The organism is Thermus islandicus DSM 21543, from assembly GCF_000421625.1.
Classification (GTDB): domain Bacteria; phylum Deinococcota; class Deinococci; order Deinococcales; family Thermaceae; genus Thermus; species Thermus islandicus.
The window spans coordinates 161,424-270,026 of sequence record NZ_ATXJ01000002.1 but is presented as its reverse complement, the minus strand read 5'-3'; the positions used below and the strand labels follow the sequence as shown (position 1 = coordinate 270,026).

Below are 108,603 nucleotides of genomic sequence, written 5' to 3'. Positions count from 1 at the left end.
AGGGCGCTTTCCCACCCCGTTCTACGCTTACGACTGGACCCGCATCGCCGCCCAGGTAAAGAGGCTCAGGCAAGCCTTCCCCGAGGCCAGGCTCTTTTACGCCCTCAAGGCCAACCCCCGTCTGGGCCTCCTACGCCGCCTGCGCGCCCTGGGCCTGGGAGCCGAGGCCGTCTCCCTGGGGGAGATCCTCCGGGCCTACCGGGCAGGGTTTGGCCCCGAGGAGGTGCTCTGGAACGGCCCAGTGAAGACGGAAGAAGCCCTGGGAACGCTTCGGGAGAAGGCCCCTTGGGTGGTGTTGGATTCCGAGGGCGACCTCCTGCGGGTAGCCCGGGTCCTCCTCCGGGTGAACCCGGACCTCCCCGTGGCCACCACCCTCAGCTGGCGACCATATGGCACCGCGGGGCGGGCTTTGGTTTGCTTGTAATTTATTTCACGATTATGCACATTTGTGCTATTTCTCTCCCCAACACCCCTTGACCCGCCCTACCCTGCCGCGCTAGGCTACTACCGACCGTTTGGTAAGGAGGACCCATGCCCGAAGCCTGGATCGTGGAAGCGGTGAGAACCCCCATCGGCAAGCACGGGGGGGCGCTGGCCTCGGTGCGCCCCGACGACCTCCTGGCCCACGCCCTCGCCGCCCTCATGGAGCGCTCAGGCGTCCCCAAGGAGGAGGTGGAGGACGTCTACGCCGGCTGCGCCAACCAAGCCGGAGAGGACAACCGCAACGTGGCCCGCATGGCCCTCCTCCTCGCGGGCTTCCCCGTGGAGGTGGCGGGGTGCACCGTGAACCGCCTCTGCGGCTCCGGCCTCGAGGCCGTGGCCCAGGCCGCAAGGAGCCTCTGGGCCGGCGAAGGCCAGGTCTACATCGCTAGCGGCGTGGAGTCCATGTCCCGCGCCCCCTACGCCCTCCCCAAGCCCGAAAAGGGCTTTCCCACCGGGAACCTCGTCATGTACGACACCACGTTGGGCTGGCGCTTCGTCAACCCCAGGATGCAGGCCCTCTACGGCACGGAGAGCATGGGGGAAACCGCCGAGAACCTGGCGGAGATGTACGGGATCGGCCGGGAAGAGCAGGACCGCTTCGCCCTCCTCTCCCATCAGAAGGCGGTGCGGGCCTGGGACGAGGGGCGCTTCCTTGACGAGGTGGTCCCGGTGCCGGTCAAGCGGGGGAAGGAGGAGGCCTGGGTGGAGGTGGACGAGGGCCCAAGGCGGGACACCTCCCTGGAGAAGCTCTTGAGCCTAAAGCCCGTCTTCCGCGAGGGAGGCACGGTGACCGCGGGGAACGCTAGCCCCCTAAACGACGGGGCGGCGGCGGTGCTCCTCGTTTCCGACGACTACGCCAAGGCCCACGGCCTGAAGCCCTTGGCCCGCATCCGCGCCATCGCCGTGGCCGGGGTGCCCCCTAGGATCATGGGCATCGGCCCGGTGCCCGCCACCAGGAAGGCGCTTCAGCGAGCGGGGCTAAGCCTACAGGACCTCGGCCTCATTGAGCTCAACGAGGCCTTCGCCGCACAGAGCCTGGCCGTGCTCCGGGAGTGGGGCCTTTCCATGGAGGACCCCAGGCTCAACCCCAACGGGGGGGCCATCGCCCTGGGCCACCCCTTGGGAGCCTCGGGGGCCCGGATCCTCACCACCCTGGTCCACGAGATGAGGCGGAGAAAGGTCCAGTTCGGCCTCGCCACCATGTGCATCGGGGTGGGCCAGGGCATCGCCATGGTGGTGGAGGGGCTTTAACCGCACCTCCCCTCCCGGGGGTACCCTAGGGGTCCTTTTGTGCATTTCTTCACGATTTTATGCGCTCGTGAACATGATCTCGGCCCCAGGCCAGGCCTGCCCCAAGAGCCAGCCATCCCGAGGGTCCACCAACGCGGGCTTGGCGTACCCTCCCAAACTCCCCTTATCGGGAAGAAGAACCAAAGGCCGCCCCGAGGGGGGCACCTGGACCCCCCCAAGGGGCGTGGGCTCGGAAAGCCCTTCCCCTCCCGGAACCTCGAGGCCCCATAACTCCAGGCCTATCCGGTCGGCCCGGGCCACGCGGAAGACCCCAGAGCGCAGGGCCCGAAAGGCCTCCTTCGTGAACTGGGGCCCGGGCAGGAGGCGGAGGCGGAACCGCTCGGGCAAAGGAGGCAGGGCAAAGGTCCACCCCGGGCGGGCCCTTCCCTCGGCGCCCAGGCCCAGGACGTCCCCGGCGTTAAGAGGCCGCCCAATCCGGCCCCGCAGGTCCGGAGAGGCGGAGCCAAAGAAGGGGCGGGCCTCGAGGCCCCCCGCCACCGCCAGGTACACCCGGGCTCCCCTCCCCTTAGGCAAGAAGCGAAGGGCCTTTCCCCGGGGCCAGAGGAAGCTCCGCCCCGGGGGTACCTCCTCGCCCTCCAAAAACCCCACCAGGCCGTACCCCGCCAGGGCCGCCACCAGGGGGCGTAGGGCGGTGAGGACGGGGCCCCGGAAGGAGACCTCCAGGAGGGGAGCCTCAAGGGGGTTGCCCACCAGCCCGTTGGCCACCCGGGCGGAGTAAGGGTCCAGGGGCCCCGAGCGGGCAAGGCCGAGATGCCCCGCGAGGAACCGCCCCCCGTCCACCACCAGGTCCAGAAGCCCCGCCTCTTCCACCCGCAAGGCGGGAAGCCGGGGCGCCTCCGGAAGGAGCTCCAAGGGGGCAGGCTCTGGCGGAGGGGTCCCCTCCGCCTCCCGAAAGCGCACCCGGTCCCCCGGGCGGAGGAGAAAGGGCTCGGGGCGGTGGGGGTCGTAGACCGCCACCAGGCTCGTCCCCAGGAGGTTCCATCCCCCGGGGGAGGGCAAGGGGTAGATCCCCGTTTGCGGTCCGGCCACGGCCACGCTGTGGGCAGGCACCCTAGGCCTGGGATGGGGCCTCCTGGGAAGGCGCAAGGGGGGCTCCACGGGGGCCATGAAGGGGAAGCCCGGGGTGAAGCCCAGGGCGTAGACCCGATAGAGGGGCTTCTGGTGGAGGGCCTTGACGGCCTCCACCGAGAGCCCCGCTCTCCCCGCCGCCTCGAGGAGGTCCTCGCCGTCGTAGCGCACGGGGATCTCCACCACCCTCCCCTCCCCCACGCCCTCAGGAGGCCGGGCCTTCAGGAGGTTCAGGAGGCGGAGGAGCCTGCCCTGGGAAAGCCGCCTGGGGTCGTACTCCAGGTAAAGGGTGCCGTAGGCCGGGACCGCGTCCAGGAGGCCGGGAGGAGGGTCCTGGAGGAGGGCCTCGGCCAGGGCCAGGGCCCTCCGGTTCGCCTCCTCGGAGAGGCCCTCCCCGACGCGCAGGTAGAGGCCAGCCCACACCTCCCTACTCTACCGTCCCCGGGGCGGGCCTCCCCTTGAGCTCCCGGTCGGGAAGGAGGAGCAGGAAGGCCAGGGCCAAGGCGACGAAGAGCGCGTTATAGAGGAAGATCCTCCGCAGGGCCTCGGTGATGCCCAGGCTGAGGGCCTCCTTGAGCCGGGCCTTGGTCCTCTCCAGCCCCTCCACCGCCCGCCTCGGCACCTCGTCCAGGGCCTTGGCCTTCGCTTGGTCCAGGGCCCGAAGCAGGGCCCGCTCGGCCTCGGGCTCGGCCCGGGCCAGGGCCGCCTCCACCTGGCGGAGCACCTGGCCCTGGAGGGCGGGTGGGGGCGGGCTCTCCAGGAGGGCCTTGAGCCTGGCGTCCAGGAAGGGGGAGGCGCGAAGGGCTGCCCTTGCCTCAGGATCCCCGGAAAGGGCCCGCTCCAGGAGGGCCAGGGTGCCCTGCCTCAGGCCCCCTGGGGGGATCCTAGCCTTGAGGGCCTGAGGCACCTTGGGGTCGGCCATCAGGGCCCGGTAGGCGGCCTCGTCCCCCCGAAGGGCCCGCACGGCGAGCGCCTCGAGGTGGGCAAACCGGGCGGGAAGGCCCCCCGGGGTCAGGTCCTTGAGGAAGGCCTTGGGGAGCGCGGGGTCCTGCACCAAGGCTCCATAGGCGGCCTCGTCCCCCTTTAGGGCGCGGACGAGGAGGTCCTCGAGGCGGGCGAACTCCCGGTCCAGGTCCAGGGCCATCCCCTCCCCGCTGCGGGCCATGGCGGGGGCGGAGGCGCCGCCGGGGAAGGCCTGGGCCAGGTGGCCCGTGAGGCTACCCGCGAGCACCGTCCCAAGGAGGGCGATGCCCATGGTGGAGCCGATCTGGCGCATGAACTGCACCGCGCTGGTGGCGCTCCCGATGCGGGCCATGGGCACGTCGTTCTGGGCGGCCACGTTGAGGAGGCTCTGGGCCGGCCCAAGCCCCAGGCCGCTCAGGAAGAAGAGGCCCACGGCGAGCCACAAGGGGGTGTCCACCCGCAGCACGAGGTGAAAGACCAGAAATAGGGCGAGGAGGAAGAGGGCGCTCCCCAGGAGAAGGGCCTTGTAGCGGCCGAGCCGGGCGGCGGCCTGCCCCGCCCCCACGCTCCCCAGCACCACCCCAAGGGTAAGGGGGAGGACCGTGACCCCGCTCTGGCTCGCCGAAACCCCCTTCACCACCTGCAGGTAGAGGGGAAGGAAGGCCACGGTCCCCAAGAAGGCGGGCCCGTAGAAGAAGGAGGCCAAAGCGGCGTAGGTGAAGGTGGGGATGCGGAAGACGGAGAGGTCAAAAAGCGGGTGCTTCACCCGAAGCTCGGCCCACACCCAGAGGAAAAGGCCCAGGGCCGCCAGGGCGAAGAGGCCCAGGATCTCGGGGCTTCCCCAGGGGTAGGTGCTGCCGCCCCAGGAGAAGGCGAGCATGAGGGGCACCGCCCAGCCCGCCAAAAGGAGGGCCCCCAAGAAGTCAAAGCGCTCCCGGTGCCCCGGGGAGAGCCTCGGCATATAGCGGAGGATGAACCAAAGGGCCACCGCCCCCACGGGCATGTTGATGTAAAAGACCCAGCGCCAGGAGAGGTGGTCGGTGAGGAGGCCGCCGAGCCAAGGCCCCACCGCCGAGGAGAGGCCGAACATGGCCCCAAAGACCCCGGCGAGCTTCCCCCGCTCCCTAGGGGGAAAGAGCACGGCGATGGTGGTGAGGGCCAGGGCGAAGAGGGCCCCACCCCCGAGGCCCTGGAGCCCCCGGAAGAGGATGAGCTGGGCCATGTTCTGGGAGAGGCCCGAGAGGGCCGAGCCCAGGAGAAAGAGGACCACGGCCGTGAGGAGGATGCTCTTCCGGGAGAAGAGCTCGGTGAGGCGGCCGAAGACGGGCGCGGAAACGGTGGAGGCCAGGAGGTAGCTGGTGGTAACCCAGGCGTAGTACTCCGCCCCCCGGAGCTCCCCCACGATGCGGGGCATGGCGGTGGAGACGATGGTCTGGTCCAGGGCGGCCAAGAACAGGCCGAGCAGAACGCCTACCATGGTAAAGCGGACCTCTTGCGGTGTAGGTTCCCTCATGCTTCTCCCTCCAACCGGGAAAGCAGCCGCGCCAAAAGCGCCTGCTCCTCCTCCGATAGCCTGGCCAGGCGCCGGGCCAAGGCCTCCTCCAGGAGGCGCTCCGCCTCCCGCAGGGCCTGCTCGCCCTTAGGGGTGAGCTCCAGGCGGTAGCGGCGGAGGTCCTTGGGGTCCAGGCTCCGCCGGAGAAAACCCTCGGCCTCGAGGCGCCGCAGCATGTGGCTCACCGTGGGCGGGGGGAGGCCCATGGCCCGGGCGGCCCCCATGGGATGGGGGTAGCTGCGGAGGACGCTCAGGAGCCAGGGGTCAAGCCCGGAGAGCCCAAGCCGGGCAAGCCCCGGCGCCACCTCCTCCCGTAGGGCGCGCTGGAGCCGCCAGATTCGGGCGAGCAGGGCCCAGACCACCGGGGCATTTTACCAAGGCCTAATATTTTCATCGTGAACTATCCCACACATCCCCCCTTGACAAAGGGCCTGGGGCCCCGTAGCCTCCGGGGAAAGGGGGTCAGGATGCAGGGGATCCTCTACAGCCACGGCCAGGACCACTACGCCTTGGACCCGGACCTGAGGGCCATCCTGGACGCCTTCGCCCCGGGCCTTCCCCAGGAGGAGCTTTCCGCCTTTGGGAGGCTGGTGGGGGAGGAGGTCCTGGAGGTGGCCCACCACGTGGACGCCCTCTCCCCTCCCCGCCTCCTGATGCACGACCTGGACGGGAACCGCATAGACCGGGCCCTGCTCTCCCCGGCGGAGAGGGCCCTTTTGGAAAAGCTCCGCCCCATGGTCCGCCCCGCCTACGAGGGGCGGGGCTGGCCCCTGCACTACGCCCTAGGCTACCTTTTGGCCGATGGGGGGCTGTACTGCATCCTCACCATCACCCACCAGGTGGCCTACGCCCTTCACAAGTACGCTCCGGAGCGGGAAGCGGTGAAGCGGGAGCTCCTTTACGGGAAGGCCTTTGGGGCTACCTGGATGACAGAGATTCAAGGAGGTAGCGACCTGGGGGCGAACCGCACCCTGGCCCGGCGGGAGGGGGAGGCCCACCGGCTTTACCAGGGAGACAAGTACTTCGCCTCGGGGGCGGGCCTCGCCGACTACGCTCTGGTCACGGCCAGGCCCGAGGGAGCACCCCCGGGGCCCAAAGGGCTCGCCCTTTTCCTCCTGCCCCGGGAGGCGGAGGGCAGGCTCAACTTCCGGGTGCGGCGCTTCAAGGAAAAGCTGGCCACCAGGGCCGTGCCCTCGGGGGAGGTGGAGCTTGAGGAAAGCCTTGCCTACCTCATCGGGAAGCCGGAGGAGGGGATCTACTATACCCTGGAAACCCTCACCGTGGCCCGCCTGGCCAACGCCGTGGCGGCCATGGGCCTCGCCAAGAAGGCCCACCTCGAGGCCCTCTTCCGGGTGCGCCGCCGCAGTGCCTTCGGCCGGAGGCTTTTGGACCACGACCTGGTGCAGCACGACCTCCTGGAGATGCGCCTGAGGCAGGTGGGGGGCACGGCCCTGGCCTTCCTGGCCGTGGCCGGGTTTGACCGGGTCTGGCAGGAAACGCCCCCCTACTCCGAGGCCTACCACCTGGCCCGCCTCCTCTCCCACCTGGCCAAGGGGCGCACCGCCGAGCACGCCGCCGCCCTCACCGTCCTCGCCATGGAGCTCTTTGGGGGCCTGGGCTTCTTGGAGGACTACGGCGTGGCCCGCTTCCACCGGGAAGCCCTCATCACCCCCATTTGGGAGGGCCCGGCCAACGTGCAGGCCCTGGACATGCTGGAAGCCCTCGCCAAGAAGGGGGCCCACGAGCCTTTCCTGGAGATGCTTCGGGACCATCCCCTGGCCCTGGGGGCGGCGGAGAAGGCCCTGGCCCGCCTCCGGGAGGAAGGCCCGTGGTACGCCAAGGAGGCCCTAAGGCGCCTGGCGGACGCCCTTAGCGTCTACGCCCTCGAGGCCCTGGGCAAGGAGCCCTACGGGGAGCTTGCCCGGCTTTACGCCCTCCGCTTCCTCCAGGGGGAAAGCCTGCCCAAAAGCGCCCAAAGGCCCGCCCTCTACGACCCTTGGTGAGGGGGTTCTACCTGCCGGACCGCAAGGGCCCGGAGCCGGTTCGCCGCCGCTCCAAGCTCCAGAGGACGCACAAAGGCAAGCTCGGGAACCTCTTCCAGGGCGAAGAGGTCCTCCACCTGCACCGCCCGCGCCGCCAGGACCCCTAGGGGGGTCTTGCCGTCGGCCAGGGCCTCGAGGCGGCGGAAGAGCGCGCCCAGGAGGCGGACCTGGGCGTTCTCAAAGAGGTCCAGAGCGGAGAGGTCCACCACCTCCTCCCCGTAGAGGAGCTCCCTCAGGCCCCTTCCCTTCACCCGGGCCCTCCTCCCCTTCCTTGGGTCAAAGCTTCCGGGAAGCGGGGCCCGGGGCCGTACCTGAAGGGGGTATCGGGGTTCGCCATAGGCGCGCCCCGTGGGGTGGGCCCGGGCGATGGCCCGGGCCTCCGCCGTGGCCTCCTGGGGGCGGTAGGCCTCCATGAGGACCACGGTGTCCGCCAGGTCCAGGTAGTCCCCCACGCCCCCCACCACCAGGACCAGGCTCACCCCCAGGGCCTTGAAGTCCTGAACCCTGTCCAGGATGGGGGTGAGGGTTTCCCGGCGCACCAGGGCCTGCATCCGGGCATCCCGTACCAGGAGGTTGGTGGCGGAGGTGTCCTCGTCCAGGAGGAGGACCCGTGCCCCAAGCTCCAGGGCCTCGAGGAGGGCCGCCGCCAAGCTGGTGGAGCCGGAGGCATCCTCCGTGGAGAAGAAGGCCGTGTCCTGGCCCAGGGGCAGGTCGTGGACGAAGGGCCTCAGGTCCACGCCGCGGACACTCCGCCCGTCCTCGGACTGGACCCTCTGGGAGAGGGCCTCCGTCACCACCCACTCCCGCCCGTCCCCCGGCACGTGGGGATGAACCCCGTGGACCAGGGCCTCGAGGAGGGTGGTCTTCCCGTGGAACCCGCCCCCCGTGATGAGGGTCAGCCCCCGGGGAAGCCCCATGCCCCAAACCTCCCCGGCGTGGGGCACCCGGAAGGCCACCCTGAGGGAGGGGGGGCTCTCAAAGGGAAGGGCGCCCTTCAGGGGCCTTTGGCTCACCCCGCTCTCCCGGGGGAGGATGGCCCCTTCCCCCACGAAGGCCACGAGACCCCGAGCGGGGAGGCGCTCTTGGATGAAGGCGAAGTCCTCCGCCTGGTGGACGTGGGCGAGGAGGGCCCTCCCGTCCAGGTCGGGGAGGAAACCCCGAAGGTGCTCCCCGAGGGCCCAAAATAGCCTCGCCGCCTCCTTTCCCAGGATGCGCCGCCCCGCCGCAGGCAGGCCGAGGCGGAAGCGGAGGGCCAGGCCTCGGCCCAGGTGGGCCCCCGCCCGCTTCAGGACCTTGGGGCTTTCCACCTCCACGAAGACCCGGCCCGAGTGGCCGCTCCCCCCCACCTGGGGGAGGGCGCGGAGCCGGGCCTTGAGGCTCCGCAGGAGGAAGTCCTCCACCGCCACCCGGCCCTCGGGGCGGGCGTAGACCCGGAGGGAGCCCAAAGCGGGCTCGGGGTAGAGGACCTCCAGGACGCTCGGGGCCGCAAAGGGGTCCCCCTGGACGTGGACAAAGCGCAGGGCGAACCCTTCCCCCTGCCAGACCCCCTCGAGGTCCCGGTAGAAGGGGTAGGGCCTGCCCTCCAGGGCCTTTAAGAGGTCCAAAAGGTCCCTATAGCCTTGCCTCCCCATCAGGCTACCCGCTCGTAGGCCCGGGCGAGGGCCCGGGAAAGGCGCTCCACCCCCTCCAGGAACTCCTCCTCGCGGACGGTGAGGGGCGGGGCCACCACCAGGAGGTTGTGCTTGCTGAGGACATGTAGACCCTCCTGGAGGAGGGCGCGCTGGAGGGCGGCCATGGCCGGGCTCGGCGGGGCGTGCCAGGGGGAGAGGGGCTCCCGGGTCCTGCGGTCCCGCACCAGCTCCACCCCGTAGAAGGCCCCAAGCCCCCGAACCTCCCCCACCCAGGGGTGGGCCTCCAGAACCCCCAAGGCCTCGCGAAAGAAGGGCTCAAGCCGCTGGGCCCGCTCTAGAAGCCCCTCCTCCCGGTAGGCCTCCAGGGCCGCAAGCCCCGCCGCCACCGCCAGGGGGTGGCCGGAGTAGGTGTGCCCCGTGGGCAGGGGGGTCTCGTCAAAGGCCCGGGCCAGGCCCTCCCGCACGAGAACCCCCCCGAGGGGGACGTAGGCCGAGGTCACCCCCTTGGCGAAGGTGATGAGGTCGGGGACCACCCCGAGGCGCCATGCGGCGAAGGCCGCCCCCACGCGGCCAAAGCCCGTCATCACCTCGTCAAAGACCAGCAGGATCCCGTAGCGGTCACAGACCGCCCGCACCCCCTCCAGGTACCCTTTGGGGTAGACGATGACCCCGTTGGAGCCCACCACGGGCTCCAGGAAGATGGCGGCCACCCGCCCGGGGTCCTCGTGGAGGAGGACCCGTTCCAGGTGGTCCAAGGCCCTGGCCGCCTCCTCCTGGGGGTCTTCCGTGTGGAAGGGGCTCCGGTAGGGGTAAGGGGCGAAGAAGTGCACCACGCCGGGGATGGTGGGCTCGGCGGGGAAGCGGCGGTTCTCCCCCGTGAGGGCCGCGGCGCCGTGGGTCGCCCCGTGGAAGGAGCGGTAGGCGGCGAGGACCTTGGGCCGGCCCGTCAGGTGGCGGACAAATTTTAGGGCGTCCTCGTTGGCCTCCGCGCCGGAAGGGGTGAAGAAGACCCGGGCCCCTTCCGGCCACGGCGCCAGGTCCGAGAGGGCCTTGGCCAGGAGGGCCCGCTTGTCGTGGAAGAGGCTTGGGGCGGCGTAGGCCAGGGTGGCCGCCTGCTCGGCGATGGCCTGGACCACCCGGGGGTGGCCGTGGCCCAGGTTGGCGGCCACGAGCCCCGAGGAGAGGTCCAGGTACGCCCGCCCCTCCTGGTCGTAGAGCCACACCCCTTCCCCCCGCACCACGAGGGGAGGGTCCAGGGCCTTCTGGGGAAGCCAGGGGGTGAGGACGTGCCGCCGGTGCAGGGCCTTGAGGTCCATGAGGGGGATTATACGCCACCCTCCTCACCGCCACGTTCCCGGAAGCCCGCTTAAGGACTCCTCGAGGCGCCGCCAGCCCCCGGCCTGGAGGAGCTCCTCCAGCTTCCCGCCCCGCTCCACGCCCCCCATCACCCCCCCGAAGACGGGCTCGCGCCAAAAGGCCCCCGTGTCAAAGGACTGCTTGTAGAGGCGGAAGGTCTCCCCAGTGGCCGGATCGCGGGCGTAGGTCTGGTCCGAGAGGAGGTTGGTCCAGGAGCGGCGCATCCAGGAGTGGAACTCCTCCGCCTCCTGGTTCATTCGCAAGACCATCCGGGTGAGCTCAGCGCTTACCCGGCGACTCCGCTCGGCCTCCAAAGCCGCAAAGCGGGGGTCCAGGGAGAGGCCGAGGAAGACCCCGGTAAGCGTCCCCTCCTCCTGGGAGAGGGCCTCGGGGGCCCCGTGCACCAAGGCCACCTCGAGGTAGAGGGTGCATCTGGCGGAAGAGGCGGCGAAGGAGGGGGCGTAGCTGAAGAACCCCAGCGCTTCCACCACGGCCTGCCGCCTCAGGTTCCCCTGGAAGGCGCGCAGGTCCAGGGAGGCCCGCCACTTCTGGAACTGGTCCCCTGGCCTTCCCGTGGCCATGAGCATCTGTTGGCCCATCCTCCTATCCCAGGCCTCCCGCACCTCCTCCAGGTACCGGGCCACCCGGCTCGTTCCCCGGAGGGGCCTGCCCCTCTCTACCTCCCAGGGCCCCCCTGTTTCCCAGGCCCAAAGCCCTTGGGCGAGGAGGGCGGGAAGCTCCTCGGGGCTCCGGGCGCAGAGGAAGCCCGGGGCCTTTCCGGCCCGGCCGTTCCAGAGCCAAAGGGTGCTCGGGCTTCCCCCGAAGGGCGTGGCGATGGCCAGGGCCTCCAGGTAGACCACCTCCCTCCGGAGGACCACCCCGCCCTTGGAGAGCTGGAAGACGGGGCGGCGCTGGGTCTCGGAGAAGTCCACCACGCTCCCCTGGAGGGTATACCCCTGGGGCACGGGGACGCGCAGGGCGGGCACGCCCAGGAGGGGGTCGGGGACCGCCTCCACCCGGTAGGGTACCCGCTCCTTGGGGCCCAAAAACTCCAGGGAGCGGAGAAGGCCCAGGACCTCCTTTCGCTCGGCGGAAGACAGGTCCTGGGGCAGGTAGGCGCTCACGGCGAAAAGGCTCTTGGGGCCGGGGAGGAGGAGGTGGGCGGCCTCATACCGGAGGCCCGAAAGGGCCGCCTGGACCTGGGGGTCCAGGGCGAAGAGGACAAGCTCCCCCATGGCCCCCTGGGTGAGGGGAAGGGGGTAGCGGAGGTTCCGGGCGAGGAGCATGAGCCCGCCGGAGGCCGGCTTGAAGTGGAGGGTGGCCTGCTCCCCGCTTAGGCGCCTCGCCTCCTCCAGAAGGGGCCTGGCCGCCTCCTTCGGGGGCTTGAGGGGCATGCCCCGCACCAGGACGGCGCTCTCCAGATCGGTAAGGAGAAGCCCTCCCTCTCCCAGGACCACCCTCCACCCCTCGGGCAGGTCCAGGGCGAAGCCGTGGAGGCGGTCCATCACCCGCTCGGCCCGGGCACCCCAAAGCCCCGCCACGGCCAAAAGAAGAAGGAGTAGCCTCATCCTCCCGCCTCCTTCCAAAGCCTAAGGAACTCCGGGTCCAGGGGGTTGTACCTTCCCCCACCCGGCAGACGCACCAGGTCGTGGGGAAAGTGCCAGGCCCAAAAGCGGGCTAAGGCCGCCCCCAGAAGGAGGACCGCCACGCCAAGCCCCTGGGTGGGCTTAAGGGCGAGGAGCAGGAACCCCAAGGCCACAAGGGCAAACGCCCCGTAGACCTTGCGAAAGTGCCGCCGGTAGAGGCCCAGGGCCCATTGGTGAACCCCCTCCGCCTCCCGGGGCGGGTGGAGGGCTCCCAGGAACCAGACCCGGCCCCGCTGGCCCAGAAGGTAGTCCTGAAGACCCTCCACCCCCCGCCAATCCACTCCCAGATGGGCCAAAGCCTCGTCCCAGCCGGGAAGCCCCAGGGGCAGGGAAAGCCTCTCCTCGCCAAAGTCCAGCCAGAGCCTGCCCCAGGGGGCGTCCAGGGTTACGCCCCTCAGGGCCTCCCTGCGGTAAAGCCTCCCCCCGTGGCGGAGGCCTTCGGCCTCGAGGCCCACCGTATACCCCGTACGGCGGAGGTTTAGGGCAAAGGTCCAAAGGAGAAGAACCCCTAAAAGGAGGCCCCAAAGCTCCCGCATCCCAAGCCCGAGGGCCAGGAGGAGAACCCCGAAGAGCAAAGCCCACCCAAGCCGCCAGCGCGCCCACGCGGGAAAGGCAAGCTCAGGCATACGCCCCCCTAGTCAAACCCTATCCAGGCCGCGAAGGCCCGGAGACTCTTCTCAAAGAGGTCCAAAAAGGCCCGGATGGCCCCTTCCGCCACCCCGCCCGAAAGGTCCAGGTCGGCCTCCAGCACCGGGTCCCCGTCCGCATCCAGGTAGGCCCGGGAGAAGCGGTGCTCCCGGTTCCAGGCGTTGATGCGCTCCAGGGTGGGGGGCTTTTTCATGGAAAAGCCCGCGTAGAGCTGTAGGCTCTCACACCGCCCCTCCTGGCAGTCCAAGAGATACAGGGCCGCCCCCAGGCCCGCCAGGCGGAGGCGGAAGTACACCTCCCCCTTTTCCTCCACCCGCTCGTACCGATAGGAACCGGCCTTCAGCAGGGCCTCCACCTCCCCCGGGGTGAGGGAGGTGCGCACCCCCTGGGCCAGGGACAGCCCCAGGAGGAGGAGCAAGGCCAGCATACGCCCGGCCGTCCGTCCACCTGCCCCTCGCCCCTTAGGGGGCTTCCCCGCCGGAAGGGGCTCGGGGCCCCCATGGGGTGGGAGGAAACGGCCCGCCCCACTTCCTGCCATCCATATACCCCTCATCCGCCACCTCCTGTAGCGCCCTGAGCCAGACCCAGGGCCGGGAAGGACCCCGCGCCCCGCCGCCCGGCTCCCCCGACCCTCCCGCCAGGGGATTCCCGCCCTCGAGGTCCTGGGCCACGGCCCGTCCTCCCAAGGACCAGCTTGCCAAACTGGGCCTTACACCGTTCTTAAACCGCCCCCCTTGACACTATATGAAAATGCGATATCATTTGCTACATGAGGCGCGTCGCCGGTCTAATGCTTCTTTGGCTTCCCGCCCTGGCCCAGGTGCGCGTGGCGGCCACCACCCCCATCCTGGCCGACCTGGTGAGGGCGGTGGGCGGGGAGCGGGTGCAGGTGGCCACGGTGGTCCCGCCGGGGGCCGACCCCCATACCTTTGAGCCTACCCCTTCCACCGCCCAGGCCCTAAGCCAGGCCCGGGCCCTCTTCGCCAACGGCCTGGGGCTTGAGCCCTACCTGCCCAAGCTCATCCCCCTCCTCCCCAAGGGGGCAAGGGTGGTGAAGCTCGGGGAAGGCCAGCCCGGCCTCCTCTGCGAGGAGGACCACGCCCACAGCCACGGGGAGGAGGACCACGCCCACGGCCCCTGCGATCCCCACCTGTGGCTGGACCCCAGCTACGCCCTGCGCTACGCCCAGCGCATCCTCCAGGAGCTTTCCTCCCTGGACCCCAAGGGCAAGGCCCTCTACGGAGCCAACCTGGATCGCTTCCGCAAAGAGGTGGAAAGGCGGGACCGGGCCTTGCTGGCCTGCCCCCTCCGGGGCACCAAGGTGGTGGCCCAGCACGACGCCTTCCGCTACTTCGCCCGCCGCTATGGCCTCGAGGTGGTAGGGGTGCTGGCCAAAAGCGGAGCCCAGGAGGTGAGCAGCAAGAGCTTTCTCGCCCTGCTGGAGAGGGCCAAGAGGGAGGGGGTAAGGCTGGTCCTCGCCGAACCCCAATTCCAGGGGAAGGCCCTCCGCACCCTGGCCGAGGCCATCGGGGCGAGGGTGGTGGTGCTCTACACCGACACCCTGGACGCCAAGGTCCCCACCTACCTGGACCTCCTGGACCACAACCGCAAGGCCCTTTGCCCATAATGGGGGCATGGGCTTCCGGGAGATCTTCGGCATCCTGCCCGAGGCCACGGCCCAGGCCCCGGGCCGGGTCAACCTTTTGGGCGAGCACACGGACTACCAGGAGGGCTACGTCCTTCCCTCCCCCCTCCCCTACCTTACCCAGGTGGAGGCGGCGCGGGCCGAGGGGCGGGTGGAGGCCTACAGCGAAACCCTGAGGGAGCTCAGGGCGAGGCCCCTGGGAAGCCCCCCTCAAGGGGACTTCCTGGACTACCTCCTTGGGGTGGTTTGGGCCTTGGGGGAGGCCGGGCACCCTGTGGAAGGGGCGCGCTTTTACGTGCGGAGCGATCTCCCCATGGGGGCGGGGCTTTCCAGCTCGGCGGCCTTGGAGGTGGCCGCCCTGAGGGCCCTCCGGGCCCTCTACCGCCTGCCCCTTTCCGACCTCGAGCTCGCCCTCCTGGCCCAGAGGGCCGAGGCCGAGTACGTGGGGGTGCGCTGTGGCCTCATGGACCAGATGGCCTCGAGCCTGGGAAGGGTGGGCCAGGCCCTCTTCCTGGACACCCGCACCCTGGCCTACGAGAACCTCCCCCTCCCCCCCGGCACCCGGGTGGCCGTGCTGGACCTTGGGCTCAAGCGGCGCCTGGCCGAAGGAGCCTACAACGAGCGGCGTCAAGAGGCCGAGGAGGCGGCGAGGCGCCTTGGGGTCCGGGCCCTGCGGGACGTGGCCGACCTATGCCTGGTGGAGAGCCTCCCCTCCCCCCTGGACCGGCGGGCGCGGCACATCGTGGGGGAGAACCTGCGGGTACTGAGGGGGGTGGAGGCCCTAAGGCGGGGGGATGCCCGGGCCTTCGGGGAACTCATGACCCAAAGCCACCGCTCCCTCTCCCGAGACTATGAGGTAAGCCTTCCCGAGCTGGACGCTTTGGTGGAGGAGGCCCTCCAGGCCGGCGCCTTGGGGGCGAAGCTCACGGGAGCGGGGTTCGGCGGGGCGGTGGTGGCCCTGGTGCCCGAAGGGGAGTGGAGGGCGTTCAAAGACCGCCTCGAGGCCCGCTTGGCCGGTCTAAAGATCCTCTGATACCCACACCTTGCAAGGACCTCCTACCGGGTGGAGGAAGCCGAAAGCCGCATGGGTTATGCTAGCGGTATGGGCCTTCTGGACATGATCGGCCCGGTGATGGTGGGGCCCTCCTCCAGCCACACGGCGGGGGCCTGCCGCCTGGGCCTCCTCGCCCGGTACCTCCTCGGGGAGAGGCCGAGGCGGGTGGAGTTTGGCCTGCACGGCTCCTTTGCCAAGACGGGCCTGGGGCACGGCACCCACCTGGCGCTCACCGCCGGGGTTTTGGGCCTCCGGCCCGACGACGAGCGCCTTAAGGAGAGCCTTGCCCTGGCGGAGAAGGAGGGGCTGGAGGTGGTCTTCAAGGAGGTGGAGCTCGGGGATGTGCACCCCAACACCGTGCGCATGCTCCTGGAGGGGGAGAAGGAGCGGATCACGGTAACGGGAAGCTCCCTGGGCGGGGGGTTGGTGCGGGTCTTTGACGTGGACGGGTTTGAGGTGCGCATCACGGGGGCCATGCCCACCCTCGTGGTCCGCAACGTGGACACCCCAGGGGTGGTGGCCCGGGTGGCCCGCATCCTCGCCGACGACGAGGTGAACATCGCCTACCTCACCGTGAGCCGCAAGAAGCGGGGCGGGGAGGCCATGATGAGCCTCGAGGTGGACCGCCCCCTCTCCGAGGTACCCCTCCGGTACCTGGAGTACCTCTCCTACATCCTCTGGGTGCGCCAGATCCCCCCGGTGATGGACTGAGGCCGGGCCGCTTAGCGCCTGGGCAGCTCCAGGCGCAGGCCTGCCCCCCCTAGGGGGGTAGCGCAGGCGCGGAGGTGGCCCCCCAGGGCCTCCGCCACCCGCTTGGCGGTGTAGAGGCCGAGCCCCGAGCTTCCCTTGGGGCCTTCCCCCTGGCGGAAGGGCCGGGCCAGGACCTCCAGGGGCAGGGACAGCCCAGGCCCATCGTCCTCCACCGTGATGGCCCCCTCCTCCACCCTTACCCGAACCCGGGTCCTGGCGTGGCGCAGGGCGTTTTCCAGGAGGTTGGCCAGGGCCCTTTCCAAAAGCAGGCGTTCCCCTCGGGCCAGACCCACCCCCTCCACCTCCAAGCGGAGGCCCCGCCGCCTCGCCTCCCCCTGGTAGCGGAGGAGGAGGTCCTCCGCCAGGGCCCTGAGGTTCAGGGGGGTCCCCTGGGGGGCGCGGGCCTCGAGGCGGGCCAAGGCCAGGAGGTTTTCCACCAGGCGGTGGGCGCGGGCGAGCTCCTCCTTGAGCTCCCCCAGGAGGGCAAGCCGCCCTTCCCGCCCCAGGTGGTCCGCCCGCTCCAGGTACTCCAGGGCCCTCAGGGCGGAGAGAAGGGGGGTTTTGAGGTCGTGGGCCAGGGCGGCGTAGAAGGCCTCCCGGGCCTCCAAAAGCTCCTTAAGGCGCCCCAAGAGTTCCTGGAAGCGGCCCCTCAGCTCGGCGATCTCCTGGGGTGGGGGCTCCTTGGGGGCGGGCAGTCTGAGCTCGTTCACCGGACCCTCCCGGAGGGAGAGGTAGGCCAACGCCCGGGTGAGCTCCTCCAGCGGCCTGAGGAGGCTTCGCGAGAGGAGGTAGCCCACGAGGCCCGAGAGGAGGGCCAAAAGGAGGAGCCACACCAGGAGGGGAAGCCAAGGGCCCTGGCCCAGAAGCCCTAGGGTGAGGGCCAGGACCAGGTTGGGCAAAAAGGCCAAAAGGGCGATGACCAGGGCGAGCCTAGCCCTGAGGCTCATCCCGACCCGCCGAGAGCACCGCCAGGAAGGCTTCCTGGGGCACCTCCACCTTGCCGATGGCCTTGAGCCGCTTCTTCCCCTCCTTCTGCTTTTCCAGAAGCTTCTTCTTCCGGGTCACGTCCCCGCCGTAGCACTTGGCGAGCACGTCCTTTCGTAAGGCCTTCACCGTGGCCCGGGCGATGATCTTCCCCCCGATGGCCGCCTGGATGGGCACCTCAAAGAGCTGCCTCGGGATCACCTCGGCCAGCCGGTCCACGATGGCCCGGGCCATGGCGTAGGCCTTCTCCCGGTGGGCGATGAAGGTGAGGGCGTCCACGGGCTCCCCGTGAACCAGGATGTTCACCTTGACCAGGTCCCCCGGCTGGTAGCCGATCTGCTCGTAGTCCATGGAGGCGTACCCCCGGGAGACGCTCTTCAGCCGGTCGTGGAAATCGTAGAGGATTTCGGCAAAGGGGACCTCGTAGACGAGCTCCACCCGCTTCTGCGCTCCCGGCAAATAGGCCATGTTCTGGAGGCGCCCCCGCCGCTCCTGGACGAGCTGCATGAGGGCGCCCACGTACTCCTCGGGGGTGAAGAGGGTGAGCCTCACGTAGGGCTCGAGGATCTCCTCCACCCGGGTGGGGTCGGGGAGGTCGGCGGGGTTTAGGATCTCCAGCTCAGAGCCGTCCTTGAGCCTCACGCGGTAGACCACACTGGGGGCGGTGGCGATGAGGGAAAGGCCAAACTCCCTTTCCAGCCTCTCCTGGACGATCTCGGCGTGGAGAAGTCCCAGAAACCCGCAACGAAAGCCGAAGCCCAAGGCGGTGGAGGACTCGGGTTCAAAGGTGAGGGCGGCGTCGTTCAGCTTGAGCTTCTCCAGGGCGTCCCGGAGCTTCCCGTAGTCCCCCGAGTCCACCGGGTAGAGCCCGGCGAAGACCACGGGCTTGGCCGGGCGGAAGCCGGGGTAGGGGGTGGGGGTGGGGCGGTCCGAGAGGGTGAGGGTGTCGCCCACCTGGACGTCGTGGATGTCCCGGATGGCCGCCACAAGCCAGCCCACCTCCCCGGCCACGAGCTCCTCCGTGGGCACCAAGCCCTCGGGGGTGAAGACGCCCACCTTGTCCACGGTGAACTCCTTGCCCGTGGAGTAGATGCGGATCCGGTCTCCGGGCCGAACCCTGCCCTCAAAGAGGCGGAGGTAGGGGATCACCCCCTGGTAGGCGTCGTAGACGGAGTCAAAGATGAGGGCCTTCAGGGGGGCCTCGGGGTCGCCCTTAGGGGGCGGGATGCGCTTCACGATGGCCTCGAGGATCTCCTCCACGCCCTCCCCCGTCTTCCCCGAGGCAAAGATGGCCTCGTCGGCGGGAAGGCCTAGGACCTCCTCCACCTCCAGGGCCACCTCCAGGGGGCGGGCGTTGGGGAGGTCAATCTTGTTGATGACGGGGATCATCACATGGCCGTGCTCCAGGGCCATGTAGTACTTGGCCAGGGTCTCCGCCTCCACGCCCTGGCTCGCGTCCACCACGAGGAGCACCCCTTCCACCGCCGCCAGGGCCCGGGAGACCTCGTAGGTGAAGTCCACGTGCCCCGGGGTGTCAATGAGGTGGAAGAAGTACTCCTCCCCGTCCTTGGCCCGGTAGGTCACCCGCACCGCGCTGGCCTTGATGGTGATGCCCCGCTCCCTCTCCAGCTCCAGGGAGTCCAGAAACTGCTCCCGCATCTCCCGCTCGCTCACGGCGTGGGTGAGCTCCAGGATGCGGTCGGCTAGGGTGGATTTCCCGTGGTCCACGTGGGCGATGATGGAGAAGTTGCGGATCCGCTGGCTCGCCATCCTTCTCATCCTCAGGGGTCAAGGGGAGGAAGTCAAGCGAGGTGTCCGCACGTGGGTTTCGCACCATGGGGTGGCCAAACTAGGGCTTAAAGAGGCCCTTTTGGGGTGGTATTAGACCACCCACCTCCCCCGGCGCATGAGGGGGACGCGGGTGCCGTCCGGGTAGAGGCCGTCCACGTCCACCTCCTCCGAGCCCACCATCCAGTCCACGTGGACCAGGCTCTCGTTCCCACCCCGCCTTAGGAACTCCTCCCCCGAGGGGCGGCCCTCAAGGGTCTCGGCGTAGGCCTGGCCGAAGGCGAGGTGGCTGGCCGCGTTCTCGTCAAAGAGGGTGTCGTAGAAGACAAGGCCGGTCCTGGCGATGGGGTTTTGGGCGGGCACCAGGGCCACCTCGCCGAGGCGCCGCGCCCCCTCGTCGGCGGAGAGGAGCCGCAAGAGCACCTCCTCCCCCCGCTCCGCCCGCACCTCCACGGCAACGCCCCGTTCAAAGCGGGCGAAGATCCCCTCCACCAGGGTGCCGCCCAGGGCCAGGGGGCGGCTTGCGCGCACCACCCCCTCCACCCGTTCCCGGTGGGGGGCGGTGAAGACCTCCTCCGTGGGCAGGTTGGGGTTGCAGAGGCGGCCCTTCTGGGTGGGCGCGGCCCCGCCCCCCCAGAGGTGCCCCTCGGCGAGGCCCACGGTGAGGTCCGTCCCTGGGCCAAGGAAGTGGAGGGCGTGGAAGCGCCTGGCGTTCAGGTAGGCCACCTTCTCGTGGAGGGCGCGGTTGTGGGCCTCCCAGGCGGCGATGGGGTCCTCCTGGTCGGCTCGGGTGACCTGGAAGATCACCTCCCAGAGCTTTTTGACCGCTTCCTCCTCGGGAAGGTGGGGGAAGACCGCCCTCGCCCACCCCGGGTGGGCGAAGGGGACGATGGTCCAGTTGGTGGCGAAGGTGGTGATGGCCTCGAGGGCCGGCTTATAGGCCCGGGCGTTCCCCCTTTGCGCCCGGCCCACCCTTTCCGGAGGAAGGCCCTCCAGGGCCTTGGGGTCGTTCCCGGAGACGGCAAGCCTCGCCGCCCCTTCGCGGAAGGCCCGGGCCATGCCCTCGTAGAGCCACGAGGGGGCCTTGTCCAGGGCCTCCTCGGGGGCCAAGGAGAGGCGCGTTCGCGCCAGGGCGTTGTCCTGGTAGATCACGGTAAAGAGGCTTGCTCCCTGCCGGTAGGCCTCCTCGGCCAAAAGGCGCACGAAGTCCAAGGCCTCTACGGGGGCGGTGGCGATGACCTCCTGGCCCTCCTCCAGGTTGAGGCCCACCTTGACGGCGAGCTCCGCAAGCTTCTTTAGGTTTCTGCGAAAGGCGTCCACGCCCCAAGTCTTCCCTTGAGGGGGCCCGCCGTCAAGGCCTGGGGCAGGACCGGGGCCTTCCCAAGAGGAGGGTGAGGCCAGCGAGGAGGAGCAGGGGGAGGCGGTAGGCCTCGAGGGCGAGGGCCAGGGCCACAAGGAAGAGGGCGAGGGCGTAGCGAAGGCTTCCCACGCCCCCATTCTACGCCTAGGGCGCCTCCTCCACCTCCCTCAGGGCGTAAAGCCCCTTCCCCAAGGCCACCACGGGGCCCCGGGCCCACCGGGCCAGGGCGGAGAGCCGGATCCTGGCGATCTTCTCAGGTTCCCTCACCGCCTGCCAAAGGCCCATCTCCTTGAGGCGGCGGCCGATCTCGGCGTAGTGGAGGGGGCGGCCTTCCGCCCTCAAAAGCTCCACCACGGCTTTGCGGAAGCGGTCCGGCCTGGGCATGGGCGCTTCCGCCAGTATACCCGTATAGTGGGGCCATGAGGAACCAGGAGCTGGCCCGGATCTTTGAGGAGATCGGGCTCATGAGCGAGTTTCTCGGGGACAACCCCTTCCGGGTCCGGGCCTATTACCAGGCGGCCCGCACCCTTTACGACCTGGACACCCCCATAGAGGAGGTCGCCAAAAAGGGGAAGGAGGCCCTTCTGGAGCTTCCCGGGATCGGGCCAGACCTAGCGGAAAAGATCCTGGAGTTTTTGAACACGGGGAAGGTGCGAAAGCACGTGGAGCTCTCCCAAAAGGTACCCCGGGGGGTCCTTGCGGTCATGGAGGTCCCCGGCGTGGGGCCCAAGACGGCCCGGCAGCTCTACGAGGCCCTGGGGGTGGACTCCCTGGAGAGGCTCAAGGAGGCCCTGGAAAAGGGCGACCTCCTGAGGCTTAAGGGCTTTGGCCCCAAGAAGGTGGAGAGGATCCGGGAAGGTCTTTCCCTGGCCCAGGCCGCTGGGAAGCGGAGGCCCTTGGGGGCGGTGCTCTCCCTGGCCCGGAGCCTCTTGGAGGCCATCCGGGCCCTTCCCGGGGTGGAAAGGGCGGAGCTTTGCGGCTCGGCCAGGCGCTATAAGGACACCGTGGGGGACCTGGACTACCTGGTGGCGAGCGGGGAAGGCGCTAAGGTGGTGGAGGGCTTCGTCCGCCTCCCCCAGGTTAGGGAGGTCTACGCCAAGGGGAAGGAAAGGGCCACCGTCTTCCTGAAAAACGGCCTGCAGGTGGACCTGAGGGTCGTCCCCCCGGAAAGCTTTGGCGCGGGCCTCCAGTACCTCACGGGAAGCAAGGCCCACTCCATCCGCCTCCGCGCCCTCGCCCAGGAGAAGGGCCTGAAGCTTTCCGAGTACGGGGTCTTCCGGGGGGAGGAGAGGATCACGGGGGAGTCGGAGGAGGGGGTTTACAGGGCCCTGGGCCTCCCCTGGATTCCGCCTCCCCTAAGGGAGGACCAGGGGGAGGTGGAGGCCGCCCTAGAGGGGAGGCTCCCCAAGCTCATAGGGCTTTCCCAGGTCAAGGGGGACCTCCAGGTCCACTCCACCTACTCCGACGGGAAGAACACCCTGGAGGAGCTCTGGGAGGCGGCGAGGGCCCTGGGCTACCAGTACCTGGCCATCACCGACCACTCCCCGGCGGTGCGGGTGGCGGGGGGAGCCTCCCCCGAAGAAGCCCTGAAGCGCGTGGAGGCCATCCGCCGCTTCAACGAGGCCCACGGGCCCCCCTACCTCCTGGCGGGGGCCGAGGTGGACATCCACCCCGACGGCACCCTGGACTATCCGGACTGGGTGCTAAGGGAGCTGGACCTGGTCTTGGTCTCCGTCCACTCCCGCTTCAACCTTCCCAAGGCGGACCAGACGAAGCGCCTCCTCAAGGCCCTGGAGAACCCCTTCGTGCACGTCCTCGCCCACCCCACGGCGAGGCTTTTAGGCCGCCGGGCCCCCATAGAGGCGGACTGGGAAGCGGTCTTCAGGAGGGCACGGGAGCGGGGCGTGGCGGTGGAAATAGACGGCTACTACGAGCGCATGGACCTCCCAGACGACCTGGCCCGGATGGCCTACGGGATGGGCCTTTGGATCAGCCTCTCCACCGATGCCCACCAGGCGGACCATCTGCGCTTCATGGAGCTTGCCGTGGGGACGGCCCAGCGGGCCTGGATCGGGCCTGAAAGGGTCCTGAACGCCCTTTCCCATGGGGAGCTTCTCGCCTGGCTCAAAGCCCGGCGAGGCGCTTAGCCACGAGGAGCACCTCCAAAAACATCCCGCGGGTGAGCCTCCCCGTCTGGGTGTTCTGCCGGGAGACGTGGTAGCTGTCCAACAGGTAGCGCCCCTCCTCCAGAGGGTAAACCCTCCCGTGGGCGAAGGGGAAGGCTCCCTTACCGAGCCCGAGGTGGGCGAGGAGGGCCTCGTGGGCGATCCGCCCCAGGGCCAGGTAGACCCTAAGCCCGGGGAGGAGGGAGAGCTCCAGGTCTGTCCAGCGGGCGCAGGCCCTTAGCTCCTCCCGGCTGGGCCGGTTCTCCGGTGGGGCGCAGCGCACCGCGGCGGTGAGGTAGACCCCATAGAGCCTTAGGTCGTCTCCGGGCTGGCTTTCCGGCTTGCTGGAAAGCCCGGCCTCGTAGAGGAGGGGGTAGAGGAAGGCCCCGGAGGCGTCCCCGGTGAAGGGACGGCCCGTGCGGTTGGAGCCGTGGGCCCCGGGGGCGAGGCCGAAGAGGAGAATCCTGGCCTCTGGGTCCCCGAAGCCCGGGACGGGCCTCGCCCAGTAGCCTTCCCCCCGGAAGGCCCTCTTCCTGCCCGCCACCCCCTCCCGCCAGGCCACGAGGCGGGGGCAGAGGCGGCAGGCCACCAGGTCTTGGCGGAAGGCCTCGAGGTCCACGGGAACCAGGCTAGCCCCCCCTGCCCGGAAGGGCAAGGGTTGGGGAACCGGGCCTTAGAGCGGGATGTTGTCGTGCTTTCTCCAGGGACGTTCCTCCTTCTTCCCCCAGAGCATCCTCAGGTGCCGGTAAAGGACGCGCCGGGTGTCCTTGGGGTCAATGACGTCGTCAATGTACCCTCTCCCCGCCGCCACCCAGGGGTTGTCAAAGGCCCGGCGGTACTCCTCAATCTTCCGCCTGCGGGTCTCCTCGGGGTTTTGGGAGGAGAGGATCTCCTTGCGGTAGATGATGTTGGCCGCTCCCTCGGCCCCCATCACCGCCACCGCCGCCGTGGGCCAGGCCAGGACCACGTCCGCTCCCATGTCCTTGGAGTTCATGGCCAGGTACGCCCCCCCGTAGGCCTTGCGGGCGATGAGGGTGATCTTGGGCACCGTGGCCTCGGCGTAGGCGAAGAGCATCTTGGCCCCGTGCCGGATGATCCCCCCGTGCTCCTGGGCCACCCCGGGAAGGAAGCCCGTGACGTCCACCAGGGTGAGGAGGGGGATGCCGAAAGCGTCCATGGTGCGGATGAAGCGGGCCGCCTTGTCCGAGGCGTGGATGTCCAGGGCGCCCGCCATGAAGCGGGGGTTGTTGGCGATCACCCCCACGGGGTAGCCCCCGAGCCGCCCCAGGCCCACGATGATGTTCCGGGCGAATCGCGGCTGGATCTCCAAAAACTCCCCCCCGTCCAGGAGGGTCCGGATCACCTGGTGCATGTTGTAGGGCCTTTTGGCGTCGGGGTGGACGAGGTCCAAAAGCTCCGGGGTAGGGCGAAAGGGGTCGTCCTGGGGCTCCAGCACGGGGGGCCTCTCCCGGCTGTTCTGGGGGAGGTAGCTGAGGAGCTTCTTGATAAGGTCCAGGACCTCCCGGTCGTCCTTCCCCTCGAGGTGGGCCACGCCGCTTCGCTCCATGTGCACCTCGGCCCCGCCCAGCTCCTCAAAGGTCACCTCTTCCCGGGTGACGCTCTTGATCACCTCGGGACCGGTGATGAACATGTAGCTCGTGCCCCGGCTCATGAGGATGAAGTCGGTCATGGCGGGGCTGTAGACGGCGCCCCCGGCGCAGGGGCCCAGGATGGCGGAGATCTGGGGGATGACCCCGGAGTAGAGGGCGTTGCGGTAGAAGACCTCCCCGTAGCCGGAGAGGCTGTCCACCCCCTCCTGGATCCGGGCCCCCGCCGAGTCGTTGAGGCCGATGACGGGGGCCCCCACCTTGGCCGCCAGGTCCATGAGGCTTGCGATCTTGCGCCCGTGCACCTTGCCGAGGGAGCCCCCCAAGACGGTGAAGTCTTGGCTGAAGACGAAGACCAGCCTCCCCCCGATGGTGCCGTAGCCCGTCACCACCCCGTCGGCGGGGGCCTCGAGGCCCTCCATGAGGCCCGTTTCCAGGTGCTCGGCAAAGGGCATGAGCTCCACGAAGCTCCCCTCGTCCAGGAGGTAGTCTATCCGCTCCCGGGCGGTGAGCTTTCCCTGCTGGTGTTGCCTTTGGATGCGCTCCTCTCCGCCACCGAGGAGGACCCGCTTCCGCCTTTCCTCGAGCTCGGCCAGAAGCTCATCCAGGATGAGCCGGGCGTTATCGGCCATACGTGAGGGCATGATACAATGGCCCAAGGGCCCGGGAAAACCAGGGGCTCGCGGGAAAGGAGGTGTTCCATGAAAAGGTGGCTCTATCCCCTCTTGGCCCTGGTGGTCCTGGTGCTCCTCGCCCTGGCGGGCTACCAGGCCTACGCCTCCTACCGGGCGCTTAACAGCCGGGTGGCGGTCCTGGAGGCCCAGGTGAAGGCCCACGAGGCCACGCTCAAGTCCCTTGCCCAGCGCCTTTCCAAGGTGGAGGAGGAGGTCTTCAAGGCCAAAGCCCCTCCCCTCTCCTTCCCCGAGGTGCCCCGGGCCGAGGGCGGGAGCACCTGGCCTTATGTGGTGGGGGCAGTGGCGGTGGCCCTGCTCCTCTACCTTCTTCTGGCGCTAATGCGAAGGAAGACCCCGGAGCAGGGACCAAGGAACGAGGGTCCTCCGGAGCCTGGGGCGGCCCGGACGGAAGGGGAAGGGGCCCCGCCCCAAGGCTGAGGTGCGGCCCCGGCTGCCTAGCAAGAACCTCGCGGGGACGTTTTACCAGGGCCCGCATGGGGTGAAATCAGTCCTTCAGCTTCTTCACCGCCTGGATCAGGGCAGGGAGGATTTGGTGCACGTCCCCCACGATGCCGTAGTCGGCGTGCTTGAAGATGGGGGCCTCGGGGTCCTTGTTCACCGCCACGATGTACTTGCTCTTGTTCATCCCCGCCAGGTGCTGCACCGCTCCTGAGACCCCGAGGGCGAGGTAAAGGGAGGGCTGGACGGTCTTGCCGGTCTGGCCCACCTGCTCGGCGTAGGGCCGCCATCCCGCGTCCACCACGGCCCGGGTGGCCCCCACAGCCCCGCCCAGGAGGGCGGCGAGCTCCTCCACCAGCCTAAAGGCCTCAGCGCTCCCCATGCCCCGGCCCCCGGTGACCACGATGTCGGCCTCGGTGAGGGAAACCCCCTTCCTCTGCTCCTGAAGGCGCTCCAGCACCTCCACCGTGGGCACCTCGGGCACAGCCAAGGGCACCACCTCGGCCTCCCCCCCAAGGGGCTCGGCCAGGGGCGTGGTGTTGGGCTTAACCGTGAGGACCACGGGGAGGGCCGCCTTCACCCGCTGGGTCACCCGGTTCAGGTAGGCGTAGCGGGTGGCGTGGACCTCGCCTCCTTCGGGCCACGAGTCCAGGGTGTCCTCCAGGAGCCCCGCCTTGAGGGCGTAGGCCACCCGGCCCAGGTAGGCCCGGCTCTGCCTCGAGGAGGGCGCCAGGATGGCCTTCGCTCCCCCCTTGGCCGCCTCCAGGATCCCAGCCGCCCACCTCTCCGCGGTGTAGGGGCCCAGGACGGCGGTGTAGAGGGTCTCCACGTACCGCCGGGCCTCCTCCAGGGGAGCCTTCTCCTCGGCAAGGAGCACCCCGGCCACCCTTTCCCCGAAGGCTTCCCCGAGCCTCCGGGCCCGGGTTAGGGCCTCGAGGCTCGCCTTTTTGAGCCGGTTTCCGTCGTGGTCCAAAACCACCAGAATCATGGGCACCTCCTAGAGGACCTTGGCCTCCTCGTGGAGGAGCCGCACCAGCTCCTCCACGGCGGCCACGGGATCCTTGCCGTCCAGGATCTTGCCGAGCCTGGCCTTCTCCTGGATCTCCTCGGAAAGCAGCACCACCCTCGGGGAGAGGTGGGCCTCCACCTTCCGGATCTCCTTCTTCTTGGCCTTCATGATCCCGGGCAAGGTGGGGTAGCGGGGCTCGTTCAGGCCCTGCTGGGTGGTGAAGACGGCGGGAAGCCGCACCCTCACCCACTCCGCCCCCTCGTCCAGGTCGTGCTTGGCCCGGGCGGTCTCCCCTTCCAGCTCCAACGCCGTGGTCCAGGCCACCACGGGTACCCCCAGGGCCTCGGCCAGGGCGGCCCCCAGGGCCTGGCTGTCCCAGTCCGCCTGCTGTCCCCCGGTGAGGACCAGGGTGGGGGCCTCCTCCTTGAGCACGGGGGCCAGGGCCTCGGCCACGGCCACGGGGTCGGCGAAGCCCTCGTGGACCACGTGGACCCCGCGGTCCATCCCCATGGCCAAGGCGGTGCGGAGGGCCTCCTCGGTGCGCTCGGGGCCGAAGCCCACCACGATGGCCTCCCCGCCGTGCTTTTCCTTAAGGCGGAGGGCCTCCTCCACCGCATACTCGTCCATCTGGTCCAGGATTAGGGTGGCCCCGGAGAGGTCCACGCGCCCCCCTTGGATCCTGAGCCTGCTCTCCCCGTCGGGTACCTGCCGGATCACCGCTACGAACTTCATCTCTCCCCCTCACTCCGCCAGGAGGTGCCTGGCAATGATGAGCCGCTGGATCTCGTTGGTGCCCTCGTAGATCTGGTTGAGCTTCACATCCCTTAGGAGCTTTTCCACCGGGTACTCCCGCACGTAGCCGTAGCCGCCGTGGATCTGGATGGCCTGGTTGGCCGCCTCAAAAGCGATCTCCGAGGCGTAGGCCTTGGCGATGGCGCTGGCGTGGGCGTGGGGGAGGCCCTGGTCGGCAAGCCAGGCGGCGTAGTAGGTGTACATGCGGGCGGTCTCTATGCCCATCAGCATGTCCGCCAGCTTGAACTGGATGGCCTGGAAGCTTGCGATCTTCTGCCCGAAGGCCTCCCTCTCCAGGGCGTACTTCCTGGCCTCGTCCAGGGCGCGCCTCGCCACCCCCACGCTCCCCGCGGCCACAGGGATCCGGGTCTTGTTGAGGGTCTGCATGGCGATTTTAAACCCCTCCCCCTCCTCGCCCAGGCGGTTTTCCACGGGCACCCTCACGTCCTCAAAGACGAGCTCGTAGGTGCCGCTGGCCCTCTGGCCCATCTTCCCGTGGATCTTGATGGCCTTGAAGCCCGGCGCCCCCTTCTCCACCACCAGGGCCACCACCCCCTTGTGCCTCAGCTCGGGGTTCACCGTGGCGAAGACCACCACCCATTCCGCCTCGCCGCCGTTACTGATCCACATCTTGGTGCCGTTCAGAACGTAGTGGTCCCCTTGGCGGGTAGCCCTCGTCTTGAGGGCGGCCGCGTCGGAGCCGTTTCCCGGCTCGGAAAGGGCAAAGGCGGCCAGGGCCGGCTTTTCCGTGAGGGGCTTGAGGAAACGGCGCTTCTGCTCCTCCGTGCCGGCGAGGAGGACAGGGGTGATGCCCAGATCGCTCGCCATGGGGATGGTGTAGATGCCCATGCAGGCGTAGGCCAGCTCCTCCCCCACGAGGACCTCGTCCAGCATCTTGAGGCCCATCCCTCCGTAGGCCTCGGGGATGATGGCGTTGAGGAGGCCCACCTCGTGGAGCTTTTCTATGATGGGCCAGGGAACCTCCTCCTTCTCGTCGTACTCCCGGGCCACGGGGAGGATGACCTCCTTGGCGAAGCGCCGGGCCAGGGCCTGAAGCTGCTTCTGCTCCTCCGTAAGGCTAAAGTCTATGGGCATTCCCCACCTCCTCCGGGACCTCCCTTTGACCGAGTCTAAGATTTTTCACAGGCCCCATGCAACCCCGGCCCCCATGCTACCATGAGGCTTGGATGAGGCTTGTGGGGGAACTCCAGGTCCTTTCCCGCTTTCAGCGGGCCTTGTTAAAGGACCTCGAGCCCACCCAGATCCTGAGGAACCTCCTGGAGGTGGCCACCGAGGAGGGAGTGGAGCGGGCTGCCCTTTTCCTCTACCATCCCCAGACCCGGGAACTGGTGGGGGAGGTGGCCTCGGGGAGAGGGCAGCACTACACGGTGAGCGCCATCGCCCTTCCGGTTTACAGCAAGGGGCCAGTGCAGGAGGCCTTTTTTGAGGAAAGCCCCCTGCGAAAGGAGGAGGGCTGGTGGTTGCCGGTGGTGGGGGAAGGGGGAAGCTTCTGCTGGGCTAAGCCGGAGGCCCGGTGCACCCAGCGCCCCCGGGCCACCCGGGAAAACCGGCCCCTGGTCTGCCCTTCCTGCCCCGCCTTTGCCCCCCTTGGGGTGTTAAGCCTCGAGGGGGTTCCCCGGAGCCTCGAGCGGCTTCTGCCCCTCCTTGCCCAGCTCACCGCCTTGGCCCTAAAAAACGGCCGCCTCTTCACCGAGCGGGAGGAAGCCTTGGCCCATCTCCGGGCCCAGGCCGAAGCCCTAGCCCATGTCAACCAGGTGGCCCACGATGTGGCGCGCCTGTTGCAGCCCGAGGGGGTGTTGGAGCTTTTGGCCCGCGCCCTCAAGGAGCGCTTTGGCTTCTACCGGGTGACGGTGGCCTTGGTCCGGGGAGACCTGTTGGAGGGGCACCTGACCCTGCGGGGAGATGAGTTCTTTTGGACCGAGGGCCAAAGCCAGATCCGCTTCCCCCTGGCCACCTCGGCCGACCCATTGGTCCAGGCGCTACGCGAGCGAAAGACGCTGCTTTTGCCCCGTGAGGCGCTCCCCGAGCGGGCCCGCTCGGGGGTGGGCCCCAATGTGGCCGTGGTGCCCCTCCTCCTGGAGGAGGAAGCCCTAGGCGTCTTCAGCGTGGACCGGGGCCCAGGGGGCAGACCGGTGGGGGAAGAGGAGGTAGGGTACCTCGAGCTTTTGGCGGGGATCGTGGCGGTGGCCTTGAAGAACGCCCAGCTCTACCGGGAACGGGGCCGGCTGTCCTTGGCCCTGGCGGCGGAGCGGGGGCGGCTGGTGAGGATCCTGGAGGAACTTCCCGATGGCGTGGTGGTCCTCCTTGGGGAGGAGGGGTTTGCCAACCGCCGCGCCCGGGAGATCCTGGGCTTGGGGGAACGGGTGGTCCTCTCCCACCTGCCCGCCCAGTTGGGGCCGGCCCTGGAAGGGGGACGGCTGGAGGTCCTTTTCCAAGGGGTGACCTACAGCGTCCGGGGGCGGCGCGTGGGGGAGATGCGGGTTTTGGTGCTCCACGACATCAGCGAGCGGGCCAAGCTGGAACGGGCCCTCCGGGAGGAGGCCCGCTTCACCCAGAGCCTTTCGGAGATGGCCCAGGCCGCCCTGGCGGAACGGGGCCTGGCCAGGGTGGCCGAGGCCCTGGCGGCGAGGCTTACCCTTCTCTTCGGCGCCGACCGGGCCCTCTTCCTCGTGGAAGAGGCCGGGAGCCTTCGCTCCCTGAGCACCGGGGAGGAGGTCCCCCGGCCTAACCTCCTGGAGCAGGCCCTAGAGGAGGGCAGGCCCCTGCCCCTGGAGGAGGGGGCTAGGGGCCGGTGCGGCTTGGCTGAAGCCACGGAGGCCAAAGGCCTGGTGGTGGCCCCCTTTGCCGCCCCGGGCTTCCGTGGGGGCCTGGCCCTGGTCTACCGCAAACCCCGCCGCTTCGGGGAGCGCTTCTTGAGCCGGGTGGCCCAGGCGGCCAATCTGGCGGCTTTGGCCCTGGAGAAGGCCCGATTCTTGGATCACCTCGAGGCCGAGGAGGAGCGGCTAAAGGCCCTTCTGGAAAACGCCCAGGATGTGATCTACGTCTTGGACGACCATGGCCTCCTCCGCTTTGTGAGCGAAAGCGCCCGCGCCGTCTTGGGCTACGACCCCGAGGAGGTCAAGGCCCTGGGGGCTTGGGACCACGTGCACCCCGAGGACCGCCCCCGGGCCCAAAACCTCTTGGCCGAGCTCCTCGCCTGCCCCGGGGAGGTGAGGCGGGCGGAGCTTAAGGTCCTCCACCGGGACGGTACCCCCATCCCCGTGGAGGCCTGGGGGCGGAACCTCCTTCAGGACCCCAGGATCCGGGGGGTGGTGGTCACCCTCAGGGACCTTAGGCCCCGCCTCGAGGCGGAAAGGCTTAAGGGGGAGTTCATCGCCGCCGTTTCCCATGAGCTCCGCACCCCCCTGGCGGTGATCCTGGGCCTAGCGGAGCTCCTCAAGGAGGAGGTTCCCGAGGGGGCGCGGGAGTCGGTGGAGCTCATCCTGGAGGCGGCCTTCCGCCTGAAAACCATGGTGGACAACCTCCTGGACACAAGCCGCCTCGAGGCCGGCCGCTTTGAGATCGCCCGCCGTCCCGTGGACCTCCGCCCTCGCCTTTTAGACCTGGCCAAGAGCTTCCAGGGGGTGGCCCGGCTCTCGGGGGTGGCCTTCCGGGTAGAGGTGGAACCCCTGCCCCCCCTGGAGGCCGACCCTGAGCGGTTGCTCCAGGTGGTGGGGAACCTCCTCTCCAACGCCTTCAAGTTCACCCCTCCCGGGGGGGAGGTGCGCCTCAGGGCCTTTGCCCAAGAGGAGGCGCTCGTCTTGGAGGTCGCCGACACAGGCCCCGGCATCCCCGAGGAGGAGCTCCCCAAGCTCTTCCAGCGCTACGGCCGGGCCCAGGGCCCCCAAACCCGGGGGGTAGCGGGCACCGGACTTGGCCTCTACATCTCCCGGCACATCGTGGAGGCTCACGGCGGACGGATCGCCGTGGAGAGCCACCCGGGCCAAGGCGCCACCTTCCGGGTTATCCTACCCCTGTATGGCCCGCATCCTGGTGGTTGAGGACGAGCCCCTGGTAGCCCACCTGGTGCGGCGCCTGTTGGAGCGGGCCGGCCACCAGGTGGACTGGGCCCCCTCGGCCCAGGCGGCCCTGGCCAGGCTGGGGGAGGCCTACGACCTCGTGATCTGCGACCTCATCCTGCCCGGGGTTTCCGGCCTCGAGGTCATCCGGCGGGTGCGGGCCTTGGGGAAAACCCCGGTTTTAGCCCTTTCCGCCAGCGTCTCCGCCACGAGCCAGAAGGAGGCCCTGGAGGCCGGGGCCCAGGCCTTCCTGGGCAAGCCCTTTGAGGGGCAGGCCCTCCTGGGCCAGGTGGAGCGCCTCCTAAACACGGCCTAAGGCGGAATCCAAGGCCCCTTCTTTGGCCCGGTCGGGGATCGCGTGGGGCCGAATCGGGGTCAGGAGCGTAGACTTAAGGAGAAAGGAGGCCCTATGGAGCGGCGGAGGTTTCTGAAGCGGGTGGGGGTCGGCCTGGCAGCGAGCCTCGTCTACACCGCCTTTGCCCAGGCGGCCCCTCAGGTGCGCTGGCGCCTGGTCTCCAGCTACCCCAAGAGCCTGGACACCCTCTTTGGAGGAGCGGAGGACCTGGCGCAACGGGTTTCTGAGCTCACCGGAGGGCGGTTCCAGATCCGCGTCTTCCAGGCAGGGGAGATCGTGCCGGGAGGGCAGGTACTGGACGCCGTGCAGCAGGGAACCGTGGAGGCGGGCCACACCTACGGCCCCTTCTACGTGGGGAAGAACCCGGTTCTGGCCTTTGACGGAGGCGTGCCCTTCGGCATGACCTACCGCCAGCATAACGCCTGGATGCGTTTCGGCGGGGGTCTGGAGCTTCTCCGGCAGGTCTACGCCGACTTCGGGGTGGTGCAGTTCCCTGGGGGCAACACCGGAACCCAGATGGGAGGCTGGTTCCGCCGCGAGATCCGGACCCTCGCGGACCTGAAAGGGCTCAGGATGCGGATCCCCGGCCTTGGGGGCTTGGTGATGGGGCGGCTGGGCGTGGTGCCCCAGACCCTGGCCGCGGGGGACATCTACCCCGCCTTGGAGCGGGGCACCATTGACGCCACGGAGTTCAGCGGCCCCTATGACGACGAGAAGCTAGGGTTTTACAAGGTGGCCCGCTATTACTACTATCCGTCCTTCTGGGAGCCCAGCGCCCAGCTCTCCTTCCTGGTGGGGCAGAGGGAGTGGGCGAGGCTTCCTAAGGAGTTCCAGGAGGCCTTCCAGGTGGCCGCGGCGGAGGTCAACCTCACCATGATGGCCAAGTACGATGCCCTCAACCCCCCGGCCCTGGGGCGCCTCCTCGCGGCGGGCGTGCGCCTTAGGAAGTGGCCGGGCGAGGTGATGAAGAAAGCCCTGGAGGAGGCCCGGGCCCTCTACGAGGAACAGGCAGCCAAGGACCCCCTCTACCGCAAGGTGTACACCGCCTACTGGGCTTTCCGGCAGGAGGAGTACCGCTGGTTTGCCGTGGCCGAGCTGGGTTACGAAGCCTTTGCCTTCCCCGCACCCTAACAAGATGGGATGGCCAAACTAGGGCTGTGTAGCCGTTTCCCTGGTCCATCCATGCCGCAACCCAGGAGGGCTTCCCTTCTCCCCGTCCATGGGCTCGGCCTCCTGGCCCCGGAAAGGCCGGGGTAGAATAGCGCCATGCGTCTATGGATCGCCTTGGCCTTCCTGGGCCTTGGGGCTTTGGGCCAGTCCCTCCTCCTGCCGGAAACCGCCCGCGTGGGGGAGCCCCTTTTCCTGGAGGGCAAGGACCTCCCCCCAGGCCGATTTCCCCTGGAGGTGGCAGGCCCCAAGGGGACCCAGGCCCTGGAGGTGGAAAGCCAGGGAGGGGGGTTCCGTCTCCCCTTCACCCCGGAAGCCCCGGGGGAGTACCGGGTCCGCCTCGCCCTTCCCTCCGGGGCGGTGGAAGGGTGGTTCACCGCCTTGGCGCCCCAGGCCCCCGAGCTCACCCCGGAGGGCCTCCGCCTCCCCTGGGGCCTCCTCCCCCTCCCTCCCGGGGCCTGGCTCGGACCCCTGGTGGAAGGGGAGAGGGCCTTCGTGGCCCAGGGGCTTCTCGTGGCGGAGGCCAGCCTTAAGGGGCCCGGGGTCCGCTTCTACTTCGCCCCCAGAAGGGTGCTGGCCCTGCGCCCGGGACCCGAGGCCCTCCTCGCTGGGGACCTGGTGCTCCCCATCCCCTTCCCCCCCTTGCCCTTTGAGGGGACGGAGGAGGACCTGAGGGGCCTCAGACCCCTCCTGGAGGCCCTCAAGCCCCCCAAGCCCTGGCCCTACTTCGCCTATTGGGCCCTGGAGCCTAAAGCCCTGAGCGAGGAGGACCTGAGGGCCTACGGGCAGGACCTCCTCGCCCGGGGCCACCGCCCCGAGCTCCTCTTCGGCCAGGAGGGGGTGCGCCGCATGGCGGAGGCCGCCCGCGCCCTGGCCCAGGAGAATCCCGCCCAGGCCCTTAGCCTTACGGAGGCGCTGCTCCGCTACACCCCCCTCTTCCCGGGCTCCCTGGCCTTCTTCCAGGAGCGGGCGGAGGCCCTCGAGGCCCAGGGGCGGCCCGCCCAGGCCCTGGCCCTGAGGGAGAGGGCCCGGTACCTGAGGGCCTGGCTCCCTCCGGACCTTGGCCCCCTACCCGAGGGCCTCTACGCCCTGGGGCTGGCCTACCTCTTCCTCATGGCCTACCTCTTCCTCTACTACCTCCCCGCCCAGCTTCGGGACCTCAGGCCCATCGGCGGGTTTCTCGGGGGGTATCTCCGGCACCCCCTTCTGCGCCTCAGGCACCTCTTCCTGGCCTACGCCAGCTTAGGGGAGCGGCTCCTGGCCCTGCTCCTCCTCCTTGCCCTGGGGGCAGGCTTCCTCCTCTACGGCCTGGACCGGGAGGCGCGCGCCCAGCTGACCGCGCCGCCCCTGGACCAGGGGAGCCTGCGCACCCAGGCTGCCCTGGACTGGCTCCGCAAACAGCCCCCCCTTCCCGAGGTGAAGGCCCTCTTGGGCTATGCCCTCCTGCCCCAAGCCCCCCGGGAGGCCAGGAAGCTCCTGGCAGAGGGCGCCTTCCCCTTCGCCCGCGCCCTCTTGGGGGAGGAGGGGTCCTTGGCCCGGGCCTACGCCGAGGCCCCCCTCGAGGGCCCCATCCGCACCGCCTTGGGCCTGGGGCAGGACCCCTGGGGCGAGCGGGAGCCCGGGCCTAGCCTCCGCACCCTCTACCTCATCCTCCTAAAGGTGGAGTGGGCCCGCCTCCTGGAAGACCCCCTGCGGCGCGCCCCGCGCCTCGCCCTGCCCGTGGCCCCAGGGGCAAGGCCCTGGGGGCTTGTCCTCTTCCTCCTCCTCCTCGCCTACCACCTCCTGGCCTTCCTCCTCCCGCGGCGCCGGGGGCAGGTCGCCCCCGCCTGGGCCCTTCTCGTGCGGCTTCTGGTGCCGGGAAGCCTGGGCTTTTCCGGAGGCCTAGGCCTGGCCCTCCTCCTGCTCTTCGCCTTCGGCCTCCTCCAGACCCTCCGGGGAGAGGGGGCGGGGCTTCTCCTCTTGGCCTACGGCCTCCACTTCCTCCTCTTCGCCCTGGGGCCCCTGAGGAGGCGGGCGTGATCCTCCCCCCTATCCCCACCCCCTTTGACCGGGAAGGCCGCTTGGACACCGAGGCTTTCCGGGAGCTGGCGGAGGCCCTCGAGCCTCTGGTGGATGGCCTTTTGGTCTACGGCTCCAACGGGGAGGGGGTCCACCTCACCCCCGAGGAGCGGGCCCAAGGCCTGCGGGCGCTCAAGCCCGGGAAGCCTTTTCTGGTGGGGCTGATGGAGGAGACCCTGCCCCAGGCGGAAAGGGCCCTGGAGGAGGCGAGGGCGGCCGGGGCCTGGGCCCTCCTCGCCACCCCGCCCCGCTACTACCACGCAAGCCTCGGGGAAGGCCTCCTCCGCTACTACGAGGCCCTGGCGGAGAGGATGCCCCTCTTCCTCTACCACGTGCCCCAGAACACCCGGGTAGACCTCCCCCTCGCCCTGGTGGCAACCCTGGCCCGGCACCCCCAGGTCCAGGGCCTCAAGGACTCCAGCGGCGAGATGGCCCGGTTCGCCTTCTACCAGGCCCACCTGGGAGGCCTTCGGGTCTATACGGGCCACGCGCCCACCTTCCTCGCCGCCTTGGCCCTGGGGGCGGAAGGGGGGATCCTCGCCGCGGCGAACCTCGCCCCTAGGGCCTACCGGGCCCTTCTGCATCGCTTCCGGGAAGGAAGGCTGGAGGAGGCCCAGGCCCTGCAGAGGAAGCTCTTCCCCCTGGGAGACCTCCTGGCCAGGGGCGGGGTGCCCCTCCTGAAGCAGGCCCTCCGCCACCTGGGCCTGCCCGCGGGCTACCCCAGGCCCCCCTACCCGGCGGAAAGTCCGCTTTGGGAAAGCTTCCTCCCCGTCCTGGAGGAGCTTAAGGAAGAGGGGTGGATCCTGTGAGGCGTCCCCTCCTCGCCCTCCTCTTCGTCCTCGCCGCCTGCGCCCCGAGGCCCCTCGCCCCCGAGGCCCGCTACCTGGGGGGCGCCTTGCGGGGCCTGGAGCTCGCCCCTGGGCCCGCCCTCCTCCTAGAGGTGCGGGTGGCCTTCCAAAACCCGAACCCCTTCCCCCTTCCCCTCTCCGCCTTCGGGACACGGCTCCGGGTGGGGGGGGTGGCCGTGCCCTTGGACCTCACCCTTCCCCCCGGAGAGAAGGAGGTGGCCCTTCCGGTGCGCCTCACGCCGGGGGAGGCCCTGGAGGCCGCCCGGGCCCTCCTGTCCACAGAAGGGGTGGAGGTGGCCCTCGAGGGCGAGGTCCTGGGCCAGCGCCTTACCTTCTTCCGCGCCCGCCTCGCCCTCCCCCTAAAGCCCGTGCAGGTGCGCTGGGAGGGGAATAGCCTCCTTCTAGAAAACCCTAACCCCATCCCCCTACGGGCCGAAGGCCTCCTCACCCTTCTGGGCCAGCGCCTTGCCGTGCGGGTGGACCTGCCCGCCCGAGGGGAGGGGAGGCTTTGGGTGGAGGGCCTCCGCCTCGGCCTCGAGGGGGGCAGGCCCCGGCTGGAGCTTTGGCTGGAGGTGCCGGGCTTTTTGCGCCAGGCCCTAATCCTGGAGCTCTAGAGCCGGAAGGCCATGGGGAGGAGGGTCCCCAGGGTGGTGACCACCTCCCCCTCGGGGCCATGGAGGACCACCTCCACCTCCGGCCCCCCGAACTCCAAAAGCACCTGCCGGCACCCCCCGCACGGGGGAATAGGCCCCTTGGGGCTGTAGACGTGCACCCGCTCCAGGCGGCGCTTCCCCGCGAGGACCATGGCGGCCACGGCGTTCCGCTCGGCGCACTGGGAGAGGGGGTAGGAGGCGTTCTCCACGTTCACCCCAAGGAAAACCTCCCCCCCGGCCTCGAGGAGGGCCGCCACGGGAAAGCCCGAGTAGGGGGCGTAGGCGCGGTCCACGTGGGCCTTAAGCAAGGCCTTGATCCTGTCCCTCTCCATGCTCCACCAACCGCTCCACCCGCACCCGCTCTATGCGGCGCTGGTCGGCGCTCTCCACCAAGAAGCGGAACCCCTGCCACTCCACGCTCTCCCCCACGCCGGGGATGCGGCCAAAAAGCTCGTAGAGGAAGCCCGAAAGGGTATCGTACTCCCCCTCGGGAAGCTCCACCCCGAGGGCCTCGGACACCTCGTCCACGGGGGTCTGGGCCTGGATGGAGAAGGAACCGTCCGGAAGCCGCTTGATGGGCTGGTCCTCGGGCTCGTCCGTCTCGTCGTAGATCTCCCCGACGATCTCCTCCATGACGTCCTCTAGGGTCACGAGACCCGCCGTCCCCCCAAACTCGTCCACCACGATGGCCATGTGGACCTTCCGGCGCCGGAGCTCCTTGAGGAGCGTCCAGGCGTCCATGTTCTCGGGCACGAAGTAGGCGGGATGGGCAATGGAGGCCACGGTCCGGGCCACGAGTCCGTCGCAGGCGTAGTCCAGGAGGTCCTGGGCGTAGGCCACCCCCACGATGTGGTCCACGCTCTCCCTGTACACCGGCACCCGGCTGTAACGGTGCTCGCGAAAGAGGTGGAGGAAGTCCTCCAGGGTGGCCTCGGCCTCAATGGCCACCATGTCCACCCGGGGGGTCATGATCTCCCGCACCGGGGTCTCCTCCAGCTCCAGGATGTGCTGGATAAGCTCCCCTTCCTCCCGGTCCAGCACCCCCTGACGGCTGGAGGCCTCCACCAGGAGCTTGAGCTCCTCGGGGGAACCCACCAGGGTGTGGGTGGACGCGGACTCCAGGCGGAAGAAGCGCAGGACCAGGTTGCCCAGGCCGTTCATCACAGCGATGAGGGGCCGGAAGAGGAGGAGAAAGGCGTGGAGGGGCAGGATGACCCAGAAGGCGACCCGCTCCGCCATCTGCAGGGCAAGGCCCTTGGGGGCAAGTTCCCCCAGGATCACGTGGAGCAGGGTGATGAAGGCGAAGGCGAGGGTGAAGCTCAGGGCGTGGAGGGCCGCTCCGTCCAAACGGTGCCCCAGGAGGGCGAGGAAGAGGGGGTCAAGGAGCCGGGCCAAAAAAGGCTCCCCCGCCCAGCCTAGGCCCAGGGAGGCCATGGTAATGCCCAGCTGGCAAGCGGCGATGTAGAGGTCCAGCTGGTCCAGGGCGCGCCGGAGAAGGCCTGCCAACCAGACCCCCTCCTGGGCCAGGTGCTCCACCCGGGTGCGCCGCACGGCCACCAGGGCAAACTCCGCCGCCACGAAAAAGGCATTGGCCAGGATGAGGAGGCCGATGACCGAGGCTCCGAGCAGGAAGTGGGCTAGGTCGTCCATAGGGAAGCGTCAACCCGCCCCGCGGGCCACCCCAAGGGGAGGCGGGTGCGGGGCGGACTTGGCGGCCGATCCATAACCGCTGCCCCCCAGCATAGCAGACGGGGAGGCGGAGGGCAAGGAAAACCTTGACCCCATGGTTTACAAGTATGTATTGTTAAACCATATGAACGGTCCTCCTGCCCCCGCCGTCAAGGAGCTCGCCCAGCTCGCGTACGCCCTGATGCACGCCCTCTTCCAGGAGGCCAAGGAGGCCTTCGCCACAGAGGGCCTCTCCCTGCAGCAGGCCCACGCCCTCGCCCTGGTGGCCCAAGGGGTGCGGCTGCCCTCGGCCCTGGCGGAGTGTTTGGAGGTACGCCCCTCCCAGGTTTCCCACCTCCTTGCCGCCCTCGAGGGCGCAGGCCTCCTGGAGCGCGCCCCGGACCCCAAGGACCGCCGGCGGGTCCACCTCCGCCTGACCCCCCACGGGGCGGCAGCCCACGAGCGGACGGCCACGGCATGGCTAAGGGTCTTCGCCCGCCGCCTGGCCCGGCTGGAGCCCGAGGAGCTGGAAACCTTCCTGAGGCTCATGCGGAAGCTCGCGGAGGCCGGGCGTGCGTAGGCTCTTCCTCCTCCCTTTCCTCCTCCCCGCCCTGGCCCAGGGCGCCCTGGCCCCCCTTGCGGAGCATCCCCTGAAGCGCCAGGCCGAGGCCCTCTGGCTCGCGGCAAGAAAGGCCCTGGAAGCGCAGGCTGGGCCCCTAGCCCTCCAGGTGCAGGGCCAGTACGGCCGCTTCGGCTACGCCTGCACCCCGGAGCGGCTCTGCTCAAGCCTCCCCGGCACCGCGGGCAGCCTGAGCCTCAGCCTGGTGCTTACCCCCTTCCCCTTCGGGGACGTGGAGGACGGGGTAGAGCGGGCCCGGATCGGCCTACGGCGGGCGGAGCTCGCCTACCGGAAGACCCTGGCCGCCCTCCAGCTCCAGGCGGTGGTGGCCTACGGGAACTACCGCCAGGCCCTCCTGGGGCTACAGATTGCGGAAAAGGCGCTGGAGCTCGCCGAGAAAAGCCTGGAAGCGGCCCGGAGGCGGCAGGCCAACCCCAAGGAGCTAAGGGAGGCGGAGCTCGGCCTGGAGGAGGCCCGAAACCGACGGGACGAGGCCCGGCGCAACCTGGAGCTTTCCCGGAGGGCCGCCCAGGGGCTGGTGGACCTGGAGGCCCCCCTGCCCGGGATCCCCCCGCCCCGGGGAACCCTGCCCCTGGGCGTGGAGGAGGCGCGGCTTGGGGTGGCCGAGGCCCAGGTGGGGGTGCGGGCGGCGCAACGGGCCCTCCTCCCGACCCTGCAAGGGAGCCTCCTCCTCTACCCCTCGGACCACGACACCCTGGCCTTGAGCCTCTCCAGCCGGACCCTCCAACCCACCCTCTCCTACTTGCGGCAAGACCCCGCAAGGCCGCCCTCGGTCGTCCCCAACGCCGGGAGCTACCGGACCAAGGAGGAGCTCCGCCTCTCCCTCACCCTCACCCTCTCCCCGGGGCTTCTCGCCTCCCTCGAGGCGGCCCAGGCCCAGGAACGGGCGGCCGAGGAGGCCCTCAGGGCGGCGGAGGACCAGGCCCGGGTCCAGGAGGAAAGCCTCAAGGGGGCCGTCAACGCGGCGGAGGCCGCCTGGGCCCTGGCCGAGAAGCGGCGGGAGGCGGCGAAGAAGGCGCTGGAGGAGGGCCGGAAGCGGCTGGAACTGGGCCTGGAGAGCCCCCTCGGCCTCCTGCAACACGAGCTCGCCCTCCTACAGGCGGAGCTTGTTCTCCTGCAGGCGGAGTACGCTCTCAAGCGGAGTGTTTTGGAACTATATCAGTTTTATGGGGAGATCCTCCCGGAGGTGAATCCATGAACAACCCCAAACGGCAAGACGGGCGATGGGCGCTGGCCCTTGGGCTCCTCCTGGGCCTCGCCCTGGCCCAGCCCCTTCCCCAGGCCCTGAAGAAGGCCGCCGCACTCCCCCCCGTGGTCACGGCCCGGCTGGACCTCGAGGGGCGGCAGAGGGACCTGGAGCGCACCCTTCAGGACCCCCTGCGCACCCCTCTCTCCGAGCTCCAGGCCCGGCAGGCCTTGGCCCTCGCGGAGGCCAAGTACCAGAGGGCCCTGGCCCAGGCGGAAAGCGACCTCGTCGCCGCCTACACCCAGGCCCTGGAGGCCGGGGTTCAGGCGCGCCTGGCGGAAAAGGCCCTGGAGGTAGCCGAGCTCGCCCTGAAGGCCGCCGAGGTGCGGGTCAGGGGGGGCGGGGCCACTTCCCTGGACCTTCTGGAGGCCCAAAACCGGGTGCTGGAGGCGAGGAAGAACCTCGAGGCCGCAAGGCGGGGCCAGGAGAGCGCCCAGAGGGCGCTGGAGAACCTCCTCGGCCCTTGGAAGCCCGAGCCCGTGGCCGAGCTGCCCCCCCTGCCGCAGAAGGCCGTGGTGGAGGACCTCCTGAAGGCGCACGCGGACCTCCTCCAGCTCCGGCAGTCCCTGGAGCTCCTACGCCTGCAGCGGGGCCTTCTGGACGAAAGCTTCGCCCCCAGGAAGGACATAGAGGCCCTGGAGGACCAGATCAAGGCGGTGGAGACCAACCTGGACAACCTGGAACGCTCCCTCAGGGTGGGCCTCGAGGCCCGCTACGCCCAGCTCCCTTCCCTCCTCCAGGGGGTGAAGGCGGCGGAGGAGGCCTACAAGGCGGCCCGGGAGCGCTACGCCGCCGAGGAACGCCGCTTCCAGGTGGGGCTTACCAGCCGGCTCGCCCTCCTGCAGCAGGAGCTCGCCCTCCTGCAACAGGAGCTCGCCCAGGCCCAGGCGCGGCACGCCTACCTCAGGGCCTACTACGGCCTTTTGGCCTCGAGGTGAGGCATGCGGCGGGCCCTTTTCCTCCTTCCCCTCCTCCTTTTCGCCTGCGCCCCCAAAAGGGCCGAGGCCCCGTCCCCTAAGGCCCCGGAGAGCCTCCGGGTCCAGGTGCGGACGGTGGAGGCCAGGTGGGGCGTGCTGGAGCGGGAGGCCAAGGCCTCCGCCACCCTGCAGGCGGAAAAGGACAGCCTGGTGGCCGCCGGGGTCCCGGGCCGGGTGGTGCGCACCCTCTCCCCGGGGGCGCGGGTCGGCCCCGGGGAGGGGGTGGTCTTCCTGGACCCTGCCCCTTTTGAGGAGGCCTTGGCCCAGGCCCGCCTGGGCCTGCGCCAGGCGGAGGCCAACCTGGTGCGGGCAAGGAACCAGCTCCTGGGGAGCCGGAAGACCCTGGAGGCCCAGCTCCAGGCGGCGGAGGCCCAGCTCCAGGCGGCGGAGAGGCGGTACCAGGAGGGCAGGGCCCTCCTGGAGGCGGGGGCGCTGGCCCCCCTGGAGCTAAAGGGCCTCGAGGCCCAGTACCGGCAAGCCCAAAGCGCCTACGAGAGCGCCAAGGAGGCCCTAGCCCGACTGGAGAGGGCCGAGGACGTGCGGCTTTTGGAGCTTCAGGTGGAGGCGGCCAGGCTCCAGGTCCGCCAGGCGGAGCGGAACCTGAAGGAGAGCGTGGTCCGGGCCCCCTTCGCCGGGGAGGTGGTGGAGGTCTTCGTCAAGGAGGGAGAGTTCCTGGGCACGGGAAGCCGGGCCTTCCGCCTGGCCACCACCGACCGCCTCCTGGCCAAGGCCTACCTGCCCCCCGAGGAGGCGGCCCGCCTCACCCGAAAGACCCCCTTCCTCCTTCGGCAAAGCGGCCGGGAGGTGGGGGCCGCCCTCCTCCGCAAGGCCGACCTCCCCGGCCAGAACCGCCTGGTGGAGGTGGTGCTGAGGCCCGAGGGCCCCCTCACCCCCGGCCCCGCGGAGGTGCGCTTCCGGGAGCGGGTGGCCGAGGGCGTGCTCCTGCCCGCCGGGGCGGTGGCCACCGAGGACGGCCAGGGGGTGGTCTACGCGGTATCCGGCGGCAAGGCGCGGCGCATCCCTGTGCGCCTTTTGGCCCAGGAAGGCGACCGGTCGGTGGTGGAGGGTCTAAAGCCGGGCACCCCGGTGATCTACCCCCTCCCCGAAGGGCTTAGGGACGGCGACCCCGTGGAGGTGGTGCGGTGAGGACCAACCCCTTGGTGGCCTTCTTCGTGGAGCGCTTCGTCTTCGCCACCGCCATCTTCGTGGGGCTTGTTTTGGTGGGCCTCCTGCTTGGGCTTGGGCTCGGGGTGGAGCTCCTGCCCCGCTTCAGCGTGCCGGTGGTGGCGGTCTCCACGGCCTACCCCGGGGCAGGCCCCGAGGAGGTGGCGGAGCAGGTCTCCAAGCCCCTCGAGGACGCCCTCTCCACCCTAAGCGGGGTGAGCACCCTGGGCTCCACCTCCACCGAGGGCTTCAGCCTGGTCTTCGTGGAGTTCCAGCAAGGGGTGAACGTGGACCAGGCCGCGGTGGAGGCCAGCCAGAAGGTGGCCGCGGCCCGCGGTGCCCTCCCCAAGGACGCCTCGGCCCCCGTGGTGCAGAAGTTTGACCCCTCGGCAAGCCCCATCCTCTACGTGGCCCTCGAGGCCCCGGGAGAGGACCTGGCCCAGGTGCTGCGCTACGCGGAGCGCCAACTCAAGCCCAAGCTCCAGCTGGTGCCCGGGGTGGCGGACATCCGCCTCACCGGGGCCCCTAGGAGGGCCATCCGCGTGCTTCTGGACCCCGACCGCCTAGAGGCCCTGGGGGTCACCCCGGGCCAGGTGGTCCAGGCCCTCTCCGCCTCGGCCCTCAACCTCCCCCTGGGGAACCTCAACCTGGAGGAGCGGCGCCTGGTCTACACCCTGCGCGCCACCCCGGCCCGGGCCGAGGAGGTGGCGGGCCTCCTGGTGGACCCGGGCCGGGGCCTCAGGGTGCGGGACGTGGCCCGGGTGGAGGAGCGGGCGGAGGAGGCCTCGAGCCTGAACCGGGTGAACGGCCGCCCCGCCGTCCTCCTCGCCGTGCTCAAGACCCCGGACTCCAACGCCGTGGCCGTGGCCGACGGGGTGCGGCGGACCCTGGCCCGAACGGCCCTGCCCCCGGGCTTTCGGGCCGAGGTGGCCCTGGACAGCACGCGCTTCATCCGGGCCGCGGTGGTGGACACGGTGAAGGAGGCCTTCCTCGCCGCCTTGGCCGTATCCCTGGTGGTCCTCCTCTTCCTGGGGAAGCTGAACTCCGTCTTCTCCGTGATCCTGGCCATCCCCATCACCCTCTCGGGGGCCATCCTCCTCTTCGGGGTCCTGGGGTTCACCTACAACCTCATCAGCCTCCTCGCCCTCACCGTGGCCGTGGGCATCGTGGTGGACGACTCCATCGTGGTGGCGGAGAACATTGACCGCTACCGGAGGGCGGGCCTCGGCCCCAAGGAGGCGGTGCTGAAGGGCGCGAGCGAGGTGAGCGCCGCCGTGGCCGCGGCCACCCTAAGCCTCCTCGCGGTTTTCCTCCCCATCAGCTTCCTCCCCGGGCTCATCGGCCAGATCTTCCAGCAGTTCGGCCTCGGCATGGCGGCGGCCATCGCCGTGAGCTGGCTCGAGGCCCTCCTCTTCCTCACCGTGCGGCTCGCCTACTTCCCCGACCCCGACCCGCCCAGCTTCCGAGAGGCCCTGAAGGCGGCCCTCCTCCTCCCCAAGGACCTCGCCTGGGCCTACCGCAGGGGCTTCCGCACCGCCATGGGGCTCTTCCTGGGCCTCACCCTGGCCCTCCTCCTCTCCCGCCAGGGCCCCCCGTACCTTCTCCTCCTCGCCCTCTACCCCGCCCTTCTGGGCCTCGGGCGCTATTTGGGCCGCCTCCTCCTGGACCTCTTTGGGGCCCTGGCCCGCCACCTCCACGAAGGGGTGGAGAGGGGGCTTAAGCGGCTCACCGAGCTCTACGCCCGGGCCCTAAAGGGGGTTCTGGCCCGGCCCTGGGGGGCCCTTGGGCTCGCGTTTCTCCTCTTCCTCTCCCTCTTCCCCATCCTCCCGAGGATCCCCTTCAACTTCACCCCCCGGGCGGACACCGGGGTCCTCACCGCCACCCTCCTCCTCCCCAAGGACACCCCCCTCCTCGTGGCCGACCGGGCGGCGCGGATCCTGGAGGCCTACCTCCTGGCCCAGCCCGCGGTGAGCCGGGTGGTGACCACGGTGGGGGCCAGCGCCACGGGAGGGGTCCAGGTCTCGGACCCGAGCCGGGTGCAGCTACAGATCGTCCTCAAGCCCAAGGGGGAGCGCCCCGACATCTTCCACCTGGCCGAGCGCTTCGCCGAGGAGGGCAAGGCCCTCCTCCAGGGCTTCCCGGGAGCCGACCTCCGCGTGCTCGCCCAGACGGGGCCAAGCCCGGGCGACGCCGACCTGCAGTTCTTCCTCACCAGCCCGGACCGGGCCCTCCTGGAGCGGCGCGCGGAGGAGATCGTCCGCCGCATCGCGCAAAAGCCCTACGTGGCCAGCGTCAAGAGCACCCTCGAGGCCACCCAGCGGGAACGGGTCTTTGTCCCCGACCCGGCGAGGCTTTCCGGCACCGGCCTCACCCCTCAGGACCTGGCCCAGGCCCTAAGGCTTTACCTGTCGGGGACCCAGGCGGCCACGGCGAGGCGGGACGGGGAGGAGCTCGCCATCCTCGTCCGGGCCGACCCGTTGCGCCTTTCCGGGGAAGCCGACCTCCTTTCCCTTCCCGTCTACGCCCCGGCCCTCCAGGCCTTCCTGCCCCTGGGGAGCCTGGGGCGCTTCGTGGAGAAGCCGGGCCCCACCCTCATCTCCCGCCGCAACCAGGCCTACGCCGCCGGGATCAACATCAACCTGCGCCCCGAGGCCCCGGGGAGCCTCCAGGTGCAGCGGGAGCTCGAGGGGGAACTCAGGGCCCAGGGGCTTTTGGGAAACGGGGTGGAGCTCCAGGCCACCGGCCTCACCGGCTTCACGGGAGACCTCCTCCGCCTTGCCCCCCTGGCCTTCCTCCTGGCCCTCGCCCTCAACTACCTCGTCATCGCCAGCCAGTTCAACGCCTGGCGCTACCCCCTCTACCTCCTCCTCCCCGTGCCCTTGGCCCTGGTGGGGGCCTTCTGGCTCACCTACCTCCTGGGGACCGGCCTGGACGTGATCAGCGTCCTGGGGGTGGTGATGCTCATCGGCTTGGTGACCAAAAACGCCATCCTCCTCCTGGACTTCGCCGTGCGGAGGATGCAGGAGATGCCCCTGAGGGAGGCTTTGGTGGAGGCGGCGAGGCTCCGCCTCCGCCCCATCCTCATGACCACCCTCACCGTCCTCATCATCAGCCTGCCCCTCCTCCTCGGCACGGGCGAGGGAGCGGAGTACCGGAGGCCCCTCGGGGTCGTCATCCTAGGGGGCCTTCTCTCCTCCACCCTCCTCACCCTCTTCGTGGTGCCCGCCGCCTTCTACGCCTTTGAGGGCCGCAGGGCCAAGCGGGAGGTGATCCTCACCTGAACCGGACCCTTCTCCTTCTCCTCTTGGGGCCCCTGGCCCTAGGCCTTGGGCTGGTGGGGGCAAGCCGCTACCTCCTCCGGCCCTACCCTGCGGAGGCCTTGGCCCTGGCGGCCCTGCAGGGAGCCCGGGAGACCCCCGAGGCCTTCCTCCTCCTCCCCCCCAGGGCCAAGGCCCTCTTGGCCTTTTACCCCGGGGCCCGGGTGGACCCCCGGGCCTACGCCCCCCTGCTCGCTCCCCTGCGGGAGGCAGGGTACGGCGTGGCCCTCCTCAAGGTGCCCGCGGGCCTGGCCCTCCTCCGCAAGGAGCGGGCCCTGGAGGTGGCCCGGGGCTTCCCCGACCTGCCCCTGGTGGTGGGGGGGCACAGCCTCGGGGGGGTGGTGGCGGCGGAGGTAGCGGCCAGGGAAGGGCTGCCCCTGATCCTCCTTGCCAGCTACCCCGAGGGCGACCTCTCCCGGGAGGGCTTCCCCACCCTGGCGGTCTACGGCACAGAAGATGGCCTTCTGCCCCTAGAGGAGGCGCGGGAGAAGGCCAAGCGCCTCCCCCAGGGGGCGCGGGTGGTCTACGTGGCGGGGCTCAACCACGCGGGCTTCGGGGCCTACGGGGCCCAAAGGGGCGACCGGCCCCTCCGAAGGCCCAGGGAGGCCCTTTGGGAGGAGGTTCGCCGGGAGGTGCTCCTCTTCCTCGAGGGTCTGGGGTGGGAGGCGCCGCCCAAGCCCCTCCCGGTCCTGGGGGTGCGAAGTGCTATAGTGGAAAGCGCCGGGGCGGGCGCCCCCCCTCGGAAGGCTGACTTCCCCCAAAGTCCAAGCGGTGGTCCCTTTTCCCCTAGGGGGAAGGGAAAGGAGGGCTCATGAAGGACAGCTTCCAGACCCTAAAGACCCTGAAGACCCGAAGTGGCACCTACGGCTACCACGACCTCTTGGAGCTAGAGCGGAAGGGCGTGGCGGAGGTTTCCCGCCTCCCCTTCTCCATCCGGGTGATGCTGGAAAGCCTCCTCCGCAACGAGGACGGCTACCAGGTCACCCGGGAGGACATAGAGGCCCTGGCCCGCTGGCAGCCGGAGCCCGGGGAGATCAACGTCCCCCTGAAGCTCGCCCGGGTGATCCTCCAGGACTTCACCGGGGTTCCGGCGGTGGTGGACCTGGCGGCCATGCGGGACGCCATCCAGGCCAAGGGTGGGGACCCGAAGCGGATCAATCCCGTGGTGCCCGCTGACCTGGTGATTGACCACTCGGTCCAGGTGGACGCTTTCGGCACCGCCTACGCCTTCTTCTACAACGTGGAGAAGGAGTACGAAAGGAACCGGGAGCGCTACCTGCTCCTGAAGTGGGCCCAGAAGGCCCTGGAGAACTTCCGGGTGGTGCCCCCGGGCACGGGCATCGTCCACCAGGTCAACCTCGAGTACCTGGCCAAGGTGGTGATGACCGGGAAGCGGGATGGCCTCACCCTCGCCTTCCCCGATAGCCTGGTGGGGACCGATAGCCACACCACCATGGTGAACGGCCTGGGCGTCCTGGGCTGGGGCGTAGGGGGCATTGAGGCCGAGGCGGTGATGCTGGGCCAGCCCTACTACATGCTGGCCCCGAAGGTGGTGGGCTTCAAGCTTTACGGGGAGTTGCCCGAGGGGGCCACGGCCACGGACCTGGTCCTCACCGTCACCGAGATGCTCCGCAAGCACGGGGTGGTGGGCAAGTTCGTGGAGTTCTATGGCCCCGGGGTCTCCAAACTCTCCCTGGCGGACCGGGCCACCATCGCCAACATGGCCCCGGAGTATGGGGCCACCATGGGCTTCTTCCCCGTGGACGAGGAAACCCTGAACTACCTCCGCCTCACGGGCCGCCCCGAGGAGCTGGTGGAGCTGGTGGAGGCCTACACCAAGGCGGTGGGCCTCTTCCGCACCCCCGAGGCCGAGGGGAAGGTCCAGTACTCCGAGCACCTGGAGCTGGACCTAAGCGCGGTGGAGCCCTCCCTCGCCGGCCCCAAGCGCCCCCAGGACCGGGTGCCCCTCAAGGAGGTGAAGCAAAGCTTCCTCGCCCACCTGACCAAGCCGGTCAAGGAAAGGGGCTTCGGGCTTTCCGAGGGGGAGCTTGGGAAAAAGGTCCTGGTGAAGCGGCAGGACGAGGAGTTTGAGCTGGGCCACGGCTCGGTGGTCATCGCGGCCATCACCAGCTGCACCAACACCTCCAACCCTTCGGTGATGCTGGGGGCGGGGCTTCTCGCCAAGAAGGCGGTGGAGGCGGGGCTGGACCGGAAGCCCTGGGTGAAGACCTCCCTGGCCCCGGGCTCCAAGGTGGTGACGGACTACCTGGAGAACAGCGGCCTGCTTCCCTTCCTCGAGGCCCTGGGCTTCCACCTGGTGGGCTACGGGTGCACCACCTGCATCGGCAACTCCGGACCCCTTCCCGAGGACATCGCCAAGGCGGTGGAGGAGGGGAACCTGGTGGTGGCCGCGGTCCTCTCCGGGAACCGCAACTTTGAGGGGCGCATCAACCCCCATGTGCGGGCCAACTACCTGGCAAGCCCCATGCTGGTGGTGGCCTACGCCTTGGCCGGGCGGATGGACGTGGACTTCGTCACGGAGCCCCTGGGCCACGACCCCAACGGAAGGCCGGTCTACCTCAAGGATATCTGGCCTTCCATGGAAGAAATTCAGGAGACCATCCAGAAGACCCTGGACCCCGAGCTCTTCCGCAAAGAGTACAGCCGGGTCTTTGAGGGGGATGAGCGCTGGCAGGCCCTCCCTGCCCCCACCGGGGAGCTCTACCGCTGGGACCCCGAAAGCACCTACATCCAAAACCCCCCCTTCTTTGAGGACCTGGGCCAGCGGGAGGTGAAGGACATCCGGGGGGCCAGGGTCCTCCTGGTCCTGGGCGACTCGGTCACCACGGACCACATTTCGCCCGCCGGGGCCATCCCGGTAAAGAGCCCCGCCGGCCAGTACCTCCTGTCCAAGGGGGTTAAGCCGGAGGACTTCAACTCCTACGGCTCGAGGCGGGGCAACCACGAGGTGATGATGCGGGGCACCTTCGCCAACATCCGCATCAAGAACCTCATGCTGGACGGGATAGAGGGCGGCTACGCCAAGAAGCTCCCCGAGGGGGACATAGACTTTGTCTACAACGTCGCCATGCGCTACAAGGCCGAGGGAACCCCCCTTCTCGTCATCGCCGGGAAGGAGTACGGCACCGGCAGTAGCCGCGACTGGGCCGCCAAGGGCACCTACCTCTTGGGCATCAGGGCCGTGCTGGCGGAAAGTTACGAGCGGATCCACCGCTCCAACCTGGTGGGCATGGGCGTCCTTCCCCTGGAGTTCCTCCCTGGGGAGAACCGGGAGACCCTGGGGCTTACCGGCTACGAGACCTACGACATTCTGGGCCTCGAGGACCTTAGCCCGGGGAAGCTCGTGGAGGTGGTGGCCCGCCGGGAGGACGGCACCGAGGTGCGCTTCCGGGCCAAGGCCCGCCTGGACACCGCCGTAGAGGTGGACTACTACAAAAACGGCGGCATCCTCCAAACCGTGCTCCTTCACATGCTCAAGGAGGCCAGGGCGAGCTAACACCCGGATCCTAAAGACCCCGGGCCTGCGCCCGGGGTCGGTCTTTTCGGAAGGGGGGGCGGCGCTAAGCCCCGGGCTCTTCCTCCCGGGCCTCCATCTTTCCCTTGATGCGCTTGAGGCGGAAGGTGTCCTCCCTTTCCCTTTGCTCCAACACCTGCTGGATGAAGCGGATCTGGGAGCGGATCCCGGGAATGACCACCTGCTCCAGGGCGTTCACCCGGCGGGTGGTCTTCTTGATCTCCTCGCCGATCCGCTTGAGGCGGGTCTCGGTGTTGGCCACCCGGATCAGGGCCTCGGCGTAGCGGCGGAAGGCCCGTTGCGCCTCGAGGGTGTACGTGGGCGTGCCCAGGGGGGAGAGGCGGTCCTCCGGGAAGGCCGCCCTGAGCCTCGGCACCTTGCTCCCCCAGACGTTTTCCACCTCCGCCTCTACTCCCTCGAGGGGGGGCACCCCGAGGGCGGCCCCGGCCACCACCTCCGGGCCGTCAAAGGCCTGGGCCAGGAGGAGAGCGGAGTAGGCCTCCCTCGCCGCCTGGTTCAGCGCCTTCCTGGCCTCCATGGCCTCCCGCACCAGGCCGAAGAACTCCGCCACCAGGGCGTCCCGTTTCTTCTTGAGGAGATCCACCCCCTTCTGCGCCAGGCGGAGCTGCCCCCGCCTCTGCAGCAGGTTCATCCGGGTGGGGCTCACCTGGCTCATCTACCCCCCCTTAGTCCAGGGCCTGGGGCGCGCCCCAGATCTCCTCCAGCTTCTGGCCGTAGTACTTGCCGATGTGGTCCTTGGAAATCCGCTTGAGCTCCCCCTGGGGCAGCATGGAGAGGAGGGCCCAGGCGATCTTCAGGCTCTCCTCAATGGGACGGTTCTGCTGCCCCTGGTTGATGAAGTGCCGCTCAAAGGCGTCGGCGAACTGCAGGTAGCGGCGGTCGTTCTCCGTGAGGGCATCCTCCCCGATGATGGCCACGAGCTTCCTTATGTCCACCCCGTTGGCGTAGGCGGAGTAGAGCTGGTCGGAGACCTGCTTGTGGTCCTCCCGGGTCTTGCCCTTGCCCACGCCGTTGTTCATGAGCCGGGAGAGGGAGGGCAGGGGGTCAATGGGCGGGTAGATGCCCTTCCGGTGGAGCTCCCGGGAGAGCTGGATCTGCCCCTCGGTGATGTAACCCGTAAGGTCGGGGATGGGGTGGGTGCGGTCGTCGTCGGGCATGGAGAGGATGGGGATCTGGGTCACAGAGCCCTTCTTGCCCTGCACCACCCCGGCCCGCTCGTAGATGGTGGCCAGGTCGGTGTACATGTAGCCGGGGTAGCCGCGGCGCCCCGGGATCTCCTCGCGGGCCGCCCCGATCTCCCGCAGGGCCTCGCAGTAGTTGGTCATGTCCGTGAGGATAACGAGGACGTGGTAATCGTGCTCAAAGGCCAAGTACTCGGCCACGGTGAGGGCCATGCGGGGGGTGAGGATCCGCTCAATGGTGGGGTCGTCCGCCTTGTTGAGGAAAAGTACGGAGCGGCTTAGGGCCCCCGTGCGCTCAAACTCCTGGATGAAGTAGGAGAGCTCCCGCTGGGTGATGCCCATGGCGGCGAAGACCACGGCGAAGGGCTCCTCCTCCTCCCCCTCCCCCGAGAGGTCCGGGCGCACCGTGGCCTGACGGGCGATCTGGGCGGCGATCTCGTTGGCGGGAAGCCCCGAGCCGGAGAAGATGGGGAGCTTCTGCCCCCGCACCAGGGTGTTCATCACGTCAATGGTGGAGATGCCGGTCTGGATGAACTGCTCTGGCTTCTTCCGGGCCACGGGGTTCAGGGGCAGGCCCACGATGGGCAGGCGCTTCTCCGGGGTGATGGGGGGGAGGCCGTCAATGGGCTTGCCGATGCCGTTAAAGCGGCGGCCCAGCATCTCCTTGGAGACGCCGAGCCTCGCCACGTCCTCCACCAGGCTCACCGTGGTGGTGGCGAGGTCCAGGCCCGTGGTCTCTTCAAAGACCTGGATCACCGCGTACTCCTCGGAAACCTCAATCACCTGGCCGCCGCGGACCCGACCCGTGCCGTCCCGGATGTCCACGATGGCCCCGTAGGAGAGGTCCTTGGCGTTCTCCACGAAAAGGAGGGGCCCCGAGATGTACGTGACGCCGGTGTACTCCTTCTTCAAGAGGTCCATGCTTCCCTCCTAGGCCAGGGCCTTGAAGGCCCCCTGGATCTCCCTCATGGCCTCCTCAAAGTAGGCGGGGAAGGCCTCCTCGCCCACGTAGCGGGCCCGGCCGATCCGCTCCACCACGGGAAGCCCCAGGACCTCGTCTATGGACACCCCGCGGCGGATGGCCGCCTCCGCCTCCTTGTAGAAGGCGAGGATCATCTTCATGATGCCGTAGGCCTTTCGCATGGAGCAGTAGGCGTCCACCTCGTGGTAGGCGTTCTGCTGCAGGAAGTCCTCGCGGATGATCCGGCCCACCTCAATGACCAGGCGCTCGGCGTCCTGGAGGGCGTCCGGCCCCACCAGCTGGACGATCTCCTGGAGGCCCGCCTCCCGCTGCAAGAGCTCGGAGATGGCGTCCCGAAGCTCGGGGTAGTCCTCCGCCACGTTCTGCCGGTACCAGGGGTCCAGGGCGGAGGTGAAAAGGCTGTAGGAGCCGTTCCAGTTGATGGCGGGGAAGTGGCGGCGGAAGGCCAGGGAGGCGTCCAGCCGCCAGAAGGCGCCCACGATGCGCAGGGTGGACTGGGTGACGGGCTCGGACATGTCGCCGCCCGGGGGGGAGACGGCCCCCACGATGGTCACCGCCCCCTCCTCGCCCCCCAGGGTGATCACCTTGCCCGAGCGCTCGTAGAAGGCGGCGAGCCTGGCGGCGAGGTAGGGGGGATACCCCTCCTCCGCGGGCATCTCCTCGAGGCGGCTAGAGATCTCACGAAGCGCCTCGGCCCAGCGGCTGGTGGAATCCGCCATGAGGGCCACGGAAAGCCCCTGGTCGCGGAAGTACTCGGCAAGGGTCACGCCCACGTAGATGCTGGCCTCGCGGGCGGCCACGGGCATGTTGGAGGTGTTGGCGATGAGGACGGTGCGGTGCATCAAAGGCCCCCCCGTCTTGGGGTCGGTGAGCTCGGGGAACTCCACGAGGACGTCCGTCATTTCGTTCCCCCGCTCGCCGCAGCCCACGTAGACCACCACGTCGGCGTTGGACCACTTGGCCAGGGACTGCTGGGTCACGGTCTTGCCGCTCCCGAAAGGCCCCGGAATGGCGGCGGTGCCCCCCATGGCCACGGGGAAGAGGACGTCCAGGATGCGCATCCCGGTGAGGAAGGGGGTGTTGGGGTCCAGCTTCCTCTGGACGGGCCGCGCCCGCCGCACCGGCCAGGTGTGGTACATCCTGAGCTCGGTGCCGTCCTCCAGGACCACCACCGGCTCCTCCACCGTGTACTCCCCGGCGGGCTTCACCTCCTTCACCCGGCCCCGCACCTCGGGGGGTACCAGGATCTTGTGGGTGAAGCCGAACTCGGGCACCGTGCCCAGGACCATGCCCCCCCGCACCTCGTCCCCGGGCTTCACCTTAGGCGTCCAGGCCCACCGCTTCTCCCGGTCCAGGGCATGGACCACCACGCCCCGGGTAATGTAGATCCCGGTCTTCTCCTGGATGCGCTCCAGGGGGCGCTGGATGCCGTCGTAGATGCCGTTGAGCATCCCGGGGCCGAGCTCCACCGCCAGGGGAAGGCCGGTGGAAACCACGGGCTCCCCCACCTTGAGGCCCGAGGTGTCCTCGTAGACCTGGACGAAGGCGGTGTCCCCGTCCAGGCGGATGATCTCCCCCACCAGCCCCTCGTGCCCCACCTTGCAGATGTCGTACATCCGGGCCCCCAGCATCCCCTTGGCGATCACCGCCGGGCCCGCGATCTTCTGGATCACCCCTTGGATCATCTTCCCTCCATTTTAGAGCTTGATGTCAAAGCCAATGGTCCGGCGCACCAGCTCGCGCATGTAGGCCTCCACGTCGGGGTTTTGGAAGGCCTCCTTCAGCCCCGCGATGGGCAAAAGCACGGGCAGGTCCCTGCCCCGCATGAGGCGCTCCACCGCCCGCTCGGGGTCGGGAAGGAGCGCCTGGTCCACGGCCACCAGGGCGTACACCCCCTTGGCTACCGCCTCCTCCAGGCGGGCCCGGGCCTCCTCGGGGGTAAGGGCGCCGAAGGCCTCGAGGCCCGCGAGCCGGAAGCCCGAGGCGGTGTCGGGGTCCGCGATCACGGCGATCCTCACGGACAGGTCACCTCCTCCTCCACCTGGGCCCGGGGGAGGCCGTAGTAGGCCCGGCGCGCGAGGAGCCTGAGGCGCACGGCCTCCCACTCCCGCTCCTTCACGTAGGCCAAGGCCAGGCCCGCCCCCAGGGGGTCGCTCGCCCCCTTGGCCGCCTCCCTCAGGAGGAGGCAGCGGAGGCGCCGCTCCAGCTCCTTGAGGTCCCGCACCCCGGCCAAAGGAGCAAAGGGAGTCCCGGAAAGCTCATCCAAGACGGCGTAGTCCCCCTCCAGAAGCCGGGCGAAACGGACCCTGTCCACGAAGCGTCCGCCCCGGATGAAGAGGGCCTCCGGGGCCACCTCCTGCCCCTGGAGCTTGAAGGCGGTGCGCAGGTTCTCCCCGTCCACCTCCAGGGAAAGGTAGTCCTTGAGGAAGGCCTCCTCGAGGCCCTTGGCGGCCTTGACCACGTCCTCAAAGAAGCGCTTGGCCACCAGGGCCTCCACCCGGGAGAGGTCCTGGGTCTCCCGGAGCACCTCCCGCAAGGCCCGGGCCAAAGGATGGCCGGGGACGGCCAGGACCTGGGCCATGGCCGCGGCGTCCTGGGCCTCGTAGGCCTGGCGCCAGAGGGCCTCCTTCAGGGTACCCGGAAGGAGGAGCACCTCCTCAAAGGGGCGGCCCGTGGCCTTGGCCCGGAGGACCGCCTGCAGGTTGGCCAGGTCGTGGCGCAGGAGGAGAAGGCGGACCGCCTCCCGCGCCTCCCCCCCCACCAGCCGCGGCAGGTCCCCGAGAAGCCGCGCCTGGGTGCGGGCGATGGCCCGGTCCACTTCGGCCAGGGACTGCCCGGAAAGCTCAGGGCCATAGACGGTCTCGGAGAGAAGGCGTAGGAAGTCGCTAAAGGAAAGGTCCAGGGCCTCCTGGAAGAAGCTCTCCTTGAGGAGGGTCTGCCGCCTCGCCCGAACCCGGGCGTTCAGGTAGCCGAAGTCGTCCGCCATGGCCTAGCCCCAAAGCACCTGGGCCACCCTCGAGGAGAGGGCGTCCCAGGCCCGCTCCAGCCGGCCCTCCAAGGCGTTTTCCACCTGGGTCCTGCCCCCCTTGCCGATGGCCCGCACCCCCAGGCGCAGGGCAGGGTCCGGCTTGAGCTCCAGCTTCCCCTGGGCCAAGGCCTCGAGGTGGGGCAGGTTTTCCGGGTGGGAGGCCAGGGCCTCGGGCTCGGGAAGGGCGGAAAGGGCCTCCTCGGCCAGCTTTCGCACCACCTCGGGCCACTCGGGCCGGGAAGGAAGGTCCCTCAGGGCCGCCAGGACCCGCGCCTTCACCTCGTTAAGCATCTCCCCCCTGGCCTCGGCCCGAGCGGTGGCCAGGAGGAGCTCCCCGGCGCTCTCTGCCCGGCGGAGGGCCGCCTGGAAGGCCGCCTCGAGGGCCCGCCTTCGCCCCTCGAGGAGGGCCATGGCCTTGGCCTCCGCCTCCCGCCTCAAGGCCTCCGCCTTCCCCCTGGCCTCGGCCAGGAGGGCCTGGATCTCCGCCTCCACCTCCTGGCTCAGAATGGCTTCCAGCTTAGACATCTCCCCTCCTTGGGAAAGGGCCAAGCCCGACCTCGAGGGGGGCCTGGCCCGAGAAACGGCTCAGAGCTTGCCGTTCAGGATGAAGGCGATGAGGAGGCCGAAGATCACCAGGGTTTCGGGCAGGAGGAGGAAGATCAGGGCGGTACCGAAGTTGCCCCGGTCCTCAGCGATGGCCCCCACGCCCGCCGCTCCAATCCGGGCCTGGGCCACGCCCGTGCCGAGGGCGGCTAAGCCCACCGCAAGCCCCATGCCCACGGCAATAAGCCCCCGGTCCAGGCCGCCGGAGGCCGCCTGCCCCTCCGCCGCAAAAGCCAGCGCGCCGAACACCGCCACCAACAAGAACACCAAAAGCTTCTTCATCTCTATCCCTCCCTACTGCGTCTCGCGGACGCTTTTGAACGGCCGGTAAGGCCTGCCGTTCTCCTCATAAAACCCGAACTTGGTGAAGAACTCCACCCAGAGGAGACGGATGGGCTGGAGCATGTGCCCCAGGGTGGTGAGGAGGAGGATGAGAAGGTGCAGGGCCCCCGCCACCGCAAGGCCCAGGAGCACGCCCAGAAGGCCCAGCCGCTCCGCCAAGGCGAAGCCCACGTCCGTGAGAAGGCCCGCCAGGATCCCGCCCGCCGCCCCCACGGCGTAGATACGGATGTGGGAGAGGATATGCCCCGCCTGGGTGAAGATCTCCGGGACCATGAGCCAGATGCGGCTCATGAGGACCGAGAGCAGGAAGGCGCCGAACCCCAGGTACATGAGGACCTGCAGCCAGACCGCCTGGAGGTTGCCCAGGTAGGAGGCGGCCAGGGCCAGGAGGCCCACAAGCCCCCCTAGGTACCCTACCCCCTCCCAGAAGTGGGCCATGTGCCGGTGCTTCAGGCCGAGGAAGGCCCTGAGGAGGAGCCCGTAGAAGACCATGACCACGCCGAAGGCCACGGAGAGAAGGATGAGGAGGTTGGCGGTCCTGGCCGTGTCTATCCTGGGAATGAGGATGGGGATGAGGCCGGGGTGCTCGGGGGTGCCGAAGACCCCGAGGCGCTCCAGAAAGGTGCCGAAGAACTCCCCGTAGATCACCCCCCAAAGGGCGGTCCAGAAGACCATCCAGTTCAAGATGTAGACCAGGTGGCGGAGGACCGGGGGCTTGAGCTTGAGGGCAAAAAGGTCAACCTTCAGGGGTTCGTTCCGCCTGGCGTAGCCGGAAAGCCACCGCCCCACCAGGAGGAAGAGGAGGGCGTAGCCGATGTCCCCCACGATCATGCCGAACCAAAAGGGGAAGAAGATGGGGACCACAGGGGTGGGGTCAAAGGAGCCGTACTTGGGGGTGTTGAGGAAACTCACCAAAAGCTCAAAAGGCTTGACCCAAGGGGGGTTATCCAGGGTAACGGGCACCCGGTCCCTTTCGTGGTGCTCGTCCACAGGCTCAAAGGCGTAGACCACCTCGTCCTTGTGCCGGGCGAGGGCCTCCTCCACCCTGGGCTTGGCCTTCACGGGCACGTAGCCCAAGAGGGCAAAGCCAAAGCGGCCCGAGGCCAGCTCCTCCAGCGCCTTCAAACGGGCCACCTCGTCCTTGGCCCGGGTCCAGAGGCTCTGCAGGGTGGAGGCGGCCTCGAGGGCCAGCTTGAAGAGGGCTTGCCGCACCTCGGAAAGCTCCCTGGGCATGGCCTCGGACCGCGCCTTAAGCCGCCTCGCCGCCTCGGAAAGGGGGAGATCGGCGTAGGGCCCGCTCAGGCGGAGCTCGGCCATGCCTGCGCGGGAGAGGGCCGCCTTGGCCGCCTCCTGGTCCCGGCGGTGGACCACCAGCAAGGCGGCGAGCCCCTTGGCGTAGGGCTCTGCGGCCAGGAGAAAGCGGTCCTCCAGGGCCTTTTTCAAGGCCTCCTCCACCAGGGGAAGCTCCTTCTCCGTGAGGAGGAAGGGCAGGACGCGGAAAAAGGGGCTTTTGTCCAGGCCATGGGCCATGGCCGCGAGCTTCTCCAGGGGCTCAAGGTAGGTCTGGGCCAGGGCAAGCTCCTCCTCCAGCTCCTGCCGTTCCCGGGCGAGGCCCTCCGCCTGCCTCTGGATGGGGGCCAAGGCCCCCTCGGCCGCCTCCAGCCCCTCCGGAAAAGGCCTTCCGGGCTCGGGCTCCCGCCCCAGGAGGGCAAGGGTATGCTCCGCCCCCGCGGCCACGGCCTCCCAGCGCCTGAGTTCCTCCCGCTCCTCGGGGGAGAGGCGGTACTCGGAGAGCGCCTCCACCCGCAGGGTCTCCAGATGCACCACCCCCGCCTGCTGGAGGCTCTGGAGAAGCCCCTTGGCCCGGCCCCTGGGCCCGGCCAGGACCAGCTTCTCCATGGGGGCGATCACGGGAGGACCTCCTTCAAGACCAAAGCCGCCGCCTCCTCCAGCCGAGCCCGGGCCCTTTCCCTCACCGCCTCGGCCTCGGCCTCCGCCCGGGCCCGGTAGCGGGCCAGGAGGGCCTCCGTCTCCTTCTGCTCCCTCTCCCGGTACTCGGCCTCCAGGGCCCTGGCCTTGGCCTCCGCCTCCTCCAAAAGGGCCCTGGCCTCGGCCTCCGCCCGCTTCACCAGCTCCTCGGCCTCCTTTTTGGCGGCCTCGAGGCGGGCAAGGAGCTCCCTCTCCTTCTCCGCTAGGGTCCGTATGAGTCCCAGGCCTCCCATCGCCCCTCCCTATGTGAAAAGATGCGCAAATCGCGCCCGCCGGCCATGATACCGGCCATGGGGGCAAGCGTCAACCAACCCCGCCTAAGTATACTTAGGCGGTGCGGATTCTCGTCAACGAGCGCGGCGCCGAGAGGCTCTTAGCCCGCCATCTTTGGGTCTTCCGAAGGGACGTGGTCTCCGGTCCGGAGGCGCCCGGGCTCTTTCCCGTCTACTGGGGGAAGCGCTTCCTGGCCCTGGCCCTTTACAACCCCCATACGGACCTCGCGGTACGGGCCTTTCGCTTTGGCAAGGCCTGGAGGGAGGACCCGGAAGAGGCCCTCCTCGCCAACCTGAGGCAGGCCCTGGCGCGGCGGGAGGAGGCCCTGGCCAAGGAGCCCGAGGGGGGTTGGCGCCTCGCCCACGCCGAGGGGGACCTCCTCCCCGGCCTGGTGGTGGACTACTATGCGGGCCACGCCGTGGTCCAGGCCACCGCCTACGCCTGGGAACCCCTGCTCCCGCGGGTGGCGGAGCTCCTTGGGCCCTACGTCCAAAGCGTCCTGGCCAAAAACGACGCCAAGGCCCGCACCCTGGAGGGCCTCCCCCTCTACGTGCGCCCGTTGCGGGGCGAGGTCCCCGAACGGGTGACGGTGCGGGAGGGCCAGGTGCGCTACCTGGTGGACCTGAGGGGGGGGCAGAAGACGGGGGCGTTTTTGGACCAGCGGGAGAACCGCATCCTGATGGAGCGGTTCCGGGGCGAGCGGGCCCTGGACGTCTTCAGCTACGCAGGGGGCTTCGCCCTGCACCTGGCCCTTGGGTTCCAGGAGGTGCTGGCCGTGGATAGCTCCCAAGAGGCCCTGGCCCGGGCGGAGGAAAACGCCAGGCTGAACGGCCTCCGCTTAAGGACCCTCGAGGCCAACGCCTTTGACCTCCTGCGGGACCTAGAAAAGGCGGGGGAGCGCTTTGACCTCGTGGTCCTGGACCCCCCGGCCTTCGCCAAGGGCAAGAAGGACCTGGAAAGGGCCTACCGGGCCTACAAGGAGATCAACCTGCGGGCCATCAAGCTCCTGAAGGAGGGAGGGACCCTGGCCACGGCGAGCTGCAGCCACCACCTGACCGAGCCCCTCTTCTACGAGATGCTCAAGGAGGCGGCCATGGACGCCCACCGGGTGCTCAGGGTTCTGGAGAAGCGGGGCCAGCCCCCGGACCACCCGGTCCTGCTCAACCACCCCGAGACGCACTACCTCAAGTTCGCCCTGCTGGAGGTCCTCTGAGGGCCAGGCCCCCTTCGCCTCCCCTGGTCCGGGTACACTGAGGGATGTGGAGAAGGACCTTTTGGAAGCCCTAGGCCAGCACCTGGTCTGGCGCATGGGCCGGGCGGAGGAAGAGGAGGTCCTGGTGGTGCGGGTGGGCCTGGCCTCGGCCACGCCCCGCTTTCGGGAGCTCCCCCGCCTCCTGAACCTTCCCGACCAGGAGGCGGCCCGACTCGCCCGGGAGGGAAAGGTGCGGGTGGAGTGGGTGGAAGGATGAGCGCCGGGTTCCAGCTCCTCCTCGGCCCGGGTGGGGCAGGCCCGGAGGGGCTCCCGCTGGAGCTCTCCTGGGACGGGGGGGTGCTCAAGGGTGTCCTGCGGCAGGAAAACCCCGTCTTAGGGGAGATCCGCCTCGCCTTCCAAAGCCGCCTCGAGGGGCTCAGGCTACGCCCCCTCCCCCTTCCCCCTCCCTGCCTGGAGGTGGGAGGAGAGGTCCAGCCCCAAAGGGAGGGGCTTCTCCTCAAGCTGGAGGTGGCCCTGGCCCTCCCCGAAGGGAAGAGCTGGGGAGAAAGGGCCTTTTTCCGCCTACTCCAGGCCGTCTTCTTCCACGCCCTGGAAAAGACCCTTTCCCAACAAAGGGGCGTCGGGGTATAGTGGCGGCAAAGGAGGTGGCGTATGGTGGAGGTGCGGTATCTGGGCCACTCGGCGGTCCTCCTCACGGACGGGAAGACCCGTATCGTCATAGACCCTTTCCTCACGGGGAACCCTATGGCGGCGGCCTCTTTGGCCGAGGTGCAGGCCGACCTCATCCTGGTCACCCACGCCCACGGGGACCACTTTGGCGACAGCGTGGCCCTCTCCAAGAAGGGCGGGACGGTGGTCTCCACCTTTGAGATCGCCACCTACGCGGAGAAGCACGGGGCGAAGAGCCTCCCCATGAACCTGGGCGGCACCTACCGCTTTGCGGGGGGCTGGCTCAAGTGGGTGCCTGCCTGGCACTCCTCTAGCTTCCCCGACGGCACTTACGGGGGGATGCCCATGGGGGTGGTGGTGGAACTTGGGGGCAAGCGCATCTACCACGCGGGGGACACCGCCCTCTTCTCCGACATGCGCCTTATCGGCGAGCTCCAGCTAGACCTGGCCCTCCTCCCCATCGGCGACCACTTCACCATGGGCCCCGAGGATGCCCTGAAGGCCCTGGACCTCCTGAGGCCCAAAAGGGTGGTGCCCATCCACTACAACACCTTCCCCCCCATTCAGCAAGACGGGGAGGCCTTCGCCCGGAGGGCCAAGGAGCGGGGCGTGGAGGGGCACGCCCTGAAGCCAGGAGGGGTGCTGGTCCTTGACTAGCCTGAGGCGCAAGGACTTCCGGCTCTTGATGCTCCTCGGCCTGGGGCAGTCCGCCCAGGTGTACCTGGCCGAGGCCCCCACGGGGGAAAAGGTGGCCCTCAAGCTCCCGCGCAAGGAGGTGCGCCAGGACCCGAAACGGCAGGAGCGCTTCGCCCGCGAGGTCTCCCTTGCCCTCTCCCTCAGGCACCCCTACCTAGTGCGGGGCCTGGCCGGCGTGCCCTTTGGGGAGGAAGCCTTTCTCGCCCTGGAGTACTTCCCCCAGGGGACCCTCGAGGCCCACCTCCTGCAGCGCCCCCTGCCCCGGGAGGAGGCGGTGAAAGCCCTCCTGCACGTAGGCGAAGCCCTGCTCTACCTCCACGAGAAGGGGTTTCTCCACCAAGACATCAAGCCCTCTAACGTGTTCGTGGAGGACGGGGTCTATAAACTAGGGGACCTGGGCACCCTGAGACCCCTTTTAGACCGCACCCCCGAGTATGCGGGAAGCCCCCACTACCTGGCCCCTGAGCTCTTCCTAGGAGGCCTGCCCAGTGAAAAGAGCGAGGCCTACGCCTTTGGGGTAATGGCCTACGAGCTCCTCACGGGGAGGCGTCCCTTCCGGGGCGAAACCCTGGAGGAGATCCGAAACGCCCACCTCTTCCTGCCCCCGCCCCCCACGGGCCTGCCTCTAAGCCTGGACAAGGCCCTGAGGCGGCTTCTGGCCAAGAACCCCGAGGAGCGCCTGGGGGTGAAGGCCTTTTTGGAGGGGTTGCGCCAGGCCCCGGAGGCCACCCCGGAGAGGCCCCAGCCCAAGAGGCGCTTCCGCTTGTGGAGGTAGGGAGGAAGCCCTATGGAACCCATCTGGTACCCTTCCCCCGAGGAGGCCCAAACGGGCCGGCTTTTCCGCTTCATGGAGGCCCTGGGCTTTGAGGACTACGAGGCCTTCTACCGCTACAGCGTAGAGGAGGCCGAGGACTTCTACCACCAGTTCTTCACCCATCTGGGCCTGCCCTGGCGTAAACCCTACGCCCGGGTGGTGGAGGGGGACTTTCCCTTCCCGCGGTTCTTCCCGGAGGGGAGGCTCAACCTGGTGGAGGCCTGCCTGCGCCACGACCCCGACCGGCCCGCCCTCATCCACGAAACCGAGGACGGCCAGACGCGAAGCCTCAGCTACGGGGAGCTCTACCGGGAGGTGGCCCGGGTGGCGGCGGGGCTCAAGGCCATGGGGGTGGGACGGGGGGACCGGGTGGGGCTTTGGCTACCCATGGGCCTCGAGGCCGCCGTTCTCCTCCTGGCCACCGCCTGGGTGGGGGGCATCGCCATCCCCATCTTCTCCGGCTACGCCGCCGAAGCGGCGAGCGTCCGGCTAAAGGACGCCAAGGCCAGGCTCCTCATCGTCCAGGACGGCTTCCTGAGGCGGGGGAGGCCCGTAGCCCTCCTCTTTGAGGCCCGGAAGGCCCTGGGGCTTTCGGGCACGGAACGCCTCCTGGTGGTACGCCGCCTGGGGCTTCCCCTCGAGGCGGGGGAGGCGGACTACCAGGACCTTTCGGGCGAGGCCTCCTCCCCGGAGGAGATGGAGAGCATGGACCCCTTCATGCTCATCTACACCTCCGGCACCACGGGACGCCCCAAGGGGACGGTGCACTACCATGCGGGCTTCCCCCTGAAGGCCGCCTTGGACATGGCCCTCCTCTTTGACCTTAGGGAGGGGGAGCGCCTCTTCTGGTTCACTGACCTGGGCTGGATGATGGGGCCCTGGGCCATCCTGGGGGGGCTCCTCCTGGGAGGCACCGTCTTCCTCTACGACGGGGCGCCCGACTACCCGGGCCCAGACCGCCTTTGGCGAATGGCCTCGGCCCACCGGATCACCCACCTGGGCCTCTCCCCCACCCTGGTGCGGGCCCTCATCCCCCATGGCGAGGCACCCGTAGGGGCCCACGACCTTTCCTCCTTAAGGGTCCTCGGCTCCACGGGGGAGCCCTGGAACCTCGAGGCCTACCTCTGGTTCTTCCGCACCGTGGGGAAGGAGCGCCTTCCCATCGTCAACTACTCCGGCGGTACCGAGGTGGCCGGAGGGATTCTGGGAAACGTCCTGCTCAAACCCATCAAGCCCATGGGCTTTAACACCGCCGTTCCCGGCATGAAGGCCGCCGTCTTGGACGAGGAGGGAAGGCCCGTGGTGGGGCGGGTGGGGGAGCTCGCCGTCCTCGCCCCCTGGCCCGGGATGACCCGGGGCTTCTGGCAGGACGAAGCCCGCTACCTGGAAACCTACTTCCATAAGGTGCCCGGGGTTTGGGTCCACGGGGACCTGGCCCTCCTGGACGAGGAGGGTCACTTCTTCATCCTGGGGCGCTCCGACGACACCTTGAAGGTGGCGGGGAAAAGGGTGGGTCCCGCCGAGGTGGAGACCGCCGCCACCCGCCACCCCGCCTTAAGGGAGTGCGCAGCCATCGGGGTGCCCCACCCGGTGAAGGGGGAGGCCATCGTCCTCTTCGCCGTGCTCCAGCCGGGCCACACCCCTTCCCCAGCCCTCGCCGAGGAGGTGGCAGAGAAGGTGGCGGAGGCCCTGGGAAGGCCCCTCCGCCCCGAGCGGGTGCTCTTCGTCCCCGACCTGCCCAAGACCCGGAACGCCAAGGTGATGCGCCGGGTGATCCGGGCCGCCTTCCTGGGCCAGGACCCCGGGGACCTCTCCGCCCTGGAGAACCCCGAGGCCGTCCGGGCCATCCAGGAGGCCGCCCAAGGGTGAGGGTCCTGGCTCTCCTCCTCTTGGGGAGCCTCGCCCTGGCCTCCCCCCTGGAGGAGGCCCGCGCCCTTTACGCCCGGGGGGAGATGGAAGGGGCCCTGGCCCGCCTCAAGCCCCTCCTTTCGGGCTACGACCCCCCGGAAGAGGCTCTCCTCCTTTCGGGCTTCGCCCACCTGCGCCTGGGAAGGGCAGAGGAGGCCCTCTACGCCTTCTCCCGCCTGGTGGGGACGCTTCGGGGCGGGGCGGAGGCCCTCTTTGGCTTTGGCCTCGCGCTCAGGGCTAAAGGGGACCTCGAGGGGGCAAGAAGCGCCCTGGAGGAGGCGCTCCGGCAAGGCTACAGGGACGCCGAACCTATCCTCCGCACCCTCCCTCCCCCTTCCCCACCCGCCCCCAAGGCCCGCAAGGCCCCGCCCCCCTTCCGGGCGGAAAAGGGGGCCTTTTTTGTGGGGGGAAAGCCCCTAAGGGTGCGGGGGGTGAACCTAGGGGTGGCCCTCCCAGGGCGCTTCCCCGCGGAGTTCCCCGAGGCCCTATGGCTTTACCGGGCCTGGCTGGAGCTTTTAGGAAGCATGGGGGCCAACGCCGTCCGGGTCTACACCCTCCTGCCTCCCGCCTTCTACCGGGCCCTCCTCCTCCACAACCTGACCCACCCCGAGAGGCCCCTCTACCTCTTCCAGGGCGTCTGGACGGAACTCCCCGAGGAGGAGGGCTACAGGGACTGGGAGGGCGCCTTCCTGGAAAAGTTCCTCCTGGAAGGGCGGGAGGTCCTGGACGCCCTCCACGGCAACCTCCGCCGCCCGCCTAAGCCCGGCCACGCCCACGGGGACTACACCGCCGACGTCTCCCCTTGGACTTTGGGCCTCCTGGTGGGGCGGGAGTTTGAGCCCTACTCCGTGGCCGCCTACAACGAGCGCCACCCGGGGCGGGCCTACCGGGGCTGCTTTGTAGAGGCCCTCCCCGGGGCGAGCCCCTTTGAGGCTTATCTCGCCGAGGTCCTGGACCGCCTGGCCCAGTACGAATGGGAGGCCTACGGCACCGCCAGACCCCTTTCCGTGTCCAACTGGCCCACCCTGGACCCCCTCCACCACCCCACAGAAAGCACCCGGGAAGAGGAAAAGGCCCTGAGAAGGGCAAGGGGCGAGCGGGTCCCTGAGGAAGCGGTCAAGGAGTACAACAACGACCAGGTGAGCCTGGACATGGCTAAGATCCGGCCCCGCCCGGGAAGCCCCTTCACCACCTTTGCCAACTACCACGCCTACCCCTACTACCCCGACTTCATGAACCTTGACCCCACCTACCGCAAGGCCGTGGGGCCCTTCGGCCCCTCCAACTACTTCGGCTATCTCCGGGATCTGAAGGGCCACCACGGGGATCAACCCATCCTCATCGGGGAGACCGGGGTCCCAAGCAGCCGAGGTCTCGCCCATTTTCAGGCCCAGGGCTTCCACCACGGGGGCCACTCCGAGGAAGCCCAGGCCTTCATGGACGCAAGGCTCGTCCAAGAGGTGGAGGCGGCTGGTTTGGCCGGGGTCTTGGTCTTCGCCTTCCTGGACGAGTGGTTCAAGAAGAACTGGCTCTTCATGGACCTGGAATACCCCCCGGAGCGGGACCCCCTCTGGCACAACCTCCTGGACGCCGAGGAGAACTACGGGCTTCTCGCCGCCACCGCCAAGGGGGCTTTCCGCCTAGACGGCAACCCCGGGGAGTGGGAGAAGGTGCCCTTCCTCCTCCGGGAGGAGGGCCGCTTTCTCAAGGCCCACGCCGATCCCGAGTACCTCTGGCTCCTCTACCGGGGTCCCCTGCCTCTAAAGCTTTACCTGGACACGGTGCCGGGAGGGGTCCAAGTGGCCGAGGGCTTCGGGGCCGAGTTCGCCCTCGAGGTGGGCCCCGAAGGGGGAAGGCTTCTTGTGGAAAAGGACTACTACCCCTACCGGGAGCTCTCCCACGGCCTTCCGGGAACCGAGTTCCTCCACTTCCGGGGGTTCACCAAGCCCGGCGGAGGCCCCTTCGTCCCCTTCGTCCTGGAGCCCAACCGTCGCCGCACGGGCCGGGACGGCACCGACTACCCCCGCAAGACCTACGAGCTGGGGGCGCTGAGGCGGGGGGAGGACCCCTTGGGCGCCCGCGACCCCACCGCGGACTACGCCCTGGGGCCCGAAGGGCTTCTGGAGGTGCGCCTTCCCTGGGGCCTGCTCCTTATCGCCGACCCGAGCCGCCCCACCGCCTGGTACGCTCCCGAACCCATCCCCATAGAGGGCGTAAACCTCCTCCTGGAAGGGGGAAAGCCCCTCCGCTTCGCCTGGACCCCCTGGGAGGCCCCCGCCTTCTCCTTGCGGCTCAAGCCCCTCTACTTCCGGCTGAAAGAGCTCTGGCGAGGGCCCTGAGGGGAAGCCCCAGGAGAAAGCCCGCCAGGAGGAAGAGGCCAACCCCCCCCAAGGCTCCGAGGCCGAGAGGCAGCAGGGCTTCCCTAGGGGTCCGCCCTTCCCAAAACTGCCCCAGCAAAAGCCCCGGGAAGGCGGCCAAAAGCCCCGCAAGGAAGACCCGGGTCAGGTAGGGGGGGGCGTAGGCCACCGGAACCCCTTCCCGCCGAAGGCGCGCCAGGTAGAGGAAAAGCCCCAGGTAGCCCGCAAGGGCGGTGGACAGGTTGAGGAGGAAGAGGCCCGCGTCCTTTAAGAGCCAGTAGCCCAGGGTGTTCAGGAGAAAGACCAGGGCGCTGGCCATCACCGCTTCCCGCACCTTCCCCAGGGCGTAGAGGCCCCTTAGAAAGAGGGTGTTCACCCCCCAGGGAAGTACGGCGAGCCCCAGGGCGGCCAGCACCTCCGCGCTGTAGGCCCGGTTCTCCGGGGTGAGGGGGCCGAAGAGGCCGAAGAGGAGGACCACCAAAAAGGGCGCGAGGCCGGAAACCAGCCCCCCCAGGAGGGAAAGCACCAGGCTCAGGCGCTCAAAGGGGCCCCGGAGAAAGCGCCCTAGGTCTTCCCCCTTCAGGGTGCTCATACGGGGAAAGAGGGCGATGGCGGGGCTGGTGGCGAAGAGGCCCAGGACCATCTGGAACACCACCTCGGCGTTGTAGAAGCCCGTGACCGCCGCCGGGGGGTAGCGGGTAAGGATGTTGGTGAGGACCAGGTTTAAAAACTGCCTGAGGGAGGTGGTGAAGGCGAAGGGCCCCATGCGAAGGAGAGCGGGGAGAAAAGCCTGGTGCCAGCGCCACTCCAGGCGGAAGCCCCGGAGGAAGGGGAGCTGGACCAAAGCCTGGAGAAGCCCCCCCAGGGCCACGGAGAGGCCCAGGGCCGTGGGATTTCCCGGGAAAAGGACCATGAGGCCGATGGCCACCAGGTTGAAGGCGATGGGGCCCAGGGCGTAGGGCAGGAAGCGTTCCTCGGCCTGGGTGAGGGCGGAGAAGAGGGCGGCCATGGAGAGGCCGAGGAGGAAGGGGAGGAGGAGACGGGTGAGGTAGACCACCTGGGCGAAGGCCTCGGGCTCCCTTAGGTGGCTCCCTTCCGCCACCAAAAGCCCCGCCACGAGGGGGGCGAAGAGGTAGCCCAGGCCCAGGACGAGGAGGTTCACCCCCAGGAGAAAGGCGGCGAAGCGGCGGGCGAAGGCCCTGGCCTCCTCGGGGGGAAGGCTCTTGAGGAGCGGGATGAGGGCGTTCTGCACCGCCCCCTCGGCGAGGAGTTCCCGGAGGAGGTTCGGCACCCGGTAGGCCACGTTGAAGGCGTCCTTGAGGGCGTCCGGGTAAAGGGCGTTGAAGACCGCCTGGCGCACGAGGCCCAAGACCCTCGAGGCCAGGGTCCCCCCCATGACCAGGAGGACCTTACGGACCATTCCCCTCCAGCGCCTCCTGAAAGGCCTCGAGGAAGCCCGCCTGGCTGACCACGGTGAGCCCGTGGAGGGCGGAAAGCTCCTTGGCCCGGGTCCGGTCCATGCCCAGGAGGACGAGAAAGCTCTCCTTTTGGGAAAGGCCTAAGACCTTCTTGAGCCCGGCGTACTTGGCGATGTGGGCCTGGAACTCCCCGGTCTTCGCCTCAAACCAGTAGACCCGGTCCCCCACCCGCGCCAGAACGTCCAGCTCCATGGCCTCCCCACCGGGAAGGGCCACCTGGTAGCCCACGGCCACCTCGTGGGGCAGGTTTTTGGAGCGGAGGTACTTCCTGAGGCGCTCGGCTACGTACCGCTCCAGCCATCCCCCGGTGAGGAAGTTCTGCACGAACCCCTCGGTGCTGGCCTTGGCCCGGATGCGGCGCTCCTCGCTCTTGTAGTGGTAGCTCGTGAGGAAGGCGTACTGCTTGAGAAGGGTGCAGAACTGGGTGGAGTTGGCGATCTCCTCCTGGGTGGCCTCGGCAAGGGAAAGCTCAAACTGGCGCTTGGTGGAGAGGCTTTGCTTGAGGCGCTCGTAGAGCTTTTCCAGGCTCGGGTAGCGGTCCCCCAGGAAGAGGGCCAGGCGGGTGAGGACCTTCTCCTTTTCCTCGTCCTCGGGCTCGGGCTTGCGCACCACCTGGATGCCCCGCTCCTTGAGCCACTCCTCCAGGGTGAAGGCCCCCTTGGGCCTTGGGGCCTCCGGAAGGGGCTTGGGGGAAGGCTCCTCCTCCAGAAGCCGCCACATCTCCCCCGCCAGGGCGAGGAAGCGGGCCCGGCGGGGGTCCCCCTGAACCTCCAGCCCCGGGGGAAGGATCCCGGAGCGCAGGGCGTCCACGAGCCAGGCCTCCAGGGCCTCCCGGAGCGCTTCCCGGGCGGCCTCGAGGTGCGGGGCCTCTACCCTAAGCCCTACCCCGGGCAGCTCGGCCACAAAGCGGCCTGGACCCAAGAGGTCGTAGCGGGCCTGGGCCATGGCCCGTTCCAGGTAGCGGGTGATCGCGCCCACGCCCTCAAGCATAGCAAGGAAAAGGCCAGGGCCCCGGTCTCGCCAGGGCCCCGCTGGTGCCGGGGACGGGACTCGAACCCGTACGGGGGCTACCCCCCAGCGGATTTTAAGTCCGCAGCGTCTACCGTTCCGCCACCCCGGCGGGCGCTTCCCATGCTACTAAAGGGGGAAATCCTCGCCAAGCCTCAAGGTGAGGTCCGCCCCCAAGACCGCCTCCCCGGAGACCCGGTAGGGCACCCCAAGGGCCTTCCCCAGGGCCTGGGCCAGGAGGCCGGGGCCGTTCTCCAGGACCTCGGTGCGGGTGGGCGCGAGGTCCACGGGATGGCGGAGGGTCTTCAGCCCCAGGGCGGCGAGCCGGGCCTGGGCCTTCTCCACCAGGGCCTCCTGCCCCGGCCCGTAGACCAGGGCCACCACCCGTCCCCCCAAAGCCGCCTCCTCCTTCGGGGCCTCTTCCCCGAAGTAGGTGGCCAGAAGGGCGCGCAGGGCGTCCCGGTCCACCTCCCAGCCACCCCCGAACCGACCGGGGAGGAGGAGGCTCACCAGCCCGGGCCGCTTCATGGCGAAGCCCAGAAGGGCCCCCCGCTCCTCCCGGGTGAGGTCGGTCTCCACGTAGGGCTCCACCGCGGCCACCGCCCGGGGCAGGCGGAGGAGGCCGGAGGGGGTCAGGAGCTGCTCCTTTAGGGCGTGGAAAAAGGCCTGCTGCCGCTGGATGCGCCCGATGTCCCCCAGGGCGTCCTTGCGGAAGCGCAGGTACCCTTCGGCCTCCTCTCCCTTGAGCACCCGGCAGCCCGGCTCCAGGTCAATGGAAAGCCCCGCCGCCGTGTCCCGGTAGCGCATGGGCCGCTCCACGCAGACCCTAACCCCCCCCAGGGCGTCCACCAGGGCCCTCAGGGCCTCGAGGCTCACCACCACGTAGCGCTCGGGGCGCACCCCCGTGATCTGGGCCACGGCCTCCTTCATGAGCTCGGGGCCCCCCAAGGGGCTTGCGGCGTTCACCTTGTGCCAGCCGTACCCGGGAAGGTGCACCCAGGTGTCCCGGGGAATGGAGAGGACCACCACCCGGTTCGCCTGGGGGTCCAGCCGGACCAGGAGGATGGTGTCCGCAAGGCCCCGGAAGCGCTCGGGGGCCCTCCGGTGGTAGCCCGAGTACTCGGGACTGGAGCCGTAGACCAGAAGGGTGAGGGGCGCCCTCAAGCCCTCCCGGGAGGGGAGGGCTCCCTGGCGCACCGCGGGGCCCAGGAGGGGGTAGGCCCAAAGGCCTAGGGCCGCAATGAAGAAGAGGAAGAGGCCGAGGAAAAGACGCCGCACAAGGGCCTAGTCTACCGCCTCGAGGGTGAAGTGGATTAGGGGAAGCAGTAGGTGGTGTCCGTCATCACCCGGTCGGCCCGAAGGAGGCCGTAGCCGGTCTGGGGGTCGTAGCTGCCCCCGTTGGAGGCGGTCTGGGTCAGGCAGAGGCGGATCTGGTCGGGGCTCGGCCCTCGGCCGTAGCGGGCGTAGTGCTCGGCCACGTAGAGCGCGGCCAGGGCGCTGGCCTGGGGCGCGGCGAAGGAGGTGCCGACCCACTTAGCGTAGGCGCCGAGGGTCTGGTAATAGGGGTAGTTCTGGCCGAGGGCCAAGGACCAGAGGGTCTGAAGCGGGTTCTTGTTCCCCGCCGCCGCCAGCACCAGGTCCGCAGGCTGGGTGGAGTAGTTGGAGAAGTCGGAACGGGTTCCGTCCAGCCGGGCGGAGCCCACGGCCAACACCCCCGGGTAGGCCGCCGGGTAAAAGAGGCCATCGGTGCCCGCGTTTCCCGAAGAGGCCACGGGAAGGGTGCCCTTGGAGAGGGCGTAGCCCAGGGCCTGCTGCACCACCCCGTCCAGGGGCGTGGAGGTCCCCAGGCTGAGGTTGGCCACGGCGGCCCCCTGGTCGGCAGCGTAGCGCAGGGCGGCCGCGAGGACGGCCGAAGAGGAGATGTATTCTCCCCCAACCCAGTAGAAGACCTTGAGGGGAAGGACCTTCACCCGGTTCAGGCCCGCCCCGGGGATCCCCCGGTTGTTGTCGGCCACGGCCGCCACCAGCCCCGCCACCCCCTGGCCGTGGTCGGCCTCGCCATCCGTATAGGCGTACCCTTGGGGGGGCGGGGACGGGCTCAGGTCCTCGGGGGCTAGGCCGTCCGGGGTGAGGTTCCGCCCCGGGAGGAGGCTAGGCTGGAGGTCGGGGTGGTTCGGGTTGAAGGCGGTGTCCAGGACGGCCACCACCGGGGTGCAGCGGGGGGAGCCCAGGAGGTCCCAGGCCGCCTCCAGGCGGATGGCCTGGTAGTAGGGCTGGAGCCTCGAGGCGTCCAGTGGGCTCGCAGGATACAAGGGGTCGTTGGGGGTGAAAAGGGGGCGGTAGAGGTAGTTGGGCTGCACCCACCGGGCCCCGGCCCGGAGGAGGGCCGCCGCCTTCGCCGCCTCCTCGCCCGGGGAAACCCGGACGCGGAGGAAGCCTCCAGGAAGGCTCCCCAGAAGCTCCACCCCCTCCACGCGGCCGGCGAGGGCCTGGGGGGTGATCCCGCCGGGGAGGACCAGGAGCTCTCCCGGCACGTGGGGAGCCGAGAAATCGCCCAGGCCCTGGGGCTCGGGCGGAAGAGCCTGCAGGGTGAGGCCCTGGGGGGTCGGGGCGCAGGAGGCGGAGGGAGGGGGCGGCGGCGGGGTCTGGGGGCAGGCGGTGAGGAGGAGGGCCGCGCCCAAAAGGAGGGCGGGCAAAGCGAGCCGCTTCATGCCCCCCACTATACCCCTGGGGGCACCTGGCCCGCCTTAAGCCTGCCCTAAGGTTTCCTCCAGGCGGGCGGCAAGCTTCTCCAGGAAGCCGAAAAACATGGGCCCGTAGTGGGCGAGCTCGTCCCCGTCCGTGGCGGCCACGGGGAAGTCCCAGCCCCTTTCCCTGGCCAGGGCCCTGGCCTTCTCCAGGGGGTTCTTCCCCCAGGGCTTGGGCTCGTAGAGGAAGAGGTCCGGGGCTCTCCGCCTCACCTCCTCCAGGTCCGGCGCGAAGTAGGCCTGGGGCACGTCCAGGAAGAGGGGCTTAAGGCCCATGTGCAAAAGGGCCTGGGCGATGTAGCTCCCCCGGCCCACGGTGATGGGCCCACCCAGGTCCATCTCAAAGTAGACCCTGAGGGCGAAGCGCCCCTTCAGGGAGGCGTAGCGGCCCGCGAGCTCGTGGGCCAGGGCGGTGGCCCTTTCCTCCAGGTCCAAAAGGTGGCCAAGGGTGGAGAGGTTCTCCAGGATCCCGTAGGGGCTCGTGGGCAGGGGGACGGCGTAGACGGGAAAGCCCTCCTCCTTAAGCCTAAGGGCCTGCTCCCGCTGGACCCCTGTGGAGAGGAGCACGAGGTCGGGCTTTAAGCTCCTCAGAAGCTCCAGGCGGGTCTTGGTGTAGGAGGCCACCACGGGGAGGGCGAGGACCTGGGCCGGGCGGTGGCAGAAGGCGCTCCGGCCCACCAGGCGGTCCCCAAGCCCCAGGGCGAAGAGGGCGTCGGTGAGGTTGGGGGCCAGGGAGACGAGGCGGGAAAAGCGGTCGGGAAGCTCCAGAGGGCCTAAAAGCTCGTGGAAGAGCCTCATCGCCTGAGGTCCAAGGAGCGGGCGTGGCCCTCGAGGCCCTCCGCCCGGGCCAGGAGGGCCCCCTTTTCGGCCAAGGTCCGCACGGCCCCTTCCGAAAGCCCCAGCACGGGAATCACCTTGAGGAAGTCCCGCACCGCCAAGCCCCCCTGGAAGCGGGCCGTCCCCGAGGTGGGCATCACGTGGCTGGGCCCGGCGATGTAGTCCCCCAGGGCCTCGGGGCTTCCCTCCCCCAGGAAGACCCCTCCGGCGTTTTGCACCCGGCCGAGCCAGGGCAGGGGGTCGGCGAGGGCCAGGCAGAGGTGCTCCGGGGCGTAGAGGTTGGCGAGGGCAAAGGCCTCCTCGAGGTCCCGGGTGAGGACGAGCCCTCCCCTTTCCAGGGCCTTCCTGGCCACCTCGGCCCGGGGCAGGTCCTGGATCTTTTGGGAAAGCTCCGCCTCCACCCTCTCCAAAAGGGGCAGGTCCGGGGAAAGGAGCCAGGGCTCGGAGTCGGGCCCGTGCTCCGCCTGGGCCAGGAGGTCGGCGGCAAGAAGCCGGGGGGAGGCGGAGCCGTCGGCGATGATGAGGGTTTCCGTGGGCCCCGCCAGGCCGTCCAGGCCCACCACGCCGAACACTTGCCGCTTGGCCGCCACCACATAGGCGTTGCCCGGGCCCACGATCTTGTCCACCCGGGGTACCCGCTCGGTGCCGTAGGCCAGGGCGGCGATGGCCTGGGCCCCCCCCATGGCGAAGAGGCGGTCTGCCCCGGCCACCCAGGCGGCCGCCAGGATCCCGGGGTGCACCCTGGGGGGGCTTGCCACCACCACCTCCTCCACCCCCGCCACCTTAGCGGGGACCACGGTCATGAGGAGGCTGGAAAGCAAGGGGGCGCTCCCCCCGGGCACGTAGACCCCCACCCGGGCCAGGGGGCGCACCAGCTGGCCCAGGACCCCGCTTTCGTCCGCCCGGAGGAACCCTCCCCGGGCCTCCTCACGGTAGAAGGCCTCAATGCGCTCCCTGGCCGTCTCCAAGGCGTCGCGCAGCCCTTCGTCCAGGTCCTCATAGGCCTGGCGCCAAGCCCTCTTGGGGATCTCCTCCACCGGGTGGCCGTCCAGATCCAGGCTGAAGCGGTCCAGGGCCCTGTCCCCTTCCTCCCGCACCGCGGCGAGGATCCCCCGGACGATCTCCTCCACCTTGGGGTCAAAGGAAAGGCCCCGGCGGGCGAAGCGCGGCCGTACCTCCTCCGGGCGGTAGATCATGCCCTCACTATACCCAGCGGCGGCGCCTTTTGGGCTCCACCTCCACGCCCTCCAGGACCGCCTCAAACACGTGGTCCCCCACCTGCTGGGCGATCCTCACGGGAACCCCCTCCTCTAGCTCCACCAGGGAGAGGCCGGGGCGGAGGCGGAGGTGCCGGCGCACCCTGCCCTCCACCTCGAGGTCGGAAAGCCGCTCCACGTAGGCCCTTCCCCCCGGCATGGGGAAGCGGGCCACCTCCCCGGGTTCCAGGGGGAGCCTGGGAAGAAAGAGGAGGAGGGAAAGGGGGTCGTGGTAGGGAGCAAGGTAGGGCAGGGCCAGGCTCTCCTTCCCCTGGGTCACCAGGACCACCCCCTCCTCCTCGAGGCGCTCCACGGTGAAGACCCTCACCTCCCGCCCCTCCACCCGTTCGGCAAAGTAGCGGGAAAACCCCTCTCGGTCCGTCTCCGTCTGCCAGCGCTGGCGGGTCTTGAGGGGCAGGCTCACCTCCGCCTGGAGCACCGCCTTCGCCCCCCCTTCGTGGGGGCGGACCTCCAGCCTGCCCTCCCCTATGGGCTCCCCGGCAAAGAAGTAGCGGTAGAGGTAGGTGGTGGGCCTTTCGGTCATGCCCCTAGCGTACCTTGATGGTGAGGGGAGGGCCCGGCACCTCGAGGAGGTAGTCCACAGGGTCCCGCCCCGGCACCCGGATGCGCAGGCGGTAGACCCCCTTCTGGTCAAACTCCGCCCGGCCCGGGGCCACGAGAAGGACCCTTCCGGGGACCATCCGGGAGCCCTGGGGCACCTCGAGGAGCACCACCTCCGCCCTTTCCGTGGGGGGCTCGGTGCGGAACTCCATGGCGTAGCCCTCCCCAGAGGCCGGCCGGGGACGGAGGAAAAGGGCCGAAAGGCCCGCCAGGCCGAGGAGGAGGAACAGGGCCAGGAAAAGCCTCCTCTTGGGCCTCGGCGGCTCCACTACGGGAAAGGGAGGCTCCTCCCGCTCCTCAATGCGGATCACCCGGGGCCGGCTTGGGGCCTTCTCCGGCTCCGGAGCCGGGGGAGGCTCCGGGGGAGGCTCGGCCACGGGCTCCACCAGGAGGCGCCGCCGCGCCGGGGAGGGACCGGGGGGTTCCGGCTCCGGTTCCCCCGGAGGGGCCTCCCCCTGAGGCTCGGGGGGGGGTTCCGGGAAGAGGTCCTCCAGGCGCCGCTCCCCCCTCTCCAGGGCCTCGAGGGCCTCCCTCAGGGGAAAGGCCTTCCAGTCGGCGGCCAGGCCCCGGGCCAGGGAGGCCACGGCCTGCTCCGGGCTTCCCTTGAGGGCCTCCAGCCCCGCCCCGGCCAGCCAGATCCCCCTCCCCTTCACCAGGCAGAGCTCTGCCGGAGGGGAAAACTCCACTCCTCTCTTCCGCAGGGCCAGGAGCAGGCGGGCCAAGGCCTCCACCCAGTGGACCAGCCGGCCCGGGTCGGCCGCCCCCCGGTAGTGGCTCAGGGGCATGGCCCCCAGAGGCCACTCCAAGACCCAGGCCTCGGGGCTCCTCTCCACCAGGGGCAACACCCCCTCCATGGCCACCGGTTCCCCTTGGGCCCCCTTCAGCACCATCACCGGCATTCCGGTGCGGGTATCCTGCCCCTCATACACGGTAATGGTTCCAACACGGGTGAGAATGCGCCGCAGCCAATACTGGCCTAAAACCTCCATCCCTCTGAGTATACGCACCGGCCCATGAGGAGGCTTATAATCTGCCAAAGGTAGGGCCCTAAGGCCGGAAAGGAGCGGGGATGGAGTTCAAAATCACCTTGACCACGGAGGAGATCGTTCGGGGCTTGAAGCACTACCGCCGCATCGCCAAGCAGGACATCCTCCGGGCGCCGGAAACGCCCCACCCGGAGTTCTTCCGCCGCCACGCGGAGGCCCGGCGCGAGGTCTACGCCCGGCTGGCGGAGGTGGCGGAGGCGGAGGGTCCTGAAGCTGTGGTCCAGTACGCCCTGGAACTCTACAAATCCCTGCCCTTTGTGACCGGCACCCCGGAGGACCAGCACCCCGAGATCAAAGGCCAGGAAAACGCCCTGGAGAACTTCTTCCTCATGATCGGCCTGGACCCCAAGACCAGGCGGGAGGCCCGCAAGGCAAGAAAGCCCCTGCAATGACCCTGGAACTCCTGGAAGCCCAGGCCAAGGCCTGCACCGCCTGCCGCCTCAAGGAGGGGCGCACCCAGGTGGTCTTCGGGGAGGGGGACCCGGACGCCCGGCTCATGATCGTGGGGGAGGGCCCGGGAGAGGAAGAAGACCGGACGGGCCGGCCCTTCGTGGGCAAGGCCGGGCAGCTTTTAAACCGCATCCTCGAGGCCGCAGGAATCCGCAGAGAGGAGGTCTACATCACCAACATCGTGAAGTGCCGCCCTCCCCATAACCGCGCCCCCCTCCCCGACGAGGCGAGGATCTGCACGGAAAAGTGGCTTCTCAAGCAGATAGAGCTCGTCGCCCCCCAGATCCTCGTGCCCCTGGGGGCGGTGGCCGCGGAGTTCTTCCTGGGGGAGAAGGTCTCCATCACCAAGGTCCGGGGCCGGTGGTACGAGTGGCACGGGATCAAGGTCTTCCCCATGTTCCACCCCGCCTACCTCCTGAGGAACCCGAGCCGGGCCCCGGGAAGCCCCAAGCACCTCACCTGGCTGGACATCCAGGAGGTCAAGCGGGCCTTGGAGGTCCTTCCCCCCAAGGAGCGCCGCCAGGTGCGGACGGTCAGCCAGGAGCCCCTCTTCTAGCCCTCAGGGGCGGGCCCAAGGGGTGGTGAGGAGGGGAAGGGGGCTCAGGAAGGGCTCGGCGTAGTCCACCCCCAAGTAGTTTCCCCAGTAGCGGCGCAGGGCCTTGCGGGCTTCCACCCCCTTGGGCCCCACGGTCTCGCTGGCCGCCTCCCCCGAGAACTGGCTCCGGTAGGCCAATACCGCCCGCTCCCACAGGTCTATGAAGGCGGAGATCTTCACCAGGAAGCCCGGGGTGAAGGGGTGGTTGCCAGGGTAGAAGAAGAGCCGCTCCACCCGGTGGGGCTCCCCCTCGAGGGGGGCCTTTTTGAGGGCGGAAAAGTGGACCGCGGCCACCACGAGGCGGCTCGCTGCGGTGTGGTCGGGGTGGCGGTCGGCCTCGAGGGGGGCGAGGACGATCCGGGGCCTGAGCCGCCGCAGGGCCCCCGCCAGAAGGAGCCTCGGCTCAGGGAGGTCGGCAAGCCCCCCATCGGGAAGCCCGAGGTTTCCCCGAAAGTCCAGGCCCAGGATCCGGCTCGCTTCGGCCACCTCCTTCTCCCGCTCCTCCGGGGTGCCCTTGGTGCCCATCTCCCCCCGGGTGAGGTCCAGGATCCCCGTGGAAAGCCCCTCCGCCTTGGCCCGGGCCAAGGTCCCCCCGCACCCGAGCTCCCCGTCGTCGGGGTGGGGGGCGATGACCAAGAGGTCAAGCATCCTCTTCCTCCAAGATCTGCCGAAGCCCTTCCGCCTGCACAAAGCCGCCAAAGTCCAACCCTCGGGTGTAGCGCAGGATTTTCTTGGAGGCTTCCCACATGTCCCGCAGGAAAAGCCGATAACTACGCGACACGAACGGCCTCCCTCAACACCTGAGGAGCCGCCCATGGCTTCAAAGCCCCCTTCATCACCAGGTCCACGGGGTTCCCCAGAACGGATTCCAAAAACTCCTTTACCCGCCAGTAGCCCTCAAAACCGGGGGGAGAAGCTAAAACCACTAGAAGGTCCACATCGCTCCCGGGTGTGGCCTCACCCCGGGCTACCGAGCCAAAGAGGTAAAGTCCCTCCACCCCTAAGGCGCAAAGCTCAGGCCAGCGGCAGCGAAGCAGGGCCAGGACCTCCTCCTTCCGCACGCTTCCAGTCTAGCGCACCTCCACCCGCTCCCCCAAACGCCTTTCCGTCCCCTCCTGGAGGCGCTTTAGGTTTTCCCGGTGGGTCCAGAAGAGGAGGAGGACCATGAGGAGGACCGTGGCCACCTCCCAAAGGGGCCTCCCCAGGGCCAGGGCGAGGACAAAGCTCGCCACCCCCCCGGTCAAGCTCCCCGCCGAGACGTAGCGGGTGAGGAGCATCACGCTCACCCCGATGGGGAAGGTGAAGAGGGCGAGCAAGGGGTCCAGGAAAAGGAGGGTGCCGAAGCTCGTAGCCACCCCTTTCCCCCCCCTGAAGCCGAGAAAGAGGGAGTAGGTGTGTCCCAGGACCGCCATCAGGGCCACCCCGCCCAGCATCCAGCCGGAAAGCCCGAAGGCCCGGGCGATAAGCACGGCGATTCCCCCCTTGAAGACATCAAAGAAGGCCACCACCAGGGCTGGCCCCCACCCGAGCGCCCTCAGGACGTTGGTGGCCCCGATGTTCCCCGAGCCCACCTTGCGCAGGTCCACCCCATAGGTCCTAGCCACCAGCACCCCGGCGGGCACGGAGCCGAAGAGGTAGGCGAGGAAAAGGACCAGGAGCACAGATCCCATGCCAAGCCATTCTACCCCCCCATTTGGGGGATGTCTCGGAGGCAACCCCGGGTTATCCTTAGATCAGGTCAAGGGGGTGTAAGCGTTGAGGAAAAGGGGGCTTACCGTTATAGAGTTGCTCGTCGTTATCGGCGTATTGGCGGTGGTCCTGGCCCTTGCTGCGACCAACCTCTTTGGCTTTCGCCGCCAGCTGACCCTGGAAGACGCCGTCAACACCTTCACCCAAGACCTACAAACCTGCCGCACCAACGCCCTGTCTTGGGGAGACAACTGCCGCATCCGCATCACAGGGAGCCAGACCTACGTCATGGAGAGAAGGGTGGGCGCCGGTTCTTACTCCGTGGTGCTCGCACAAAGCCTACCTTCTGGGACCAGCTTCGCCAATGTCTCTACTGGGGCCTGGTTGGAGTTTGATCCCCGCACCCTCCTGAGCACCAGTCCAGGTTTCCCCAGCACGGGCGGGGGCGTGGTGGCCCCGGAGGTGCGGATCGCCAACGGCAGCAAGACCTTCCGGCTTATCCTCTCCATGACCGGAGCCGTAAAGACGGCACTCCAGTGAGGAGGTGAAATGAGGCGCTCCCACGGTCTTACCTTGGTTGAGGTGTTGATCGCTCTTTTGATCCTAGGCCTGGTGGCCGGAGCGTTCACCACTACGTTGGTCTCCAGCTTGCGGATGAACAGCGACGACCGAATCAGGGCCCGGGCTATCGCCGCGGCAGAGACCTGGCTGGACCGGTTCCGGGCCAAAAGCCTGGACTTTAACGCCTTCACTACGGCGCAGCGCTACCCCTACGGCTACAACTATGCCAGCGATCCCACGTTTGTGGCCGCAGGCGACCCCAACCCCACAGTCCTGAACCAGGAGTGGGGTCCGTTCCGGTTCACCGTCCAGACCCGGAGCTTCTCCACTTCTCCCCAGGTCTGGACCGTAACCGTGACCACGTTTTACAGAAAGACGGGAGGAGGTGAGGCTAGCTTTGCTCTCAGCACGCTCGTATACCAATAGGGCCGGGTTCACGCTGGTGGAGCTCCTGGTAGCCCTAGCCATCCTTGGGGTGCTCTCCACCCTAGCTCTTAATGCTTTCACCCAATCCCTCAACTACAAGCGGCACGAGGACCTCAGGCTGAAAACCCAGCAGAACCTTAGGGCAGCCCTGCACTACATCACCCAGGATCTTCGTTCTGGTGCCTACTTGCACGTTTGGCACCAGAACCCCTGCGACGCCACTCGGCCCTGTAGCAACCACACCCAAGTGGCCATTGTAGACCTCACCGGGGACTCCTCCCCTGTGGCCGAGCCACCGGGAAACAGCTTCACAAACTCGGCGGAAACAGGAATCTGCGACGCCCGGACCTTCCAGGAGGGCGATCTGGCCCTCCTGTACAATGGGGGCCAGGTACAGCTCCTGCGCATCACCCAGCGCCAGCTCATGGCCAACTACGCCCAGGCCTGCTCCGGCCCCCCCAACCCTAACCGCGACAAGATACAGCACAACCGGGATAAGATCTCCGGTCAATGGACGAACAGCGCCTACATGTTCAAGGTGGACCTGGCCACCTACGTGGTGCGGGACGACCCTCTGGAGGCCGGCCGGAAGGTGCTCTACCGGATGACCGGCTACGACGGTACCGGGACCAGCGGGGCCGGCATTGTGGCCTTCGGCATCACCGGCTTGGAGGTCTGGTATGGGGTGCCGGAGGATCCGAACGCCCAGTCCTCGCGCCTCGTCTTTTACCCCACCCTCGAGGACGCCGCCAACGCCTTCAGCGCTCAGGGGTATTCGGCCACGCCGGGCGGTGGCAAGTACATCGGCACCCTGGTGCGGGCCGTGCGGGTCGCCCTGACGGGTCAGAGCCCCGGAAACCTTCCCGGTAAGGGTGCTCCGGACACCCTCACCGTGACGGAAACCGTGGAACTGAGGAGGTGAGCGATGCACCGTAGAGGCGTTGCACTGATCGCGGTCTTGGTGGTGGCCGCCGTGATGACCATCGTGGGGAGCCTCCTCTTCATGGGCACCCTCGGGGATCTGCGGCAGACCCGCTCCACCCTGCAAGCAGCCCAGGCGCGGGCTGCGGCCGAGGCCGGGCTCACCTACGCGCGCTACGCCATGGAGGTGGCCCGGGGGGACATCAAGGCGATCCTCGCTCCCAAAATGAACCTCACCGCCAACCCGGCCACGGAATGGGTTCTTCCAGAGAGCCAGTGGCCCGGTATCGCCTCAGCCATCCAGAGCCTCCTCAACACGGGCTACGGCTCCCTCCCCTCGGGAGCCGTGGACCAAGGGCAGGCCTCCGTGCAGTTCACCATCACCCGCTTCCGCGGGAACACCAAGGGGGCCACAGCCCAAACCTACCGGGCCGACTACGTGGTGGTCTCCACCGGGCAGGTGGGCCCGGCCAGGCGGCGCACGGAGGAAAAAGGGTACTTCGAGATACAACTGGGGCGGCCCGCCCTCTCCCAGTGGCTCTTCCTGGTGGACGACGCCGGGGGCGAAACGGGATTCTTCCCCACGGGCACGGTCTTCAACGGCCCTGTCCACGCCAACCACAATTGGGGCTTCTGGGGAAGGCCCGTGTTCCGGGACGTGGTGAGCACCAGCGACGACGGGGCCTGGTACTGGAGCCTGGGCAGGGACGGGTGTACCGGAGGAAGACGGGTCTGGGTGCGGGGCGACTCCCGCCCCCCCTGCACGGTGCCCGACTTTCAGAAGGGCTTTCTGCGCGGCCAGCCTCCGATTGAGCTTCCCACCTCCACCCTTTCTCAGCAGCGGGCCGCCCTGGGCTTGGACCCGATGGACACCTCCACCCCCTCCAATAAAGACATCTGCTCCGCCCTGGGTCTTAAAAAGGGCTGTCCTCCGGTGAAGAACGGGGTCTACCTGGTGAACGATGGCACCAACGTTACCGGCGGCATCTACGTCCAGGGGAACGTAGACCAGCTGGTCCTCCAGGCCACGGGAACGGGACAGCAGATCTATACCTTTAAACAGGGAAGCGACACCTGGGTGATCACCGTGGACTACACGACCAACACTACCGCCGTCACTAAAAACGGCGCGCCTGTCGGGACCTACACGGGCACGCCCAACGGCCCCGCGTCCCTGGGTACGGGGGGACCAACTGGCCAGATCTATGTAACGGGCCAGATCAAGAGCCTACAGGGACCCCCCCGCACCGGTCCCCTTCCTTGTGGAGTGGACTACCCCGGGAGCTCCGACAACTGCCCGGACCACCCGCCTCCCGCCCAGATCCCTCCAGCCCTCTCCAAGGAGACCCAGCTCCACATCACCGCCGTGGGAGCCATCGGCCTCACGGGGGACCTGGTCTACGAATGCGACCCCACCAAGGTGACCGACCCCGGCTACCTGGCCACCAAGCCCCGATGCAGCCTGGGCGCAGGGCAAACCCTCCCGACCGTCCTCGGGGTGATGTCCCAAAACGACAACATCTACATTGAGGATAGCCCTATAAAGGCGCCAGACAACCTCTACCTCTGGGGCTCCTATCTCTCGGGGGCTTCGGGAAAGGGCTTGGCGGTGGAGAACTACAGCGGCCGCGGCAAGCAGGGTAAGCTCCGCCTCTTCGGAGGCCTTATCCAGTCGGCCGATCAACTTCGCGGCATCGTTGACGACTCGGGACGGCTACAGTCGGGATACATAGAAACCTACGATTACGACCTCCGCTTCGCGGATAGCGCCCTGGCCCCCCCCAACTTCCCCACGGTTAGGGTCTTTGACGTGCAAAAGGTCCAGGCCACACCTCTCTCTTTCCGGGAGTTTTAGCTGCTCGCCGAGGTGTAGCTCCTTAAGGCCAGGCGGAAGAAGCCCCGGGCCAAGAAAAGGAGGAAGAGGGTGAGGAAGAAGGCATAGAAGGGGGTTTCCTCCCTCCTCAGCGCCGCCTCTGCGGGCACGGTGGTGAGGAAGGCCACGGGCACCACGAAGGTGAAGAAGACCCGGTAAAGGGCGGGGTAGCTGGAGACGGGAAACCGCCCCGCCTCCAGAAGCCCCCTCAGCACCTCGGTCACGTTGTAGACCTTCACGAACCAAACGCTGGTGGTGGCGAGGAGGAACCAGAGGCTGTAGAGCATAAGGGCCCCGAGGAGGAAGTAGAGGCCGAAGAGGGCGTAGTCCCCAGCACCCAGGCCCAGGCGAACTCCCGCGTAGAGGAGGAGGCCGAGGCCCAAGAGGAAGTCCCCCAGGCCCCAGGGGGAGAAGACCCGCAAGGAGAGCCAGAACTGGGGGTCTATGGGCTTTAGAAGGACGAAGTCGAGAGTGCCCTGCTGCACGTGCTCCACAATCTTGTTGAGGTTGGGGGCGAGGAGGGCGCTCGCCAGGCCCTGGAGCAGGGTAAACGCAGCGAGGACCAAAAAGGCCTCCTCGAGGGCCCACCCCCCGGGGCGGTACCCGCCCTGGTAGAGGAGGTGAAGCCCGAAGAGGGCGCCGAGGAGGGTGAGGAGGGAGGAGAGGAGGCCCAGGAGGAAGTTCCCGCGGTACTCCACCTCCACCGCCAGGGAGGTGAGGAGAAAGAGCCTTAAAACCTTCAGGTAGCGCACCCACCCAGGGTAGACTTGGAGGCATGGCGGGCGCAAGCCCCACGGTCTTAGCGGAAGACCTCACCCGGCACTACCGGGTGGCCCTGAAGGAGGAGACCCTTCTCGGCACCCTGCGCCACTTCCTGAGGCGGCAGTACCGGGTGGTGCGGGCGGTGGAAGGGGTCTCCTTCCAGATCCAGCCCGGGGAGGTGGTGGGGTTTTTGGGCCCCAACGGAGCGGGCAAGACCACCACGCTTAAGATGCTCACAGGGCTCGTCCACCCCACGAGGGGAAGGGCTCTGGTGGCGGAGCACGTGCCTTGGCGGCGGGAAAAAGCCTTCCTCAAGAGGATCACCCTGGTCATGGGCAACAAGCAGCAGCTCATCTGGGATCTCCCCGCCATGGACTCCCTGCGTCTGAACGCCGCCATCTACGAGATCCCCGAAGGGGAGTTCCGCAAAAGGGTCCTGGAGCTCTCCGAAATGCTTTCCCTCACGGAGAAGCTTCATCAGCCCGTGCGGAAGCTCTCCCTAGGGGAAAGGATGAAGGCGGAGCTCCTCGCCGCCCTCCTCCACCGGCCCCAGGTCCTCTTCCTGGACGAGCCCACCCTGGGCCTGGATGTGAACGCCCAGGTGACGGTCAGGGAGTTCATCCGGGAGTACAACCGCCGCTATGGGGCCACGGTCCTCCTCACCAGCCACTACATGGCCGACATCGCCGCCTTGTGCGAACGGGTGCTGGTGATCCACCAAGGGAGGCTCCTTTATGACGGCAAGCTGGGGGGGCTTCTGGAGCGCTTCGCCCCTTACCGCGAGGTGGGCCTCACCCTCCGGGTGCCCCTTCCCCGGGAAGCCCTTCTGCCCTTTGGCGAGGTGCGGGAGCTGGAGGGCCGGGAAGCCCGGCTCCTCGTTCCCCGAGAAAGGCTCACCGAACGGGTGGCAGAGATCCTTGGAAGGCTTCCCGTGGAGGACCTCGAGGTCAAGGAGCCCCCTCTGGAAGAGGTCATCGGCCGGGTCTTCCAAAGCCCAACGGAGGCGCGGCCGTGAGAAAGGCCAAAACCCTCCTCTCGGTCTACCTCGCCTACATGCTGGAGTACCGGGCGGAGCTCTTCCTCTGGGCCCTGGCGGGGGCGCTTCCCCTCATCCTCCTCGGGGTCTGGAGCGAGGCGGCAAAGGGCGGGGGCTTCCCCCTGACCCCTGGGGAGTTCGCCCGCTACTTCCTTATGGTCTTCCTGGTGCGCCAGGCCACGGTGGTTTGGGTGGTGTGGGAGTTTGAGCGGGACGTGGTGGAGGGAAGGCTCTCCTTCCGGCTCCTGAGGCCCTTGGACCCTTTCTTTGACCACCTTGCGGCCCACGTGGCGGAAAGGCTCGCCCGGCTCCCCTTCGTGGTCCTCCTCACCCTCGTCTTCTTTGCCCTTTTCCCCGAGGCCCGCTTCCTGCCGGAGCCGGGGCCCTTCCTCCTGGGGCTCGGCCTTACCCTCCTCGCCTTCTTCCTCCGTTACCTCATGCAGTACACCACCGCCATGCTCACCTTCTGGACGGAGCGGGCCACCAGCGTGGAGGAAGTCTTTTTTCTCCTTTACCTTTTCCTCTCGGGGACCATCGCCCCCCTCGAGGTCTTCCCGGAAGCCGTGCGCCACTTGGCCCTCCTCACCCCCTTCCCCTACCTGGTCTACCTGCCCGCCGCCCTCCTCGCCGGGCAGAAGGTGAGCCTCTTTCCCGGCCTATGGGTCATGCTCTTCTGGGGCGGGGTCTTCCTCGGCCTCTGGCGGATCCTTTGGACCCTCGGCCTCAGGCGCTACTCGGGCCACGGGGCATAATGGGGGCATGGCCACCCGCTACCGCTTCCGGGTAGCGGTGGTCTTGGTCCAGTCCCCCTTGCGGCTTTCCGAGGACTTCTTCCCCGGGGTCAGGCTCCCTTGGGCGTAGCCACGGGGTAGAGCAGGGCGTAGGCGTAGCCGTCGGTGAGGGCCTTGAGGGAGGCCTCGAGGATGTTCTCGCTGGCCCCCACGGTGCTGAAGCGCTCCTCCCCCCGCCGCATCTCCACCATCACCCGCACCCCCGAGTTCGTGCCCGCCTCCTGGCCCGAAAGGATCCGCACCTTGTAGTCCGTGAGCTCCACGTCGCCAAGCTCAGGGTAGAACTGGAGCACGGCCTTGCGGAAGGCCCGGTCCAGGGCGGAAACAGGCCCAAAGGGGCTTTCCGCGGCGGTGTGCTGGAGGCTCTCCCCCACCCGGACCCGCACCGTGGCCTCGGCCCAGGCGGTAGCGAGGCCGCTTCCGTGCACAAAAACGGAGAAGCCCTCCACCTGGAAGGGAAGGCTTCCCCCCTTGAGGCGGTGGGCCAGGAGGTAAAAGCTCGCCTCCGCCCCCTCAAAGGCATAGCCCTCATGCTCCAGGGCCTTGACCTCCTCCAAAAGGCGCCTCGCCTCCTCCTTGGAGAGGTCCACCCCAAGCTCCTGGAGCTTGGCGAGGAGGTTGGAGCGGCCCGCCACGTCGGAGACCAAAAAACGCCTCTGGTTTCCCACCCACTCCGGGGGGAGGTGCTCGTAGGTGCGGGGGTTTTTGAGCACGGCGGAGACGTGCACCCCCGCCTTGTGGGCGAAGGCCGCCTCCCCCACGTAGGGGGCGCGGCGGTTGGGGGTGAGGTTGGCCCGCTCGTCCACGAAGTGGGCAAGCTCCCTTAGGCCCTTTAGCCTCTCCGGCGGGAGGGCGGGGACCCCGTACTTGAAGACCAGGGTGGGGAGGAAGCTCGTGAGGTTCAGGTTGCCGCACCTTTCCCCGTAGCCGTTGATGGTCCCCTGCACATGGGTGGCCCCGGCCCGCACCGCGGCGAGAGCGTTCGCCACGGCAAGCTCGGCGTCGTTATGGGGGTGGATGCCCACCCGCACCCCCGGGAAGCGCTCCACCACGGCCTGGGTGACGGCGTAGACCTCCTCGGGGAGGCTTCCCCCATTGGTGTCGCAAAGGACCAGGGTATCGGCCCCGCCCTCTAGGGCGGCCTCGAGGGTGGCGAGGGCGTAGGCGGGGTCTTCCTTGTACCCGTCAAAGAAGTGCTCGGCGTCGTAGACCACCCGCTTCCCCCTCCGCGCGAAGAAGGCCACCGTCTCCCCGATCATCCTGAGGTTCTCGTCCAGGGTGGTCTCCAGGGCCTCCAGAACGTGGAGGGTCCAGCTCTTGCCAAAGAGGACCACCACGGGGGTCTCGGCCTCGAGGAGGGCCAGCACCGAAGGGTCTTCCTCTGGGGAGAGGCCCTTCCTCCTCGTGGCCCCGAAGGCGCAAAGCTTCGCCTCCCCCAGGTCCACCCCCTTCATCCGGGCAAAGAACTCGGCGTCCTTGGGATTGGAGCCGGGCCAGCCCCCCTCAATGAGGTGAATCCCGAAGGCGGCAAGGCGCTTCGCAATGGCCACCTTGTCGTCCACGGAGAGGCTTACCCCCTCCCCTTGGGTGCCGTCCCGCAGGGTGGTGTCCAGGATTTCTACCATCTTTACCCCCCTAGGTCAAACCCGCAGGCCACTTCCCAGAGCTCGGTCCCGCCCGCAAAAGCACCCCGCCCAGGCGCTCGTAGAAGCCCCGCCCCTGGAGGACCCAGACCCACCGACCCCCCCTGGAACAGGGCCCGCCCCAGGCCCTTCCCCTGCCAGGCGGGAAGGACGTAGAGGGCCCAAAGCTCCGAAAGCCAGAAGCCCGATCCGGCCCGAAGGCGGCGAAACCCACCACCTCCTTGGACTCGGCCAGGAAAAGCCGGCCGGGCCAGGTGGGGGTCTTCTGGCCCTGGGCCCACCTCTCCGCCTGCCCCTCGTAGGAAGGCCTCCGGCACCACGCCCCGGTAGGTGGCCCGCCAGGTGTCCACCTGGACCCGGGCCACCCCAGGGCGGATCCGCACCACGGGCGCTTCCTCAAAGCCCCCACCCCTAGACCCCGCGGTGGACCTCCTCAATGGAGGGCGGGTGGCGGGTGGCCCGGCCCGAGGCCAGCTTTCCAGCGGCGTCCAGGAAGGCCCGGGCGCTGGCCTCAATGATGTCCGGGGAGACCCCCATGCCCACGGCCTGGAGCTCCCCAAGCCGGAGGCGCACCGTCACCTGCCCCAGGGCCTCCGTGCTCCCCGTGACCGCCTCCACCCGGTAGAGCTCAAGCTCAGGGGTCAAGCCGATGGCCTCCTCCAGGGCCTTGTACACCGCGTCCACGGGGCCGTCCCCCGTGTGGGTGGCCACCCTTTCCCCGTCCGGGGTCCTCACCTTGACCGTGGCCGTGGGCAGGAGGCCGGAGCCCGAGAAGAACTGGACGTGGAGGAGCTCAAAGAAGGTGGAGGCGGGCTCCCGCTCGCTTTCCACCAGGGCCTGGAGCTCCTCGGCGGAAAGGGGCCCCTTCTTCTCGGCGATCTCCTTAAAGCGGGCGAAGAGGAGCTTGAGCTGGTCCTCCGTGAGGTCCTTGTAGCCCAGGTCCTCGAGGGCCTTTTTGAAGGCGGCCCGGCCCGAGTGCTTGCCGAGCACCAGCACGGCGGGGCGCCTCCCGATGAGCTCGGCGTCCATGATCTCGTAGGTGCCCCGGTGCTTGATGACCCCGTCCTGGTGGATCCCCGACTCGTGGGCGAAGGCGTTGTCCCCCACGATGGCCTTGTTGGGGGGAATGGGCATCCCGGTGTAGCGCTCCACCAGGCGGCTCACCCGGTAGATCTCCCGGGTGTTCACCTGGGTGTAGGCCCGGTAGAAGTCCCGGCGTACGTAGAGGGCCATGACCACCTCCTCGAGGGAGGTGTTCCCCGCCCGCTCCCCGATGCCGTTGATGGTGCACTCCACCTGGCCCGCCCCGTTCAGCACCCCCGCCAGGGCGTTGGCCGTGGCCAGGCCCAGGTCGTCGTGGGTGTGGGTGGAGATGACCACGTCCCGCCCCCGCACCACCTCGTCGCGGATCCTGCGGATCAGGGCCCCGTACTCCTCCGGGGTGCCGTAGCCCGTGGTGTCGGGGATGTTGATGGTGGTGGCCCCGGCCTCCACGGCCACCTCGTAAAGCCGCTTCACGAAGTCAAAGTCCGCCCGCATCACGTCCTGGGCGGAGAACTCCACGTCGTCCACGTAGCGCTTGGCGTAGCGGACCATCTGGTCCGCCATCTCCAGGACCTCCTCCTCCGTCTTCTTGAGCATGTACTGGAGGTGGATTTTGGAAGCCGAGGTGAAGACGTGGATCCTGGGCTTTTCCGCCCGCTCCAGGGCCTTGGCCGCCTGGTCAATGTCCAGGGGGTGGGTGCGGGCGAGGGCGGCGATGACGGGCCCCTTGACCTCGGTGGCGATGCGCCTTACCGCCTCAAACTCCAAAGGCCCCGATACGGGGAAGCCCGCCTCGAGGATGTCCACGTTGAGCCGGGCCAGGGCGTGGGCGATCTCCAGCTTCTGGTCCAAAGAGAGCGCCACCCCAGGGCTTTGCTCGCCGTCCCGAAGCGTGGTGTCAAAAATCCGGATGTGCCTCTCCTTCTCCATGGCTCACCTCCCAAGTGCCCCCACAGCGCCCCTAGCCTACTTCCTCCAGCACCCGGGCCTTCAGGAAGGGCATCATGGCCCGAAGCCTCGAGCCCACCTCCTCAATGGGATGCGCTGCCCACCGCTTGCGGTTCGCCTCCAAGACGGGGGTCCCGGCCTGGTTCTCCAGCATCCACTCCCGGGCGAACTCCCCCGTCTGAATCTGGCGGAGGATCTCCCGCATGCGCCGTTTGGTCTCCTCCACGGGCACGGCCACCTCCCCCCGGGTATAGTCCCCGTACTCGGCGGTGTTGGAGATGGAGTAGCGCATGCCCTTTAGCCCCGCCTCGTAGATGAGGTCCACGATCAGCTTCACCTCGTGGACGGTCTCAAAGTAGGCCATCTCCGGGGGATAGCCCGCCTCCACCAGGGTCTCAAACCCCGCCTGGATGAGCCGGGTGAGCCCCCCACAAAGCACCGCCTGCTCCCCGAAGAGGTCCGTCTCCGTCTCGTCCTTGAAGGTGGTGGGGATGACCCCGGCCCGGGCCGCCCCGATGGCCTTGGCGTAGGCGAGGGCGGTGGGGAAGGCGCTTCCCGAGGCGTCCTGGTGCACGGCCAAAAGGGCCGGGACCCCGCTTCCCTTCTGGTACTCCGAGCGCACCAGGTGGCCTGGGCCCTTGGGGGCCACCATCCAAACGTCCAGGTCCCGCCTAGGCTTGATCTGGCCGAAGTGGATGTTGAAGCCGTGGGCGAAGGCCAGGGCCCCTCCCTCCCTGAGGTGGGGCTCAATCTCTTCCCGGTAGACCCGGGCCTGGTGCTCGTCGGGCAGGAGGACCATGACGATGTCGGCCTCCCGCACCGCCTCGGCCACGGGAAGGACCCGGAGGCCTGCCCTTTCCGCCTTCTCCCAGCTCCTCGAGCCCGTGCGCAGGCCTACCCGCACGTCCACCCCCGAGTCTTTGAGGTTCAGGGCGTGGGCGTGCCCCTGGGAGCCGAAGCCCAAAACCGCCACCCTCTTGCCCAAGAGAAACCCCAAGTCCGCATCGTGCTCGTAGTAGACCTTCATACCGCCTCCTTTTTTTCCCGTAGCTTGAGGACGCGCTCCCCGCGGCTCATGGCCACGGCCCCGGTGCGCATCACCTCCAGGATCCCGTAAGGCCTCAGGGCCTCCACGAAGGAGTCCACCTTCTTGGAGTCCCCGGTGAGCTCCAGGATAAGGCTCTTGTGGGCCACGTCCACCACCCTCGCCCGGAAGGCCTCCTGGATGTCCTTCACCGCCAGGCGCTCCTCGAGGCCCCCCACGTGCACCTTCACCAGGCAAAGCTCCCTTTCCACGTGGGGCTCGGTGTGGTCCGTGACCTTGAGGACCTCAATGAGCCGGTTGAGTTGCTTCTCCACCTGTTCCAGGGTGCGGTCGTCGCCGGAGACCACCAGGCTAATCCGGGAGAGGCCCGGCTGGTGGGTGGTACCCACGGCCAGGCTCTCCAGGTTGAAGCCGCGCCTTGCGAAGAGACCGGTGATGCGGTTCAGCACCCTGGGGTGGTCCTGGACCAAAACAGAGATGATGTGCCTCATACTCTCTCCAAGCTCCTTCGTCCAGAGGGCAAGTCTTTGGCCGTGGCTCCCCTCATGGCGAAGCCAAGACGGGCTGGCCTCAGGCCCCCACCTCCTCCTTCTCCCGCGGGTCCTCCACGATCATGTCCTCGGCCGCGCCCCCGGCGGGGATCATGGGGAAGACCCCCTCCTCGTGGTAGACCTTGAACTCGGCCACCACGGGGCCGTCGGCGTTTAAGACCGCCTCCACCCCACGCCTCAGGTCCTCCTTCCGCTCCACCCTCACCCCCTTGAGGCCGTAGGCCTCGGCGAGCCGGGCGAAGTCAGGGTTGGAGTCGGCGAGGTACACCTCGCTGTAGCGGCGGGCGTGGAAGAGGTCCTGCCACTGGCGGACCATGCCCAGGTAGCCGTTGTTCAGGATCACCACCTTCACGGGGAGCTTGTACTTCACCACCGTGGCCAGCTCCTGCAGGGTCATCTGGAAGGAGCCGTCCCCGTCAAAATCCAGGACCAGCTCCCCCGGGCGGGCGATCTGGGCTCCGATGGCGAAGGGAAGCCCCACGCCCATGGTGCCAAGACCCCCGCTGGTGAGGAAGCTCCGCGGCCTGGTCACGGGGAAGAACTGGGCGGCGAACATCTGGTGCTGCCCCACCCCTGTGGTGACGATGGCGTTGCCCCCGGTGGCTTCGTGGAAGGCCCGGATCACCTCCTGGCTCTGCAGGTGGGGCTTGGGCTTGATGCGCAAGGGGTAACGGGTGCGCCATTCCTCCAGCTCCCGCCACCAGGCGGCAAGCCTGAGGGGCTTGGCCCCCTTGAGCATCTCCTTGAGGACCAGCCTCGAGTCCCCCACGATGGGGATGTGGGTGCGCACCACCTTGCCGATCTCCGCGGGGTCAATGTCCACGTGGATGATGGTGTGGGCGTGGGGGGCGAAGCGGGAAACCTTCCCCGTCACGCGGTCGTCAAAGCGGAGGCCGAGGGCAAGGATCACGTCTGCGTGGTGGATGGCCCGGTTGGCGGCCACGGTGCCGTGCATTCCCGGCATCCCAAGCCACAGGGGATGGTTTCCGGGGAAGGCCCCAAGGCCCATCAGGGTGGTGATCACCGGCAGGCCCGTCTTCTCGGCGAAGGCGAGGAGCTCGGCGTGGGCGTGCTGCGCCCCGCCCCCCACCATGAGGACGGGCCTCTCGGCCTTCTCCAGGGCGTCCAGGGCCCGCTCTATCTGCTTGGGGTGGCCCTTCAGGGTGGGCTTGTAGCCGGGAAGGTCCAGCTTTGCGTCCAACTCGCCGGTGAACTCGGCAAGCTGCACGTCCTTGGGGATGTCAATGAGGACCGGGCCCGGCCGGCCCGTGGAGGCGATGTGGAAGGCCTCCTTGACGATGCGGGGAAGGTCGTTGACGTCCTGGACCAGGTAGTTGTGCTTGGTGATGGGCATGGTGACCCCGGTCACGTCCGCCTCCTGGAAAGCGTCGGTGCCGATCAGGGCCCGGGGGACGTTCCCGGTGATGGCCACCACCGGGGTGGAGTCCATCATGGCGTCCGCCAGGCCTGTGACCAGGTTCAGCGCCCCCGGCCCCGAGGTGGCCATCACCACCCCCACCCGGCCCGAGGCCCGGGCGTAGCCGGTGGCGGCGTGAACACCCCCCTGCTCGTGCCGCACCAGGATGTGGCGGAGAGGGCTATCGTAAAGGGCATCGTAGGTGGGCATGATGGCCCCGCCGGGATGGCCGAAGATCACCTCCACCCCTTCCCGCTCCAGCGCCTTTAACAGTGCCTCCGCTCCCTTCATCTCCCCCTCCTAAACCAAGGCCCCCCGGGTTTTCCGGGGGGCCTATGGATGCGCCTTAAACCGCTACACCCCACCCCCCGCTGGCCCTACGATTAGGACCAGCGCTAGGGATAGGGCGAGAACCGCGCGCATCTTGGCCCTAATGGTAACCGGGCTCGTGAAGGGTGTCAAGAGCCCGGAATTAGGCGCAAGGGCAGAAAACCCACCCGCCATAGGCGAGGAGCCCCCGGGCTTGACGAAAGGCGGGGGAAGGGGTAAAACCTAGGCCAAGCCCCCCAAGGGGGGCCCGTGCGGCTGGGGTGCCCCAGGGCCCGGATGTCCTGGGGCGGCAAAGGGGGAAGACCGGTGAAAGTCCGGCGCTGTGCCGCAGCGGTAACCGGCCCAAGCTACGTGCCTTCCGTCTAGGCTGGAAGCCCGAATACCCGCCCCGGTGCGCGCCTCACCTGCCCCCGAGCAGGGGCGAAAGGAGGCAGCGATGAAAGAAAGCGGATCCCGGTTCAAAGCCCTTTTTTCCCCGCAAAAGGCAGGTGCTCCGTGACGGGCCCCGAGCTTTTGGCCGTGGCCCTGGGGATGCGCCACGGCGTGGACCCCGACCACCTGGCGGCGGTGGACGGCCTCGCCCGGGTGAGGCCCTCTCCCCTTAACGGCGTCCTCTTCGCCCTGGGGCACGGGGGGATCGTCACCCTGGGTCGGCCCGAAAAAGAGGCCCACTTAGCTCGGGTGGGCAACCTCCCGGGCTCCCGAAGGCCTCCCCTCCCCAGCCCTTCAGGTAGGCGAGGGGTGGGGCTTTAGGGCCAACCCCAAGAGTGAGCCTCCTCCTCGCCCTCCTCCTGGACGCCCTCCTGGGGGAGCCTCCGCCCCGGTTCCACCCTGTGGTCTGGATGGGGCGGTACCTCTCTTGGGCTTGGCCCAGGGTGAGGGGCCTTTGGTCGGGGGCCTGCTACTGGGCCCTGGGCGCCCTTCTCTTCGCCTTGCCCGCCTTCCTCCTGGACCTGCTCCTCCGCCCCCTGGCCCTGGGGTGGGCCTTCCTCGGCCTCCTCCTCAAGCCCCTCTTCAGCCTCAGGATGCTCCTTTCGGAAGTCCTTGCCGTGGAGAGGGCCCTTGGGGAAAGCCTCGAGGCCGGAAGAACGCGCCTTTCCCGGATCGTGAGCCGGAGGACGGAGGACCTCTCCCCGGAGGAGGTGCGGGAGGCGGCCCTGGAAAGCCTCGCGGAAAACCTCGTGGACAGCCTCCTCGCCCCCCTCCTCTACTACGCCCTCTTGGGCCTGGGGGGAGCCGCCCTTTACCGCTACGCCAACACCGCCGACGCCATGTGGGGCTACCCGGAGCACGGGGCAAGGGGCACCTTCGCCGCCCGGATGGACGACCTCCTCAACCTCCTCCCGGCAAGGCTTACCGGGCTTCTCCTCTGCCCGCCTAGGCTCTGGGGACGCCTCCTCCAGGAGGCCCGCAAGACCCCTTCCCCCAACGCGGGCTTCCCCATGGCCGCCCTGGCCCTGAGGCTCGGCGTCCGCCTAAGGAAACGGGGCGCCTACGCCCTGAACCCCCAAGCCCCCTCGCCGAAAGCAGCCCACCTGGGAAGGGCCCTCTGGTGGGTGGGCGGGGTAGGGTATGGGGCCGGGGTCCTGCTTTCCGGGCTCCTGGCCCCCTGGGGACGGTAGGCCCCGGGACGCCCCGGGTTCAGCTAAACTCCTGCTCCAGCTCCTTGAGCCGCTCGGCGATCCCGGTGTACTCCAGCTCCTCCATGGGCAACATGGCGGGGCCGTAGAAGCCCTGGCGCCGCATCTCCTGCGCCTTCTCCACCACCTTGGCCCGAACCGCGTCCCAGACGGGATCGGCGAAGAGGTCCACCGGACCGGTAAGGCGGCCCTCCTTCAGGGAAAAGCCCAGGGCACAGACCATGGGCACGCAGAAGAAGGTGGAGGCCGGGGTGTTGGCCTTCACGGGCATGAGGGGCAGGTGGTGGCTTCCCCGGGTATCCCCGGCCACGAAGGGGGCCAGGGCAAAGGGGGGGCCGAACTCCTCCGTGGCGGGGAAGATCTTCTGGGTGCGCACCAGGGCCACGGGATCGTCCTTACCCACGTAGCGCCCGGCGATGTTCCTGAGGCGGGTGGTGCTCACCACCGCCGCCACCTCCCCGTATTTTCGGGACCAGATGGAGGCTATGGCAAAGCGGTGGGAGTCCCGCAAGAGGGCAGCGATGTCGTAAAGCCGCTCGGGAGCATCCAGCTCAATGTAGCTATCCCGCTCCGTTTGCGCGAGGTCCATGATGCGGAAGCGGAAACCCGGCCTAAGCTCCGGGGAGAGGAGGAGGCCCGAGGAGTACATGGGGTCCGCGAAGGCCAGGTAAAGGGGCAGGTTGAAGGCCCCGGGCTCGGTCTTGTCCGCCGCCAGGACCATGAAGGGCTCGGAGGGCCTTTCCTCAACCTCCATCTCCGCCACCTGGGGACCGAGGCCGTGGAGGTTTCCCGTGAAGGCGTCCTTGAGGAGGTCCTGGCCTGCCCCGTAGAGCCCTTCCCGCTTCGCCACCTCGGTCCCCTCGCGAAAGGCTCTCCAGGCAAGCTCGTGAATGGCGGGGTGGGCCACCCCCCGGGTGTGGGAGAGAAGGAGGACGATATCATCCCCAATGTGGAAGACGTAGGCGTCCAGGAGAAGGCTCCCCTTGGCCTCCTCCACCACCTCCTTCACCTTGGCCAGCACCGCCGCACTCGGCAGGGTGTGCCCGCCTACGGAGCCGATATCCGCCTTGAGCACGCTCAAGGTGATCCTCATAGGACCCTCCATTTCCATGCTTCCACGGGGGCCGCCTTCCCCGCAAGCCAAGGCCTCCCCCCCCGGGGCAACCTTTAGCCCAGGCCCACATCCCAAGAGGCAGGACCCTGGAAAATGGGGGCGTGCTGGACGATGTGCTTCGGCCCATCCACGGGGGGCCCGACGGGGGTCCGGAGCCCCTCTACGACTTCTCCACCAACGCCAACGCCCTCGGGCCCAATCCGGTGATCCTGGAGTACCTCCAGCGGGTAGACCCGAGCCGCTACCCCGATCCCCTGTACCGCAAGGTTCACCGCCTCCTGGCCCAGGCCCACGGGGTGGCGGAGGAACAGGTGGCCGTGGGCACGGGGACAAGCGAGCTCATCCACCGCCTGGCGCGGTGGACCTACCTGCGGGGGCCCATGCTCCTCCTGCCCCCTACATTCAGCGAGTACGCCCGGGCCGCCAGGGCCCTGGACCTGCCCCTTTGGGAGGCAGAAGGCCCCGAGGCCTTCCTCGCCCTCCTGCCCCGGGCGAGCCTCGCCTTCCTCTGCGTTCCCAACAACCCCACGGGGGAGGTGTACGCCTTCTTGGAGGAAGCGGCCGCCCTGGCGCGGGAAGGGCACACGGCCTTGGTCCTGGACCTGGCCTACTACGAGCTCCTGGAAGCCCCTCCCGCCCTCCCCCATGGGGTGTGGCGCCTTTACAGCCCCAACAAGGCCCACGGCCTCACGGGGGTGAGGGCCGGGTACCTTGTGGCGCCCTTGGACCTTACCCATTTCCGGAACCTGGCCCCAAGCTGGCCCGTGTCCGTCTATGGAGAAGCCCTCCTCCTCGGACAGCTGGACCCGGCGGCGCAGGCCTGGCTCCGGGAGAGCCGCAGGGAGCTCTACCGCCTGCGGCGCCTCCTGGCGGAGGGGCTTAGGGGGCTCGGCCTCGAGGTCCGGGAAAGCCCCGCCAACTTCCTCCTGGCCCGCGTAGGCCGGGCCACGGAGGTGGCCAGGGCCCTAAGGGAAAGGGGCATAAGGGTGCGGGACGGCACCAGCTTTGGCCTTTCTGAATGGATCCGCCTTTCGGCCCAAGGCGAGGAGGCCATTGGGGCCCTCCTCGAGGCCCTGGAAGGGGTTCTTGCTAGACTGGGGGCATGACCCCGGGGCTCGCCCGCTACCTGGAGGAGGCCCTCTACCTCTTCGGCTCCCACGCCCGGGGGACGGCGGACCGAAGGTCGGATCTGGACCTCCTGATGGTGGCCCGCACCTCCCTCCCCTTAAGCGCATCGGCCTCGTCCTGGAGCTCCTCCAGGATGCCCCCCTCCCCGTGGAGGCCATCGTCCTCACCCCCGAGGCGTTCCAAGAGCGCCGGAACCTCCCCTTCCTCCAAGGGGTGCTACGGGAGGCGAAACCGCTTTATGAGCGTGGAAAAACGCCGGCTTGAGGCCCGCCGCTGGCTCGCCCAAGCCTGGGACGACTGGGAGGCGGCAAAGGCCCTCCTGGAGAGGGGCAAGCACGCCCAGGCTGCCTTTCTTGCCCAGCAGGCCGGGGAGAAAGCCCTAATCGCCCTGGGCCTGGACCCCTGGGGCCACAGCCTCACCCGGCTCCTCCAGGATCTCCCTCCGGAGGAAGCCAAGAAGGCCCTGGAGGACGCCCAGGCGATCCTAAAAGCCGTGGGGGGGCGCCTTGAGAAGGGGTAAGGCCCTCATCGTTTGGGGCACGGGGAGCGGGGTAGGGAAAAGCCTCTTCGCCGCAGGGCTTCTCCGCCACTTCCGCAGGCTCGGCCTGAAGGCCGCCCCCTTTAAGGCTCAGAACATGGCGAACCACGCCCGGGTGGCCCAGGGGGGGGAGGTGGCCACCGCCCAGTGGCTCCAGGCCCTGGCCGCAGGCGCCGAGCCCGAGGTGCGCATGAACCCTGTCCTGGTCAAGCCCTTCGGGGAGAAGGGCGCCCAGGTGGTGGTGTGGGGTAAGGTGGACCCCAGGCTCTCCCGGCTTCCGTGGCAGGAGCGGAAGCCCCACCTCGAGGCCCCCATCCGCGAAGCCTTGGAAGGCCTTCTGGCCGAGTACGACCTCCTTGTGCTGGAAGGGGCGGGAAGCCCGGTGGAGCGGAACCTCTGGCCCGACCTGCCGAACCTCAAGGTGGCGGAGTGGGCGGAGGCCAAGGCCCTCCTGGTGGCCGACGTGGACCAGGGAGGGGCTTTGGGGGCGCTTTACGGCACCTTTGCCCTCCTGGGAGAGCACCGAAGGAGGCTCGTGGGTTTCGCCTTCAACAAATTCCGGGGGAACCTGGAGCTCCTAAGGCCCGCCTACGGCCTCCTTAGGGATTGGACCGGCCTCCCGGTCCTCGGCACCCTCCCCCTGCTCCCCCTCGCCTTCCCCGAGGAGGACGGCTTCCGCCACCGCCTCGAGGGGAAAGAAGGCCCCAAAGTGGCCATCCTCCGCTACCCTCACGCCGCCAACCTGGACGAGTTCTGGCCCCTTGCGGAGCTCGCCCGGGTCCGGTACGCCACCCTCCCTGAGGAGGCAGAGGGAGCAGAGCTCCTCGTCCTCCCGGGAAGCCGCCTCCCGGCGCGGGACCTCCCCTGGCTCAGGGCCTTCCTCCCTCTGCTAAAGCGGCACCTGGAAGAGGGCAAGCCCGTCCTCGCCGTATGCGGCGGTGCGGAGATGCTTTCCCAAGCCCTTCTGGACGAGGAGGGGGTGGAGGAAAAGGGGGCCTTCCCCGGCCTGGGCCTCCTCCCCTACCGGGTGAGGATGGTGGCGGAGAAAACGGTGGAGAAGAGGCGGGTGCGGCTTCAGGGGCTTTCGGGCTACTGGGGAAGGCTCGAGGGCCTCGAGGTGGAGGGGTACGAGATCCACCACGGCCAAGGCCTCCCCCTCTTCCACCAGCAAGGAAGCCTGCTCGCCACCTGGCTCCACGGCCTCCTGGAGAACCCCGGGGTGCAGCAGGCCCTCTTCGGGCGGAAGGCGAGGGCCTTGGAGGAGAGCCTAGACCGGCTGGCAGACGCCCTGGAGGAGCACCTGGACCTAAAGCCCCTCTACCAGGCCTTAGGGCTTTCGGGCGGGCGCTTACCCGCAGGGATGCCTAAGGCCCCCGACCCTCCCCCATCCCCCGGCCTCGTGCTCCTCCTGGGAGGGGCGAAAAGCGGCAAAAGCCGCTTCGCCCAAAAGCTCGCCGGGCCCTTCGCCACCCTCATCGCCACCGCTGAGGCCAGGGACGAGGAGATGGCGGAAAGGATCCGTCAGCACCAAGCCGAGCGCCCTCCCACCTGGGAGACCCTGGAGGAGCCCTTAGACCTCGTGGGAGCCTTGGCGCGGGCCCGCTACCCCACGGTGGTGGTGGACTGCCTGACCCTGTGGGTGGCGAACCTCCTGGAGAGGGGACTGGACCCCCTGGAGGAGGCGAGGCGGTTCCTAGGGGCGGTGGGGGAAAGCGGCAAGCGGGTCATCGCCGTAAGCAACGAGGTGGGCATGGGCATCGTCCCCGCCCATCCCCTGGCCCGCCGCTACCGGGACCTCCTGGGCCGGGTAAACGCCCTCTTCGCCGAAAAGGCCGAGGTCTACCTCCTCGTGGCGGGCAAGGCCCTCCGCCTTGGGACGTAGCTTTGGGCCGGTGGGGGGGTACACTTTTCTTATGGGCCTTGTGCCACCCTGCTTCATCACCGAGATCGTGGAAAGGGACCTCCGGGAGGGAAAGTACGCGAAGCTCCGCACCCGCTTCCCCCCCGAGCCCAACGGCTACCTCCACATCGGCCACGCCCGGAGCATCGTTTTGAACTTCGGCCTGGCCCAGGACTATGGCGGGGAGTGCTACCTCCGCATGGACGACACCAACCCCGAAACGGAAAAGGAGGAGTACGCCCGCGCCATTGAGGAGGACGTGCGCTGGCTCGGTTTCGTCCCGGACGGCGTCTTCTACGCCTCGGACTACTTTGACCGGATGTACGCCTGCGCCCTCCTCCTCATTGAGGAGGGGAAGGCCTACGTGGACGACCTCCCCGAGGAGGAGATGAGCGCCCTAAGGGCCGAAGGAAAGCCGAGCCCCTATCGGGAGCGCAGCGTGGAGGAGAACCTGGATCTTTTCCAGCGGATGGCCCGAGGGGAGTTCCCCACGGGTAGCCGGGTCCTCCGGGCCAAGATAGACCCAGCCCACCCCAACTTCAAGCTCCGGGACCCCGTCCTCTACCGCATCGTCCACGCCTCCCACTACCACGCCGGGAACCGGTGGGTGGTCTACCCCATGTACGACTACGCCCACCCCCTCGAGGACTTCATTGAGGGCATCTCCCACTCCCTCTGCACCCTGGAGTTTGAGAACAACCGGGCCATCTACGACTGGGTCATTGAGAACGTCAGGGGCAAGTGCGGTTTCCCCGAGGCCCCAAGGCCCCACCAGTACGAGTTCGCCCGGTTGGACCTTACCCACACCGTGCTTTCCAAAAGGAAGCTCATCCAGCTGGTGGAAGGGGGCTTGGTCTCGGGCTGGGACGACCCCAGGCTCCCCACCCTGCGCGCCCTGAGGCGGAGGGGGGTGAGGCCCCAGGCCATCGTGGAGTTCGTGCGCAAGACCGGGATCTCCCGCAACGAGGCCCGGATTCCCATGGACCTCCTCGAGGAGGTCATCCGGGACGACCTGAACCCCATCGCCCCCAGGGTCTTAGGCGTGGTGGACCCCCTGAAGGTGCGCCTCACCAACTACGAGGGAGAGGAGTGGATAGAGGCCCCCTACTGGCCCCGGGACATCCCCAAGGCGGGGAGCCGCCCCCTCCCCTTTTCCGGGGAGATCTACATAGAGCGCACCGACTTCAGCCTCAATCCCCCCAAGGGCTGGAAGCGCTTTGCCCCGGGCCAGCGGGTGCGCCTCCGGCACGCCTACGTCATTGAGCTGGAGGACGTGGTGGAGGAGGGAGGAGAGGTCAAGCTCCTCAAGGCCCGGGTGGTCCCGGGCACCTTGGGGGCAAACCCCGAGGACGGGATGAAGCCCAAGGGGGTGATCCACTGGGTCTCCGCACGGCACGCCCTCCCCGTGGAGTTCCGGCTCTACGGCCGCCTCTTCCTCACCGAGGATCCCGAAGAGGGCGGGGAGTTCCTCAAGAACCTGAACCCCGAGGCCCTGGTGGTGAAGCGGGGCTTCCTTGAGCCGAGCGTGGCCCAAGACCCCGAGGACACCCGTTACCAGCTGGAGCGCCTCGGCTACTTCTGGCGGGACCCCGTGGACTCTAGGCCCAGCGCCTTGGTCATGAACCGCATCGTGCCCCTCAAGGAGGGGTACCGGGCCTAAAGCCCTACGCTCAGGCCCAAGGCTCCGCCCACGCCAAAGGTTCGGGCGGGGGCCAGGTAGTAGACGGGGTGGAGCTCCAAGTAGACCCCCACGAGGGGTAGGGGCAGGTTGAGCCAGGTGCCCAAGACCCCCCGCACGCCCCCCTGGCCCGCCCCGTCCCGGGGAAGGGAAAGGGTCGGCCCGCTACCGTAGAAGGCCCCCAGGCCCAGGTAGAGGTCCGTGAGGGGGACCTTGAAGAGGAGGTCCACCCCCCCTCCCAGGGCCTCGAGGCCTGCCCCAACGTACACCCGCCCCTCGGCCAGGAAGGGCACAAGGGCGAAGCGCAGACCTCCCTGAAGCCCGAAGGGACTCCCCAGGCTCACCTCGGCCTTCTGCCCCAGGGCGAGCCCTGAGGCCAACACCAAAAGCCATGCCCACTTACGCATCCCGCACCTCCTTCAAGAGCTCCTCCACCCGCACCACCCGCGCCCGGTGGACCCCAGGGCGGTAGTCTACCAGGACGGCCTCCACCTGAAGCATCCCCAGGGCCCTGAGGAACGCCTCCTTCAGAGCCCGGCTCTCCAGGGAACTCACCCGCATACCAAGCCCCTCGTGGTGGGCGAGGAAGGCCTCGGCCAGGGACCTCTTGGTCCAGATGCCGGAAAGCCGCCGCCCCGGGGCCTCCACCACCAGGTGCTCCCCGGGTTCCCCCTCCAGAACGTACCAGGTACCGGAAAGCTCCGGCTCCACCGGTCCATAATACCCTCGTGCGCCTGGACCGGTACCTGGTGGAGAAGGGCCTTGCGGAGAGCCGGGAGAAGGCCAAGCGCCTCATCGCCGAGGGGAGGGTGCGGGTGGAGGGGAAGGTGGTCACCAAGCCCGCCCACCCCGTGCCCGAGGGGGCGGAGGTGGCCCTTCTCGCGGCGGAGCGCTACGTGGGCCGGGGGGCGTACAAGCTCCTCGGGGCCCTGGAGGGCTTCCCCGTGGCGGTGGCAGGAAAGGTAGCCGCAGACTTGGGGGCCAGCACGGGGGGCTTCACCCAGGTGCTTCTGGAAAAGGGGGCGAAGCGCGTGTATGCGGTGGACGTGGGCAAGGGCCAGCTCCACCCCTCCTTGCGCCAGGACCCTAGGGTGGTGCGCCTCGAGGAGCAGGACGCCCGCACCGTGCGCCTGCCCGAACTCGTGGACCTCGCGGTCATGGACGTTTCCTTCATCTCTTCTACCCTTCTCCTCCCCAACGTGCACGCCCTCGTAAGACCAGGGGGAGAGGCCTTGGTCCTGGTCAAGCCCCAGTTTGAGCTCGGGCCGAAAGCCCACAAGGGGGTGGTGCGGGAGGAGGCAAAGCGGGAGGAGGCCCTGAAGCGGGTGCGGGAGAAGGCCCTAGAGCTTGGCTTCCAGGTCCTGGGGGAAAGGGAAAGCCCCCTCCCGGGCAAGGAGGGGAACCTGGAGTACTGGCTTTGGCTCAGGCGCCCTTGAGCCACTCCTCGGCGATTTGCACGGCGTTTAAGGCGGCCCCCTTCAGGAGCTGGTCCCCCACCACGAAGAAGTCCAGGCCGTTCTCAAAGGCGAGGCTCTTCCGGATCCGCCCCACCTCCACGTCCCACTTGCCGCTCGCGGTGAGGGGCATGGGGTAGCGCTTGGCCTCAGGCTCGTCCACCACCTCCACCCCCGGGGCTTCCCTTAGGACCTCCCGGGCCTCCTCTGGGGTCACGGGGCGCTCAAACTCCACGCTTACCGCCTCGGCGTGGGCCCTTAAGGTGGGGACCCGCACCGCCGTGGCACTGACCTTTAGGGAGTCATCCCCGAAGATCTTGTGGGTTTCCCAGACCACCTTCATCTCCTCCCGGGTGTACCCGTTCTCCTGGAAGGCGTCTATGTGGGGGATGACGTTGAAGGGGAGGGGGTGGGCGAAGGCCTCCGCCTTGGGGGTTTCCCCGTGGAGGAAGCGGTGGGTCTCCCGGAGGAGCTCCTCCATGGCCTTCGCCCCGGCCCCCGAGGCCGCCTGGTAGGTGGCCACGATGACCCGCCTGGCCCTAAAGGCCCGGTGCAGGGGCCAGAGGGCCATGGCCAGGATGGCGGTGGTGCAGTTGGGGTTGGCGATGAGGCCGCGGTGCTCAAAGATCCTCTCCCGGTTCACCTCGGGGACCACCAGGGGCACCCAGGGCTCGTAGCGCCAGGCGCTGGAGTTGTCCACGACCAAAGCCCCGCCCTCCGCCCACACCGGGGCCCAGGCCTTGGAGACCGCCCCCCCAGCGCTGGCCAGCACGAGGTCCACCGGCAAAGGCCCCTCGGGCAGGGGCTCCACCGGCACCTCCTCCCCGCGGAAGGGAAGGCGCGCCCCGGCGGAGCGGAAAGAGGCGTAGAGGCGGAGCTCGCTTAGGGGAAAGTTCCGGGCCTCGAGGACCTTGAGGATCTCCCGCCCCACGGCCCCCGTGGCCCCCACCACCGCCACCCTCATGCGGCCTCCTCCCACAGGGCGCCCTGACCCACCTGGTGGGTCAGGGCGCCGAAGAATTCCCGCTCCAGCTCGCGGGAAGGAGCCACCCGCATCTCCTCCACTTCCCAAAGCTCCCGCCAGATCGGCTCGGGGATGCCTAGGACCCCCTGCCTAGGCGGCGTAGGATGCGTTCCCTTCTCCTTTCCCATGCCCGGATCTCCCGCCCGTGCTCCTCTATGCGCGCCTCCGGCTGAGTCCGAACCTCTTTCCCGCGCTTCCGGTTTTGCGCCACTTCGGGTCCCTCAAAAACGGCTCGCTCCTCCAGCCTACCACCTAAGCTTCTCCCGAAGGAAGCCCTCCAGCTCGTCCACGTGGAGCCTTATCTGCTCCATGGTGTCCCGGTCCCGCACCGTGACCGTGTCCTTGAGCTTGCTGGTACCGTCCTTGCCCTGGCCGAGGGTGTCGTAGTCCACGGTGACGGCGAAGGGCGTGCCTACCTCGTCGTGGCGGCGGTAGGCCTTGCCGATGTTGCCCGTGTCCTCGTAGAGCACCCGCCCGAGGCCCAGGGCCTGCAGCCTGGCCTTGAGCCTTCTGGCGTACTCGGTGATCTCGGGGCGGTTCTTCACCAGGGGGATCACCGCCACCTTGATGGGGGCGAGCTGGGGCTTGAGCTTGAGGACGATGCGCTCTTCCCCACTGGGAAGCTCCTCCCGGGTGAAGGCCTCGGAGAGGAGGGCCAAAACCCCCCGGTCCACCCCGGCCGAGGGCTCAATCACGTAGGGTACGAACCACTTTCCCGTCTCGGGGTCGCGGTAGGCGAGGCGGGCCGTGGAGTGCTCGTTCCGCATGACCCGCGCGGTGATGGCAAGCTCCTCCTGGTCCTTGGTGTGGCTCCCCAGGTCAAAGTCGGTGCGGTTGGCGATGCCCTCCAGCTCCTCGAGGCCGTGGGGAAAGCGGTAGAGGAGGTCCACGGTGGCCTTGGCGTAGTGGGCGAGTTCCTCGGCAGGCTGCTCGTAGGGAACGAGGTTCTCGCGGCTCAGGCCCATCTCCTGCCACCACTTGAGGCGCTCCTCCACCCAGTAGCGGTGCCAGCGCTCGTCCTCCCCGGGGCGGACGAAGTACTCAATCTCCATCTGCTCAAACTCCCGCACCCGGAAGATGAAGTTCCTCGGGGTCACCTCGTTGCGAAAGGCCTTGCCGATCTGGGCGATGCCGAAGGGAAGCTTGCGGCTGGTGGCGTCCAGGACGTTCTTGAAGTTGATGAAGATCCCCTGGGCCGTCTCGGGGCGGAGGTAGGCCAAAGCGGCCTCCTCCTCCACCGGCCCCACGTAGGTCTTGAACATGAGGTTGAAGTAGCGGGGGGGCGTCCAGTCCCCGGGCTCCCCGGTGGCGGGGTCTATGACCCCGGCTGCGGTCATCGCCCCACCGGCCCTTTCCGGAGCCCGCATCATGGCCTGGACCAAGGCGTGGAGCCCCTCCTCCACCTCCATGGCCCGGTAGAGCCGCCCAAGCACCTCCTCCGGCTGCTCCTTCAGGAGGTGGTCCAGGCGGTAGCGCTTCTTGGTGATCCGGTTGTCCACCATGGGGTCGGCGAAGGTGGCCTCGTGCCCGGAGTAGTGGAGGACGAGCCGGTGGGTGAGGAGGCTTGCGTCCAGCCCCTCCATGTCGTCCCGCTCGTAGACGTTCCGGCGCCACCAGGCCTGCTTGAGGTTGTTCTTGAGCTCCACCCCCAGGGGGCCGTAATCATAGACCCCCTGAAGGCCCCCGTAGATCTCCGCGCTCTGGAAGAGGAACCCGCGCCGCTTGCAAAGCGCCACCAATTCGTCCAGGGTACTCGCCGGCATCTCTCCTCCCGAAGGGGGCCAAAGCCCCCGGTTAGAGGGCATCTTACAGGAGAGGCGGGCCTCCGGCCCAAGGTGAGCCCGTGCGCAAATCCCCAAGGCGGAGGGCCTTAGGCTAGAATGTGGGTAGAGGGGAGCATGAACAGGTACGACGACCGCGCCAGGCTGGTCTTCCACTACGCGAGGGAGGAGGGGAGCCGCTTAGGCCACTCCATGATCGGCCCAGAGCACCTCCTCCTGGGCCTGATGCGCGAGGGGGGCACGGCGGCCCGCATCCTCCAGGAGTACGGGGCGAGCCTCGAGGCCATGCGCCGCATGGTGGAGGAGCTGGTGGGCCGGGGCGAGGGGAGCCGCACCGGGGAGCCCCCCGCCATCACACCCAGGGCGAGGCGGGTCATGGAGCTGGCCAGCGCCGAAGCCCGCAACATGGGCGCCCAGGTGATCGGCACCGAGCACATCCTCCTCGGCATCCTCCGCGAGGGGGACGGGATCGCCTACCGCATCCTCTCCCACTTCGCCAAGGACGTGGACGCCATCCGCTGGCGCATCCTGGCCATGGCCGACAGCCGCGAGCGGGAGAAGCCCGTGAACACCCCCTTCCTGGACGAGTACGGCCGCGACCTCACCAAAGAGGCCCGGGAAGGGAAGCTGGACCCGGTGATCGGGCGCCAGGAGGAGATCAACCGGGTGATCCAGATCCTGGCCCGCCGCACCAAGAACAACCCCGTGCTCATCGGGGACCCTGGGGTGGGCAAGACGGCCATCGTGGAGGGCCTGGCCCAGGCCATCGTGGAGGGGCGGGTGCCCCCCATTCTGCGCGGGGCCCGGGTGGTGGCCATTGACCTCGCCGGGGTGGTGGCGGGGACCAAGTACCGGGGCGAGTTTGAGGAGCGCCTGCGCCAGATCATTGAGGAGCTCAAAAACGCCAAGGTCATCGCCTTCATTGACGAGCTCCACACCCTGATCGGGGCCGGGGGGGCCGAGGGCACCCTGGACGCCGCCAACATCCTCAAACCCGCCCTGGCCCGGGGGGAGATCCAGGTGATCGGGGCCACCACCACCGGGGAGTACCACCGCTACATAGAAAAGGACGCCGCCCTAGAGCGGCGCTTCCAGCCGGTGATCGTCCTCGAGCCCTCCCCTGAGGAGACGCTGGAGATCCTAAAAGGCCTCCGCCCCCGGTACGAGGCCCACCACGGGGTTATCATTCCCGACGAGATCCTGGAGCTTTCCGTCAAGATCGGCATCCGCTCCCTCCCCGGGCGCAACTTCCCCGACAAGGCCATTGACCTCATTGACGAGGCGGCCTCGAGGGTCCGCCTCAACGCCTCCTTGGGCCTCCCCGTGGCCGAGGAGGAGGACGGCACCCCGGTGGTCACCCGGGAGGACATCGAGGCCGTGGTGGACTCTTGGGGAGGCATCTACACCGACGACAAGGACGACGAGAAGCTCATGCACCTGGAGGAGGAGCTGAGGAAGCGGGTGGTGGGCCAGGAGGAGGCGATCCGCGCCCTGGCCAGCGCCCTACGGCGGGCCCGGGTGGGCCTTGGGGGCCGGACCCGGGTGGCCGCGAGCTTCCTCTTCGTGGGCCAAAGCGGGGTGGGCAAGACCCAGCTCGCCAAGGCCCTGGCCGAGGTCCTCTTCGGCTCGGAGCGGGCCCTTATCCGCTTTGACATGTCCGAGTTCCAGGAGCCCCACTCCATCTCCAAGCTCATCGGCGCCCCGCCGGGCTACGTGGGGTACGAGCAGGGAGGCCGCCTCACCGAGGCCGTGCGCCGCCAGCCCTTCAGCGTGGTCCTCCTGGACGAGATTGAGAAGGCCCACCCCGACATCTACAACACCTTCCTCCAGGTCCTGGACGAGGGGCGCCTCACCGACGGCATGGGGCGCACCGTGGACTTCCGGCGGGTCATCCTCATCATGACCTCCAACACCGGCTACAACGTGGGCCCGGCCATCGGCTTTACCTCGAGGGAAGTAGACACAGAATCCCCCCTGAAGACCCTCTTCACCCCGGAGTTCCTGGACCGCCTGGACGAGGTGATCCGCTTCCGCCCCCTCACGGAGGAGGAGCTGGTCCAGGTGGCCCGGCTTATGCTGGAAGAAATCCGGAAAGAGCTGAAGGCTCGGGACATTGAGGTGGCCTTCGCCCCTGAGGTCGCCCACTTTGTGGTGGAGCAGGCCCCCAAGACGGGAAGCGCCCGGGCTGTCCGCGGGGTCATCCGCGAGCGCATTGAGGACCCCCTGTCCCTGGCCCTCCTGAAGAAGCCCGCCGGCCACCTCTACGTGAGCGTGGAGGAGGGGCGCTTGGCCTTCCACGAGGTGGAGGAGTTTCTGGTCTGACCCCCGGGGGAAGCGGCGCCCGCTTGCCCTCCGATCATGGCCAAGACCGACCACGTATGCGTGGAGTGCGGCTACCGGACCCCTAAACCCCTGGGGCGCTGCCCGGGGTGCGGGGCCTGGGGGAGCTTCCGGCAGGCCGCCCCCGAGCCCCCGCGGAAGGAGGGAAAGGAGCGCCCTTGGGCGGCCGCGGGCCTCCTCCGCCTCTCCCAGGTGGACGAGGGGGAGGAGCGCCGCTTCTCCTCGGGCTTGGCCGAGGTGGACCGGGTCCTGGGGGGAGGGTTTGTCCCCGGGGAGGTGGTCCTCCTGGGCGGGGAGCCTGGGGTGGGCAAGAGCACCCTCCTCCTGGAGATGGCCCGGCGCATGCCCCAGCGGGTCTACTACGTGGCCGGGGAGGAGTCCCCGGCCCAGATCAAGCTGCGGGCGAGGCGGCTTAGGGTAGCGGAGCTTCTCCTCGTGCGGGAGACCCGCCTGGAGGCCCTCCTCGCCCTCCTGGAGCAGGACCCCCCCGAGGCCCTCTTCGTGGACTCCGTCCAGACCCTCGAGGCCGGCGGCGCCCCGGGAAGCCTGGTGGCGGTCAGGGAGGCCACGGCCGCCCTGGTCCGCTTCGCCAAGGAAAGCGGGGCGGCGGTGGTGCTGGTGGGCCATGTGACCAAGGAGGGGGTGGTGGCCGGGCCCAAAAGCGTGGAGCACGCGGTGGACGCCACCCTTTACCTGGAGACCGCCGGAGTCTACCGGGTCCTGAGGAGCGCCAAGAACCGCTTCGGCCCGGTGGGGGAGCTCGGGGTCTTCCGCATGGAGGAGGAGGGCCTTCTGGAGGTGGGAAACCCCTCGGAGGCCTTCCTCCAGGAAAGGCCCCAGGGGGTGCCGGGGAGCGCCGTGGCCCTGGCCCTGGCCGGGGAGAGGGCCCTGGCCCTGGAGGTCCAGGCCCTGGCCGCCCGGACCCCCTTCCCCGCCCCCAGGCGGGTGGTCCAGGGACTGGACGGGAGGCGGGTGGACATGGTCCTGGCGGTGCTGGAAAGGCGGCTTGGCCTTCCCCTCGCCAGCCTGGACGTCTACGTGAACCTGGCGGGGGGGCTTAGGGTCCTGGACCCCGGGCTGGACCTGGCCGTGGCCTTGGCGGTGTACTCTGCGGTGGTGGGGCGTCCCTTGCCCGAGGGGCTTGCGGTAGTGGGGGAGGTGGGCCTTCTGGGGGAGGTCCGGAGCGTGACGGGACTGGAGCGGCGGCTCAAGGAGGGGGAGCGGGCGGGGTTCTGTAGCTTCCTGCACCCCGGGAACACCCGGAGCCTGAAAGAAGCGGTGGAGCGGCACCTGGGATGAGCCCGCGCCTCTTCCTCTACCTCCTCTTCGCCCTCCTGGGGTACCAGCTGGCGGTGACCCTGGAGCGAAGCGGGCTCCTCCCCCAGTCCGCGAGCCTCCTCTCCCTGAACCGCTTCTACCTAGGGGTGGCGGGCTTCCTCACCGGGGTCCTCCTGGCGCCCAGGGTGGAAACCTTGCTGGAAAAGCGCCTCCGCCGCCTGCGGGAGCTCCCCCCCGAGGTGGCCGTGTCCCTCACCCTGGGGGCCACCCTGGGCCTTCTCCTCACCGTCTTGCTCACCACCCTCCTCTCCCAGGTGCCGGGCTTCTCCCCCTACCACAGCCTCCTCCTGGCCTTCTTTCTGGTGGGGCTCTTCTCCTACCTGGCCCTGGGCTACAAGGACTACCTGCGCCCGGCCCGGAGGGCGGCCAAGGAGGGGGGAAAGGTGCTGGACACCAGCGTCCTGGTGGACGGGAGGCTGGCGGAGGTGGCGGCCACAGGCTTCCTGGAAGGCCCCCTCTTCGTGCCCCACTTCGTCCTCAAAGAGCTCCAGCACTTCGCCGACAGCCCAGACCCCCTTAGGCGGGCCAAGGGGAGGCGGGGCCTCGAGGCCCTGGAAAGGCTCAAGGAGTACCTCCCCCTGGAGGTTCTGGAAGAGGCCCCCAAGGGGGACAGCGTGGACGAAAGGCTTCTCTTCCTGGCCCGGGACCTGGGGGCGGCCCTCGTCACCAACGACCTGGCCCTCCTGCAGATGGCCCGCATCTACGGGGTGAAGGCCCTCTCGGTCCAGGCCCTGGCCCAGGCCCTGAGGCCCCAGCTCCAGGTGGGGGACACCTTGAAGCTCCTCATCTTCAAGGAGGGCAAGGAGCCCCACCAGGGGGTGGGCTACCTGGAGGACGGCTCCATGGTGGTGGTGGACGGGGGGATCCGCTACCGGGGCCAGGAGGTGGAGGTGGTCATCACCCAGGCCATCCAGACCCAGGTGGGCCGCCTCTTCTTCGCCCGTCCCGCTGGCGAAACCTAGGCGCCCGCCGGGGATTCCCCTGCCCGAGGCCCCGGAGGGTATAATGCCCCTGGCCTTGGCCGGCCGAGGAGGTGGAGCTTGAACCTGCACGAGTACCAAGCCAAGGAGATCCTGGCCCGCTACGGGGTGCCGGTGCCGCCCGGCAGGGTGGCCTACACCCCTGAGGAGGCCAAGCGGATCGCCGAGGAGTTCGGCAAGCGGGTGGTCATCAAGGCCCAGGTGCACGTGGGGGGGAGAGGCAAGGCCGGGGGGGTGAAGCTCGCCGACACCCCGGAGGAGGCCTACGAGAAGGCGAAGGCCATCCTGGGCATGAACCTCAAGGGCCTCACCGTGAAGAAGGTCCTGGTGGCCGAGGCGGTGGACATCGCCAAGGAGTACTACGCCGGCCTCATCCTGGACCGCGCCAAGAAGCGGGTGGTCCTCATGCTCTCCAAGGAAGGGGGCGTGGACATTGAGGAGGTGGCCGCCCAGAACCCTGAGGCCATCCACAAGTTCTGGATTGACCCCCACAAGGGCCTGAGGGCCTTTGAGGCCCGGGAGATGGTGCGGCAAGCAGGCCTCGAGGGCAACCTGAACCGGCTCGCCCAGGTCCTCGTGGGCCTCTTCCGGGCCTACGAGGGGGTGGACGCCTCCATCGCCGAGATCAACCCCCTGGTGGTGACCACGGAGGGCGGGATCGTGGCGGCCGACGCGAAGATCGTCCTGGACGACAACGCCCTCTTCCGCCACCCCGAGTTGGCGGAGCTCCGGGAGGTGGAGGCCGAGCACCCCTTGGAGGTGGAGGCCAGCAACTACGGCTTCGCCTACGTGAAGCTTTCCGGCAACATCGGGATCATCGGCAACGGGGCGGGGCTGGTCATGTACACCCTGGACCTGGTGAACCGGGTAGGGGGCAAGCCCGCCAACTTCCTGGACATCGGCGGCGGGGCCAAGGCCGAGGTGGTCTACAACGCGCTGAAGGTGGTCCTTAAGGACCCCGAGGTCAAAGGGGTCTTCATCAACATCTTCGGCGGCATCACCCGGGCCGACGAGGTGGCCAAGGGGGTGATCCGGGCCCTGGAGGAAGGGCTCCTCACCAAGCCCGTGGTCATGCGGGTGGCGGGCACCGCCGAGGAGGAGGCCAAGCGGCTTTTGGAGGGGAAGCCCATCTACATGTACCCCACGTCCCTCGAGGCGGCCAGGGCCATCGTGGCCATGGTGGGAGGTGCGGCGTGATCCTGGTGAACCGCGAAACCCGCGTCCTGGTCCAGGGCATCACCGGTCGGGAGGGGCAGTTTCACACCCAGCAGATGCTTTCCTACGGCACCCAGATCGTCGCGGGGGTCACCCCGGGCAAGGGGGGCGCCGAGGTCTTAGGGGTCCCCGTCTACGACACGGTAAAGGAGGCGGTGGCCCGCCACAAGGTGGACGCCTCCATCATCTTCGTTCCCGCCCCCATGGCGGCGGACGCCGCGCTAGAGGCGGCCCACGCTGGCATTCCCCTCGTCGTCCTGATCACCGAGGGCATCCCCACCCTGGACATGGTGCGGGCGGTGGAGGAGATCCGGGCCTTAGGGGTCCGCCTCATCGGCGGCAACTGCCCCGGGATCATCAGCGCCGAGGAGACCAAAATCGGCATCATGCCCGGCCACGTCTTCAAGCGGGGGAAGGTGGGCCTCATCAGCCGCTCCGGTACCCTCACCTACGAGGCGGCGGCCGCCCTGTCCCAGGCGGGGCTTGGCACCACCACCACCGTGGGCATCGGGGGCGACCCCGTGATCGGCACCACCTTCAAGGACCTCCTTCCCCTCTTCAACGAGGACCCCGAGACCGAGGCCGTGGTCCTGATCGGGGAGATCGGGGGCTCGGACGAGGAGGAGGC

General features: G+C 68.8%; 100 protein-coding genes, 1 tRNA gene, 2 pseudogenes and 1 riboswitch (1 of these 104 cut by a window edge). Of the genes and pseudogenes, 48 read left to right on the top strand and 55 right to left on the bottom strand.

Translation table 11 applies throughout. The annotated features are described in order from the left end of the window. Together H531_RS0103840 and H531_RS0103835 are read left to right on the top strand one after the other, a co-directional pair. Positions 1 to 370 (top strand): annotated as a pseudogene (locus tag H531_RS0103840) (diaminopimelate decarboxylase); the annotation flags it as partial. A 161-nt stretch (positions 371 to 531) separates the two neighbouring features. Further along, the gene (locus tag H531_RS0103835) at positions 532 to 1,734 is read left to right on the top strand and encodes a thiolase family protein (protein WP_022798042.1); all 1,203 of its coding nucleotides are present in this window, start codon (positions 532 to 534) and stop codon (positions 1,732 to 1,734) included. Between the two features lie 57 nt (positions 1,735 to 1,791). Here H531_RS0103835 and pxpB read toward each other — a convergent pair whose 3' ends face one another. From pxpB to H531_RS0103820, 3 genes are read right to left on the bottom strand one after another with little or no spacing between them, the layout of a single operon-like run. Then, on the bottom strand, positions 1,792 to 3,285 hold the full coding sequence (gene pxpB / locus H531_RS0103830) for a 5-oxoprolinase subunit PxpB (RefSeq protein WP_022798041.1): 1,494 nt from the start codon (positions 3,283 to 3,285) through the stop codon (positions 1,792 to 1,794). Positions 3,286 to 3,289: 4 nt separating this feature from the next. Then, entirely contained in the window at positions 3,290 to 5,302 is a 2,013-nt protein-coding gene (locus H531_RS0103825) for an MDR family MFS transporter (RefSeq protein WP_245540657.1), read from the bottom strand. Between the two features lie 32 nt (positions 5,303 to 5,334). Beyond that, positions 5,335 to 5,739: a MarR family winged helix-turn-helix transcriptional regulator gene (locus H531_RS0103820; RefSeq protein WP_022798039.1), complete on the bottom strand. Its 405-nt coding sequence runs from the start codon at positions 5,737 to 5,739 to the stop codon at positions 5,335 to 5,337. A gap of 105 nt (positions 5,740 to 5,844) precedes the next feature. Between H531_RS0103820 and H531_RS0103815 the strand changes: the two genes are divergently transcribed. Continuing rightward, on the top strand, positions 5,845 to 7,380 hold the full coding sequence (locus H531_RS0103815) for an acyl-CoA dehydrogenase family protein (protein WP_022798038.1): 1,536 nt from the start codon (positions 5,845 to 5,847) through the stop codon (positions 7,378 to 7,380). Here the strand turns inward: H531_RS0103815 and H531_RS0103810 are convergent. From H531_RS0103810 to H531_RS0103790, 5 genes are read right to left on the bottom strand one after another with little or no spacing between them, the layout of a single operon-like run. Beyond that, positions 7,365 to 9,050: an ABC-ATPase domain-containing protein gene (locus H531_RS0103810; RefSeq protein WP_022798037.1), complete on the bottom strand. Its 1,686-nt coding sequence runs from the start codon at positions 9,048 to 9,050 to the stop codon at positions 7,365 to 7,367. The genes H531_RS0103815 and H531_RS0103810 overlap by 16 nt on opposite strands. After that, positions 9,050 to 10,366, bottom strand: a complete 1,317-nt coding sequence (locus H531_RS0103805; RefSeq protein ID WP_022798036.1) for an aminotransferase class III-fold pyridoxal phosphate-dependent enzyme — start codon at positions 10,364 to 10,366, stop codon at positions 9,050 to 9,052. The genes H531_RS0103810 and H531_RS0103805 overlap by 1 nt, the downstream gene beginning before the upstream one ends. 24 nt (positions 10,367 to 10,390) lie before the next feature. Then, positions 10,391 to 11,974, bottom strand: a complete 1,584-nt coding sequence (locus H531_RS0103800) for a hypothetical protein (RefSeq protein WP_022798035.1) — start codon at positions 11,972 to 11,974, stop codon at positions 10,391 to 10,393. After that, the gene (locus tag H531_RS0103795; protein WP_022798034.1) at positions 11,971 to 12,678 is read right to left on the bottom strand and encodes a hypothetical protein; all 708 of its coding nucleotides are present in this window, start codon (positions 12,676 to 12,678) and stop codon (positions 11,971 to 11,973) included. The genes H531_RS0103800 and H531_RS0103795 overlap by 4 nt, the downstream gene beginning before the upstream one ends. 8 nt (positions 12,679 to 12,686) lie before the next feature. Further along, complete coding sequence (locus tag H531_RS0103790; RefSeq protein ID WP_028490626.1) at positions 12,687 to 13,127, bottom strand: YbjN domain-containing protein; 441 nt, start codon at positions 13,125 to 13,127, stop codon at positions 12,687 to 12,689. Between the two features lie 342 nt (positions 13,128 to 13,469). On the opposite strand from H531_RS0103790, the gene H531_RS0103785 reads away from it, so the two are divergent. The 3 genes from H531_RS0103785 (at position 13,470) to sdaAB (ending at position 16,110) form a co-directional block, all read left to right on the top strand. Next, positions 13,470 to 14,327, top strand: a complete 858-nt coding sequence (locus H531_RS0103785) for a metal ABC transporter substrate-binding protein (protein WP_022798032.1) — start codon at positions 13,470 to 13,472, stop codon at positions 14,325 to 14,327. A gap of 7 nt (positions 14,328 to 14,334) precedes the next feature. Next, positions 14,335 to 15,378 carry a galactokinase gene (galK, locus tag H531_RS0103780; protein WP_022798031.1) on the top strand — a complete coding sequence of 348 codons (1,044 nt, stop codon included), beginning with the start codon at positions 14,335 to 14,337 and terminating at the stop codon, positions 15,376 to 15,378. 69 nt (positions 15,379 to 15,447) lie between these two features. Next, entirely contained in the window at positions 15,448 to 16,110 is a 663-nt protein-coding gene (sdaAB, locus tag H531_RS0103775) for an L-serine ammonia-lyase, iron-sulfur-dependent subunit beta (RefSeq protein WP_022798030.1), read from the top strand. Positions 16,111 to 16,121: 11 nt separating this feature from the next. Here sdaAB and H531_RS0103770 read toward each other — a convergent pair whose 3' ends face one another. The 5 genes from H531_RS0103770 to H531_RS0103750 all read right to left on the bottom strand — a co-directional run bounded on the left by H531_RS0103770 (position 16,122) and on the right by H531_RS0103750 (position 20,665). Further along, positions 16,122 to 17,096 carry a sensor histidine kinase gene (locus H531_RS0103770; RefSeq protein ID WP_022798029.1) on the bottom strand — a complete coding sequence of 325 codons (975 nt, stop codon included), beginning with the start codon at positions 17,094 to 17,096 and terminating at the stop codon, positions 16,122 to 16,124. Beyond that, a complete protein-coding gene (gene lepA / locus H531_RS0103765) occupies positions 17,080 to 18,912 on the bottom strand; it encodes a translation elongation factor 4 (RefSeq protein ID WP_022798028.1) in 1,833 nt (610 codons plus the stop codon). The genes H531_RS0103770 and lepA overlap by 17 nt, the downstream gene beginning before the upstream one ends. Before the next feature lie 102 nt (positions 18,913 to 19,014). Then, positions 19,015 to 20,241, bottom strand: a complete 1,227-nt coding sequence (locus H531_RS0103760) for an aminopeptidase (RefSeq protein ID WP_022798027.1) — start codon at positions 20,239 to 20,241, stop codon at positions 19,015 to 19,017. A gap of 31 nt (positions 20,242 to 20,272) precedes the next feature. Next, complete coding sequence (locus H531_RS14445; protein WP_022798026.1) at positions 20,273 to 20,410, bottom strand: hypothetical protein; 138 nt, start codon at positions 20,408 to 20,410, stop codon at positions 20,273 to 20,275. 15 nt (positions 20,411 to 20,425) lie between these two features. Continuing rightward, the gene (locus H531_RS0103750) at positions 20,426 to 20,665 is read right to left on the bottom strand and encodes an HTH domain-containing protein (protein ID WP_022798025.1); all 240 of its coding nucleotides are present in this window, start codon (positions 20,663 to 20,665) and stop codon (positions 20,426 to 20,428) included. Between the two features lie 35 nt (positions 20,666 to 20,700). Here H531_RS0103750 and polX point away from each other — a divergent pair, with 35 nt between their 5' ends. After that, on the top strand, positions 20,701 to 22,428 hold the full coding sequence (polX, locus tag H531_RS0103745; RefSeq protein ID WP_022798024.1) for a DNA polymerase/3'-5' exonuclease PolX: 1,728 nt from the start codon (positions 20,701 to 20,703) through the stop codon (positions 22,426 to 22,428). On the opposite strand, the gene H531_RS0103740 is transcribed toward polX, so the two are convergent. Beyond that, complete coding sequence (locus tag H531_RS0103740; protein WP_022798023.1) at positions 22,406 to 23,065, bottom strand: type-5 uracil-DNA glycosylase; 660 nt, start codon at positions 23,063 to 23,065, stop codon at positions 22,406 to 22,408. The genes polX and H531_RS0103740 overlap by 23 nt on opposite strands. Before the next feature lie 54 nt (positions 23,066 to 23,119). Continuing rightward, on the bottom strand, positions 23,120 to 24,685 hold the full coding sequence (locus H531_RS0103735; RefSeq protein WP_022798022.1) for an acyl-CoA carboxylase subunit beta: 1,566 nt from the start codon (positions 24,683 to 24,685) through the stop codon (positions 23,120 to 23,122). A 69-nt stretch (positions 24,686 to 24,754) separates the two neighbouring features. Between H531_RS0103735 and H531_RS0103730 the strand changes: the two genes are divergently transcribed. Continuing rightward, positions 24,755 to 25,165, top strand: a complete 411-nt coding sequence (locus H531_RS0103730) for a hypothetical protein (RefSeq protein WP_022798021.1) — start codon at positions 24,755 to 24,757, stop codon at positions 25,163 to 25,165. A 67-nt stretch (positions 25,166 to 25,232) separates the two neighbouring features. Here the strand turns inward: H531_RS0103730 and H531_RS0103725 are convergent, their stop codons facing one another. The 3 genes from H531_RS0103725 to H531_RS0103715 are packed head-to-tail and all read right to left on the bottom strand — an operon-like array spanning position 25,233 to position 28,082. Then, positions 25,233 to 26,174, bottom strand: coding sequence for an electron transfer flavoprotein subunit alpha/FixB family protein (locus tag H531_RS0103725; RefSeq protein ID WP_022798020.1), 942 nt, complete (start codon positions 26,172 to 26,174; stop codon positions 25,233 to 25,235). 9 nt (positions 26,175 to 26,183) lie between these two features. Then, positions 26,184 to 26,927 carry an electron transfer flavoprotein subunit beta/FixA family protein gene (locus H531_RS0103720; RefSeq protein ID WP_022798019.1) on the bottom strand — a complete coding sequence of 248 codons (744 nt, stop codon included), beginning with the start codon at positions 26,925 to 26,927 and terminating at the stop codon, positions 26,184 to 26,186. A gap of 9 nt (positions 26,928 to 26,936) precedes the next feature. Next, a complete protein-coding gene (locus H531_RS0103715; RefSeq protein WP_022798018.1) occupies positions 26,937 to 28,082 on the bottom strand; it encodes an acyl-CoA dehydrogenase family protein in 1,146 nt (381 codons plus the stop codon). Between the two features lie 92 nt (positions 28,083 to 28,174). Here H531_RS0103715 and H531_RS0103710 point away from each other — a divergent pair, with 92 nt between their 5' ends. The 6 genes from H531_RS0103710 (at position 28,175) to H531_RS0103685 (ending at position 36,108) form a co-directional block, all read left to right on the top strand. Beyond that, positions 28,175 to 31,048, top strand: a complete 2,874-nt coding sequence (locus H531_RS0103710; RefSeq protein WP_022798017.1) for an ATP-binding protein — start codon at positions 28,175 to 28,177, stop codon at positions 31,046 to 31,048. Beyond that, positions 31,026 to 31,382, top strand: coding sequence for a response regulator transcription factor (locus tag H531_RS0103705; protein ID WP_022798016.1), 357 nt, complete (start codon positions 31,026 to 31,028; stop codon positions 31,380 to 31,382). Before H531_RS0103710 ends, H531_RS0103705 begins: the two co-directional genes overlap by 23 nt. Before the next feature lie 93 nt (positions 31,383 to 31,475). Next, positions 31,476 to 32,552 (top strand): TRAP transporter substrate-binding protein, encoded by a 1,077-nt coding sequence (locus tag H531_RS0103700; RefSeq protein ID WP_022798015.1) that lies wholly within the window; start codon positions 31,476 to 31,478, stop codon positions 32,550 to 32,552. A gap of 135 nt (positions 32,553 to 32,687) precedes the next feature. Then, the gene (locus tag H531_RS0103695; RefSeq protein WP_022798014.1) at positions 32,688 to 34,607 is read left to right on the top strand and encodes a hypothetical protein; all 1,920 of its coding nucleotides are present in this window, start codon (positions 32,688 to 32,690) and stop codon (positions 34,605 to 34,607) included. Further along, positions 34,604 to 35,455, top strand: a complete 852-nt coding sequence (locus H531_RS0103690; RefSeq protein WP_022798013.1) for a dihydrodipicolinate synthase family protein — start codon at positions 34,604 to 34,606, stop codon at positions 35,453 to 35,455. The genes H531_RS0103695 and H531_RS0103690 overlap by 4 nt, the downstream gene beginning before the upstream one ends. Beyond that, positions 35,443 to 36,108: an LEA/WHy family protein gene (locus H531_RS0103685; protein ID WP_022798012.1), complete on the top strand. Its 666-nt coding sequence runs from the start codon at positions 35,443 to 35,445 to the stop codon at positions 36,106 to 36,108. Before H531_RS0103690 ends, H531_RS0103685 begins: the two co-directional genes overlap by 13 nt. Here the strand turns inward: H531_RS0103685 and cdd are convergent. Together cdd and H531_RS12785 are read right to left on the bottom strand one after the other, a co-directional pair. Beyond that, positions 36,105 to 36,479: a cytidine deaminase gene (gene cdd / locus H531_RS0103680; RefSeq protein WP_022798011.1), complete on the bottom strand. Its 375-nt coding sequence runs from the start codon at positions 36,477 to 36,479 to the stop codon at positions 36,105 to 36,107. The genes H531_RS0103685 and cdd overlap by 4 nt on opposite strands. Beyond that, positions 36,448 to 37,797 carry a hemolysin family protein gene (locus H531_RS12785; protein WP_022798010.1) on the bottom strand — a complete coding sequence of 450 codons (1,350 nt, stop codon included), beginning with the start codon at positions 37,795 to 37,797 and terminating at the stop codon, positions 36,448 to 36,450. Before H531_RS12785 ends, cdd begins: the two co-directional genes overlap by 32 nt. Before the next feature lie 163 nt (positions 37,798 to 37,960). Between H531_RS12785 and H531_RS0103670 the strand changes: the two genes are divergently transcribed. The 7 genes and pseudogenes from H531_RS0103670 to acnA all read left to right on the top strand — a co-directional run bounded on the left by H531_RS0103670 (position 37,961) and on the right by acnA (position 48,676). Continuing rightward, on the top strand, positions 37,961 to 38,395 hold the full coding sequence (locus H531_RS0103670) for a MarR family winged helix-turn-helix transcriptional regulator (RefSeq protein ID WP_022798009.1): 435 nt from the start codon (positions 37,961 to 37,963) through the stop codon (positions 38,393 to 38,395). Continuing rightward, positions 38,388 to 39,653: a TolC family protein gene (locus tag H531_RS0103665; RefSeq protein WP_022798008.1), complete on the top strand. Its 1,266-nt coding sequence runs from the start codon at positions 38,388 to 38,390 to the stop codon at positions 39,651 to 39,653. Before H531_RS0103670 ends, H531_RS0103665 begins: the two co-directional genes overlap by 8 nt. After that, positions 39,650 to 40,639 carry a TolC family protein gene (locus tag H531_RS0103660; RefSeq protein ID WP_022798007.1) on the top strand — a complete coding sequence of 330 codons (990 nt, stop codon included), beginning with the start codon at positions 39,650 to 39,652 and terminating at the stop codon, positions 40,637 to 40,639. Before H531_RS0103665 ends, H531_RS0103660 begins: the two co-directional genes overlap by 4 nt. A gap of 3 nt (positions 40,640 to 40,642) precedes the next feature. Beyond that, positions 40,643 to 41,824 (top strand): efflux RND transporter periplasmic adaptor subunit, encoded by a 1,182-nt coding sequence (locus H531_RS0103655; protein WP_022798006.1) that lies wholly within the window; start codon positions 40,643 to 40,645, stop codon positions 41,822 to 41,824. Beyond that, positions 41,821 to 45,123, top strand: a complete 3,303-nt coding sequence (locus H531_RS0103650; RefSeq protein WP_022798005.1) for an efflux RND transporter permease subunit — start codon at positions 41,821 to 41,823, stop codon at positions 45,121 to 45,123. The genes H531_RS0103655 and H531_RS0103650 overlap by 4 nt, the downstream gene beginning before the upstream one ends. Continuing rightward, a pseudogene (locus H531_RS12780) lies at positions 45,120 to 45,839 on the top strand (alpha/beta hydrolase); the annotation flags it as partial. The gene H531_RS0103650 and the pseudogene H531_RS12780, both read left to right, overlap by 4 nt. 131 nt (positions 45,840 to 45,970) lie before the next feature. After that, positions 45,971 to 48,676 (top strand): aconitate hydratase AcnA, encoded by a 2,706-nt coding sequence (gene acnA, locus H531_RS0103640; protein WP_022798003.1) that lies wholly within the window; start codon positions 45,971 to 45,973, stop codon positions 48,674 to 48,676. Positions 48,677 to 48,740: 64 nt separating this feature from the next. Here the strand turns inward: acnA and atpD are convergent, their stop codons facing one another. Genes atpD through H531_RS0103595 form a run of 9 tightly spaced genes read right to left on the bottom strand, consistent with a single transcriptional unit; the run spans position 48,741 to position 57,073 of the window. Next, complete coding sequence (gene atpD / locus H531_RS12775; protein ID WP_022798002.1) at positions 48,741 to 49,370, bottom strand: V-type ATP synthase subunit D; 630 nt, start codon at positions 49,368 to 49,370, stop codon at positions 48,741 to 48,743. Between the two features lie 10 nt (positions 49,371 to 49,380). After that, entirely contained in the window at positions 49,381 to 50,817 is a 1,437-nt protein-coding gene (locus H531_RS0103630; protein ID WP_022798001.1) for a V-type ATP synthase subunit B, read from the bottom strand. Positions 50,818 to 50,826: 9 nt separating this feature from the next. Then, positions 50,827 to 52,563 (bottom strand): V-type ATP synthase subunit A, encoded by a 1,737-nt coding sequence (locus H531_RS0103625; RefSeq protein ID WP_022798000.1) that lies wholly within the window; start codon positions 52,561 to 52,563, stop codon positions 50,827 to 50,829. Between the two features lie 12 nt (positions 52,564 to 52,575). Next, entirely contained in the window at positions 52,576 to 52,890 is a 315-nt protein-coding gene (gene atpF, locus H531_RS0103620) for a V-type ATP synthase subunit F (protein ID WP_156860450.1), read from the bottom strand. 2 nt (positions 52,891 to 52,892) lie between these two features. Then, the gene (locus H531_RS0103615; protein ID WP_022797998.1) at positions 52,893 to 53,864 is read right to left on the bottom strand and encodes a V-type ATPase subunit; all 972 of its coding nucleotides are present in this window, start codon (positions 53,862 to 53,864) and stop codon (positions 52,893 to 52,895) included. Between the two features lie 3 nt (positions 53,865 to 53,867). Continuing rightward, positions 53,868 to 54,431 carry a V-type ATP synthase subunit E gene (locus H531_RS0103610; protein WP_022797997.1) on the bottom strand — a complete coding sequence of 188 codons (564 nt, stop codon included), beginning with the start codon at positions 54,429 to 54,431 and terminating at the stop codon, positions 53,868 to 53,870. Positions 54,432 to 54,491: 60 nt separating this feature from the next. Beyond that, on the bottom strand, positions 54,492 to 54,791 hold the full coding sequence (locus H531_RS0103605) for an ATP synthase subunit C-like protein (RefSeq protein WP_022797996.1): 300 nt from the start codon (positions 54,789 to 54,791) through the stop codon (positions 54,492 to 54,494). A 12-nt stretch (positions 54,792 to 54,803) separates the two neighbouring features. After that, positions 54,804 to 56,762: a V-type ATPase 116kDa subunit family protein gene (locus H531_RS0103600; RefSeq protein WP_022797995.1), complete on the bottom strand. Its 1,959-nt coding sequence runs from the start codon at positions 56,760 to 56,762 to the stop codon at positions 54,804 to 54,806. Further along, positions 56,759 to 57,073, bottom strand: a complete 315-nt coding sequence (locus H531_RS0103595; protein ID WP_022797994.1) for a V-type ATPase subunit subunit G family protein — start codon at positions 57,071 to 57,073, stop codon at positions 56,759 to 56,761. The genes H531_RS0103600 and H531_RS0103595 overlap by 4 nt, the downstream gene beginning before the upstream one ends. 101 nt (positions 57,074 to 57,174) lie before the next feature. Between H531_RS0103595 and H531_RS0103590 the strand changes: the two genes are divergently transcribed. The 7 genes from H531_RS0103590 to H531_RS0103560 are packed head-to-tail and all read left to right on the top strand — an operon-like array spanning position 57,175 to position 64,752. Then, positions 57,175 to 58,326 carry a 23S rRNA (cytosine(1962)-C(5))-methyltransferase gene (locus H531_RS0103590; protein WP_022797993.1) on the top strand — a complete coding sequence of 384 codons (1,152 nt, stop codon included), beginning with the start codon at positions 57,175 to 57,177 and terminating at the stop codon, positions 58,324 to 58,326. Positions 58,327 to 58,372: 46 nt separating this feature from the next. After that, positions 58,373 to 58,582, top strand: coding sequence for a DUF3248 domain-containing protein (locus tag H531_RS0103585; protein WP_022797992.1), 210 nt, complete (start codon positions 58,373 to 58,375; stop codon positions 58,580 to 58,582). Next, the gene (locus H531_RS0103580; RefSeq protein ID WP_022797991.1) at positions 58,579 to 58,956 is read left to right on the top strand and encodes a DUF3809 family protein; all 378 of its coding nucleotides are present in this window, start codon (positions 58,579 to 58,581) and stop codon (positions 58,954 to 58,956) included. Before H531_RS0103585 ends, H531_RS0103580 begins: the two co-directional genes overlap by 4 nt. Positions 58,957 to 58,977: 21 nt before the next feature. Then, entirely contained in the window at positions 58,978 to 59,652 is a 675-nt protein-coding gene (locus H531_RS0103575; protein WP_022797990.1) for a metal-dependent hydrolase, read from the top strand. Then, on the top strand, positions 59,645 to 60,466 hold the full coding sequence (locus H531_RS0103570; protein WP_028490624.1) for a serine/threonine-protein kinase: 822 nt from the start codon (positions 59,645 to 59,647) through the stop codon (positions 60,464 to 60,466). The genes H531_RS0103575 and H531_RS0103570 overlap by 8 nt, the downstream gene beginning before the upstream one ends. Positions 60,467 to 60,478: 12 nt before the next feature. Further along, positions 60,479 to 62,374 carry an AMP-binding protein gene (locus tag H531_RS0103565; protein ID WP_022797988.1) on the top strand — a complete coding sequence of 632 codons (1,896 nt, stop codon included), beginning with the start codon at positions 60,479 to 60,481 and terminating at the stop codon, positions 62,372 to 62,374. Beyond that, positions 62,371 to 64,752 carry a tetratricopeptide repeat protein gene (locus H531_RS0103560; RefSeq protein ID WP_022797987.1) on the top strand — a complete coding sequence of 794 codons (2,382 nt, stop codon included), beginning with the start codon at positions 62,371 to 62,373 and terminating at the stop codon, positions 64,750 to 64,752. The genes H531_RS0103565 and H531_RS0103560 overlap by 4 nt, the downstream gene beginning before the upstream one ends. Here H531_RS0103560 and murJ read toward each other — a convergent pair. From murJ to H531_RS0103515, 9 genes are all read right to left on the bottom strand, one after another. Continuing rightward, a complete protein-coding gene (gene murJ, locus H531_RS0103555) occupies positions 64,706 to 66,190 on the bottom strand; it encodes a murein biosynthesis integral membrane protein MurJ (protein ID WP_022797986.1) in 1,485 nt (494 codons plus the stop codon). The two genes, H531_RS0103560 and murJ, sit on opposite strands and share 47 nt — an antisense overlap. Then, entirely contained in the window at positions 66,180 to 67,238 is a 1,059-nt protein-coding gene (locus H531_RS0103550; protein ID WP_033399255.1) for a hypothetical protein, read from the bottom strand. The genes murJ and H531_RS0103550 overlap by 11 nt, the downstream gene beginning before the upstream one ends. Positions 67,239 to 67,280: 42 nt before the next feature. Further along, positions 67,281 to 67,368 (bottom strand) — tRNA-Leu (locus H531_RS0103545). Positions 67,369 to 67,385: 17 nt separating this feature from the next. After that, entirely contained in the window at positions 67,386 to 68,534 is a 1,149-nt protein-coding gene (locus tag H531_RS0103540) for an LCP family protein (protein ID WP_022797985.1), read from the bottom strand. A gap of 35 nt (positions 68,535 to 68,569) precedes the next feature. Then, positions 68,570 to 69,967, bottom strand: coding sequence for a S8 family serine peptidase (locus H531_RS0103535; RefSeq protein WP_022797984.1), 1,398 nt, complete (start codon positions 69,965 to 69,967; stop codon positions 68,570 to 68,572). A gap of 36 nt (positions 69,968 to 70,003) precedes the next feature. Then, entirely contained in the window at positions 70,004 to 70,801 is a 798-nt protein-coding gene (locus H531_RS0103530) for an ABC transporter substrate-binding protein (protein ID WP_022797983.1), read from the bottom strand. Continuing rightward, on the bottom strand, positions 70,798 to 72,036 hold the full coding sequence (gene hisD, locus H531_RS0103525) for a histidinol dehydrogenase (RefSeq protein WP_022797982.1): 1,239 nt from the start codon (positions 72,034 to 72,036) through the stop codon (positions 70,798 to 70,800). The genes H531_RS0103530 and hisD overlap by 4 nt, the downstream gene beginning before the upstream one ends. A 7-nt stretch (positions 72,037 to 72,043) precedes the next feature. Continuing rightward, the gene (locus tag H531_RS0103520) at positions 72,044 to 72,640 is read right to left on the bottom strand and encodes a hypothetical protein (RefSeq protein WP_022797981.1); all 597 of its coding nucleotides are present in this window, start codon (positions 72,638 to 72,640) and stop codon (positions 72,044 to 72,046) included. Positions 72,641 to 72,644: 4 nt separating this feature from the next. Beyond that, complete coding sequence (locus H531_RS0103515; RefSeq protein WP_022797980.1) at positions 72,645 to 73,706, bottom strand: hypothetical protein; 1,062 nt, start codon at positions 73,704 to 73,706, stop codon at positions 72,645 to 72,647. Between the two features lie 80 nt (positions 73,707 to 73,786). Between H531_RS0103515 and H531_RS0103510 the strand changes: the two genes are divergently transcribed. Together H531_RS0103510 and H531_RS0103505 are read left to right on the top strand one after the other, a co-directional pair. Then, positions 73,787 to 74,155 carry a hypothetical protein gene (locus tag H531_RS0103510; RefSeq protein WP_022797979.1) on the top strand — a complete coding sequence of 123 codons (369 nt, stop codon included), beginning with the start codon at positions 73,787 to 73,789 and terminating at the stop codon, positions 74,153 to 74,155. Beyond that, the gene (locus H531_RS0103505) at positions 74,152 to 74,769 is read left to right on the top strand and encodes a uracil-DNA glycosylase (RefSeq protein ID WP_022797978.1); all 618 of its coding nucleotides are present in this window, start codon (positions 74,152 to 74,154) and stop codon (positions 74,767 to 74,769) included. The genes H531_RS0103510 and H531_RS0103505 overlap by 4 nt, the downstream gene beginning before the upstream one ends. A gap of 3 nt (positions 74,770 to 74,772) precedes the next feature. On the opposite strand, the gene bshB1 is transcribed toward H531_RS0103505, so the two are convergent. The 4 genes from bshB1 to plsY are packed head-to-tail and all read right to left on the bottom strand — an operon-like array spanning position 74,773 to position 76,478. After that, the gene (gene bshB1 / locus H531_RS0103500) at positions 74,773 to 75,456 is read right to left on the bottom strand and encodes a bacillithiol biosynthesis deacetylase BshB1 (RefSeq protein WP_022797977.1); all 684 of its coding nucleotides are present in this window, start codon (positions 75,454 to 75,456) and stop codon (positions 74,773 to 74,775) included. Continuing rightward, positions 75,449 to 75,589 carry a ribonuclease HepT family protein gene (locus H531_RS14440; protein ID WP_169562197.1) on the bottom strand — a complete coding sequence of 47 codons (141 nt, stop codon included), beginning with the start codon at positions 75,587 to 75,589 and terminating at the stop codon, positions 75,449 to 75,451. The genes bshB1 and H531_RS14440 overlap by 8 nt, the downstream gene beginning before the upstream one ends. Further along, positions 75,579 to 75,869: a nucleotidyltransferase family protein gene (locus H531_RS0103490; RefSeq protein WP_022797975.1), complete on the bottom strand. Its 291-nt coding sequence runs from the start codon at positions 75,867 to 75,869 to the stop codon at positions 75,579 to 75,581. The genes H531_RS14440 and H531_RS0103490 overlap by 11 nt, the downstream gene beginning before the upstream one ends. Positions 75,870 to 75,878: 9 nt before the next feature. Then, positions 75,879 to 76,478, bottom strand: coding sequence for a glycerol-3-phosphate 1-O-acyltransferase PlsY (gene plsY, locus H531_RS0103485; RefSeq protein ID WP_022797974.1), 600 nt, complete (start codon positions 76,476 to 76,478; stop codon positions 75,879 to 75,881). A gap of 85 nt (positions 76,479 to 76,563) precedes the next feature. On the opposite strand from plsY, the gene H531_RS0103480 reads away from it, so the two are divergent. The 4 genes from H531_RS0103480 to H531_RS0103465 are packed head-to-tail and all read left to right on the top strand — an operon-like array spanning position 76,564 to position 80,260. After that, a complete protein-coding gene (locus tag H531_RS0103480; RefSeq protein WP_022797973.1) occupies positions 76,564 to 77,037 on the top strand; it encodes a pilus assembly FimT family protein in 474 nt (157 codons plus the stop codon). 9 nt (positions 77,038 to 77,046) lie between these two features. Beyond that, positions 77,047 to 77,484: a type IV pilus modification PilV family protein gene (locus H531_RS0103475; protein WP_022797972.1), complete on the top strand. Its 438-nt coding sequence runs from the start codon at positions 77,047 to 77,049 to the stop codon at positions 77,482 to 77,484. Beyond that, on the top strand, positions 77,444 to 78,406 hold the full coding sequence (locus H531_RS0103470) for a PilW family protein (protein WP_281167129.1): 963 nt from the start codon (positions 77,444 to 77,446) through the stop codon (positions 78,404 to 78,406). The genes H531_RS0103475 and H531_RS0103470 overlap by 41 nt, the downstream gene beginning before the upstream one ends. 3 nt (positions 78,407 to 78,409) lie before the next feature. Then, a complete protein-coding gene (locus tag H531_RS0103465; RefSeq protein ID WP_022797970.1) occupies positions 78,410 to 80,260 on the top strand; it encodes a DUF4900 domain-containing protein in 1,851 nt (616 codons plus the stop codon). Here H531_RS0103465 and H531_RS0103460 read toward each other — a convergent pair. Continuing rightward, on the bottom strand, positions 80,257 to 81,030 hold the full coding sequence (locus H531_RS0103460) for an ABC transporter permease (RefSeq protein ID WP_028490621.1): 774 nt from the start codon (positions 81,028 to 81,030) through the stop codon (positions 80,257 to 80,259). The two genes, H531_RS0103465 and H531_RS0103460, sit on opposite strands and share 4 nt — an antisense overlap. Before the next feature lie 23 nt (positions 81,031 to 81,053). Here H531_RS0103460 and H531_RS0103455 point away from each other — a divergent pair, with 23 nt between their 5' ends. Both H531_RS0103455 and H531_RS0103450 read left to right on the top strand, forming a co-directional pair. After that, a complete protein-coding gene (locus H531_RS0103455; protein ID WP_022797968.1) occupies positions 81,054 to 82,055 on the top strand; it encodes an ABC transporter ATP-binding protein in 1,002 nt (333 codons plus the stop codon). Further along, the gene (locus tag H531_RS0103450) at positions 82,052 to 82,828 is read left to right on the top strand and encodes an ABC transporter permease (RefSeq protein ID WP_022797967.1); all 777 of its coding nucleotides are present in this window, start codon (positions 82,052 to 82,054) and stop codon (positions 82,826 to 82,828) included. Before H531_RS0103455 ends, H531_RS0103450 begins: the two co-directional genes overlap by 4 nt. Before the next feature lie 89 nt (positions 82,829 to 82,917). Here the strand turns inward: H531_RS0103450 and cimA are convergent, their stop codons facing one another. The 6 genes from cimA to ilvB all read right to left on the bottom strand — a co-directional run bounded on the left by cimA (position 82,918) and on the right by ilvB (position 89,806). After that, a complete protein-coding gene (gene cimA / locus H531_RS0103440) occupies positions 82,918 to 84,492 on the bottom strand; it encodes a citramalate synthase (RefSeq protein WP_022797965.1) in 1,575 nt (524 codons plus the stop codon). Positions 84,493 to 84,494: 2 nt separating this feature from the next. Continuing rightward, the gene (locus tag H531_RS13425) at positions 84,495 to 84,896 is read right to left on the bottom strand and encodes a GNAT family N-acetyltransferase (RefSeq protein WP_245540655.1); all 402 of its coding nucleotides are present in this window, start codon (positions 84,894 to 84,896) and stop codon (positions 84,495 to 84,497) included. A gap of 25 nt (positions 84,897 to 84,921) precedes the next feature. After that, entirely contained in the window at positions 84,922 to 86,484 is a 1,563-nt protein-coding gene (locus tag H531_RS0103430; protein ID WP_022797964.1) for a 2-isopropylmalate synthase, read from the bottom strand. A 31-nt stretch (positions 86,485 to 86,515) separates the two neighbouring features. Then, positions 86,516 to 87,529 carry a ketol-acid reductoisomerase gene (ilvC, locus tag H531_RS0103425; RefSeq protein WP_022797963.1) on the bottom strand — a complete coding sequence of 338 codons (1,014 nt, stop codon included), beginning with the start codon at positions 87,527 to 87,529 and terminating at the stop codon, positions 86,516 to 86,518. Then, the gene (ilvN, locus tag H531_RS0103420; RefSeq protein ID WP_022797962.1) at positions 87,526 to 88,038 is read right to left on the bottom strand and encodes an acetolactate synthase small subunit; all 513 of its coding nucleotides are present in this window, start codon (positions 88,036 to 88,038) and stop codon (positions 87,526 to 87,528) included. The genes ilvC and ilvN overlap by 4 nt, the downstream gene beginning before the upstream one ends. 79 nt (positions 88,039 to 88,117) lie before the next feature. Then, positions 88,118 to 89,806 (bottom strand): biosynthetic-type acetolactate synthase large subunit, encoded by a 1,689-nt coding sequence (ilvB, locus tag H531_RS0103415; protein WP_022797961.1) that lies wholly within the window; start codon positions 89,804 to 89,806, stop codon positions 88,118 to 88,120. A gap of 290 nt (positions 89,807 to 90,096) precedes the next feature. Further along, a riboswitch (cobalamin riboswitch) is annotated at positions 90,097 to 90,250 on the top strand. Between the two features lie 90 nt (positions 90,251 to 90,340). Between ilvB and H531_RS14705 the strand changes: the two genes are divergently transcribed. Continuing rightward, on the top strand, positions 90,341 to 90,598 hold the full coding sequence (locus H531_RS14705; RefSeq protein ID WP_022797960.1) for a hypothetical protein: 258 nt from the start codon (positions 90,341 to 90,343) through the stop codon (positions 90,596 to 90,598). A 14-nt stretch (positions 90,599 to 90,612) separates the two neighbouring features. After that, entirely contained in the window at positions 90,613 to 91,467 is an 855-nt protein-coding gene (gene cbiB, locus H531_RS0103405) for an adenosylcobinamide-phosphate synthase CbiB (protein ID WP_022797959.1), read from the top strand. A 19-nt stretch (positions 91,468 to 91,486) separates the two neighbouring features. Here cbiB and fbp read toward each other — a convergent pair whose 3' ends face one another. Further along, a complete protein-coding gene (gene fbp / locus H531_RS0103400) occupies positions 91,487 to 92,578 on the bottom strand; it encodes a fructose-1,6-bisphosphate aldolase/phosphatase (protein ID WP_022797958.1) in 1,092 nt (363 codons plus the stop codon). Between the two features lie 122 nt (positions 92,579 to 92,700). Here fbp and H531_RS0103395 point away from each other — a divergent pair, with 122 nt between their 5' ends. From H531_RS0103395 to H531_RS0103375, 4 genes are read left to right on the top strand one after another with little or no spacing between them, the layout of a single operon-like run. Continuing rightward, positions 92,701 to 93,705, top strand: a complete 1,005-nt coding sequence (locus tag H531_RS0103395) for a pyridoxal phosphate-dependent aminotransferase (RefSeq protein ID WP_022797957.1) — start codon at positions 92,701 to 92,703, stop codon at positions 93,703 to 93,705. Beyond that, positions 93,702 to 94,247 carry a HEPN domain-containing protein gene (locus H531_RS13820; RefSeq protein ID WP_022797956.1) on the top strand — a complete coding sequence of 182 codons (546 nt, stop codon included), beginning with the start codon at positions 93,702 to 93,704 and terminating at the stop codon, positions 94,245 to 94,247. The genes H531_RS0103395 and H531_RS13820 overlap by 4 nt, the downstream gene beginning before the upstream one ends. Next, positions 94,234 to 96,147 (top strand): cobyric acid synthase, encoded by a 1,914-nt coding sequence (locus H531_RS0103380; RefSeq protein WP_022797955.1) that lies wholly within the window; start codon positions 94,234 to 94,236, stop codon positions 96,145 to 96,147. Before H531_RS13820 ends, H531_RS0103380 begins: the two co-directional genes overlap by 14 nt. 31 nt (positions 96,148 to 96,178) lie before the next feature. Continuing rightward, positions 96,179 to 97,825 carry a glutamine--tRNA ligase/YqeY domain fusion protein gene (locus H531_RS0103375; RefSeq protein ID WP_022797954.1) on the top strand — a complete coding sequence of 549 codons (1,647 nt, stop codon included), beginning with the start codon at positions 96,179 to 96,181 and terminating at the stop codon, positions 97,823 to 97,825. Here the strand turns inward: H531_RS0103375 and H531_RS0103370 are convergent. After that, a complete protein-coding gene (locus H531_RS0103370; RefSeq protein ID WP_022797953.1) occupies positions 97,822 to 98,250 on the bottom strand; it encodes a hypothetical protein in 429 nt (142 codons plus the stop codon). The two genes, H531_RS0103375 and H531_RS0103370, sit on opposite strands and share 4 nt — an antisense overlap. Beyond that, positions 98,243 to 98,554 carry a DUF3234 domain-containing protein gene (locus H531_RS0103365; protein WP_022797952.1) on the bottom strand — a complete coding sequence of 104 codons (312 nt, stop codon included), beginning with the start codon at positions 98,552 to 98,554 and terminating at the stop codon, positions 98,243 to 98,245. The genes H531_RS0103370 and H531_RS0103365 overlap by 8 nt, the downstream gene beginning before the upstream one ends. Before the next feature lie 17 nt (positions 98,555 to 98,571). Between H531_RS0103365 and H531_RS0103360 the strand changes: the two genes are divergently transcribed. Beyond that, the gene (locus H531_RS0103360) at positions 98,572 to 99,279 is read left to right on the top strand and encodes a TlyA family RNA methyltransferase (RefSeq protein WP_022797951.1); all 708 of its coding nucleotides are present in this window, start codon (positions 98,572 to 98,574) and stop codon (positions 99,277 to 99,279) included. Here the strand turns inward: H531_RS0103360 and H531_RS0103355 are convergent. From H531_RS0103355 to H531_RS0103345, 3 genes are all read right to left on the bottom strand, one after another. Continuing rightward, a complete protein-coding gene (locus H531_RS0103355; RefSeq protein WP_022797950.1) occupies positions 99,266 to 100,261 on the bottom strand; it encodes an aspartate-semialdehyde dehydrogenase in 996 nt (331 codons plus the stop codon). The two genes, H531_RS0103360 and H531_RS0103355, sit on opposite strands and share 14 nt — an antisense overlap. Beyond that, on the bottom strand, positions 100,258 to 100,449 hold the full coding sequence (locus tag H531_RS0103350) for a hypothetical protein (protein WP_022797949.1): 192 nt from the start codon (positions 100,447 to 100,449) through the stop codon (positions 100,258 to 100,260). Before H531_RS0103350 ends, H531_RS0103355 begins: the two co-directional genes overlap by 4 nt. Before the next feature lie 117 nt (positions 100,450 to 100,566). Continuing rightward, the gene (locus tag H531_RS0103345) at positions 100,567 to 102,084 is read right to left on the bottom strand and encodes a glycine--tRNA ligase (protein ID WP_022797948.1); all 1,518 of its coding nucleotides are present in this window, start codon (positions 102,082 to 102,084) and stop codon (positions 100,567 to 100,569) included. A gap of 135 nt (positions 102,085 to 102,219) precedes the next feature. On the opposite strand from H531_RS0103345, the gene H531_RS0103340 reads away from it, so the two are divergent. The 5 genes from H531_RS0103340 to sucD form a co-directional block, all read left to right on the top strand. Continuing rightward, a complete protein-coding gene (locus H531_RS0103340) occupies positions 102,220 to 104,424 on the top strand; it encodes an ATP-dependent Clp protease ATP-binding subunit (RefSeq protein ID WP_022797947.1) in 2,205 nt (734 codons plus the stop codon). Positions 104,425 to 104,460: 36 nt separating this feature from the next. Next, complete coding sequence (gene radA / locus H531_RS0103335; protein ID WP_022797946.1) at positions 104,461 to 105,741, top strand: DNA repair protein RadA; 1,281 nt, start codon at positions 104,461 to 104,463, stop codon at positions 105,739 to 105,741. After that, positions 105,738 to 106,742: a PIN/TRAM domain-containing protein gene (locus H531_RS0103330; protein WP_022797945.1), complete on the top strand. Its 1,005-nt coding sequence runs from the start codon at positions 105,738 to 105,740 to the stop codon at positions 106,740 to 106,742. Before radA ends, H531_RS0103330 begins: the two co-directional genes overlap by 4 nt. Before the next feature lie 78 nt (positions 106,743 to 106,820). Continuing rightward, positions 106,821 to 107,957, top strand: coding sequence for an ADP-forming succinate--CoA ligase subunit beta (sucC, locus tag H531_RS0103325; RefSeq protein WP_022797944.1), 1,137 nt, complete (start codon positions 106,821 to 106,823; stop codon positions 107,955 to 107,957). Then, positions 107,954 to 108,603: the 5' portion of a succinate--CoA ligase subunit alpha gene (gene sucD, locus H531_RS0103320; RefSeq protein WP_022797943.1), read on the top strand. The gene runs 217 nt beyond the window's last position; only the first 650 of its 867 coding nucleotides appear in the window; the start codon lies at positions 107,954 to 107,956; its stop codon lies beyond the right edge, outside the window. The genes sucC and sucD overlap by 4 nt, the downstream gene beginning before the upstream one ends.

Coding starts and splice junctions, on each gene's coding strand:
- H531_RS0103835 (WP_022798042.1), top strand. CDS start 532: ATGCCCGAAGCCTGGATCGTGGAAGCGGTGAGAACCCCCATCGGCAAG.
- H531_RS0103825 (WP_245540657.1), bottom strand. CDS start 5,302: ATGGTAGGCGTTCTGCTCGGCCTGTTCTTGGCCGCCCTGGACCAGACC.
- H531_RS0103815 (WP_022798038.1), top strand. CDS start 5,845: ATGCAGGGGATCCTCTACAGCCACGGCCAGGACCACTACGCCTTGGAC.
- H531_RS0103810 (WP_022798037.1), bottom strand. CDS start 9,050: ATGGGGAGGCAAGGCTATAGGGACCTTTTGGACCTCTTAAAGGCCCTG.
- H531_RS0103805 (WP_022798036.1), bottom strand. CDS start 10,366: ATGGACCTCAAGGCCCTGCACCGGCGGCACGTCCTCACCCCCTGGCTT.
- H531_RS0103800 (WP_022798035.1), bottom strand. CDS start 11,974: ATGAGGCTACTCCTTCTTCTTTTGGCCGTGGCGGGGCTTTGGGGTGCC.
- H531_RS0103795 (WP_022798034.1), bottom strand. CDS start 12,678: ATGCCTGAGCTTGCCTTTCCCGCGTGGGCGCGCTGGCGGCTTGGGTGG.
- H531_RS0103790 (WP_028490626.1), bottom strand. CDS start 13,127: ATGCTGGCCTTGCTCCTCCTCCTGGGGCTGTCCCTGGCCCAGGGGGTG.
- H531_RS0103785 (WP_022798032.1), top strand. CDS start 13,470: ATGAGGCGCGTCGCCGGTCTAATGCTTCTTTGGCTTCCCGCCCTGGCC.
- galK (WP_022798031.1), top strand. CDS start 14,335: ATGGGCTTCCGGGAGATCTTCGGCATCCTGCCCGAGGCCACGGCCCAG.
- sdaAB (WP_022798030.1), top strand. CDS start 15,448: ATGGGCCTTCTGGACATGATCGGCCCGGTGATGGTGGGGCCCTCCTCC.
- H531_RS0103770 (WP_022798029.1), bottom strand. CDS start 17,096: ATGAGCCTCAGGGCTAGGCTCGCCCTGGTCATCGCCCTTTTGGCCTTT.
- lepA (WP_022798028.1), bottom strand. CDS start 18,912: ATGAGAAGGATGGCGAGCCAGCGGATCCGCAACTTCTCCATCATCGCC.
- H531_RS0103750 (WP_022798025.1), bottom strand. CDS start 20,665: ATGCCCAGGCCGGACCGCTTCCGCAAAGCCGTGGTGGAGCTTTTGAGG.
- polX (WP_022798024.1), top strand. CDS start 20,701: ATGAGGAACCAGGAGCTGGCCCGGATCTTTGAGGAGATCGGGCTCATG.
- H531_RS0103735 (WP_022798022.1), bottom strand. CDS start 24,685: ATGGCCGATAACGCCCGGCTCATCCTGGATGAGCTTCTGGCCGAGCTC.
- H531_RS0103730 (WP_022798021.1), top strand. CDS start 24,755: ATGAAAAGGTGGCTCTATCCCCTCTTGGCCCTGGTGGTCCTGGTGCTC.
- H531_RS0103725 (WP_022798020.1), bottom strand. CDS start 26,174: ATGATTCTGGTGGTTTTGGACCACGACGGAAACCGGCTCAAAAAGGCG.
- H531_RS0103720 (WP_022798019.1), bottom strand. CDS start 26,927: ATGAAGTTCGTAGCGGTGATCCGGCAGGTACCCGACGGGGAGAGCAGG.
- H531_RS0103715 (WP_022798018.1), bottom strand. CDS start 28,082: ATGCCCATAGACTTTAGCCTTACGGAGGAGCAGAAGCAGCTTCAGGCC.
- H531_RS0103710 (WP_022798017.1), top strand. CDS start 28,175: ATGAGGCTTGTGGGGGAACTCCAGGTCCTTTCCCGCTTTCAGCGGGCC.
- H531_RS0103705 (WP_022798016.1), top strand. CDS start 31,026: ATGGCCCGCATCCTGGTGGTTGAGGACGAGCCCCTGGTAGCCCACCTG.
- H531_RS0103700 (WP_022798015.1), top strand. CDS start 31,476: ATGGAGCGGCGGAGGTTTCTGAAGCGGGTGGGGGTCGGCCTGGCAGCG.
- H531_RS0103695 (WP_022798014.1), top strand. CDS start 32,688: ATGCGTCTATGGATCGCCTTGGCCTTCCTGGGCCTTGGGGCTTTGGGC.
- cdd (WP_022798011.1), bottom strand. CDS start 36,479: ATGGAGAGGGACAGGATCAAGGCCTTGCTTAAGGCCCACGTGGACCGC.
- H531_RS12785 (WP_022798010.1), bottom strand. CDS start 37,797: ATGGACGACCTAGCCCACTTCCTGCTCGGAGCCTCGGTCATCGGCCTC.
- H531_RS0103670 (WP_022798009.1), top strand. CDS start 37,961: ATGAACGGTCCTCCTGCCCCCGCCGTCAAGGAGCTCGCCCAGCTCGCG.
- H531_RS0103660 (WP_022798007.1), top strand. CDS start 39,650: ATGAACAACCCCAAACGGCAAGACGGGCGATGGGCGCTGGCCCTTGGG.
- H531_RS0103655 (WP_022798006.1), top strand. CDS start 40,643: ATGCGGCGGGCCCTTTTCCTCCTTCCCCTCCTCCTTTTCGCCTGCGCC.
- acnA (WP_022798003.1), top strand. CDS start 45,971: ATGAAGGACAGCTTCCAGACCCTAAAGACCCTGAAGACCCGAAGTGGC.
- atpD (WP_022798002.1), bottom strand. CDS start 49,370: ATGAGCCAGGTGAGCCCCACCCGGATGAACCTGCTGCAGAGGCGGGGG.
- H531_RS0103630 (WP_022798001.1), bottom strand. CDS start 50,817: ATGGACCTCTTGAAGAAGGAGTACACCGGCGTCACGTACATCTCGGGG.
- H531_RS0103625 (WP_022798000.1), bottom strand. CDS start 52,563: ATGATCCAAGGGGTGATCCAGAAGATCGCGGGCCCGGCGGTGATCGCC.
- H531_RS0103615 (WP_022797998.1), bottom strand. CDS start 53,864: ATGGCGGACGACTTCGGCTACCTGAACGCCCGGGTTCGGGCGAGGCGG.
- H531_RS0103610 (WP_022797997.1), bottom strand. CDS start 54,431: ATGTCTAAGCTGGAAGCCATTCTGAGCCAGGAGGTGGAGGCGGAGATC.
- H531_RS0103605 (WP_022797996.1), bottom strand. CDS start 54,791: ATGAAGAAGCTTTTGGTGTTCTTGTTGGTGGCGGTGTTCGGCGCGCTG.
- H531_RS0103595 (WP_022797994.1), bottom strand. CDS start 57,073: ATGGGAGGCCTGGGACTCATACGGACCCTAGCGGAGAAGGAGAGGGAG.
- H531_RS0103580 (WP_022797991.1), top strand. CDS start 58,579: ATGAGCGCCGGGTTCCAGCTCCTCCTCGGCCCGGGTGGGGCAGGCCCG.
- H531_RS0103575 (WP_022797990.1), top strand. CDS start 58,978: ATGGTGGAGGTGCGGTATCTGGGCCACTCGGCGGTCCTCCTCACGGAC.
- H531_RS0103565 (WP_022797988.1), top strand. CDS start 60,479: ATGGAACCCATCTGGTACCCTTCCCCCGAGGAGGCCCAAACGGGCCGG.
- murJ (WP_022797986.1), bottom strand. CDS start 66,190: ATGGTCCGTAAGGTCCTCCTGGTCATGGGGGGGACCCTGGCCTCGAGG.
- H531_RS0103550 (WP_033399255.1), bottom strand. CDS start 67,238: ATGCTTGAGGGCGTGGGCGCGATCACCCGCTACCTGGAACGGGCCATG.
- H531_RS0103535 (WP_022797984.1), bottom strand. CDS start 69,967: ATGAAGCGGCTCGCTTTGCCCGCCCTCCTTTTGGGCGCGGCCCTCCTC.
- H531_RS0103530 (WP_022797983.1), bottom strand. CDS start 70,801: ATGAGGCTCTTCCACGAGCTTTTAGGCCCTCTGGAGCTTCCCGACCGC.
- hisD (WP_022797982.1), bottom strand. CDS start 72,036: ATGATCTACCGCCCGGAGGAGGTACGGCCGCGCTTCGCCCGCCGGGGC.
- H531_RS0103520 (WP_022797981.1), bottom strand. CDS start 72,640: ATGACCGAAAGGCCCACCACCTACCTCTACCGCTACTTCTTTGCCGGG.
- H531_RS0103515 (WP_022797980.1), bottom strand. CDS start 73,706: ATGGAGGTTTTAGGCCAGTATTGGCTGCGGCGCATTCTCACCCGTGTT.
- H531_RS0103510 (WP_022797979.1), top strand. CDS start 73,787: ATGGAGTTCAAAATCACCTTGACCACGGAGGAGATCGTTCGGGGCTTG.
- H531_RS0103505 (WP_022797978.1), top strand. CDS start 74,152: ATGACCCTGGAACTCCTGGAAGCCCAGGCCAAGGCCTGCACCGCCTGC.
- bshB1 (WP_022797977.1), bottom strand. CDS start 75,456: ATGCTTGACCTCTTGGTCATCGCCCCCCACCCCGACGACGGGGAGCTC.
- plsY (WP_022797974.1), bottom strand. CDS start 76,478: ATGGGATCTGTGCTCCTGGTCCTTTTCCTCGCCTACCTCTTCGGCTCC.
- H531_RS0103475 (WP_022797972.1), top strand. CDS start 77,047: ATGAGGCGCTCCCACGGTCTTACCTTGGTTGAGGTGTTGATCGCTCTT.
- H531_RS0103465 (WP_022797970.1), top strand. CDS start 78,410: ATGCACCGTAGAGGCGTTGCACTGATCGCGGTCTTGGTGGTGGCCGCC.
- H531_RS0103455 (WP_022797968.1), top strand. CDS start 81,054: ATGGCGGGCGCAAGCCCCACGGTCTTAGCGGAAGACCTCACCCGGCAC.
- cimA (WP_022797965.1), bottom strand. CDS start 84,492: ATGGTAGAAATCCTGGACACCACCCTGCGGGACGGCACCCAAGGGGAG.
- H531_RS0103430 (WP_022797964.1), bottom strand. CDS start 86,484: ATGGAGAAGGAGAGGCACATCCGGATTTTTGACACCACGCTTCGGGAC.
- ilvC (WP_022797963.1), bottom strand. CDS start 87,529: ATGAAGGTCTACTACGAGCACGATGCGGACTTGGGGTTTCTCTTGGGC.
- ilvN (WP_022797962.1), bottom strand. CDS start 88,038: ATGAGGCACATCATCTCTGTTTTGGTCCAGGACCACCCCAGGGTGCTG.
- ilvB (WP_022797961.1), bottom strand. CDS start 89,806: ATGAAGGGAGCGGAGGCACTGTTAAAGGCGCTGGAGCGGGAAGGGGTG.
- fbp (WP_022797958.1), bottom strand. CDS start 92,578: ATGAGGATCACCTTGAGCGTGCTCAAGGCGGATATCGGCTCCGTAGGC.
- H531_RS13820 (WP_022797956.1), top strand. CDS start 93,702: ATGACCCCGGGGCTCGCCCGCTACCTGGAGGAGGCCCTCTACCTCTTC.
- H531_RS0103375 (WP_022797954.1), top strand. CDS start 96,179: ATGGGCCTTGTGCCACCCTGCTTCATCACCGAGATCGTGGAAAGGGAC.
- H531_RS0103370 (WP_022797953.1), bottom strand. CDS start 98,250: ATGCGTAAGTGGGCATGGCTTTTGGTGTTGGCCTCAGGGCTCGCCCTG.
- H531_RS0103355 (WP_022797950.1), bottom strand. CDS start 100,261: ATGAGGGTGGCGGTGGTGGGGGCCACGGGGGCCGTGGGGCGGGAGATC.
- H531_RS0103350 (WP_022797949.1), bottom strand. CDS start 100,449: ATGGGAAAGGAGAAGGGAACGCATCCTACGCCGCCTAGGCAGGGGGTC.
- H531_RS0103345 (WP_022797948.1), bottom strand. CDS start 102,084: ATGCCGGCGAGTACCCTGGACGAATTGGTGGCGCTTTGCAAGCGGCGC.
- H531_RS0103340 (WP_022797947.1), top strand. CDS start 102,220: ATGAACAGGTACGACGACCGCGCCAGGCTGGTCTTCCACTACGCGAGG.
- radA (WP_022797946.1), top strand. CDS start 104,461: ATGGCCAAGACCGACCACGTATGCGTGGAGTGCGGCTACCGGACCCCT.
- H531_RS0103330 (WP_022797945.1), top strand. CDS start 105,738: ATGAGCCCGCGCCTCTTCCTCTACCTCCTCTTCGCCCTCCTGGGGTAC.